Annotated in this window: 101 protein-coding genes, 3 tRNA genes and 2 pseudogenes (2 of these 106 only partly in view); 40 read left to right on the plus strand and 66 right to left on the minus strand. The window is 62.6% G+C overall.

The annotated features are described in order from the left end of the window. Positions 1-348, minus strand: the 5' end (the start) of a protein-coding gene (locus NKK50_RS25050) for a sugar ABC transporter ATP-binding protein (protein ID WP_023745722.1). It extends 1152 nt beyond the left edge of the window; only the first 348 of its 1500 coding nucleotides appear in the window; the start codon lies at positions 346-348; its stop codon lies beyond the left edge, outside the window. Between the two features lie 27 nt (positions 349-375). Next, complete coding sequence (locus NKK50_RS25055) at positions 376-1428, minus strand: ABC transporter substrate-binding protein (RefSeq protein WP_023745723.1); 1053 nt, start codon at positions 1426-1428, stop codon at positions 376-378. 229 nt (positions 1429-1657) lie between these two features. Here NKK50_RS25055 and NKK50_RS25060 point away from each other — a divergent pair, with 229 nt between their 5' ends. The 4 genes and pseudogenes from NKK50_RS25060 to NKK50_RS25075 form a co-directional block, all read left to right on the plus strand. Next, positions 1658-2464, plus strand: coding sequence for an IclR family transcriptional regulator (locus tag NKK50_RS25060; RefSeq protein ID WP_023723361.1), 807 nt, complete (start codon positions 1658-1660; stop codon positions 2462-2464). Between the two features lie 1427 nt (positions 2465-3891). Next, a complete protein-coding gene (locus NKK50_RS25065) occupies positions 3892-4269 on the plus strand; it encodes a hypothetical protein (RefSeq protein WP_502896564.1) in 378 nt (125 codons plus the stop codon). 68 nt (positions 4270-4337) lie between these two features. After that, a pseudogene (locus tag NKK50_RS25070) lies at positions 4338-4451 on the plus strand (SDR family NAD(P)-dependent oxidoreductase); the annotation flags it as partial. A 181-nt stretch (positions 4452-4632) separates the two neighbouring features. Next, positions 4633-4761: pseudogene (locus tag NKK50_RS25075) on the plus strand (glutathione-dependent formaldehyde dehydrogenase); the annotation flags it as partial. A 1160-nt stretch (positions 4762-5921) separates the two neighbouring features. Here the strand turns inward: NKK50_RS25075 and NKK50_RS31390 are convergent. Then, positions 5922-6230 carry an AraC family transcriptional regulator N-terminal domain-containing protein gene (locus NKK50_RS31390; protein ID WP_502896565.1) on the minus strand — a complete coding sequence of 103 codons (309 nt, stop codon included), beginning with the start codon at positions 6228-6230 and terminating at the stop codon, positions 5922-5924. A 463-nt stretch (positions 6231-6693) separates the two neighbouring features. On the opposite strand from NKK50_RS31390, the gene NKK50_RS25085 reads away from it, so the two are divergent. From NKK50_RS25085 to NKK50_RS25110, 6 genes are all read left to right on the plus strand, one after another. Further along, a complete protein-coding gene (locus NKK50_RS25085) occupies positions 6694-7236 on the plus strand; it encodes a sigma-70 family RNA polymerase sigma factor (protein WP_352543988.1) in 543 nt (180 codons plus the stop codon). Beyond that, entirely contained in the window at positions 7233-8072 is an 840-nt protein-coding gene (locus NKK50_RS25090; protein WP_031204120.1) for an anti-sigma factor family protein, read from the plus strand. Before NKK50_RS25085 ends, NKK50_RS25090 begins: the two co-directional genes overlap by 4 nt. A gap of 280 nt (positions 8073-8352) precedes the next feature. Then, positions 8353-8598, plus strand: a complete 246-nt coding sequence (locus tag NKK50_RS25095; protein WP_023670610.1) for a DUF680 domain-containing protein — start codon at positions 8353-8355, stop codon at positions 8596-8598. A gap of 95 nt (positions 8599-8693) precedes the next feature. Beyond that, the gene (locus tag NKK50_RS25100; protein ID WP_023834044.1) at positions 8694-9665 is read left to right on the plus strand and encodes an MBL fold metallo-hydrolase; all 972 of its coding nucleotides are present in this window, start codon (positions 8694-8696) and stop codon (positions 9663-9665) included. A 31-nt stretch (positions 9666-9696) separates the two neighbouring features. Further along, on the plus strand, positions 9697-10176 hold the full coding sequence (locus tag NKK50_RS25105) for a tetratricopeptide repeat protein (protein WP_023670612.1): 480 nt from the start codon (positions 9697-9699) through the stop codon (positions 10174-10176). A 53-nt stretch (positions 10177-10229) separates the two neighbouring features. After that, positions 10230-10733: a DoxX family protein gene (locus NKK50_RS25110; protein WP_023834045.1), complete on the plus strand. Its 504-nt coding sequence runs from the start codon at positions 10230-10232 to the stop codon at positions 10731-10733. Between the two features lie 343 nt (positions 10734-11076). On the opposite strand, the gene NKK50_RS25115 is transcribed toward NKK50_RS25110, so the two are convergent. From NKK50_RS25115 to NKK50_RS25215, 21 genes are all read right to left on the minus strand, one after another. Then, positions 11077-11385: a flavin reductase family protein gene (locus tag NKK50_RS25115; RefSeq protein WP_280806236.1), complete on the minus strand. Its 309-nt coding sequence runs from the start codon at positions 11383-11385 to the stop codon at positions 11077-11079. Then, complete coding sequence (locus NKK50_RS25120) at positions 11349-11582, minus strand: flavin reductase (RefSeq protein WP_023834046.1); 234 nt, start codon at positions 11580-11582, stop codon at positions 11349-11351. The genes NKK50_RS25115 and NKK50_RS25120 overlap by 37 nt, the downstream gene beginning before the upstream one ends. Positions 11583-11609: 27 nt before the next feature. After that, positions 11610-13040, minus strand: coding sequence for an FAD/NAD(P)-binding protein (locus tag NKK50_RS25125; protein WP_023746468.1), 1431 nt, complete (start codon positions 13038-13040; stop codon positions 11610-11612). Next, positions 13037-14212, minus strand: a complete 1176-nt coding sequence (gene ssuD, locus NKK50_RS25130) for an FMNH2-dependent alkanesulfonate monooxygenase (RefSeq protein ID WP_023746467.1) — start codon at positions 14210-14212, stop codon at positions 13037-13039. Before ssuD ends, NKK50_RS25125 begins: the two co-directional genes overlap by 4 nt. Positions 14213-14245: 33 nt before the next feature. Next, the gene (locus NKK50_RS25135) at positions 14246-15493 is read right to left on the minus strand and encodes an SfnB family sulfur acquisition oxidoreductase (protein ID WP_023746466.1); all 1248 of its coding nucleotides are present in this window, start codon (positions 15491-15493) and stop codon (positions 14246-14248) included. Next, a complete protein-coding gene (locus NKK50_RS25140; RefSeq protein ID WP_023746465.1) occupies positions 15490-16281 on the minus strand; it encodes an ABC transporter ATP-binding protein in 792 nt (263 codons plus the stop codon). Before NKK50_RS25140 ends, NKK50_RS25135 begins: the two co-directional genes overlap by 4 nt. Positions 16282-16346: 65 nt before the next feature. Next, entirely contained in the window at positions 16347-17678 is a 1332-nt protein-coding gene (locus tag NKK50_RS25145) for an ABC transporter substrate-binding protein (RefSeq protein WP_023746464.1), read from the minus strand. 50 nt (positions 17679-17728) lie between these two features. After that, a complete protein-coding gene (locus tag NKK50_RS25150; protein WP_023746463.1) occupies positions 17729-18778 on the minus strand; it encodes a branched-chain amino acid ABC transporter permease in 1050 nt (349 codons plus the stop codon). A 3-nt stretch (positions 18779-18781) separates the two neighbouring features. Then, complete coding sequence (locus NKK50_RS25155; RefSeq protein WP_023746462.1) at positions 18782-19678, minus strand: branched-chain amino acid ABC transporter permease; 897 nt, start codon at positions 19676-19678, stop codon at positions 18782-18784. Then, positions 19678-20580, minus strand: a complete 903-nt coding sequence (locus NKK50_RS25160; RefSeq protein ID WP_352543989.1) for an ABC transporter ATP-binding protein — start codon at positions 20578-20580, stop codon at positions 19678-19680. The genes NKK50_RS25155 and NKK50_RS25160 overlap by 1 nt, the downstream gene beginning before the upstream one ends. Before the next feature lie 51 nt (positions 20581-20631). After that, a complete protein-coding gene (gene sfnG, locus NKK50_RS25165) occupies positions 20632-21732 on the minus strand; it encodes a dimethylsulfone monooxygenase SfnG (protein ID WP_023739635.1) in 1101 nt (366 codons plus the stop codon). Between the two features lie 24 nt (positions 21733-21756). Further along, entirely contained in the window at positions 21757-22326 is a 570-nt protein-coding gene (msuE, locus tag NKK50_RS25170) for an FMN reductase (protein WP_031204125.1), read from the minus strand. A 792-nt stretch (positions 22327-23118) separates the two neighbouring features. Next, positions 23119-24357 (minus strand): Zn-dependent hydrolase, encoded by a 1239-nt coding sequence (locus tag NKK50_RS25175; RefSeq protein WP_023834049.1) that lies wholly within the window; start codon positions 24355-24357, stop codon positions 23119-23121. Then, complete coding sequence (locus NKK50_RS25180; RefSeq protein WP_023746260.1) at positions 24354-25202, minus strand: BtpA/SgcQ family protein; 849 nt, start codon at positions 25200-25202, stop codon at positions 24354-24356. The genes NKK50_RS25175 and NKK50_RS25180 overlap by 4 nt, the downstream gene beginning before the upstream one ends. Next, positions 25199-26110 carry a ribokinase gene (locus NKK50_RS25185; protein WP_352543990.1) on the minus strand — a complete coding sequence of 304 codons (912 nt, stop codon included), beginning with the start codon at positions 26108-26110 and terminating at the stop codon, positions 25199-25201. The genes NKK50_RS25180 and NKK50_RS25185 overlap by 4 nt, the downstream gene beginning before the upstream one ends. Before the next feature lie 6 nt (positions 26111-26116). Beyond that, on the minus strand, positions 26117-26887 hold the full coding sequence (locus NKK50_RS25190; RefSeq protein WP_023672474.1) for a glutamine amidotransferase: 771 nt from the start codon (positions 26885-26887) through the stop codon (positions 26117-26119). A gap of 29 nt (positions 26888-26916) precedes the next feature. Continuing rightward, positions 26917-28005 (minus strand): phosphotriesterase family protein, encoded by a 1089-nt coding sequence (locus NKK50_RS25195; protein WP_023746258.1) that lies wholly within the window; start codon positions 28003-28005, stop codon positions 26917-26919. Position 28006: 1 nt separating this feature from the next. Further along, positions 28007-29017: an ABC transporter permease gene (locus tag NKK50_RS25200; RefSeq protein WP_023746257.1), complete on the minus strand. Its 1011-nt coding sequence runs from the start codon at positions 29015-29017 to the stop codon at positions 28007-28009. Next, positions 29014-29814, minus strand: a complete 801-nt coding sequence (locus tag NKK50_RS25205; RefSeq protein WP_023713118.1) for an ATP-binding cassette domain-containing protein — start codon at positions 29812-29814, stop codon at positions 29014-29016. The genes NKK50_RS25200 and NKK50_RS25205 overlap by 4 nt, the downstream gene beginning before the upstream one ends. A 94-nt stretch (positions 29815-29908) precedes the next feature. Continuing rightward, positions 29909-30805, minus strand: coding sequence for an ABC transporter substrate-binding protein (locus tag NKK50_RS25210; RefSeq protein ID WP_352543991.1), 897 nt, complete (start codon positions 30803-30805; stop codon positions 29909-29911). Positions 30806-30993: 188 nt separating this feature from the next. After that, a complete protein-coding gene (locus NKK50_RS25215) occupies positions 30994-31611 on the minus strand; it encodes a cupin domain-containing protein (RefSeq protein WP_023672469.1) in 618 nt (205 codons plus the stop codon). 178 nt (positions 31612-31789) lie between these two features. Between NKK50_RS25215 and NKK50_RS25220 the strand changes: the two genes are divergently transcribed. Then, positions 31790-31999, plus strand: a complete 210-nt coding sequence (locus tag NKK50_RS25220; protein WP_023701801.1) for a hypothetical protein — start codon at positions 31790-31792, stop codon at positions 31997-31999. 448 nt (positions 32000-32447) lie between these two features. Here NKK50_RS25220 and NKK50_RS25225 read toward each other — a convergent pair. After that, a tRNA-His gene (locus NKK50_RS25225) sits at positions 32448-32524 on the minus strand. Positions 32525-32871: 347 nt separating this feature from the next. Then, a complete protein-coding gene (locus NKK50_RS25230; protein WP_023746256.1) occupies positions 32872-33330 on the minus strand; it encodes a phasin in 459 nt (152 codons plus the stop codon). A 324-nt stretch (positions 33331-33654) separates the two neighbouring features. Here NKK50_RS25230 and NKK50_RS25235 point away from each other — a divergent pair, with 324 nt between their 5' ends. Then, positions 33655-37659, plus strand: a complete 4005-nt coding sequence (locus tag NKK50_RS25235) for a PAS domain S-box protein (RefSeq protein WP_352543992.1) — start codon at positions 33655-33657, stop codon at positions 37657-37659. Between the two features lie 265 nt (positions 37660-37924). Here the strand turns inward: NKK50_RS25235 and NKK50_RS25240 are convergent, their stop codons facing one another. Beyond that, positions 37925-39889: an acetoacetate--CoA ligase gene (locus tag NKK50_RS25240; protein ID WP_352499484.1), complete on the minus strand. Its 1965-nt coding sequence runs from the start codon at positions 39887-39889 to the stop codon at positions 37925-37927. A gap of 365 nt (positions 39890-40254) precedes the next feature. Between NKK50_RS25240 and NKK50_RS25245 the strand changes: the two genes are divergently transcribed. Further along, positions 40255-42108, plus strand: coding sequence for an AsmA family protein (locus NKK50_RS25245; RefSeq protein ID WP_352543993.1), 1854 nt, complete (start codon positions 40255-40257; stop codon positions 42106-42108). Positions 42109-42150: 42 nt separating this feature from the next. Here NKK50_RS25245 and NKK50_RS25250 read toward each other — a convergent pair whose 3' ends face one another. The 7 genes from NKK50_RS25250 to NKK50_RS25280 form a co-directional block, all read right to left on the minus strand. Further along, positions 42151-42969: an ABC transporter permease gene (locus NKK50_RS25250; protein ID WP_023669326.1), complete on the minus strand. Its 819-nt coding sequence runs from the start codon at positions 42967-42969 to the stop codon at positions 42151-42153. Further along, a complete protein-coding gene (locus NKK50_RS25255; protein WP_031195899.1) occupies positions 42966-43931 on the minus strand; it encodes an ABC transporter permease subunit in 966 nt (321 codons plus the stop codon). Before NKK50_RS25255 ends, NKK50_RS25250 begins: the two co-directional genes overlap by 4 nt. Before the next feature lie 9 nt (positions 43932-43940). Next, entirely contained in the window at positions 43941-45080 is a 1140-nt protein-coding gene (locus NKK50_RS25260) for an ABC transporter ATP-binding protein (RefSeq protein ID WP_352543994.1), read from the minus strand. A gap of 84 nt (positions 45081-45164) precedes the next feature. Further along, on the minus strand, positions 45165-46262 hold the full coding sequence (locus NKK50_RS25265; RefSeq protein WP_023669323.1) for a polyamine ABC transporter substrate-binding protein: 1098 nt from the start codon (positions 46260-46262) through the stop codon (positions 45165-45167). A 426-nt stretch (positions 46263-46688) separates the two neighbouring features. Then, positions 46689-47642, minus strand: coding sequence for a DMT family transporter (locus NKK50_RS25270; RefSeq protein WP_352543995.1), 954 nt, complete (start codon positions 47640-47642; stop codon positions 46689-46691). Between the two features lie 161 nt (positions 47643-47803). Further along, on the minus strand, positions 47804-48703 hold the full coding sequence (locus NKK50_RS25275; RefSeq protein ID WP_031244436.1) for a DUF2167 domain-containing protein: 900 nt from the start codon (positions 48701-48703) through the stop codon (positions 47804-47806). 149 nt (positions 48704-48852) lie between these two features. Continuing rightward, on the minus strand, positions 48853-50280 hold the full coding sequence (locus NKK50_RS25280) for a helix-turn-helix domain-containing protein (RefSeq protein WP_027049421.1): 1428 nt from the start codon (positions 50278-50280) through the stop codon (positions 48853-48855). A 247-nt stretch (positions 50281-50527) separates the two neighbouring features. Here NKK50_RS25280 and aceA point away from each other — a divergent pair, with 247 nt between their 5' ends. The 3 genes from aceA to NKK50_RS25295 all read left to right on the plus strand — a co-directional run bounded on the left by aceA (position 50528) and on the right by NKK50_RS25295 (position 52853). Next, on the plus strand, positions 50528-51817 hold the full coding sequence (gene aceA / locus NKK50_RS25285; RefSeq protein ID WP_352543996.1) for an isocitrate lyase: 1290 nt from the start codon (positions 50528-50530) through the stop codon (positions 51815-51817). A gap of 55 nt (positions 51818-51872) precedes the next feature. Next, positions 51873-52115 (plus strand): SMc00767 family acetate metabolism repressor, encoded by a 243-nt coding sequence (locus NKK50_RS25290; RefSeq protein WP_023669318.1) that lies wholly within the window; start codon positions 51873-51875, stop codon positions 52113-52115. Between the two features lie 276 nt (positions 52116-52391). After that, positions 52392-52853, plus strand: a complete 462-nt coding sequence (locus NKK50_RS25295) for a response regulator (RefSeq protein ID WP_023669317.1) — start codon at positions 52392-52394, stop codon at positions 52851-52853. A gap of 30 nt (positions 52854-52883) precedes the next feature. Here NKK50_RS25295 and NKK50_RS25300 read toward each other — a convergent pair whose 3' ends face one another. Continuing rightward, positions 52884-53585, minus strand: a complete 702-nt coding sequence (locus tag NKK50_RS25300) for an HAD family hydrolase (RefSeq protein ID WP_031196692.1) — start codon at positions 53583-53585, stop codon at positions 52884-52886. 86 nt (positions 53586-53671) lie between these two features. Between NKK50_RS25300 and NKK50_RS25305 the strand changes: the two genes are divergently transcribed. From NKK50_RS25305 to NKK50_RS25325, 5 genes are all read left to right on the plus strand, one after another. Further along, positions 53672-54487: a class I SAM-dependent methyltransferase gene (locus NKK50_RS25305; RefSeq protein WP_155922418.1), complete on the plus strand. Its 816-nt coding sequence runs from the start codon at positions 53672-53674 to the stop codon at positions 54485-54487. A gap of 2 nt (positions 54488-54489) precedes the next feature. Further along, the gene (locus tag NKK50_RS25310) at positions 54490-55458 is read left to right on the plus strand and encodes an ATP-grasp fold amidoligase family protein (RefSeq protein WP_050588078.1); all 969 of its coding nucleotides are present in this window, start codon (positions 54490-54492) and stop codon (positions 55456-55458) included. Positions 55459-55560: 102 nt separating this feature from the next. Beyond that, a complete protein-coding gene (locus tag NKK50_RS25315; RefSeq protein ID WP_023669313.1) occupies positions 55561-56997 on the plus strand; it encodes a glutamine synthetase family protein in 1437 nt (478 codons plus the stop codon). A 120-nt stretch (positions 56998-57117) separates the two neighbouring features. After that, positions 57118-58404, plus strand: coding sequence for an NAD(P)/FAD-dependent oxidoreductase (locus NKK50_RS25320; RefSeq protein WP_023701812.1), 1287 nt, complete (start codon positions 57118-57120; stop codon positions 58402-58404). 275 nt (positions 58405-58679) lie between these two features. Next, a complete protein-coding gene (locus NKK50_RS25325; RefSeq protein ID WP_023697306.1) occupies positions 58680-59525 on the plus strand; it encodes an SH3 domain-containing protein in 846 nt (281 codons plus the stop codon). 22 nt (positions 59526-59547) lie between these two features. Here the strand turns inward: NKK50_RS25325 and NKK50_RS25330 are convergent, their stop codons facing one another. From NKK50_RS25330 to NKK50_RS25340, 3 genes are all read right to left on the minus strand, one after another. After that, positions 59548-60843, minus strand: a complete 1296-nt coding sequence (locus tag NKK50_RS25330) for a Mur ligase family protein (RefSeq protein WP_352543997.1) — start codon at positions 60841-60843, stop codon at positions 59548-59550. 85 nt (positions 60844-60928) lie between these two features. Further along, positions 60929-62224: a Mur ligase family protein gene (locus NKK50_RS25335; protein WP_023746244.1), complete on the minus strand. Its 1296-nt coding sequence runs from the start codon at positions 62222-62224 to the stop codon at positions 60929-60931. A gap of 180 nt (positions 62225-62404) precedes the next feature. Next, the gene (locus tag NKK50_RS25340; RefSeq protein WP_027049416.1) at positions 62405-63151 is read right to left on the minus strand and encodes an SDR family oxidoreductase; all 747 of its coding nucleotides are present in this window, start codon (positions 63149-63151) and stop codon (positions 62405-62407) included. A 322-nt stretch (positions 63152-63473) separates the two neighbouring features. Here NKK50_RS25340 and zwf point away from each other — a divergent pair, with 322 nt between their 5' ends. The 3 genes from zwf (at position 63474) to edd (ending at position 67529) form a co-directional block, all read left to right on the plus strand. Next, on the plus strand, positions 63474-64943 hold the full coding sequence (gene zwf, locus NKK50_RS25345; RefSeq protein WP_023669307.1) for a glucose-6-phosphate dehydrogenase: 1470 nt from the start codon (positions 63474-63476) through the stop codon (positions 64941-64943). Continuing rightward, positions 64925-65641: a 6-phosphogluconolactonase gene (gene pgl / locus NKK50_RS25350; RefSeq protein ID WP_023701816.1), complete on the plus strand. Its 717-nt coding sequence runs from the start codon at positions 64925-64927 to the stop codon at positions 65639-65641. Before zwf ends, pgl begins: the two co-directional genes overlap by 19 nt. Before the next feature lie 64 nt (positions 65642-65705). Beyond that, complete coding sequence (edd, locus tag NKK50_RS25355; RefSeq protein ID WP_023747208.1) at positions 65706-67529, plus strand: phosphogluconate dehydratase; 1824 nt, start codon at positions 65706-65708, stop codon at positions 67527-67529. A gap of 77 nt (positions 67530-67606) precedes the next feature. Here the strand turns inward: edd and NKK50_RS25360 are convergent, their stop codons facing one another. The 4 genes from NKK50_RS25360 to NKK50_RS25375 form a co-directional block, all read right to left on the minus strand. Beyond that, positions 67607-69271 carry a vWA domain-containing protein gene (locus tag NKK50_RS25360; RefSeq protein ID WP_352543998.1) on the minus strand — a complete coding sequence of 555 codons (1665 nt, stop codon included), beginning with the start codon at positions 69269-69271 and terminating at the stop codon, positions 67607-67609. Positions 69272-69420: 149 nt separating this feature from the next. Further along, on the minus strand, positions 69421-70419 hold the full coding sequence (locus tag NKK50_RS25365) for a GlxA family transcriptional regulator (protein ID WP_032888631.1): 999 nt from the start codon (positions 70417-70419) through the stop codon (positions 69421-69423). 17 nt (positions 70420-70436) lie between these two features. Next, positions 70437-71336, minus strand: coding sequence for a bifunctional methylenetetrahydrofolate dehydrogenase/methenyltetrahydrofolate cyclohydrolase FolD (gene folD, locus NKK50_RS25370; protein WP_023834058.1), 900 nt, complete (start codon positions 71334-71336; stop codon positions 70437-70439). A gap of 355 nt (positions 71337-71691) precedes the next feature. Continuing rightward, the gene (locus tag NKK50_RS25375) at positions 71692-73980 is read right to left on the minus strand and encodes a GumC family protein (RefSeq protein ID WP_352543999.1); all 2289 of its coding nucleotides are present in this window, start codon (positions 73978-73980) and stop codon (positions 71692-71694) included. Between the two features lie 198 nt (positions 73981-74178). Here NKK50_RS25375 and NKK50_RS25380 point away from each other — a divergent pair, with 198 nt between their 5' ends. Further along, positions 74179-75474 (plus strand): lipopolysaccharide biosynthesis protein, encoded by a 1296-nt coding sequence (locus tag NKK50_RS25380; protein WP_023669300.1) that lies wholly within the window; start codon positions 74179-74181, stop codon positions 75472-75474. On the opposite strand, the gene NKK50_RS25385 is transcribed toward NKK50_RS25380, so the two are convergent. From NKK50_RS25385 to NKK50_RS25395, 3 genes are read right to left on the minus strand one after another with little or no spacing between them, the layout of a single operon-like run. Next, complete coding sequence (locus NKK50_RS25385) at positions 75471-76394, minus strand: DUF6492 family protein (RefSeq protein ID WP_023669299.1); 924 nt, start codon at positions 76392-76394, stop codon at positions 75471-75473. The two genes, NKK50_RS25380 and NKK50_RS25385, sit on opposite strands and share 4 nt — an antisense overlap. Beyond that, positions 76391-77185, minus strand: coding sequence for a WecB/TagA/CpsF family glycosyltransferase (locus tag NKK50_RS25390; protein ID WP_023669298.1), 795 nt, complete (start codon positions 77183-77185; stop codon positions 76391-76393). The genes NKK50_RS25385 and NKK50_RS25390 overlap by 4 nt, the downstream gene beginning before the upstream one ends. Continuing rightward, positions 77182-78354 carry a glycosyltransferase gene (locus tag NKK50_RS25395; protein ID WP_023834059.1) on the minus strand — a complete coding sequence of 391 codons (1173 nt, stop codon included), beginning with the start codon at positions 78352-78354 and terminating at the stop codon, positions 77182-77184. Before NKK50_RS25395 ends, NKK50_RS25390 begins: the two co-directional genes overlap by 4 nt. Before the next feature lie 172 nt (positions 78355-78526). Between NKK50_RS25395 and NKK50_RS25400 the strand changes: the two genes are divergently transcribed. The 3 genes from NKK50_RS25400 (at position 78527) to proC (ending at position 81712) form a co-directional block, all read left to right on the plus strand. Beyond that, positions 78527-79525 (plus strand): glycosyltransferase family 2 protein, encoded by a 999-nt coding sequence (locus NKK50_RS25400; protein WP_023692395.1) that lies wholly within the window; start codon positions 78527-78529, stop codon positions 79523-79525. After that, positions 79494-80813: an O-antigen ligase family protein gene (locus NKK50_RS25405; protein ID WP_023746238.1), complete on the plus strand. Its 1320-nt coding sequence runs from the start codon at positions 79494-79496 to the stop codon at positions 80811-80813. Before NKK50_RS25400 ends, NKK50_RS25405 begins: the two co-directional genes overlap by 32 nt. 83 nt (positions 80814-80896) lie before the next feature. Beyond that, a complete protein-coding gene (gene proC / locus NKK50_RS25410) occupies positions 80897-81712 on the plus strand; it encodes a pyrroline-5-carboxylate reductase (RefSeq protein ID WP_023832763.1) in 816 nt (271 codons plus the stop codon). A 22-nt stretch (positions 81713-81734) separates the two neighbouring features. Here proC and NKK50_RS25415 read toward each other — a convergent pair whose 3' ends face one another. The 7 genes from NKK50_RS25415 to NKK50_RS25445 all read right to left on the minus strand — a co-directional run bounded on the left by NKK50_RS25415 (position 81735) and on the right by NKK50_RS25445 (position 90972). Continuing rightward, a complete protein-coding gene (locus tag NKK50_RS25415; RefSeq protein ID WP_023740456.1) occupies positions 81735-82634 on the minus strand; it encodes an MBL fold metallo-hydrolase in 900 nt (299 codons plus the stop codon). A gap of 269 nt (positions 82635-82903) precedes the next feature. Continuing rightward, positions 82904-83296, minus strand: coding sequence for a type II toxin-antitoxin system VapC family toxin (locus NKK50_RS25420; protein ID WP_023738240.1), 393 nt, complete (start codon positions 83294-83296; stop codon positions 82904-82906). Continuing rightward, positions 83296-83538, minus strand: coding sequence for a type II toxin-antitoxin system VapB family antitoxin (locus NKK50_RS25425; RefSeq protein WP_023669292.1), 243 nt, complete (start codon positions 83536-83538; stop codon positions 83296-83298). The genes NKK50_RS25420 and NKK50_RS25425 overlap by 1 nt, the downstream gene beginning before the upstream one ends. 78 nt (positions 83539-83616) lie before the next feature. Next, positions 83617-84930 carry an NAD(P)H-dependent oxidoreductase gene (locus NKK50_RS25430; protein WP_023834060.1) on the minus strand — a complete coding sequence of 438 codons (1314 nt, stop codon included), beginning with the start codon at positions 84928-84930 and terminating at the stop codon, positions 83617-83619. Between the two features lie 152 nt (positions 84931-85082). Then, on the minus strand, positions 85083-86477 hold the full coding sequence (locus tag NKK50_RS25435) for a multicopper oxidase family protein (protein WP_352544000.1): 1395 nt from the start codon (positions 86475-86477) through the stop codon (positions 85083-85085). A gap of 182 nt (positions 86478-86659) precedes the next feature. Then, complete coding sequence (locus NKK50_RS25440) at positions 86660-90496, minus strand: caspase family protein (RefSeq protein WP_352544001.1); 3837 nt, start codon at positions 90494-90496, stop codon at positions 86660-86662. A 401-nt stretch (positions 90497-90897) separates the two neighbouring features. Continuing rightward, positions 90898-90972 (minus strand) — tRNA-Thr (locus NKK50_RS25445). A 148-nt stretch (positions 90973-91120) separates the two neighbouring features. Between NKK50_RS25445 and NKK50_RS25450 the strand changes: the two genes are divergently transcribed. The 11 genes from NKK50_RS25450 to NKK50_RS25500 all read left to right on the plus strand — a co-directional run bounded on the left by NKK50_RS25450 (position 91121) and on the right by NKK50_RS25500 (position 98751). Further along, positions 91121-91315: a hypothetical protein gene (locus NKK50_RS25450; protein ID WP_023689351.1), complete on the plus strand. Its 195-nt coding sequence runs from the start codon at positions 91121-91123 to the stop codon at positions 91313-91315. A gap of 134 nt (positions 91316-91449) precedes the next feature. Further along, the gene (gene murA / locus NKK50_RS25455) at positions 91450-92742 is read left to right on the plus strand and encodes a UDP-N-acetylglucosamine 1-carboxyvinyltransferase (protein ID WP_023732388.1); all 1293 of its coding nucleotides are present in this window, start codon (positions 91450-91452) and stop codon (positions 92740-92742) included. A gap of 167 nt (positions 92743-92909) precedes the next feature. Next, on the plus strand, positions 92910-93344 hold the full coding sequence (locus NKK50_RS25460) for a DUF2948 family protein (RefSeq protein ID WP_023692404.1): 435 nt from the start codon (positions 92910-92912) through the stop codon (positions 93342-93344). 134 nt (positions 93345-93478) lie between these two features. Beyond that, complete coding sequence (hisD, locus tag NKK50_RS25465) at positions 93479-94771, plus strand: histidinol dehydrogenase (RefSeq protein WP_352544002.1); 1293 nt, start codon at positions 93479-93481, stop codon at positions 94769-94771. A 6-nt stretch (positions 94772-94777) separates the two neighbouring features. Next, a complete protein-coding gene (locus NKK50_RS25470) occupies positions 94778-95263 on the plus strand; it encodes a UPF0262 family protein (RefSeq protein WP_023669283.1) in 486 nt (161 codons plus the stop codon). After that, the gene (locus tag NKK50_RS25475) at positions 95251-95715 is read left to right on the plus strand and encodes an arsenate-mycothiol transferase ArsC (protein WP_081725519.1); all 465 of its coding nucleotides are present in this window, start codon (positions 95251-95253) and stop codon (positions 95713-95715) included. The genes NKK50_RS25470 and NKK50_RS25475 overlap by 13 nt, the downstream gene beginning before the upstream one ends. Positions 95716-95900: 185 nt before the next feature. Next, on the plus strand, positions 95901-96119 hold the full coding sequence (gene infA, locus NKK50_RS25480) for a translation initiation factor IF-1 (protein WP_006200926.1): 219 nt from the start codon (positions 95901-95903) through the stop codon (positions 96117-96119). A 19-nt stretch (positions 96120-96138) separates the two neighbouring features. Further along, a complete protein-coding gene (locus NKK50_RS25485) occupies positions 96139-96765 on the plus strand; it encodes a Maf-like protein (protein ID WP_023747220.1) in 627 nt (208 codons plus the stop codon). Continuing rightward, on the plus strand, positions 96762-96953 hold the full coding sequence (gene yacG, locus NKK50_RS25490; RefSeq protein ID WP_023669280.1) for a DNA gyrase inhibitor YacG: 192 nt from the start codon (positions 96762-96764) through the stop codon (positions 96951-96953). The genes NKK50_RS25485 and yacG overlap by 4 nt, the downstream gene beginning before the upstream one ends. Positions 96954-97167: 214 nt before the next feature. Then, positions 97168-97243: transfer RNA gene (locus tag NKK50_RS25495), tRNA-Phe, on the plus strand. Positions 97244-97455: 212 nt separating this feature from the next. Further along, positions 97456-98751 carry a tyrosine-type recombinase/integrase gene (locus NKK50_RS25500; protein ID WP_352514695.1) on the plus strand — a complete coding sequence of 432 codons (1296 nt, stop codon included), beginning with the start codon at positions 97456-97458 and terminating at the stop codon, positions 98749-98751. Positions 98752-99053: 302 nt separating this feature from the next. Here the strand turns inward: NKK50_RS25500 and NKK50_RS25505 are convergent, their stop codons facing one another. The 14 genes from NKK50_RS25505 to NKK50_RS25570 all read right to left on the minus strand — a co-directional run bounded on the left by NKK50_RS25505 (position 99054) and on the right by NKK50_RS25570 (position 113321). Next, a complete protein-coding gene (locus NKK50_RS25505) occupies positions 99054-100415 on the minus strand; it encodes a type II toxin-antitoxin system HipA family toxin (RefSeq protein WP_050589496.1) in 1362 nt (453 codons plus the stop codon). After that, complete coding sequence (locus tag NKK50_RS25510; protein ID WP_352544003.1) at positions 100416-100709, minus strand: helix-turn-helix domain-containing protein; 294 nt, start codon at positions 100707-100709, stop codon at positions 100416-100418. Between the two features lie 694 nt (positions 100710-101403). Then, positions 101404-101682 carry a DUF2274 domain-containing protein gene (locus NKK50_RS25515; protein WP_352544004.1) on the minus strand — a complete coding sequence of 93 codons (279 nt, stop codon included), beginning with the start codon at positions 101680-101682 and terminating at the stop codon, positions 101404-101406. Positions 101683-101696: 14 nt separating this feature from the next. Then, a complete protein-coding gene (locus NKK50_RS25520; protein ID WP_023766658.1) occupies positions 101697-102914 on the minus strand; it encodes a TraB/TrbI/VirB10 family type IV secretion system protein in 1218 nt (405 codons plus the stop codon). A 10-nt stretch (positions 102915-102924) separates the two neighbouring features. Continuing rightward, a complete protein-coding gene (trbG, locus tag NKK50_RS25525; RefSeq protein ID WP_352544005.1) occupies positions 102925-103953 on the minus strand; it encodes a P-type conjugative transfer protein TrbG in 1029 nt (342 codons plus the stop codon). Continuing rightward, the gene (gene trbF / locus NKK50_RS25530; protein ID WP_023766656.1) at positions 103943-104674 is read right to left on the minus strand and encodes a conjugal transfer protein TrbF; all 732 of its coding nucleotides are present in this window, start codon (positions 104672-104674) and stop codon (positions 103943-103945) included. The genes trbG and trbF overlap by 11 nt, the downstream gene beginning before the upstream one ends. Beyond that, positions 104675-105997 carry a P-type conjugative transfer protein TrbL gene (gene trbL / locus NKK50_RS25535; RefSeq protein WP_023766655.1) on the minus strand — a complete coding sequence of 441 codons (1323 nt, stop codon included), beginning with the start codon at positions 105995-105997 and terminating at the stop codon, positions 104675-104677. It lies immediately after the preceding gene. Between the two features lie 36 nt (positions 105998-106033). Continuing rightward, positions 106034-106759: a P-type conjugative transfer protein TrbJ gene (gene trbJ / locus NKK50_RS25540; protein WP_352544006.1), complete on the minus strand. Its 726-nt coding sequence runs from the start codon at positions 106757-106759 to the stop codon at positions 106034-106036. Continuing rightward, positions 106756-109206 carry a conjugal transfer protein TrbE gene (gene trbE, locus NKK50_RS25545; protein ID WP_352544007.1) on the minus strand — a complete coding sequence of 817 codons (2451 nt, stop codon included), beginning with the start codon at positions 109204-109206 and terminating at the stop codon, positions 106756-106758. Before trbE ends, trbJ begins: the two co-directional genes overlap by 4 nt. Further along, positions 109200-109472: a VirB3 family type IV secretion system protein gene (locus NKK50_RS25550; RefSeq protein ID WP_023689361.1), complete on the minus strand. Its 273-nt coding sequence runs from the start codon at positions 109470-109472 to the stop codon at positions 109200-109202. Before NKK50_RS25550 ends, trbE begins: the two co-directional genes overlap by 7 nt. Further along, entirely contained in the window at positions 109472-109780 is a 309-nt protein-coding gene (locus NKK50_RS25555) for a TrbC/VirB2 family type IV secretion system protein (RefSeq protein ID WP_023689362.1), read from the minus strand. The genes NKK50_RS25550 and NKK50_RS25555 overlap by 1 nt, the downstream gene beginning before the upstream one ends. An 11-nt stretch (positions 109781-109791) precedes the next feature. Further along, complete coding sequence (gene trbB / locus NKK50_RS25560; RefSeq protein ID WP_023689363.1) at positions 109792-110760, minus strand: P-type conjugative transfer ATPase TrbB; 969 nt, start codon at positions 110758-110760, stop codon at positions 109792-109794. Further along, entirely contained in the window at positions 110757-111170 is a 414-nt protein-coding gene (locus NKK50_RS25565; protein WP_352544008.1) for a CopG family transcriptional regulator, read from the minus strand. The genes trbB and NKK50_RS25565 overlap by 4 nt, the downstream gene beginning before the upstream one ends. A 120-nt stretch (positions 111171-111290) precedes the next feature. Further along, positions 111291-113321 carry a conjugal transfer protein TraG gene (locus NKK50_RS25570; RefSeq protein WP_352544009.1) on the minus strand — a complete coding sequence of 677 codons (2031 nt, stop codon included), beginning with the start codon at positions 113319-113321 and terminating at the stop codon, positions 111291-111293. Positions 113322-114169: 848 nt separating this feature from the next. Here NKK50_RS25570 and NKK50_RS25575 point away from each other — a divergent pair. After that, positions 114170-114356, plus strand: the 5' portion of a protein-coding gene (locus NKK50_RS25575; protein ID WP_352544010.1) for a hypothetical protein. The gene runs 560 nt beyond the window's last position; only the first 187 of its 747 coding nucleotides appear in the window; its start codon is at positions 114170-114172; its stop codon lies beyond the right edge, outside the window.

The raw sequence follows: 114356 nt of genomic DNA on the forward strand, positions 1-114356 counted from the left end.
TTCGCGGTAGTCGATCAGGCCGAACCGTTTGGGATAGGCGCCGAGACCAACATTTTCGGCGATGGAAAGACTGGCCGTCAGGCTGAGTTCCTGCTGGACGACGGCGATGCCGGCCTGCCGCGCAACAGCTGGCGTCATGCGTGAGACCGCGCTTCCATCGACCTCGATGGTCCCGCCATCCGGTCTCAAGGCGCCGGACAAAAGGTTGATCAAGGTCGACTTTCCGGCGCCGTTCTCGCCGAGCAGCGCATGCACGCGGCCCGGCTGGAGAGCGATTGAAACGTCGCGCAGGACGGGGTTGCCGAAGAAAGACTTCGACACCCCGCGCGCCGCGAGCAGCGGAGCCATGGTTGTCAACGCTACAACCCTTCAGGCTTATTTCTGAGCCAGCAGCTTCTTGAACAGCTCCTCATCGTAAGGAGAAAAGATGTAGCCGTCAGCCGGGAAGTCCTTGGCCCGGGCGAGGTATTCGTCGATGTTGGAATTGTCGATCACCGGCAGCGGAATCTTGACGAAAGCCGGCACATCCTTGCCTTCCAGCGCCTGAACGGCGGTGTAGGTGGCGAAGGCGCCGAGCCAGTTCGGCTGCATCGTCGCCCAGCTCTTCAAGCCCTTTTCTTTCCAGAGTTCCAAAAACTGCCGGGCGTTCTCACCGGTGATCGGCACCTGTTCACGGCCCTGCTTGTCGAGGGCCAGCACGGCGCCTGCCGACAGAGCGCCGCCGAGCGACAGGATGCCGTCGATCTCGGGGTTGGCGAAGAGCAGGCTGGTGACGGCTTCCTGTGCCGGCGCGACGTTGTAGGGCGTGTTGGTCTCGGCAAGCACCGTCACGTCGGGATGGGCCTTGAGCTCAGCGTCGGCGCCTTTGCGCCTGTCATCGCTGACCGAAACCCCGGCGGGGCCATTGAGGATCAGGATCTTGCCCTTGCCGCCGATGGCGTCGATCAGGAACTTGGCGGCCTGGCCGCCCCATTGCGAAGAATCGGTGTTGACCTTGGCGGTGACCTTGTCGGTGTCGACGAGGCTGTCGAAGTTGATGATGGCGATGCCCTTGGCGCAGGCATCGGCCAGAACGCGTGCAGGTGCGGTCGACGAACCGGCGATCAGGATGATGGCGTCGACATCGGAATCGATCATCGACTGGATCTGCTGGATCTGGACGTTGGCATCGCCCTGAGCGTCGGTGACGACGAGCTTGTCGACCAGTCCCTGCTTCTTCAGGGTCTCGACTTCGGCTTCGATCGTGCCTTGGGTCTGCTTCATCCAGGTCGGCACGGAATAGATGTTGGCCCAGCCGATCGTGTACGGCGCCTTGCGGTCGCCCTTGATGCAGTTGGCGGCGGCATTGGCTGCCGAGCCGGCGCCAAAGCTCAGCACGAGACCGAGGCAAAGCGCGCTGGCGGATGCGAAAAACGGTGATTTCATCATGACTGTTCCCTTCAGAGGTTGTGGCCTCGACGTGCAGAACAAGGGCGAGGAAACCCCTCGATCGCCGGATCTTGGAAACCGTGTGTCGCCTCGGGATTTGTCTGCGTCAGGCTCGTTAGTTTGTCTGGTATTTCAGACAATGTGTCTGTATATCGGACAAATTGGATGCTAGACCGAGCCTTGACATCTTTCAAGCGCCTTGAGACGAGAACCGAAATGATTTTGGCGGATGGTCATGAGCGACGGCACTAACGATGCGATCGGGAAGGAAGCCGGCGCGGAGCCGCGCAACGGCGAACGACGACGCGGCATTGACCGCGTCATCATGCTGCTCGAGGCGTTGCTGCGGCACCGCGCGCCAATGCGCGTCGGCGACATCGCCAAAATGATCGGCGCGCCGCGTTCGACCACCTACGAGATCGTCAACAGCCTGCTCGACGCCGAAATGCTCGAAAACGTCGGCGGTGAAGGTTACGTCTATTTCGGACGCGCCATGCATCTGTTCGGCTGGGCCTACTCACATCACAATGCCCATTACCGTCGCATCATCGAGACCTTGGATAAGTTGGCCGCCGAGACAGGCGAGACGGTCCAGCTATGCGGCCTGCGTGGCAACAAATACGTCGTTCTTGACTGCCGAGATTCCCCAGGCCCGTTCCGGATCTCAAGCGATGTTGGGGTTGAGGTGCCGATCCCATGGACGGCATCCGGACGGCTGCTCCTCGGCCATATGAACGAGCAAGAGTTGAGGGATTTCATCCCATCTGGCGACTACAGGCTTCCCGACGGCCGCATCATTGCACCAGCCGAATTCTTTGCCGATGTTGCCTTGGCCCACCGGCAGGGTTTCAGCGAGACCACAGCCTTGGCCGACCGTTTCACCTGGTGCATGGCGGCCCCCATCCGTGACGGCCACGGCGCCATCAAAAGGACCTTGTGTTTGGTGTTACCCGTCGACACGCCGGAGCCACGGCGCGACGAACTGCTTGCGTTGCTGCGCGAGCGCGCCCGTGGACTGTCTCTGGCGGGAGGCTGACGATCAGCCGTCGTGCCCTCAGGTTGAAGCCTCTTAAAGGCACATGGATTCCGCTCTTCCCCATTGGTTCCATTTAGGTTCCGGACCTTAGTCCCATAGTCGGTGGATAAGGTCCGAACCAGGGAACACGCAACCGGAAGCCACATTAGGAGAAGACCGTCGATCAAAGTCCCTTCATCGCCGGTTGAGGATCCCGCCGCTCTTCCTGTCGAGAGCGCGGCGGGATCCTTACGCGCGGAGCGAGCACATGAGATTTGTCGAGATTTTCACAGATGTGCTTACGGCCCTGCTTCTCGCTTTATTCGTGTGCGGGATATTCGCTGTTTTCGGAGGCCATCTGGTTCCTCCACGCTACGCAAAGATGGTGTTGCTGCCGGACCTCGATAAGATGACGACTGCATCATCTACACCCAGCTTGCCCGATTCCATCGACTTGCAAGTTCAAAAGCGCCCAGAGGTGCAAAGGTCTGCCGGCGTGACACAGCGCGCAGTCGGTCTGGAGCCGTCAGTGCCATCCAGCAAGCGGTAAGAATCAGCGGAGGTTTTGTGGCTCCCCAGCTATCAGAGAGCGCCGGCGATTATTGACAGACCCGGCTCTTGAAATTGGCTGAAATCGCCGCTCCACATTTCCGCATCTGTTTGAATTGTGTTTATCAACTAGTGCGAACGCTATGGCGAAGCAGGTTGAGCTGGCGGCGTTCCTGGCTGATCCCCGCCAGTGCTTGATCGCGGCGTGGGATCCTTGTCGAGCTTGGGATTCCGGTCCACCGGTTCGCCATTCACATCATCGGCCTTGGAGTTTGCAGGGTCCGTTTGGCCAGGATTTGGGCTGTAAGTATCTGGCGATGGAACCCGGCTGTTTTGTTGTGTCGCCGGTGTCTTAGCCTGCTCGCCATAGATTTCAGCGATCCCCCAGGCAACGAGCGCCAAGACAAGGCCTGCCAAGAGCACGCCAAGGACCGGTCGCCCCAAGCCACCCTGCCTGGCCCGCTTTTCCGGAATGTTTCTGCTCATGATCGCAACCTTGGGCTAAGAGGAGTGGCCCGCGCTCCAGGAGCGAAGACGCGGGCAGTCAAGAGCTCCGGATGTTGGCCATGCGGCGAACAGGGAACTCGCTGCACATACCGAACTCGCTGGCGCTGTTGATGTTCCCGCGGAATCCAAACAGCGCGCCGCCGGGAGCCGGACTGGCAATTTGGGTTGGAGTGGCTGGAACGAGCCAGCTCAAGGTCAACGAGCGGCGGTGTGCGTAAGCGGGCATTGCGAGCCAGACTGGAACTTTGCCGAATCTGCCGCGTTGCCGACCATGGCCGACTACAACGAGACCACCAATCCGGTGCTGACCGGTTGCAAGGCCCGCGTTGCCACCAGGGACATCTGTTTGAAGGCTATCTGAATTTGCTCCTCGTTGTTGGCGATCCCGCCCGATGGAACATCCTGATCCGCTCGCGGTTGGGGAAGCCCGGGCCAGCGGCAGGAGCATCATCATGAACGTCGAACGTAACCCGGCCGAAGACAGAGGCGATATTCAGTCTGGGGTGACAGAGGACAAGACGCCGGGATTCGACCCGGCGGCGGCGCCTATGGAAACCGATGCCGAAGCAGCAGACACCTGCGCCGTGCCGGTTCCGGCAGCGACGGGCACGCCGGCTTTCGCTAATCAAGCAAGCTTCGCCAATGCGATGCGGCGGCCGGACGCCGAGCGCGCCCCGGCCCCGAGTAAAAACGGCCCGGTGCTGGCCATTGTCGCGCTTGTCGTCGTTGCCGCCGTCGTGTTCGTTGTCGCCGCGATTCTGGCGCGATAGCAGATCCTGCGCTTGCGCCAAACCTCTGCCCTGCGAAGCGATCAGGGATGCGGTCGTGGCAGCAGGCGATCAGCGGCTGGAAAAACAAGCTGCAGGTTGCAGCGGCGCATGGCACGCCGGCCGGCACCCTGACCGAGCAGCATTGCGGCATGGCCGAACCCGGCTCGGCCGCCAAGGGTTGAGGCCGGATGCTCGTTGGAAGCGGGAACATTTCACATCAAGCCAAGTTCGGGCTCGCAGAGCTTGTCGTCAAGGAACAGCACATGAAGGCCCTGACATGGCACGGCAAAGGCGACATACGTTGCGAACAGGTGGCCGATCCGACGATCCAGGATGAACGCGACATCGCTGCAGAAAGTTCGGAACGGCGATATCGACCCGTCATTCGTGATCACCCATCGGGCTGGCCTCAAGGCCGGGCCCGCACTTTACAAAACCTTCCGCGACAAGGAGGACGGCTGCATCAAAGTCGTGATGCGCCCGCACAGCTGACCGTTCTGTCCAATGGCCCGACTTTGTTGTCCGGCCATCTGCATGCTGAAAAGGCGAGAGTTGAAAATGGCCAAGGACAAACCCGTATCGACAAACCCGGCCGCCACACCTTCGGTCAGATCGCCTGAGGCCGCCGGCCTGCCACATCCCCGTCGCGATGCTGAAGACAGCGATTCCGGCGCCAAGCCGACGGCGCCCAAGACCGCTGGCGCCCAGGAAGCGTCCAGATCGCCACTCGACAGCCGCGTTGCAAATCGCAATGCCGGCCGTCCTCGTCAGGCAGGCACGACGCCTCGGCCGACCGACGAACCGCTGGAGTAAAATGAAACCTTAGATGCGGCGCGGGTATCTGCACCGCGGTGTGTGTGCAGTCAGGGTCTTCCTGCCCTGCCGACAGCGCCATACAGGTCTTGATCTCCCGTGGATCGCCGGGATCGGCAATCAAGACTTTAGCGGGAAATTCGATGGTTACCGTTGGCTGGATCGGCTTCGGCTCTACACGATTGTATTTACTATGTTTTTCTTCGTAACGGTGGGCAATTTGTATCACAATAGGTATCGCAACGCGTAACACATTTTCTGCTACTTCATGGTACATAACCACACGCGGTTGAAGCCGGCGCTACGATGCCGCTTCTCGGCGCTTTCATCAATTGATCTGCCAAGTCGCTGGCGGCGATCGGATCGTCTGGCGCCGCAATGGGGAATTGCTCGGCAACCCACCTGTCCAAAAACTTCAGTCCGGGAACACTCAACCCGTCAATCCCGCGTAGTGATGGCATCGAGTATCTTACTACCCACGCAGCTTGGCGTGTCCACGAACCTCCTGGCCGCCGGCGCGACGCAATGGCTCCTCGTGTATGAAGGCCTAGTAGGTCGAAACGTTAACTGCCGCCGCAGCCTTAGCACCGTCGTGACGAGGGCAAGGGTGCAGCGAGCAGTCCCATTCCCAAACCAAGGAATCCATCCCATGGCCCGAATTCCGGATCGTACAGTTGGCCGTCGCCGCAACCTGTGTACTCAAGCCCCTGCCCCTTTTGCCCGGTGCAGATCGCTTGCCCAGTACCAGGGGCGAGCGGCTCGCGTACGAGCAGTTACCAAATTCGACACGTTGTTGCTACAATCCCGCGCAAAAACGTTTCGGCCGTTCCATGCCGCTCTCAATCACGGAGTCGGCACCACCCCAGCAAGGTTGGAGGCAGTCTAAGCTCGTGACCTAGGCCGCGATCTGGTTCTTGCCAAAGCTGTTTCGAACATCCCTCGCGGGTGATAAGCGCGACGGCCGGCGCGATGGGCTTGCATGGCTGTCGGTGATTCCCGAGCGCGTGGATGCCTGCACCGTGGCGACCTGTCAGCAGCCAGTAGTGCATCTCACGAATAAGCTGGTTCTGCAGGATTGGGATTGACGCCGGACGATCGAGTAGTTTCATCAAACGCAATGCCAAAACCAGGGCGCCCGGACCAATCACATCGCCGAGAAAGAATCACGCTGTCCGGGAATAAAAAGCCGCTTGCCCTGGTCCTCCATGCATGAGCTGCTGATTGACCTTGAAGGGACGCCGCACTGCAAACCCACACATTGCCGAGCACGACGGTATCGGTCGACGAGTTCCAGGACCTCTGGAAGGCGATAGGTCGGCCGCCTGCGGCCGGCTGGCTCACCTGTCTGCCGAAGGTGCTGCCGCGGTCGGGATCGGGAAAGCTCAGGTGCCGCGCATGCGAAATGGGTCGTGAATTCGGCAATGCTTGTGCTCGAGAAGCATCCATCTGGATGCATGTTTGCGGTCCAGTGCGTGATTGACACCGATGCGACGTTTGCCCTCACATTCAACGCAGTTGGCGACCCGGGATGTTTCCTCTGGGTTCGATCGCAACGCAGAACCATTCTCGCCCCATGAGCACTCAAGGCGAGGCGCATGTGACGGTGTACCGATGCTGAGCAGCAATGCGCGAGCCGACCGCTTCGGCGAAGTGGTAATGCCCCATCTCGCCGACGCGCTTTCGCTGGCCCGCTGGCTGACCGGCAATGCCACCGACGCCGAGGATGTCGTGCAGGACGCCTGCATGAAGGCACACGCCAACATCGCAAGCTATGCCGGCGGCAATGCACGTGCCTGGCTGCTCACCATCGTTCGCAACTCGTGTTACACATGGCTGGCGCGCAATCGCCCGCGCAGCATCGTCTCGGTGGGCGACCTCGGTGATCTCGACGAGGTGAGCGCCGCTCACGCAGTCGATCTGAGTGAGAGCGAAAGCCCGGAGGCGAGCCTGATTGCCAGGGCAGACGTGGCGGCCCTGGAAGCGGCGATCGCCGCTCTGCCGCAACCATTTCGAGAAACGCTCGTGCTGCGCGACGTCAATGGCCTCGCCTACCGCGATATCGCAGCCATGCTGGGCGTGCCGATGGGCACGGTGATGTCGCGGCTGGCGCGGGCGCGTGGCCTGCTGATCTCTGACCTTGGGAGGGCGCAATGAGTGCGCACAACGATGGATTGCCCGAGGACGCCGCCGGCATGAACCTGATGCTGCACGCGCTGATAGATGGCGAGCTTGACGCCGCCGCGGCCATGGCTGTCGAGCGGCGCATCGCCGCCGATCCCAAGCTGGCGGCCGAACATGCCCGCATCATGGTCTTGCAAGGGGCTGTGGCCAGGCTGACGAAGCCCCAGGTGAGCGACGAGTTCAGCGCGCGCATTGCAGCCATGGCAGCATCCGGCAGCGTCGAGGTGCTGCGGCCCAGAGCGCCGATACGGGCGAAGTCCGCTCGAACGTGGTGGTCGGCGCGCAACTTCGGATCATTCGACTGGCGCGCCATGGCGGCCTCGATCATGATCAGCGCTGTTCTGGCCAGCGGCGCGACGCAATGGGCGATGCAGCCTAGCGTAGCCGATAGCTTTGCCGCAGGCGTGGCCAGCGGCCACCAACGCAGCCTGCTGGCGACCAGCCCCGTCGATGTAGTCTCGTCGGACCGGCACACCGTAAAGCCATGGCTCGATGCAAGGCTCGGCCTTTCGCCGCCGGCTCCTAATATGGTGAAAGACGGATTTGCGCTCATCGGTGGCAGGGTCGAGGTCATCGGCGGCCGGGCAATGCCGGCGCTGGTTTATCGCCACCGCGAGCATTTGATCACCCTTGTCGCCGAGCCGCAAAATGCCGGGGCGGTGACCGACCCCGTCGATCTCTCGGAGGGCGGCTTCTCGCTGGTGCAATGGAGCGACGGCGCCTTCTCCTACTGGGCGATTTCCGACATGGAGCGGCCGGAGCTCGACGACTTCGTGGCGCGCTTCCGCGCCGCGGTCGTCCCCGGCTGATAACCGACCGTCGGCACTCCAACCGATATCGAGTGCCGACCTGCGCTAGCCTTGACGTTCCTGCCCGGGTGACAGACCACGGCAGCAGCATGGCGCCGACGTCGAACGCGTCCTCGTGCAGCGTCGGCTCCAGTTCGGGGCGGACGCCGGCCCCTGTTTTCGGGAAATCTCAAAAGAATTTCGCGCCGCCCGGGAATAAAGGGATGTCCTGATGGGTCTTGTTGTTAGCGGGGCCAATTTCCCGGCACGCACCCAAGAAACGAAAAAAGGATCTACCGAAATGACCAAGCTCGCTCTCAGCGTGGCTGCCATGCTGCTTGCCTCAACCGCTGCCTTTGCCGGCAGCGACCATGGCGGCAACAACTCCAATCAGCCGGTCGCTACCGTTGACACCAATGCCACTGCTTCCATTTCCCCCTCCCCGCGCCAAGCCGGCGTCGACACCATGGTGACGACCGGGCCGCGCCAGGGGTCGGTTCAGGACATCATCACCAGGCACAACAACGACGGCATCTGGGGCCGCTGAAGGCACCCTTCCGAACATCTTCTCTTACCACTCACGATGGAGAGCCAAACCTTTGGCTCTCCATCATCACCCCATAAGGCTGCAGGAGATCACCTATGTTCATGATGACACGTCGCACGTTGCTTGGAACCACGCTCGCCGCGACCGCCTTCGGTCTGGCCGGCAAGCTGGAATTCACCCGTCCCGCCTTCGCCGAAACGTCGGTCGAGCCGACCGTCGGCTTCTACAAATACAAGGTCGGTGATATCGAGGTCACCGCCATCTATGACGGCATCTGGCGCAAGCCGCACGACCCGGCCTTCATCAAGGATGTTTCCGTCGAGGACACCAAGGCAGCGCTTGCCAAGGCCGGCCTGACGACAGACTTCATGCCCATCCCGCTCACCGTCATCGTCCTCAAGATGAACGGCAGGCTGATCATGATGGATGCCGGATCGGGCGTCGGCCAATGGCAGACCAATGCCACCCATCTGCCGGCCAACATGGCCGCCGCCGGCATCGACTATAAGACGATCGACACCATCATGATCTCGCATTTCCACCCCGACCATGTCTGGGGCCTGATGGAAAAGGGGACCGATGCACCGGTGTTCCCCAATGCCGAGCTGATCGTCAACGCCACGGAATACAATTGGTGGACCGACCCCAGCCGGCTGGCCAAGCTGCCGGAAGGCCGCAAGCCGGCGGGCAAGCGCGTCGCCGAAAATTTTCCGAAATGGAAGAACTGGAAGCTGGTCAATGACGGCGCCGAAGTCGCACCCGGCATCCAGATCATCGCTGCGCCCGGCCACACGCCGGGACATTCGGTCTACCTCGCCAACTCCGGCAAGGAACAGCTGATGATCTCGGCCGACACCATGTATGTGCCCGCCCTTCTGGCGCCGCATCCGGAGTGGCAGGGCAGTTACGACCAGGACGGGCCGATGGCGATCACCACGCGGCACAAGCTGATCGATCGCGTGATCGCCGACAACATCCGGATCTCGGGTTCGCATTTCCCGTTCCCCGGCACCGGCGTCTTCGTGAAAGACGGCAATGCCTATGGTTTCACCCCAGTTCAGATTTGAGCGCGAGCTCCCAACCCAAGCGAGAAAGATGATGAAGCAATCCTATCTGGGCAAGCACGCCCTGTTTGGCCTGCTCGGCGCCATTGCCGTGCTGACCGTCGTTCCCGTGGCCACTATCATGCCGGCCTATGCGGTCGACGACCTCGAAGGCACCGATGCACCCGACCTCACCGCCGTCCAGGCCAAGATCGCCGTCAAGGACTACAAGGGCGCGCTGGCCGATCTGCGTGATCTCGCGCAGGACAACCAGCAGGCCGACGTCTACAACCTGCTCGGCTTCACGCTGCGCAAGACGGGCGATTTCACCACGGCGCTGACCTACTACAACAAGGCGCTCGAGCTGAAGCCCGACCACAAGGCCGCCCGCGAATATCTGGGCGAACTCTATGTAGAGACCGGCGACATGGCCAAGGCCAACGAGCAGTTGGCGTCGCTGCAGAAGCTGTGTCCCGCCGGCTGTGAAGAACTCGAAGACCTCCACAAGGCCATCGACACCAAGGTGACAAAGTAAACCAGGCAGGTGCTGCAAGGCGCCTGCCCCTTTCCCATTGCCTGGAGCCCATCGTGACAACGACACAAACCGCCTGGAAACCACATCTCACCGACTTGACCCTGCTGACGGGTCGCCTGCTGCTCTCATTGCTCTTCGTGCATGAAGGCCTGGAGCTGGCGACGCATTTCGCCGGTGCAGCCAAGGCGATGGCGGCGCTCGGCGTCAGCCTGCCGCTTTTAATAGCCACCATAGCGCTGCAGCTGGGAGCTGGCTTTTCGGTCGGCCTTGGTCTGCTGACGCGTCTGGGCGCGGTGGCGCTCGGACTGTTCTGTTTGGCAACGGCAGCTTTGTTCCACACCAATTTCGCCAACCAGAACGAATTGCTGCATCTCGAAAAGGATCTCGCCATAGCGGGCGGCATGTTCGTCCTGGCCGTAGCCGGCGCCGGGGCGATATCTCTCGACAGGGTGCTGAACGGCCTCGTGAAGCGCCGGCAACAGGACAGAGAGACGGTTGCGGCGCTCATAGCGGCCGGTAGGCCTCTCTCGTTGGGCGAAATCAAGCTTCCATTCTAAACCGGCCAACACGCCGGGCATCATACAACCCGCCCGCCCGGTCGGCGCCCGCAAACTGCCTCGGGGGGTGACGCAAGCCGTTCCTGGCGTGTCCTCCATTTTACGTCCGCTTATCGGCGCGGATAGTAATGCCCAGGAAGGACCTGCGACGATTCCGATCAGCAAGCCTCTTAATCGTTGTTGCAGTCGGCGATCTGCAGAGGTTCAAGGCATCCGTTGTTTGAATTACGTGCTCCCGCGCCGCGGATCATTCGCGGTTCTGGTATGCCAGAAGGCCAAGCATCGCGAGCGTCACTTTTCCGAGATTTGCATGGCTGTCAGAAAACGACACGTACCAACCCGCTCACGACGATCCATAGGCGCCGCGATGATAGATCAACGCCGGGCCAGGCTCTCCGCTCACCACATGCCGGACGCTGCCGAGGATTAGCGCATGGCTATGGCGAACTATCGTATCCTCGACGGTGCAATCGACTGCGGCAAGCGCACCTTCGAGCGCCAATGCGCCGCTTGCAAGGGTGGACCAGCGTGCACCCTCGTAGCGAGCCTGCCCCTTGAGGCCGCCTCGACCAGCAAAACGGTCGGCAATCGCGATCTGGTCGGCGCGTAGCACATTCACGCAGAAGTGCCGATGCCGGTGATGGCTGCCCATGTCGACGAGCTCAGGTTGATGCTGACGACCATCACCTCCGGTTCGACCGACAAGGAATGGGCTGTGGTAATTGTTGCGCCCGTCCGCTCGTCGCCGATGCCTGCGGTGACCACGGACACGGCTCCGGCCAGGTGTCGCATCGCAAATTTTAGGGAGATCCGGGTTTCATCCGGCAGAATGCGTTCGGTTAGTGTCATCTGGATAGCCTCATCGTGTTTGCACCTTCACGACGCCCTGCGACGCAACGCCGTCTGGTAACCCAACCATTGGTGAATTTCGGTGGCGATGCTCTCGGCATGGGCGGTGACTTCAGGGATGCCCATCAGCTCGCCGACGCTGCCGCGCGCCAGCGGTCCGCTGATGAAAATATTGTCGGCCGGGTGACCTGACTTACCGACCGCGCGGCCGTGGCTGTCGGTGTCGAGACCAAGGCCGGTTGGGTCAAGACGGACCAGGCCCAGATGTCCAAGGGCGGCAATCGCCGTGTTGGTGCGAAGAATGTCCGCATGCGCCGGCCCGGTCGTCACGATCACGCTGTCGAACGTCTCAACGATGAGGTCGTGTCGGCGCCTTGACCGCTGCGTGACGCGGATACGTCCGTCGGCCTCTTCGGCCTCGACAATCGATCCGGCGCGATAAGCGAGCGTCCCCTCGTCAAGGCGGCGATCCAGCACGACTGCTACCTGTGGCGCGATGCGGAAACGATGCACGTCCCAGAGCGCGCGAAGATGGCGCACCACGCGGCGCTGCTCGGCGAGCGGCAAGGCCTGCCAGATCAACTGCCCCTGACGCCGGACAGCGTCGAGGACCGGATACCCGTCTTCGCCCTGTCGCGTCGCTGCCGCGATCGTGGCCCGGATGCGCCTGAGCAGCACCGTGGCGCTGCGTAAAGGCAGGCTGGTGAAGTCGCCTATCGGGTCGCCCTGCATGGCGGCCTGCACATGCGAGCGATAGCCATGGCGCGACAGTGCCGTGATGCGGCCGCGATGACCTCTACGGTCGAGGGCTGCAATGACGTCGGCCGAGGTCAGACCGGTGCCAACAATGAGAACACGGTCGTCGCGGCCGATCGCCTGCAGCCGTTCGAGATCGTAGGGATTGGCCACCAATCCGGCGACTGAGGCCACGCTGCGCAGCGGCGCCGGGAGGGCCGGCAATGGATGCGTCGCCGCGATCACCACAGCATCGGTGGAAAGCGTTGCGCCATCGGACAGGACAAGCCGGTAGCCCTCGCCACTGCGCTCGACCCAAGCAACTTCGGCCCTGACATGGCGGATCGCCTTGCTTTGCAGGAAGGGCTGCAGGTGGGATTCGACATAGCGGCCGAAGACCCGACGCTGCGGGTAAATCGCGCCGCTGGCGGCGATGGCCTGCGTATCGTCCAGAATAGCGCCGGTCTGCTCCAGCCAGTCGGAAAAATGGCCCTCCTCACCTGAGATCAGCGTCATCCTGGACGCCCGCACGTTGATGCGGTGCGAGGGATCGGCCGTCGAATAGGCCAGACCATAGCCGAGCGCCTCGCGGGGTTCGACGACCACGATATCGGCTGCATCGGCGGGCAGCAGCCGCGCCAGGTGAAACGCGGTTGCGGCGCCGGAAAAGCCGCCGCCAATGATGGCGACCGTCAGTTTCCCAGCCCTGCGGGAAGCGCTCAAGACTGGCTCGCGCGCAGCGCCGATGGTCGATGATCTCCGGCCACCGTTTCGCCGAACGGTCCCATGTTCACCGTCGTCGGCCGGGTCGAGATTTCGTGATCGAGCGGCAGCAGCGGCAGCACCAGTTCGCCGAAGCGATAGGCTTCCTCCAGATGCGGATAGCCGGACAGGATGAAGGTATCGATGCCAATCCTTCGGTATTCGTCGATCCGTTCTGCCACGGTCGCCGCGTCACCGACCAAGGCGGTGCCGGCGCCGCCGCGCACGAGGCCAACGCCGGCCCAAAGGTTCGGGCTGATTTCGAGCTTGTCGCGGCTGCCGCCATGCAACCGGCTCATGCGCGACTGGCCAACCGAATCCATGCGGGCGAAAACCTTCTGTGCCTCGGCGATCGTCTTGTCGTCGAGGCGGCTGATCAGCCGATCGGCATCGGCCCAGGCCTCGTCATTGGTCTCGCGAACGATGACATGCAATCGGATGCCAAAGCTCACTTCGCGGCCGGCTTTTTCGGCAAGGCCCCGCACATGCTCGACCTTGGCGGCGACGTCCGCCGGCGGCTCGCCCCAGGTGAGGTATTTGTCGATCTGCTCGGCGGCGACTGCATTGGCTACCTCCGACGAGCCGCCGAAATAGAGCGGCGGGTGCGGCGTCTGCACCGGCGGAAACAGCAGCCTTCCATCCTCGATGCGGAAATGCTTGCCTTCGAAGGCGACGGTTTCGCCGCGCAGCACCGCCTTGTAGATGTCGAGAAATTCCCGCGTCACCTCATAACGCTCATCATGGCTGAGGAAGATGCCGTCGCCCTTGTTCTCGACCGGATCGCCGCCGGTGACCACGTTGATCAGCAGCCGCCCACCGGAGATGCGGTCGAGTGTCGAGGTCATGCGCGCGGCGAGCGTCGGCGATTGCAGACCCGGCCGTACGGCGACGAGGAAGCGCAACCGCTGCGTCAGCGGCGCCAGCGCCGACGCCACCACCCAGCTGTCTTCGCAACTGCGCCCGGTCGGCAGCAACGCGCCATAATAGCCGATGGCGTCGGCGGCCTTGGCGACCTGGGTGAGATAGGGCAGATCGACCGCCCTGCCGCCCTCGGAGGTGCCGAGGTAGCGGCTGTCGCCATGCGTCGGGAGAAACCACAGGACCTTAATCCTGGAGGGGGTGGCAGCGCTCATGAATAGTCCTTTGTGACTTTACGGCGTTCCCGCTCAGCTCCAGGCGTGGAGCGGCGGGTTCACCTCGTTCAGGTAATAGTTCCCCAGGATCGCGTATTTCCAGCGCACCGGATCGTGCAGCGTGTGGGTGCGGGCATTGCGCCAGTGGCGGTCGAGATTGTGCTCGGCCAGCGTGGATCGCGTGCCGGCAAGTTCGAACAGTTTGTTGGTGGCGTTTATGGCGATCTCGGTGGTGAGGATCTTGGATTCGGCGACCGCGATCTGCGCTTCCGCGACCGTCTTCGCGTTAGGATCGGCCACGGCGCGGTCGACCGCAAGGCCGGCCTTTTCCAGAATAGCCTCGGCCGCATTGGCGCGCAGGCGAAGGTCGCCGATCGCCTGGATCGTATAGGGATCCTGCCAGGCATGATCGACGCCGCTGTCGATCCACGCGCGCGACCTGGTACGCACGAAGCTGACCGTCTCGTCGATCGCCGCCTTGGCGATGCCGAGATCGACCGCCGCCTGGATGATCTGGAAGATGGGTCCGTCGGCTGTCGGTTTGTCGTACCCCTTGTAGCCGGGGACGAGATGCGTCTTCGCCACCTTCACATTGTCGAGCAGGACCGTGCCGGAGAGCGTCGTCTTCTGGCCGAAGCTCGACCAGTCATCGATGACGGTCAGTCCGGGCGCGCCGCGATCGGCGATGGCATACCAGGCGCGCCCCTCGTCATCGAGCGCCACAATCGGCACCAGATGGGCGAGCAGGGCGCCGCTTGAATAGAATTTCTGGCCGTTGACCACGACATGGTCACCGGCATCGACGAACTTGGTCTCGAAGTCGGCGGCACGCTTGGAGCCGAACTCGGAAAACGCGTTGCCAAAGCGCGTGCCGGACAGTGCCTCGGCGAAGAGCAGCTTTTTCTGCGCCTCGTCCGAAACCGTGCGGATGGCGGCGACCACGCCGAGATGGTTCTGCGGAATCTGGCCAAGCGAGGGATCAGCCGTCGAGATGATGGTGATCACCTTCGACAGCGTCACATAGGACACCTCCGGCCCCCCATAGGCCTTCGGCACATTGATCGACCACAAGCCGCTCTGCGAAAAAGCATCGAGCTCTTCCTTCGGCCAGATGCGCTCGCGGTCCCGCTTCGAGGCTTCCCTAGCGAATTCAATGGCAAGTTTTTCGGCGATGGCGATCGCCTCGGCATCGGTCTTGATGATATGCGCCTTGGCCGACGGGCGCTCGACCGGAGGCACGGCGACGCGCGCGTCGGACGGCTGCTTGGATTGGATGGTCATGCTGCAGTCTCCTGGGGAAAGTGTTGCGATGGAAGCGGCGCGCCGCCGAGATAATAGGTCTTGATGTCGTCGCGCTGGCGCAGGTCGGCAGCCGACCCTTCCAGCACGCTTTTGCCGTTTTCGAGGACGGTGGCACGATCAGCATATTTCAGCGCCACCGCCGAATTCTGCTCGGCGACAAGGATCGAAAGACCCTCGTCCCGATTGAGCCGCTTCAAGGCGCTGAAGATCTCGTCGACGATCAGCGGCGCGAGCCCCATCGAGGGCTCGTCGAGCACGAAGAGTTTCGGCCGCGACATCAGTCCGCGACCGATCGCCGTCATCTGCTGCTCGCCGCCGGAGGTGAGGCCGGACCGCGTGCGCCGTTTCTCGAGAAGCCTCGGAAACAGCGCGTAGACACGCTCAAGGTCGGCCTTCACGCCAACGCGCGAGGATGAACGCCCGAGCGCCCCGGTCAGAAGGTTCTCCTCGACCGTCAGCGAGCGAAAGCAGTGCCGGCCCTCGAGAACCTGGACCAGGCCCTTGCGGACGAGGTGCGAGGGACTTGCCCTAGAAACATCCTCGCCATCGAAAATGATCCGGCCGGCAGTGACGGAGCCGCGCTCTGCCGGCAGAAGATTGGATGCGGCGCGCAACAGCGTCGTCTTGCCGGCGCCGTTGGAGCCGAGCAACGCCACGATCTCGCCCTTGCCGACCGAGAGGTCGACGCCATGCAGGGCGGCAATGGCGCCGTTGTAGACGGCCTCGACGCGGCTGATCGACAGGATCGGATTTTCCGGGCTGGACATCGATAACTCCGCTGCGAAGATGGATGGCACGGCCGGCCCGCGGGCCGGCCGTGAGCTCTTCAAACTCAGTTGCTGACCACCGCATCGGCGTCTTCGGCCGTGCGGATCTTGAGGCCCTTTTCCTTGGCATAGGCCTCGGACGACTTCTCGATGATCGGGCGCAGCAGCTTCCAGTCCGGCGCGATCCAGTCGGACACGACGTTCCACTTCTTGCCGTCCCACTGCTGGAAGGTCACGTAGCCGTCACCTTCGTGATTGTCCCAGGAGACGTTGATCGAGTGGAACAGGTCCTTGGCACCGAGCGCCTCGACGCGCGCCGGGTCGAGCTTGAGGTGTTCGAAGCCCCAACGGACCTCATCGCCGGTCAGCGTGCGATTGCCGAATTTGGCCTGCGCGATGCGGATGGCTTCGACATTGAGGATGCCGTTGACGATGCCGAGATTGTGGTAGACCGAGCCGATGCGGCTCTTGTCCTCGAGATTGCCCTTGCCGGCGTCGTAGACCGTCTTGACGATCTCCTTGACGACCGGGTAGTCGGCGCCAGACGCCTGGGTGGTGATGGCGGTGTAGCCCTTGGCGGCGTCGCCGGCGGGGATGACGTCCTCTTCAGAGTTGGACCAGACATTGCCGACGATGTGATCGGCCGGGAAGCCGGTCTTCTGCGCGGTCTTCAGCGCAACCGGGTTCATCACGCCCCAGCCGCGCAGCACGACATAGTCGGGACGATCGCGACGGATCGTCAGCCACTGTGCCTGCTGCTCGTTGCCGGGGTGCGGAACCTCGATCTGCGACAGTTCGAAACCGTATTTCTGCGACAGCAGCTCATAGATCGGGATCGTCTCCTTGCCGTAGGGCGAGCCGTGATAGAGCACGACGATCTTCTTGCCCTTGAGCTTGTTGAGGCCGCCTTCCTTGGAGGCGATGTAGTTCACGATGCCCGATGTTTCGCTGTAGGGGTTGAGCAGCAGCGGGAAGACGTAAGGGAATACCCGACCGTCGGTGGTGTCGGTGCGGCCGTGATTGATGGTGATAAGCGGCACCTTGTCGTCGGTGATGCGGTCGATCATGGCGTAGGCGATGCCGACCGAGAGCGGGTTCCAGGCGGCGATGCCGGGATTGCTCTTCAACCGTTCGTAGACCTCGACGCCCTTCTCGACCTCATACTGGGTTTCGCCCTCGCTCCAGGTCAGCTTGACGCCATTGACGCCGCCGTCGCGGATGTTGATCAGGTTGAGATAGTCGATGAAGCCGCCGAAGAAGCCGGTGCCGCCCGCGGCATAGGGGCCGACGCGGTAGCTCTGCAGCGGGAAATATTGTTCGTCGGCATGGACGGCTGTCGCGCCGAGCACGAAAGCGGTGGCGATCGCCGCTTTCTTGAGGTGACTGAAGAAGGTCATGAGTTGCGTCTCCTGAGGTTTTGGGTCCGTGAGAGAATGTCGAGCGGCGCTCAGCTGGACCTTGAGCCGATCCGTCGTTTCAGGCGGTCGAAGAGGGCCGACAGCCCGTTCGGTTCCGCGATGAGGAAAATGATGATGAGCGCGCCAAGCACGATGCGCTGGCTCATGTCGAGCACACCAGAATCGAACAGGCCGCCAAACACGAAGGCGCCGAGCCGAGACAGAAAGAGCGGGAAGACGACGATGAATGCGGCGCCCAGAAACGCACCGCGTATCGAAGCCAGCCCGCCGATGATGATGATGAACAGGATCTGGAACGAGCGGTCGAGATTGAAGCCGGCCGGCTCGACCGTGCGCAGATAGGTGAAGGCCCACAGCACGCCGGCGACGCCGATGATGAAGGATGAAATGGCGAACGCCAGCAGCTTGGTCGTAAGCACCGGGACGCCTATCACTCGCGCGGCGGTTTCGTTGTCGCGCACCGCGATGAAGTTGCGGCCGGTGGCGCTGTTGACCAGCCGCCAGACCAGCGCCGTCAGCACGATGACGGTGGTGACGGAAAGCAAATAGCGGCCGGTGGCGCCGTCGAGCGAAAAACCGGCTACGGCAAGGTGCGGTGCAGAAATCACCCCGGACGGATTGTCGTTGGAGAACCAGCCGAACTTGGTCAGCGCCCACTGCACGAAAAACTGGGCGGCCAGCGTCGAGACAGCGAGATAGAAGCCGCGCAGGCGCAGGCTCGGCAATCCGAAGATGACGCCGATGCCGGCGGCCGAAATTCCCGCCAGGATCATGGTCGCCGCCAGCGGCAGTCCTTCCACCCGCAGGTTGAAATTGTATGCGGCGAAGGCGCCTACCGCCATGAAAGCGGAGGAGCCAAGCGAAAGCTGGCCGCAATAGCCGGTCAAGAGGTTGAGGCCGACTGCCGCCAGGCTGAGCGCCAGGAACGGCAGCAGGATCGCCTCAACCAGATAGCTCGAGGCATAGGCCGGGATCAGGCCGTAGGCGACGACGATCAGCACGGCCGGCAAAGCGAATTTCCGGGCGAACTTCTGCCAGTCGATTGGAAGCCTGGCGGCGTCGAGCGCTTGCACGGCCATCGGTCAGACCCTTTCGACGGTTTTCTGGCCAAACAGGCCGGAGGGACGCACCAGCAGCACGACCAGCGCCAGCGCATAGGCGAACCAGCCTTCGATGCCGCCGCCGACGAAGGGGCCGAGATAGACCTCGGCGAGCTTTTCGCTGGCGCCGATGATCAGGCCGCCGACGATGGCGCCAAGGATGGAATCGAAGCCGCCAAGCACCAGCACCGGCAGCGCCTTCAACACGATCAGTGACAGCGAGAACTGGACGCCGAGGCGGGCACCCCACAGCAGTCCCGCGACCAGCGCCACGAAGCCCGCGGCCGTCCACACCGTTCCCCAGATCCGCGGCAGCCGCAGTCCGACGGCAAGGGCCGCGAACTGGTCGTCGGCGACGGCGCGAAACGCCAGCGCGATCCGGGTCCAATAGAAGAAGGCGCTCAAGCCCGCCACCATCGCTGCGGCGATGCCAGCTGCCAGAAGGTCGAACGACGAGATCAGGATGCCGCCGACCTCGAAGGGCGTGTCGTCGATGCCGAGATCAAGCCCGTGCACCTGCGTGCCCCAGATCAGTTGGGCAGCGCCCTCAATGATGTAGGACAGGCCAAGCGTGGCCATGAACAGTGTCATCGGCGAGCGGTTCACCAGCGGCCTGAGCACGGTTCGCTCGATGGTGAAACCCAGCGCGACCATGACTGCGAAGGTGATGAGCAGCGCAAGCGCAAACGGGATGCCGCGTTCGACCAGGCTGACAAAGGTGAGTGCCGCAAACAGCACCATCGACCCTTGCGCGAAGTTCAGCACACCCGACGTCTTGTAGATCAGCACGAAGCCGATGGCGACGAGCGAATACATGACTCCCGACAACAGGCCGCCGACCAGCACTTCGACAACGAAGAGAAAATCATAGTAGCTCATCAGATGCCCTCGCCATCCTCGCCCTCGGCGGTGCCGAGATAGGCCCGGATCACGTCCGGATCGGCGCGCACTTCGGCCGGCGTGCCGTCGGCGATCTTGCGGCCGTAATCGAGCACGGCGACGCGGTCGGATAGGCCCATGACGACCCCGATGTCGTGCTCGATTAGGATGATGGTGACGCCATGCCGGTCGCGCGCGGCGCGCACGAACCCGGCCATCTCGGCTTTCTCGGTCGCCGTCATGCCCGCCATCGGTTCGTCGAGCAGCAGGATCTTCGGCTCGGCAACCAGCGCTCGCGCCAGTTCGACCCGCTTCTGCAAGCCGTAGGGCAGCGTCGCAACCAGCCGATCGGCGACCGTTTCCAGATGCAGGAAGGCGATTGTCTGGTCGACCTTTTCGGCAATCGCAGCGTCTTCGCGCCTGGCGCGTGGCAGGCCGGCAATATGTTCGACGAAACTGGCGCGCCTGGTGTGGACGCGGCCCGACGCGATGTTGTCGTGCACGGAAAGCCCGGGAAAGAGCGCCAGGTTCTGGAAGGTGCGCGCGACGCCCAGACGTGCCAGACGGTTCGCGGGCACACGGGAGAATGACTGGCCGGCGATCGCGATCTTGCCGTGGTCGGCGTGATAGAGGCCGCTGATGATGTTGATCAGCGAGGATTTGCCTGCGCCGTTGGGGCCGATCACGGCGCGGATTTCGCCGCTCTTGACCTCGAGATCGATATCGCTCAGCGCCGTGACGCCGCCGAACGAAATGCCAATCCCGCTCAGAGTCAGGATCGCATCGACCTTTGCCGACAGGCGCGCCGGGCGCGTGTCCGTGAGTGGACCAGCGCCAGCAAGAATGCCGGGGATTTCGGGCGCACGCTCGTATGCGGCGGCTCCCAGCGAAGCACCAATCATGACACGTTCCTGATTTTGAAGGAGTGCGCGGCCCGCAGGCCACGCCCTGGCCTATTCGGCGGCGACAAGCTCCCTGTCACGCGCCGCTTCCAGTTCGCGCACCAGCGGGATGATGCGCTTGCCGAAGAACTCGACCTCTTCCTGGAAATGCAGGAAGCCGAGCAGGATCAGATCGGCGCCGGCATCCTTCAGCTTGAGGATGCGTTCGGCGATCTGTTCCGGCGTGCCAATCAGATTGCTGCGGAAGCCGTCATTGTATTGCACCAGATCCTCAAGGGACGACTTCGCCCAGTTTCCCTCGCCTTCCGGCGAGGCCTTGCCGGCATTCTTGACCTGGTCGGCAAAGCCCTGCACCGCTTCGGGATTGGCCTTGGCGACGATCTCGTCCAGCACGGCGCGTGCTTCCGCCTCGGTTTCGCGAGCAATGGCAAAGGCGTTGACGCCGATCTTCACCTTGTGGCCATTCGCCTTCGCCTTGGCCTGGATATCGTCGACCTGCTTCCTGATCTCTTCGGGCGTGTTGCCGTTGGTGAAATACCAGTCGGACACCCGCGAAGCCATGTCACGCGCGGCGCGCGACGAGCCGCCCTGGAAGATCTCGGGCTGCGGATCGATCGGCTTCGGCTTCATCGAGTAGTTGGTGAAGCGATAGAAGTCGCCCTTCAGCGTAAAATTGTCCTCGGTCCAGATGCCGCGCAACGCGCGGATGAACTCCTCCGAGCGGCGGTAGCGCTCGTCATGGTCGAGCCACAGCTCGCCGATGGCGGCGAACTCGCCACGGAACCAGCCGCTGACGACATTGACGGCCACGCGGCCATTGGTCAGGTGGTTGATGGTGGCGATCTGCTTGGCCGCCAGCGCCGGGTTCCATGGACCGGGCAAGACGGCGGCAATCACTTTCAGCGTTGTGGTGGCGGCCAGCAGTGCGTGGCTGAACGACACGGATTCGTGCTGGTTGTCGGCGCCGTAGCCGGCGGTGAAGCGGATCTGGCTCAGTGCGTAGTCGAAGCCGTTGGCCTCTGCGATCTGGGCGAGCTTGCGGTTGTAGTCGATGTCCCAACCGGTCCGCTGCTCGATGTTGGAGATGACCAGGCCGCCGGAGACGTTCGGAACCCAGTAGGCGAATTTCAGGCCGTCGGAATGAGACGTCATGTCGTTGTTCCCTTTTTGGTTGGCTCAGCCGACGCGCGCTGCGGCGGCGGCATTTGCATGGTTGGAATTGAGCAGTGAAACCGCTTCGGATGCGGCCCGTGAAATGCGTTCGCGTATCGCCTCGCCGACGATTTCGGCGCCGATGAAATCGTCGGGCGCCCCATAGACGCCGGTCGGTACGGTGACGGCGCCGAAAAAGCCGAATAATGGCCGCAACTGATGTTCGAGAACCAGGCCATGGTATGGACTTCCGCCTGTCGCCGCGAGAAGCACGGTCTTGCCGGCGAGCGCGCGATAGTCGACGAGGTCGAACAGGTGCTTGAGGGCGCCGGTGTAGGAAGCCCGATAGACAGGCGTTCCGACCACGAGCAGATCGGCCTCCTCGACACGCTGGATAATCGCTTCGCCGGACGCGCCGAGGGCGCCACGGGACAGTCCGACAAAAAGCGAAGGCGCCGCCTCGGTGATTTCGATCAGGCCCGTGTCTGCCGGGACGCGCAGCGCGACGTCCTTGACCAGCGCGTTCACCACCGCGGTTGTTCGCGATGGCGTGCTTACGCCGCCGGATATTCCGAGAACCGATAGCCTTGCCAACTCGTCAATCTCCCAGACCCTGCATGCGCATCGGTCATTTCCAAACCGGGGCAGACGATATTCGACAAAATCTATAGAGATAAGGAACGACGTTTCGATTTTTCGCCTTTGGCGAGAAAAATCCGGTTCTGCTAATGTGCGGTAGCAACGTCCATCTGGCGATGGCCGGGAAGGATCAAAACGGCTCGCAGTCATCTATCGACATTTTTGAAAGCGCCGATGCCGGGCAATAAGGATCGTTGCCATGATGCCTGGCGTCGCCGTCGCGCAATACTACGAAGCGGCTTCCCTTGCCGGCGACATCACCAGTTTCTGGGTGCCCAATCGGGATTGTCTCTTTCCATGGTGTGCGACATTGGCTTTAGGATTAGCCGCAGCGACAGTTGGGACACAGGCATCCTTGTGGACGCCTCGAGTGCGACAACGTCCAGCAGCGCTGGACGGCTGGACGGCGCCAGTTGCTCGCGATCGACACGGGCAAGCTCTATGGCGGGCGTGGGGATTTCCTGCCGGTGGCCGAGGCGATAGCCAGCAGATCGTCCATCTCGGTAAGTCGACGAGATCGTCACCGCCTATCACCCACGGCGTCAATGACGGCCCAGGGATCTGGTGGGCTTTTCTGCTGGGTCAGGTGTTGAATGTGGGCCGATCGTACGTCCGCGATCAATCCGCCGCAGCTCGGCGGCCTTGACCACCCGTTGCAGCCCGCCGACGTCACGAAATGACGGACGGGCACCAGGAAGTCCCACGGGTTGCCTCTTCACGCCAGCACGCCTGTGCCACCGTCGCTGCCTAAGAGGCGGCGACGGTGGCCGCTTGAAGCAGAACCCGCGCGCCGGTAACCGCGTGGGCAGGCTCCACATATTCCGCCTCGTTGTGGCTCAGCCCGTCACGGCACGGCACAAAGATCATCACGGCAGGCGCCACCCGGGCGAGGAACAGCGCGTCATGGAATGCACCCGAGATCATCTGTTTGTGCGGCAGCTTTAGGGTATTGGCGGCCTCCTCGACGGTTTTGACCATATCGGGAGAGAATGCCGCCCCCGGCATGTCGAACGACCGACTGATCGTTACCGTGCAATGCTGAGCTTCTGCCTCCGCCGCGCACACCTGGCGCAGTTCTGCTTCGATGGCATCGAGCCGCTCTACCCGCGGATGCCTGATATCGACGGCGAAGACCACAGACTGCGGTATGGCGTTGATCGATCCCGGCTGGGCGGTCACCCGGCCCACCGTCAGCCTTGCCCTGCTGTCGAACGGCATGATCGTCGTCTGGAGCTTGTGAATCGCGGCAACGGCCGCGACCATCGGATCCCTACGGTAGGCGAGGCCGGTTGTACCGGCGTGACCGGCGGCGCCCTCAATGCAGACCTCCAGCCAGCGCGTACCTTGCACGGCTGTGACGATACCGATCGGCAACCGCTCCTTTTCCAGCGATGGTCCCTGTTCGATATGCAGCTCGATGTAGCCGGATATCGGCATGCCGAGGGGGCGAAGGGTTGCCTCTGGCAAGGCGGAGATCGTTGCCCCGAGCTCCTCTGCGAGGGACGCACCGTCGCTACCGACTATGGACTGCCATGCGCAAATGTCGGCTCCGGTGAAGGCCATGGAGCCCATGACACCCGGCGTAAACCGGCTGCCCTCTTCATTGGCCCAGGCGACGACCTCCATCGGCATCCGAGTCTCGGCCCTCGCGTCCTCCAGCGCTTCGAGCGCCTCGAAGGCGGAAAGCGTGCCGAGCGCTCCATCGAAGCGCCCGCCGGTCGGCTGGCTGTCGAGGTGGCTGCCGATAAGCAGCGGCGGCAGGGTGGCATCCGTGCCCTCGCGGCGGATGAAAAGGTTTGCCATGGCGTCCTGGAAAACCGCGAAGCCGCGCGCGAGCGCCAATTCCGCCAACAGGCGCCGGGCGCCGCGATCCTCGATGCTGAACGCCTGTCGGTTTACGCCACCGGCTGGCGTCGCGCCGATCCGGGCGAAGGCATCGAGCCGGCCCAGCAGCCGCTCGCCGTCGATCTCCGGCACTAAAGTCACCGCTTGAGGCTGCGGATGAAGGCCTTCACCCGTTGCGGATCGACCTGATTCCACCACACTCCATCATGTTTCAGCGAGCTGGCGACAATGACGCCGTCGACGATGTCCAAGATATCATTGGCGTTGTCGGGTGTCACCCCGCTGCCGACAAGCGTCGGCAGTCCGGCGGCGTCCTTGATCATCCTGATGTAGCTGAGGTCGGCGGCGTGGCCAGTGCGCTGGCCGGTGGCGATCACCGCGTCGGCATCGAAGAACACGAGGTCCTTGACCTGCTCCTCGATCGGCCGGTCGCCGACGATCGCGTGGGCGCCATGCTTGACATGCGCGTCGGCGAAGATGCGGATACCGTTGGCCCGAAGCCTAGCGCGGAAACGCATGGCGCGCGCCGCTTCGCCTTCGATAAAGCCCTCGTTGGCGACATAGGCGTTGGCCCATTGATTGACGCGCACGAAGGAAGCACCGGAGGCACTGGCGATCGAAAGCGCGGGAATGGAGGCATTGGCAAGCACATTGATGCCGATCGGCCGGCCGAGTTCTCTGCGGATCCGGTCTGAGACGACAGACATGTAGGCGGAGGTTTCCGGCCCGATATCATCCGGCTTGGAAAACGGCACGTCACCATGGTTTTCGGCGATCACGCCGTCACACCCTCCCTGCAAATAGGCTTTGGCGTCGTCGAGGCCGCGTTGATAGATGGCCTCGATCGCCTCGCCATGGTAGCGCGGCGCCCCCGGCAGGGGGGCGAGATGAACCACGCCGATCACCACCTTGCTCCTGCCGAAGATCGACTGCAGCACATCATCCGCGACTTGGCCAATGGGTTTGGAGTTAGGGGAATTTGTCATGCGGTTTTCGCTTCCGTCGTTTCCATAAGCACTTTCATTTCCCGTCTGTCGGGGCAGGAACCGAGCGTGCCGGCGCGCCCGACCGAGATGGCTGCGGCGCGGACCGCAATCCGCGCTGCCGCGGGGAGCTCCATGCCGGCCGCAAGGCAACCAGCGAGGCAACCGCAAAAGACGTCGCCCGCGCCGCTGGTGTCTAGCACGGCCACCCTGGGCGCCGCGATCCGGTCGATCCGTCCTTCGCCATCGGCGACAAGGCAGCCGAGTGCGCCAAGCGTCACGATGGCAGCGCCGGCGCCCTGACGGATCAAGTCGCGGGCCGCCATGGCAGGGTCGCCAGCCCCGGTCAGTTGCGCCGCTTCGCCCGCATTGGCGATGACGACGCTGACGTCGCTCAAGCCCGGTGTGTGGTCGGCCGCAAGCGGGCTCGGATTGAAGATCGTCATCGCTCCCGCGCCCCGCGCCACCTTCAGGCAAGTGGCCGTCATATCCGGAGCCAGATTGCCCTGAAATACCACGATATCGCCGCGTTCGATCGCTCGGGTAAAACCGCTGTCGGCCATAGGATTGTACGCGGCGGCGCAACTGGCTCCGGTGACGATCAGGTTCTCGCCCCGCGCATCGACCATGATCGTTGACCGATCGCTGGGCAGTGGCAGCACCGCCAGATGGCTGGCATCGAGATCGCGGCTCAACTGCTCTGCGATCCAGGCTCCGGCGGGATCGTTGCCGATCGCGGCACGGAAGCGAACATCGGCTCCGGTGCGCGCCGCGGCCACCGCCTGGTTCGCACCCTTGCCGCCAAGTCCGTCAGCATGTTCCGATGCGTTCAGCGTTTCGCCCGGCTGGGGAAACCGCTCTAGCCGAAACGTTGTATCGACACAGACATTGCCGACGACATGGATGCTCATGGCTTGCTAGTCCTTGGCCGTAGCCCAGCCCAGCATCTGTTCGAACAATGTCTTGTAGCCATTCCAGGCGATGAAGCCCGGCGGCAGCCAATGCGGCCCTACATCCGAGGTCCAGGCGACAGTGCGGCCCCGGCCATATTTGCCGGTCACCAGCAGTGGCAGCGAACGGTAGTCGGAGGACACGGTGGCGAGAACTTCCGAACCATCCTTGACCGTGACCTCGTTGAAGCCAAGCAGGATTGGCCAGTCCTTGCCGAGGCCCTTGAGGATCGGATGGGTCTGCGGTCCGACGACAACCGGCGCATAGCCCTCTGGAACCTCGACACGGTCGTCCACCGGCAGGCAGATGACCGGCAGAACGTCCTCAACCGGCGTCTTGTGATAGCGCGCGCCGCCATTGATGCCCTGGAAGCTGTAATAGCCGCCGAACATCAACAGACCGCCGCCATTGCCGACATAGTCGCGCAACAGGCGCAGCCGGTTCGGCGTCGGTTTGGAGTGGATCCAGGTATCGGGGTGAAGCAGCAGCGTGTTGGCCCCCAGATCGGAGAGCACGACCGCGTCATAGGCCGAAAGCGCTTCCATGGTCTGCGGGAAATTCCGCTGTGCCTCATGCGCTGGCATGAAGGTGACGTCGAACAGGCTGTCCTTCATCGCGGCCAGCAACTCATCGGCACCGGTGTGATAGGTCACGGTGGGAAACTGATCGAAGCCTTTGATGTGGGTCGCGGTCGAGACCCAGGACTCGCCTGCGAGAAGAACCTTCTTCCTGGACATGTAGTCTCCCTATCTTGTTTTGGAGCGGCTCAGAGGCCCTCGGCGAACACAGTCTTTGGATTGTCGATGAGCATCGTGTCGATTGCCGACTGCTCGACACCATGGCGTTTCAGTCTCGGCACGAAATGCTTGAGGATGAAGCCGTAGCCGAAACCGCCGAAGCGGGTCAGCATGATCTTGAGAAAGACGTCCTGCGACAGCAGAATCCTGTCGAGCAGTCCCATATCGATCAGCGAGCGGATCGCCCGCGCATTCTGCTCGTCGGACGGCGACTGCGCATCCTGGTCGGCATAATAGAAATCCATGCCGATCATGTCGTATTCCAGGAAGGCGCCACGCGCGGCGAGGCTTTGCTGGTAGGCAAGATCGTTGTGGCTGGGGTTCATGTGGCAAAGCACCGTATGCCGGAGATCGGCGCCTTCTGCCTCGACCACGTCAAGCACATCATGCGCCAGCCGCTCCCAGCCGGGCAGATGAATCGTCAGCGGCACGCCGGTCATCTTGGCCGCACGGGCGGAGGCCCGCAGCGACTTGCGCTCCTCGTCGGTAAAATCCTTGCTGACGCCAACCTCACCGATAATGCCGGCAATGATTTCGGGCTGCGCCGACCCGCCGCCGACATCATTGACGAGGAATTCGGTGACGTCGTCAACGTCCATCGCTTTCAGCCAGACGGGATGGGTGTGCTGCAGGTAGAAGCCCGTCCCCATGACGATCCGCAATCCAGAGGCGCGGGCGATGCGCGCCAGCTTCACCGGATCGCGGCCAATGCCAATGTTGGTCGCATCCACCACGGTATGGCCGCCGAGCGCCCGGTATTTCGCCAACTCCGAAAGGGCTAGGTCGCTGTCGTCGAGCGAGACGTTGTCGCGGTTCATGTAGGGGTTCATCCGCAACTCGCCGATGATCTCCATGCTGACCGGCTGCTCGCCGATCTTCTTCTCGTCGGGATGGCAAGGGCATTTCCACGACGTCGCGCCATCGAGCAGTATGTGTTCATGCATCAGCGTCACGCCCATATCGGCAATCGCAACCGGGCCGGTAACGGTCATCACCGTGCCGGAGCGAACACCGATCGGTGGCCGTTCCCTTGGCTTGTCGTCGAACAGATGATCCATGTCAGCGGCTCCGCGTTGCGCCCTTGAACAGCCGGAAATTCAGCCAGATGGCAACGAGGATGATCGTGCCGGTAACGATCGGCGTCAGGAAGGGCGACATATGCGCAAGGATCAAGCCGTTGCCGATGACCGCGACGGTCAACGCGCCGAGCACAGTGCCGATGATCGTACCGCGCCCGCCGAACAGACTGGTGCCGCCAAGCACCACGGCGGCGATGACATCGAGCTCGAAACCCTGGCCGGCATTCGACGAGCCGGAACCGAGCCGGGCGGCGAGGATGATGCCGGCCACCGCCGCCGCCATGCCCGACAGGATGTAGACGAAGAGCGTCATGAAGCGCGTATCGACACCGGCTCGGCGCACGGCCTCTGTATTGGCGCCGATGCCGGTGACATAGCGGCCGAACGGCGTCTGGTTGAAGGCGAGATAGGCAATGATCAGCACGACAAGGGCGAGCAGCGCCGGTACCGGCACGCCGAGAAACCAGGCCCTGCCGATGTTGACGAAGAAGCTGGTCGGTTCGACCGGGATCGAATAGCCGCCGGTGATCAGCAACGCCACGCCGCGGATGACGGAGAGCCCGGCAAGGGTGACGATGAAGGGCGGTATCCGCTCGTAGGCGATGAAGAAGCCGTGCAAGGCGCCGATCGCAGCACCAAGCGCCAGCATGGCGATGACGACCAGCGGCCATGGCAGGTCGGCCTGCAGGAAAACCGCCGACAGCGTTGCCGTCAGCGCCAGCACGGAGCCGACCGAGAGGTCGATGCCGCCGGTGGTGATGACGAAGGTCATCGCGGCCGCAACGATCAGCAGCGGCGCCGACTGGCGCGCGATGTTGAGCAGATTGGGCGTCGTCAGGAAGGAACCGGTGATCAGCGAGAAGACCACGCAGACGACGATGAAGAACAGCGCAATCGAGACGACGCTGCCATTGGCTAACGCCACATCCTTCCACGTGCTGTTGTGAGCGCGTTTGGGCGAGGCGCCAACACCGGCGGAGGTAACGTTCATGGTTGGACCCCCTCATCGCGGCTTGCGCGGGCCGAGCGCGCGGTGAATTTGCGGCCGACGATCAGGTTGACGACCTCCTCGATGCTGGTCTCGCCGATCTTGCGCTCGGCGACATTGCGGCCTTCGTACATGACCTGGATACGATCGCAGACCAGGAACAGGTCCTGCAGGCGATGGGTGATGAGGATGACGCTGACACCACGGGCGCTGACGGCGCGGATGAGTTCCAGAACCGCCTCGACTTCCGCCACCGCAAGGGCGGCCGTCGGCTCGTCCATGATCAGCACCGAGGGGTCGAAAGAAGCGGCGCGGCCGATGGCGATCGACTGGCGCTGGCCGCCGGAGAGGTTTTCGACCTTGAGCTTGGTATCGGCAATGACGATGCCGAGCCGGTCGAGCATCTGGCGCGTCTCGCCATGCATGCGCTTGTTGTCGAGAAAGGGGACGCCGAGAACGCGGCGACGCGGTTCGCGGCCGAGGAAGAGATTGCCCGCCACATCCACCGTGTCGCAGAGCGAAAGGTCCTGGTAGACCATCTCCACCCGTGCGGCGCGGGCATCGGCCGGCGACGAGAAAGACACCGCCTTGCCATCGATCTCGATGGTGCCGGCATCAGGAATTACCGCACCGGACAGGACCTTGCTCAAGGTGGATTTGCCGGCGCCATTGTCGCCGACCAGGCCGAGCACTTCGCCAGGCTTCAGGTTCAGCGAGACATCGTCCAGCGTCTGGATAGGGCCGTACCGTTTGGAAATACCGGTCATCCTGACGCGGTAGGTCTCGCCATCGCTCATCATGGTCCAATTCTCTGGGCGCGACATGTTCAATCGGTCGCCGGGCTGCGCAGGCAACCCTCGGGTCAATGCGCAGCCCAGCGGTCCGGGGAGGATACTACTTGAACATGTCCTTGAACTGGCCGACATTTTCCTTGGTCACGATGGTGATCGGAACGTTGATGATCGGGTCGATCTTCTCGCCCTTCTTGAGCTTGACGAAAGCTTCGATGGCAGCCTTGCCTTCACCGGCCGGATCCTGCTGGACGACAGCGACCACCCAGCCCTCTTCGAGACCCTGCACCGCCGACTTGGTCAGGTCCCAGCCGAACACCTTGACGTCGCCCGTACGGGCCTGGCTGGAGACGGCGGAAACCGCGCCGAGCAGAGCCGGCTCGCCGGTCGCGTAAAGCGTCGTCATGTCAGGATTGGCGGTCATCAGGTTTTCGGAGGCGGACAGGGCGACGTCCTGGACGTTCTGGCCGTCGACCGTGTCGAGGAAGGTGACCTTCTGGCCGCTGTCGGTGACAGCCTTCTTGAAGCCGTCGAGGCGCTGGTTCTGGATAAACGAATTGAGCGCGCCAACGACGCCGATCTTGGCGGTGCCGCTCAGCTTAGTCTTCACGTATTCGGCGTAGGACTTGCCGATATCCTCGCCTGCCTTGGTGTTGTCAACGCCGACGAAGGCGACGTTGTCGCCATTTGGGATCTGCGCGTCAATGGCGATGACCGGAATGCCGGCGGCTTTGGCCGCGGTGATGGCCGGCTTCACACCGTTGACATCGATGGCGACGAGAATGATGCCGTCGACCTTCTGGGTGATGTAGTTCTCGATGGCGTCGTTCTGCGCGCTTGGTACATTGTTGGCGTTGAAGATGACGAGGTCCACGCCGGCAGCCTTTGCGGCAGCCGTTGCGCCGTCATTGATCTGGTTGAAGAACAGGGCCTGCTGGTTGATGGTCACCAGCGCATAGGTCTCGGCCATGGCGGAAGCAGAGCCGAGGGCGAGGGTCATGGCGATGGCTGCGGCGCAGCCTGAAAGGAGATCTTGGTAAGACGCATTCCGGTTCCCCTTGGTTTTCTCGAAAAGGCCCTTGATCGGGCTCACCTGGCGCCTGAGCGCAGAGCATATTTCAAGATGCTTGATTTCTTGTCAAGTGACTTGAATTGGCATCAACGAAGACAAATGAGGGACTCGCCCGATCAGAATGTTGCCGGCGTGTTCACCCAGAAAATGCTGGCGCGTTCGTCGCCGACATTGCGGTACCAGTGCGGCAGTTCGGAATTGAAGACGAAGGAATCGCCGGCCGACAGGCGAAACGTCTTTTCGCCGACCATCAATTCGATCGCACCTTCCAGGAGGTAGCCGACTTCCTCGCCAGCGTGCTGGATCGGGCCGGCGCTCTCACCTCCCGCCTCGATGTGATGGATGTTGCACTGCAGGAGATGGCCGGGCGAATACGGAATGACGCGCTCGAGCGAAATGCCTTCGCCGCGCCGAAGCGGATCGAGCGCGATCAACGGCCGCGATCCAGCCCGAAAGACGATGCCTTCCTCACCATCGGATTCCTCGAACATCCAGCCAATGTTGGTGCCAAGCACCTCGACAAGCCGGTGCAGCATGGGAAGCGAGGGCGAGACCTTGCCGTTCTCGACCTTGGAAAGCAGGCTTTCAGAGCAGTTCGCGGCGGCAGCTAGCGCCTTCAAGGTCAGCCCACGCGTCTGCCGGGAGAGTTTCAACCGTATGCCGAGCCGCAGAAGGCTGGTGGCGGTCGAGCGCTCGTCGCCGCCCTTGCTGTTTTGGGTGTCCATCTTGTTCATTTGGGGACGCGAACATCTCCGCTGGTTGGGCTGACTCGTAAAACTGATCCCAGGCGTTGTCCATCCTGTGAAAAACGGACGATGCATCCAATCGACTCGGCTGGGCTTTTCAAAACCATCATCCCCGACCAAACGCTACGACGCCTTCGTGATTCATTGCGGTTGAAAGGAGACCGCGATGGGCAAGCCGCTACCGCTTGAGTTGCGTCAGCGCGTTGTGCGTATGTCGATGAGGGGCATGGTCACCGCGAGGCAGCGCGCCATTTCCGCGTTTCGCCTCGCTTGTGAACAAGACGCACTCTGCCAAGCACTCGGCGATATCTGCCACCTGTTCGAGCCAGCTGAATGCAGAAACTTCTTCAAGGTTGCCGGATACGAGGCTAATTAATCGTGACACGCTTTAGCTGAGCGTGAGCAAGGACGGAGGCTGGTTCAACCCATCGGGACGGCGGCGACCACCCATCTCCTGAAGCCGCAGATCGGCCGGCTGCCGAACGGCATCGATCTCTCCAACAGCGTCGAGAACGAGTATCTGTGCCTTAAGCTACTGCAAGCGTTTGGCGTTTCCGCCGCCCAGGCGCAGATCGCTGACTTACCGATGGTGACGTGGCGGGTGCTCCGATCGTGCGCTCGACCCTCTGCAGGATCGTGTCGAGCGGCTCGGCGACCGGAATCTCGGCAAGCGGCCGATAAACGAACCCCAGCGATTCGGCGCGCTTGATCGCTTGGCGGTATCGGGCGCGCGCCCCGTGTGGATTTTCGCCCAGCATCAAAGCGCAACCAGGACGAAGCGTTCGCCAAAGTTTTCCAGTGATTCAAACAATCGGGAAGGTCGGTGGTACCGTTGGCTGGGATCGAACCAGCGACCTCCGGATCCACAATCCGGCGCTCTAACCATCTGAGCTACAACGGCACGTTCGCCTGAGCCAGATCGTGGTGAAAATTCATTCTCCGAGATCCGCTCTGTCGTTCGGCGATGCGTCCAATACGGTCTATCAGAGACTAATTCAAGGCCTTTGATAAGGCAAAGCCGGTTCTGCCAACAGGCGCCGGTTTTCTTCGGCAAAAGAAAAAGGCCGGCGGGAGGAGGTGCCGGCCTTTTCCTGTTACGAGCCAGCGGGAGGAGGTGCTGGCTGGTCACCCCGGAGAGCAGAGGGAGGAGGTTCCACTCGCCGGGTATTCATTTGGACAACTCTATCGCACACCTATTTGTCTGACGAAATGCGACGTTTTGATGCATCGCAGAGTTGTGCGCAATTGTTAGGCGGCCTTGATGTCCTTCAGGGCCTTCTCGAAAGCGGTCTTGACCGGCTTGGCGACGTCTTCGGCAGCCTTCGAAGCAACAGCCTGGAAGTCCTTGGCCTGCTCGACCGTGGTCTCGACGCGCTTGCGCAGGAAGGCGGTCTGCAGTTCGACCACTTCCGACAGCGACTTGGCGCCGATGAGGGCCTCGAGATGCGAGAAGCCGGCTTCGGCATTGGCGCGCAGAGCGGCGATGGTCTTGAGCGACAGGTCGCTGGAAACGGTCTTGGCAGTCTCGAAGGTCGATTCCAGGACTTTCTGGGTCTCTTCGGCGCCGGTCTTCAGCTTGGAGTAGGCTTCCTTCGACTGCTCGACGCCCTTTTCGGCGAAAGCGCGGATCTGGTCGGTTGCCTTGGAAGCGTCGAAGCTCGGGAATTCGACGTTTTCGATGGTCTCAGCGGTCTTGGCCTTGGTCATTTTCCATCCTTTCGGGGTAGCGGCTTTGACAAAAAGCCGTCTCGTTCATGTATGATGGCAATATAGCGGTTTTTTTGTGCGATGCAATATGTTTGTTGCAGTGCACCATAAATTTCTTCCCATGCGTCACCCAAGAGGTTATCCAGGGACATTCCGAGAGGCTGTTAACCAAGTGGCCAGAGATTCCACCTGCTTCCCGCCATGGCTTGTGGACCTTCGCCGCGCGGGCTTTTATTAACAAAGCGTTAACTGCAAATTGCCCGCCTTGTAGGTTCGCCAAGAGGGGTTCGCCAAGAGGTTTCACCGAAAGGGTCCGCCAAGCGCATGCCTTCCGAGAACTACTCTTTCCTCGATGTCGCCGTGCTTGATGCGGTTCGCCAGCGCTTCGCCGCCGGCGACGCGATCGCGATTCTGTCGGCCGACCTCGAACAGGTGATCTGGGCCAACGGCCCGGGCGCTGCGGTGTTCGGCTATCCCGATATCGAGGCCATCATCGGCGCCTCGGCTCAGCTGCCGCTGATCGCCAGGCGCCAGATCATGGCGACCGCGGGCTTCCCGCAGATCGGCAGCGACCGCGCCATTACGGTACGGCTGGCGACCGGCATCACCAGCCGCGCCGTCGGCTTCCTGGCCAGTGCGGTGACTATGCCGGACGGCGAAAGCGCCATTATGCTGGTGGTGCCGGCAGCGCAGGCCGGCTCGCGCAGTGCTGCCGACATTGCGGCCCGCGCCATCAGCGGCTTTACCGAAGACGGCCATTTCATCGCCTTTGTCGACGCCGCCGGCACTGTCGAGGCGGCTTCGGATGGCTTTGGCGCGCTCGCCATCCGGCCTGAGACGCTGGCCGCGCTTGTCGCCGACGTGGCGAGCCAGGACGACCGCATCGTCAAGCGGCTGGTCCCCGGCGGCGCAAAGTCCTATCCGGCCGGCTTCGCGCGCCTGACCGAGTCCAGGCATCTGCTGGTGGTCATCGACGAGGATCAGCTCGGTGAGGAAAATCCTGTCGGCGAGCTGGATGCCGAACCTGCTGCAGCGCAGGTCGACGATGGCCCGGCGCAAGCCGCCGCGGAGAACGCGGTAACGGTGGATGCGGTGGCTGACCACCCCACCGCAAGCGGGAATCAGGGCGCCCCACTCGCGGCCGCGCCTGATGTCGGGGAGACAGGTCCGGCTGCCACCGAGCATGATGCTTCGGCGTCAACCGATACAAAGGCGGACCATCGCGAGCAGACGACCGGCCGCGAGCAGGCGGCGAATGACAGCGCGCCGGCGCAACATGATCATTGGTACTTCCATGCCGGCGAAGAGCCGCAGGCGGGCGAGCCGGACAGCCCGGCGCAGGCCGAGCCGGACTCTGTTTCCCCGGCCGAGAGTGCGCAGTTGGACAGCAGTGCCGCTGCGCCCGCCCTGCCGTCCGACGCAGCCCCACCGGCTGCGCCTCCCGCCAAACGTGAGGTCGACCGCTCGGCGCCGCCGCTGCGCTTCGTCTGGCGCACCGACGCCGACGGCAAGTTCAGCGCGCTGTCGCCGGAATTCGGCGACATTGTCGGCAAAGCCGCCGCCGACGTGATCGGCCGCCGCTTCAAGGACGTCGCGACAACTTTCGGCCTCGACGCCTCGGGCGAGATCGCGGGCCTGCTTGAACGGCGCGACACCTGGTCGGGCCGCTCGGTACTGTGGCCGGTTGCCGGCTCCGACCTGAAGATACCGGTCGATCTGGCAGCACTGCCTGTCTATGGCCGCAGCCGCGCCTTCGAAGGTTTTCGTGGTTTCGGCGTCGCCCGCGCCGGCGATGCGGTGGTCGATCCGGAAGCAATCGGCATGGCGCTGGTCCCCAATGGCGCGCCACCGGCAGCAGCCGAGCCGGCCCCGGAACAGCCCGTGGCGGAAGCTCCCAAGGCGGCCGATCCGTTCGAGGGCGAAGTGCCGGCACTGACCATCGTGCCGAAGCAGGAACGTCGTTTTGCCGACAAGGTCATCCGGCTGGCCGAGCATCGGCAGCCCGCCAGCGACAAGCAGCCGACAAGCGAGAGGGGCCTGTCGACGCTGGAGCGCAGCGCTTTCCGCGAAATCGGCGAGCGGCTGAAGAAGGGCAATCCCCCGCCGGAGCAGCCGGAGACTGCCAAGCAGGCCGAACCGGCCAATCCGGATCAGGTAATGCCAGACCAGGCCAAGGCAGATGAGCCCAAGCCGGATCATGTCGAGGCGGACCAGGCTGAAACAGCCGCGCCAGCCCGACAACCCGCCGAGGTCTCGAGTCCGGACGAAGCCGGCCCGGCTGCCGTGGCTGAACCATCGGCAGCCGCACCCGAAAGCGAAACGGCTGAGGCCGAACCGCCGGAAAGCGATGCCGAGGACGAAAAGGACCTGACGCGGCTTGACGGCGAGCAGCCGGACGACGGCCTTGCGGACAGCGAAGCAGGCGAGGCGAAGGCGCCGACAGTGTCGCGCTCCCTGCTCGACTATGCCGATCCCGAACCAGGCTCCGTCACCGAAGACAGTACGGAAGCAACGTCGTCCAACGACGAACTTGCGCCGGCTTCCGAACCGGATGATACGCAAGCCCAAGAGATCGTCGAGGCCGCAGAGCCACAGCCGGTTGTTGCCGAGACGCCGGCCAATGCCGGTGAAGACGACAGCATGACGTCGGCCGACTTCCGCGATGCCGAGGACAATGAGGATTGGGCGCCGTCCGACGAGGCGACCGATTCCGCCGTGGAAGACGGGGACAAGGCCGGCGATGCGGACACAGTGCCGGCAGAACCACAGCGCCTGAAAGTGCCGCCGCTCAAGCTTGAGGGGTTCATGCCTTCGGCATTCTCGGCCGGAGATGAACACAAGGCCCCTGACACGTCGATCCTCGGCAAGCTGCCGGTGCCGCTGCTCATCCATTCGGGCGACGAGCTTCATTACGCCAATGAGGAATTCCTCGGCCTGACCGGCTATGACACGCTTGAGGACCTGAGCGACGCCGGCGGGCTCGACGCGCTGTTTGCCGATCCCTATTCAGAAATGGCCGGCGAAAGCGACCACACACTCAAACTGAAGACGCGCGAGGGCCAGGAATTTCCGATCGAAGCCATTTTGCGTTCGGTGCCGTGGCGCGCCGGCAAGGCGCTGATGCTGGTGGTGCGACGTACCGGCGACAACGAGCCGCCGATGGTTGCGCATCTCGCAGCCGACGAGCAGACGCAGCCCGATGTCTCCGAACTCAAAGCGCGCATTGCCGAGATGCGCACCATCATCGACACCGCGACCGATGGTGTGGTGTTGATCGGCCGCGACGGCGACATCCGCTCGATCAGCCGGCCGGCCGAGGCGCTGTTCGGCTTCGACAGCGACGACGTCACCGGTAAACCGTTCGCCTCGCTGTTTGCCATCGAAAGCCAGCGCGCGGCGCGCGACTATCTGAGCGGCCTGTCCGAGCCCGGCGTGGCGAGTGTGATGAACGATGGCCGCGAGGTGATCGGGCGCGAGGCGCAAGGGCGCTTCATCCCGCTGTTCATGACCATCGGCAGGCTGCCCAATGACAGCGGCTTCTGCGCCGTGGTGCGCGACATCACGCAGTGGAAGCGGGCCGAAGAGGATCTGACCCAGGCGCGCGCGGTGGCCGAGCGCGCCTCCTCGCAGAAGACCGATTTCCTCGCCCGCATCAGCCACGAGATCCGCACGCCGCTCAACGCCATTATCGGCTTTTCCGAGCTGATGGTGGACGAGAAGTTCGGCCCGGTAGCCAATGACCGCTACCGCGACTATCTCAGAGACATCAACCGCTCGGGCAACCATGTGCTCGATCTCGTCAATGACCTCCTCGACATTTCGAAGATCGAGGCCGGCCAGCAGGAAATGGACTACGAGGCGGTGTCGCTCAACGATACGCTGGCCGAGACGGTGGCGATGATGCAGCCGCAGGCCAACCGCGAGCGTGTCATCATTCGCTCCAGCTTCGCCTCGCGACTGCCGGAAGTCGTCGCCGACCTCAGAAGCGTGCGCCAGATCGCGCTCAACATCCTGTCCAACGCCATTCGCTATACGCAAGCCGGCGGACAGGTGATCGTGTCGACCGCCTATGAAACCTCCGGCGACGTTGTCATGCGGGTGCGCGATACCGGCATTGGCATGAGCCATGCCGAGATCGAGCAGGCGCTGAAGCCATTCAAGCAGATCAATGCGCTGAAGCGCGGGCGTGGCGACGGCACCGGTCTCGGCCTGCCGCTGACCAAGGCGATGGTGGAAGCCAACCGCGCCCGCTTCACCATCACCTCGACGCCGGGCGAAGGGACGCTGGTCGAGGTCGCCTTCCCGTCGACGCGGGTGCTGGCCGAATAGGGCCGGCCATTCCCGGGCGAGAATCCCGGACAAAGAAAAGGCGTCCAACAGGACGCCTTAAATGGGATTTGCTGTCACAACGGGGGCTTGAGCGAATCTGATCCTCAGGGGACGAGGAACGGGATTTCTCCCTCAAGTTACGTGCGACTATCGGCGCCGGGCCTTAACAACTCCTTACCGGCCGTCCAAAAAATTTACGAATGTGTACCACTCATGAAATCTAGGTAAATTCGACCGACATATCTGGTTAACCATCCCGGCCGCGTCACTCAGCCAGCTGCGGCAGGTTCCTGAACAGCTCCAGCGCCTCTGGATTGGCCAACGCTTCCTTGTTCTTGATGGCGCGGCCATGCACCACGTCGCGCACTGCAAGCTCGGTGATCTTGCCCGATTTGGTGCGCGGAATGTCGCTGACGGCGACGATCCTTGCCGGCACGTGGCGCGGGCTGGCGCCGCCGCGGATCTTGGAACGAATGCGCTTTTCCAGATTCTCGTCCAGCGTCACGCCGGCGGCCAGCCGCACGAACAGCACGACGCGGACGTCATTGTCGAAATCCTGACCGATGCACAGCGCCTCAAGGATCTCCGGCATCTGTTCGACCTGATTGTAGATCTCCGCCGTGCCGATGCGCACACCGCCCGGATTGAGCGTCGCGTCGGAACGGCCGTGGATGATCATGCCGCCATGCGCGGTCCATTCGGCGAAGTCGCCGTGGCACCAGACATTGTCGAAGCGCTCGAAATAGGCCGCATGGTATTTCTTGCCCTCAGGATCGTTCCAGAAGCCGATCGGCATCGACGGGAACGCTTTTGTGCAGACCAGCTCACCCTTTTGCTCGCGGATCGGCTTGCCGTCATCGTCCCATACATCGACAGCAAGGCCGAGGCCGGGACCCTGGATCTCGCCGGTCCAGACCGGTTGCGTCGGTACGCCGAGCACGAAACAGGAGACGATGTCGGTGCCGCCGGAAACCGAGGCCAGATGTACGTCCTTCTTGATGCCGTCAAAGACGAAGCGGAAATCCTCCGGCGACAACGGTGAGCCGGTCGAGGAAATCGCCCGCACACTCGACAGATCATGGCTGCGGATAGGCTTGAGCCCGGCCTTGCGCACGGAATCGATGAATTTGGCCGAGGTGCCGAAAAAGGTCATCTTCTCGGCATCGGCGAAGCTGAACAGCACATTGCCGTCGGGGTGGAAGGGTGAGCCGTCATAGAGCAGCAGCGTGGCGCCCGAGGCCAGGCCCGACACCAGCCAGTTCCACATCATCCAGCCGCAGGTGGTGAAGTAGAAGAAGCGGTCGCCTTCGACGAGCCCGGCATGCAGCCGGTGTTCCTTGACGTGCTGGACCAGCGTGCCGCCGGCCGAATGGACGATGCATTTGGGAATGCCGGTGGTACCTGACGAAAACAGGATGTAGAGCGGATGCGCGAACGGCAGCCGCTCGAACGTGACCGCTTTGGCGGTAAAGGGTGACAGCGCCTCTTCGAGCGCCACGGCCTTGTCGATGATCGCTGCGATATCGCGCGAGGTACCGAGATAGTCGACGATCAGGACCTTGCGGACGGTTTCGAGCTTCGCCGCAACGGCAGCGATCTTGTCGGCTACCTCGATTGCCTTGCCATTGTACCAATAGCCGTCCGGCGCAATGAATATGACCGGCTCGATCTGGCCGAAACGGTCGAGCACGCCCTGCTCGCCGAAATCGGGGGAACAGGACGACCAGACCGCGCCGATGGAGGCGGCCGCCAGCATGGCGGCGACGGTTTCCGGCATGTTGGGCATCATCGCCGCGATGCGGTCGCCCTTTTTCACCTTGAGCGACAGGAAAAGCTGCTGAAAGCGCGAGGTCAGCTGGTGCAGTTCGTTCCACGACAGCCGCCGCTCGATCTTGCCCTCGCCGCGAAAGACGATCGCGTCACCGGAACCGGTCTTCTTCAGCAGGTTCTCGGCGAAGTTCAGCGTCGCATCGGGAAAGAACGATGCGCCGGGCATCTTGTCGCCATCGACGAGCACCGTCCCATCGGTCCCTTTGTCGCCGACAATGCCGCAAAAGTCCCACAGCAGGCTCCAGAAGCCTTCGCGATCCTCGACCGACCAGCGGTGCAGTTCGGCGTAGGAGGTGAAGGATGTGCCGCTTTTGGCCGCTGCTGCCTTCATGAACGCGGTCAGTGGTGCTGCGTCGATCTGCTCTTGCGTCGGAGTCCAGAGCGGTGCTTCGGCAGCCATGATCGATCCTCCTTGAAGCCGGTCGGCGTCGCAAGATAGATATGCTTTTGTTTTGATGCACGTCGTTGTCCCGGAACCGCTGCACTCTTCCGGGCGACATGCACTAGCCTCAGCTTTACAGGCGCCGCTGTCCCAAAAACGCCGCGCCTCGTAACAGGCTGAAGCTGCATCGCTTATGCCTACCACCGTGCGGCAGAGCAAGATTTTGTTCCGCTAAACTCGGCCATATGTGCGCAATTGCCATCGCCGGGCCATAAAGACTTGAAATGCCTCAGCCCTAAGTCGTAGTGACGGCTGGAAGGCGTGGTGACGACTGGCGGTTACACCCGTCAGGCGTTTATCGGAATGAAAGCAACCGGGGCAATATGCCATCACCTTTGATCCGGCGCGGAATATGGGCGATCGGCGTTGCCGTGCTCGTCATCGCGCTGGTCGTCGCCGCTCTGCCGCTGTTTGCCTCGACCCGGATCGTGCGCGATCGCATCGCCTGGGAGATGAGCGCGTGGAGCGGTTTCAGGGTCACCATCGCCGGTTCGCCGCGCATCGAGGTGTGGCCGAAGTTCCGCGCCATATTGAGCGACGTCACGCTGTCCCAGTGGACCGAGACCGACGCGCCGCCGGTGATCGAGGCCGAACGGGTCGAGGTCGACCTGTCGGCCATGGCGGCGCTGCAGGGCGATGTGGTGTTTTCGACGGCGCGGCTGGTGCGGCCGACGATCCGGGTCCAGCGCGCCGCAAACGGCATATTCCTGCCCGCCATACCAACGGGCGGACGCATCACCCGCTCCATCGACACGGCGCGCGGCGTGGTCAACGCCGATCCGACGAAGCCGGACCTGAGCAAGCTGCCCGCCGATCCGTTCGGCACAGTGGAATTCAGGGACGGCCGCATGGTCGCCTCCATCGGCGGCAAGGACGTCGAATTGTTGACCAGCCTGTCCGGCCAGGCGAGCTGGGCAGCGATGAACAGCAACGCGACCTTGTCGGCGACCGGAATCTGGCGCGGCGAGAGCGTCACCGTCGATGCCGCCTCGGCCAAGCCGCTGGTGCTGTTTGCCGGCGGCGCCGCACCGGTCACGTTTTCGTTCAAGGCAGCGCCGGCCAGCTTCTCGTTCGACGGCACGGCCAGCATGTCGCAAAACGCCTATTTCGATGGCCAGGCGAAATTCGCCGCGCCCTCGCTACGGCGCGTGCTGGAATGGTCGCAGGCCGGCATTGCTCCTGGTACGGCGATCGGTTCGGTCTCGATTTCGAGCAAGATCACGGCGACCGCCGGCCGCGTCAAATTCGAAAACACCGCGGTGACGCTCGACAACAACCCGGGAATGGGGGCGCTGGATTTTTCGTTCGGCGACGCCTTGCCGGTGATATCAGGCACACTCGCCTTCGATACGCTCGACCTCAGGTCGCTGTTTTCGGCCTTCACGCCGCTGGCACCGACCGGCGAGACCGGTCCCGGCGAAATCGACACCAGCTTCGCCGACCGGATCAATCTCGATCTGAGGCTGTCAGCGGCACATGCCTCGGCCGGCGCAATCCAGCTTGCCGACGTCGCCGCCACGGCGCAGGTGAAGAACGGGCTTGCCGTCTTCGATATCTCCGATGCGTCGGCCTTTGGCGGCAACGTGCAAAGTAGCCTGCGTTTCGACCGCAAACCGGAGGGCTCGCAGGTCGAGATCCGGCTGCTCGCCTCCGACATTGACGGCGCCGCTTTCGGCACCGCGGCCGGAATGACGCGGCTGGTGCCGGCCAGCACCGGCACTGTCTCGGTCATTCTCAAAGGGCCGGGCAAATCCTGGGACTCGATCTTCGAGAACGCGGACGGCTCGGTCTCTGCGACGTTCGGGCCGGGCGCGCTGAGCGGGCTCAATTTGCCGGCATTTCTGAAGCACACGGAACAGGGCGGCTTCTTCGCGCTCGACGACGTCTCGGACGGGACACTGCCGATGGACGGCGCCGAGCTCAAGGCCACCATCTCGAAGGGTGTGGCAAGGCTGGACAAGGCCGAGGCCAATTCGGCGAAATACAAGGTCTGGCTGTCCGGCATCGCCTCTTACGGCGGACGCGGGCTGGCGCTTTCGGGGGGTGTCACCCAGGCCGACCCGGCAGCGGCACCGGTCAATGGCCAGCAGGGATCCAACCAGTCGTCATTCTTCGTCGGCGGCACCTGGAGCACGCCGTTCATCTCGCCGATCAGCCGCGGCGTCTCAGGCGAATAGGCGGACCCTTACCGGGACCGCCCTATCCCTCGTTTGACGCAATCAACCGCGCTGCGCGGCCTGTTCGTCGAGCTGGCGTTGCACCTCACGCCGCTTGTTGGCGACCGAAGCGATGATGACGCCTACCGCCACGACGGCGATCAGGATGGTGCAGGCGGCGTTGATTTCCGGCGTCACGCCGAGACGCACCTGGCTGTAGATCTTCATCGGCAGCGTGGTGGCGCCAGGCCCGGAGGTGAAGGAGGCGATGACCAGGTCGTCAAGCGACAGGGTGAAGGCCAGCATCCAGCCGGAGACGATGGCCGGCATGATGACCGGCAGCGTGATCTGAAAGAAGGTCTTTACCGGCGTTGCGCCGAGGTCCAAGGCAGCTTCTTCCAGCGAACGATCGAACGACACCAGGCGCGACTGCACGACGACAGCCACGAAGCACATGGTCAAGGTGATGTGAGCAAGCGTCACGGTCAGGAAGCCACGGTCGAGACCGACGGCAACGAACAGCAGCAACAGCGACAGGCCGGTGATGACTTCCGGCATGACCAGCGGCGCAAACACCATGCCGGAAAACAGGATGCGGCCGCGGAAGCGGGTGTAGCGGGTCAAGGTCAGTGCTGCCAGCGTGCCGAGCACGGTTGCCACAGTGGCGGAGATGACACCCACACGCGCGGTCACCCAGGTGGCGTCCATCAGCCCCTGATTGTGGAACAGCGAGGCATACCATTTGGTCGAGAAGCCGCCCCAGACGGTGACCAGCTTCGACTCGTTGAAGGAGAAGACGATGAGCAGCACGATCGGCAGATAGAGAAAGGCAAAGCCCAGCACGACCGAGGTGACGTTGAAGCGGCTCCAGGTGGCGTTCATTTGTCCTGCTCCTGGGCGCGTGCCTGGGCCTGCTGGAAGAGCATGATCGGCACGATCAGGAGCAGCAGCAGGATGACGGCGACGGCCGACGACACCGGCCAGTCACGGTTGGCGAAGAATTCATTCCACAAGGTCTTGCCGATCATCAGCGTCTGCGAGCCGCCGAGCAGATCGGGAATGACGAACTCGCCAACCGCTGGAATGAACACCAGCAGGCAGCCGGCGATGACCCCGGGCAGCGACAGCGGGAACGTGATCTTCCAGAAGGCTGATGTCGGCGGGCAGCCGAGATCCTTTGCCGCCTCGATCAGCGAGTAATCCATCTTTTCCAGCGACGAATAGAGCGGCAGCACCATGAATGGCAGGTAGGAATAGACGATGCCGATGAAGATCGCCGTGTAAGTGTTGAGGATGATCAGTGGCTGATTGATGATGTGCAGCGACAACAGCATCTGATTGAGCAGACCCTCGGGCTTGAGGATGCCGATCCAGGCATAGACGCGGATCAGGAACGACGTCCAGAACGGCAGGATAACCAGCATCAGCAAGGTCGGACGGATCGTCGCCGGCGCGCGGGCCATGCCGTAGGCGATCGGGAAGCCGACGAGCAAGGTCAGGATCGTCGAGACAGCAGCGATGATAACACTGGTCACGTAGGCTTTGAAGTAAAGCGCGTCCTGCGTTAGCCAGACATAATTGTCGACGCTGAGTTCGCGGAAGCGGACAAAGAACCCGGACACGCCGTCCCTGAAATCGAGCGCCGGCGTGTAGGGCGGCATGGCGATCGCCGACTGCGACAGCGAAATCTTGAAGACGATGATGAACGGGATGAAGAAGAAGAACAGCAGCCAGAGATAAGGCACGATGATGACGAGCCGGCTGACAAAGCCGGCACCGAGCCGCATCAGGAACGGTTTGGCCGCGGCCGATGGACCGGCGTCGGTGAGTGCAATGTTGGACATGGCCGCCCCCTACCGTGTCAGCACGACGCCGGCATCCGGCCGGAAGGAGACCCAGGCGCGGTCGTTCCAGGTCAGCGGGTCCTCGGTGACTCGCGCCGCGTTGAGCGCGCTTGCCCTGATGATCTGCCCGTCATCCAGCCGGATGTGGTAGACGGTCATGTCGCCGAGATAGGCAACGTCGTAGACCTCGCCCTCAAGCGCATTGACGGCGTCGGCCGGTTTCGTCGACGACACCTTGATCTTCTCCGGCCTGATGGCGAAGACGATGTCGGAACCGGCCTTTGTATCGGTGCTGTTTTCGACCACGATCTGGGCCCCTGTCGCGCCGGTGATGCGCGTGGTGTTTGCCGCACGCTCGGCGACCTTGCCCTCGAACATGTTCACATTGCCGACGAAGTGGGCAACGAAGCGCGAACTGGGGGCTTCATAGACTTCCGCCGGCGTCGCCACCTGCATCACCTCGCCCTTGTCGATGATGGCGATGCGGTCGGCCATGGTCATCGCCTCTTCCTGGTCGTGGGTGACGACGACGAAAGTGAGCCCGAGATTTTGCTGCAGGTCCATCAGCTCGAACTGCGTTTCCTCGCGCAGCTTCTTGTCGAGCGCGCCGAGCGGTTCGTCGAGCAGCAGCACTTTCGGCCGCTTGGCGACCGAGCGGGCGAGTGCGACGCGCTGGCGCTGCCCGCCGGAGAGCTGGTGCGGCTTGCGCTTGGCGAACTGCTCGAGCTTGACCAGCTTCAGCATCTCGGCGACGCGCTTTTCGATATCCGGCGCCGGCATGCCTTCCTGCTTGAGGCCGAAGGCAATGTTCTTTTCCACCGTCATATGCGGGAACAGCGCATAGGACTGGAACATCATGTTGACCGGGCGGCGATAGGGCGGGATGCCGCGCAAATCCTGGCCGTCGAGAAGGATACGGCCGGCGGTGGGCTCCTCGAAGCCGGCAAGCATCCGCAGCAACGTAGACTTTCCGCAGCCCGACGCGCCGAGCAGGGCGAAGAACTCGCGCTCGAAAATGGTCAGCGACAGATTGTTGACGGCGGTGAAGTCACCGAACTTCTTGCTGACATTCTCGAATTGAATATATGGCTTGGCGTTCGGGTCGTTCCATGGCGCGAAATCCCTGCGGATGCTGCCAAGCGATTTCATGTCCCACTCCGTCCTGTTTTTTTTGCTTCTTGCCCCAGAGAAGAATGGTCCCGGCAGATGACTGCCGGGACCATGTCGCATTGCTTACTGGCCGGTGACGATCTTGGTCCAGCTGCGCGTGATCAGGCGCTGGGTCTTGGGATCGTAGGGCTGGACCGTATAGAGCTTTTTCAAGGTCTCGGCGTCCGGATAGACCGCCGGATCATCCAGCAGCGCCTTGTCGACGAACTGCTGCGAAGCCTTGTTGCCGTTGGCGTACAGCACATAGTTGGACGACTTGGCGATCACTTCCGGCTTCATCATGTAGTTGAGAAATTCGAGTGCCTCGGCGGCATGCGGCGCATCGGCGGGAATCGCCATCTGGTCGAACCACATCTGGGCGCCTTCCTTGGGCACGGAATAGCCGATCTCGACGCCTTGCTTGGCCTCGACCGCGCGGTTGCGCGCCTGGAAGACGTCACCCGACCAGCCGACCGCCAAACAGATATCGCCGTTGGCGAGCGCGTTGATGTATTCGGACGAATGGAATTTGCGGATATACGGCCGCACCTTCAGCAACGTCTCCTCGGCCTTTGCGATGTCGTCAGGTGAGGTGCTGTTCGGATCGAGGCCGAGGTATTTGAGCGCCGCCGGGATGATGTCGGCCGGCGAGTCCAGCACATAGACGCCGCAATCCTTCAGCTTGGCCAGGCTGTCGGGATTGAAGAACACATCCCAGCTGTCGATCTTGTCGGTGCCGAGTGCTGCCTGCACCTTCTTGATGTTGTAGCCGATGCCGACGGTGCCCCACATGTAATTGATCGAGTATTCATTGCCGGGATCGTATTTGGCGGTCCGCTCCGAAACCGTGTCCCACATGTTGGAAATGTTGGGCAGCTTCGACTTGTCGAGCTTCTGGAACACGCCGGCCTGGATCTGGCGGGCCAGGAAGTTGCCGCTGGGCACGACGACGTCATAGCCGCTGCCGCCGGCAAGCAGCTTGGTTTCGAGGATTTCATTGGAATCGAAGGTGTCGTAGACGACCTTGATGCCGGTCTCCTTGGTGAAGTCGTCAATGATCGAACTGTCGATGTAATCCGACCAGTTGAAGACGTTGACGACGCGATCCTCGGCATGGCCGCCGACGGCGAAAAGCGTCAGAAATGCCGAGGTTGCCGAAAGCCAGAGCGCTTTGCGGATCATGCTGTTCTCCTTTGATGAGTGTTCCTTCGCCAAGTCGTCGCTGTTCGAGCGCGATTGGGCATTTGCTTCAGAGTATTGAGCTTTCCGGGCAGCCACAAGCGTGAACTGCCGGCGCCATCCGGGCGGTTCGACAAGCGGCAGATCATGGCTCTGTGTGCCCGCATGGCGGGCGCGCTGACGCCGTCAGAGGCTTTCGCCGTGGCGCGGGCAGGGATACGACGCTGTGGTCCGGTCTTGGTCCGACCGGCGGGGACACTTGGCAAGATAAGCCTGTCTTGTTGTTGCCGTGCCCCCAGCCTGCCCGTGCCGCAGCAAGGTTGTCAATGGCCCGCGCGGGGAAGCTCGGTCAATAGGGCGTGCGGCTTCGCTAATTGGGGAAAGACGGGCGTAATTACGGAAGACGGGCTCAACCAAGGGAAAGGCGGGTCAATTAGGCGATGGCAGGCCGGTGGTCCCCGGCCGTGCAGGCCTCGCCTGGCGCTTGAATTCAAGCCCGATATGGACGAGCAGCGCGGCGACCACCACCGCGCCGCCGATGATGGTGCGCACCGAGGGCACCTCGCCATGAACGAGCCAGACCCAGATCGGTCCGAGGATCGGCTCGAACGTGCCGAGGAGTGCTGCGATCGCCGCCGGAACCAGCCTCGCGCCGGTGGCGAAGAAGGCAAGGCCCAGGCCGAGATTGATGACGCCGAAGGCAAACAGGAAAGCCATGTCGTGGGCCGACGTGGCAAACTGCGTGGCTTGCGATGCGGCGAAAGCCGCTGCCAGCATCGTGCCGAGGCACGTCGCCGGCGTCATGCGCACATGGGCGAAGCGCCGGGTGATGACGGTGGCAATCGAGAACATGACGGCGATCAGCAGCGACAGCCCGTCGCCGATGGGCGATACGGCGCCGTCGAGCGATTCCGACACCATGATGGCGACGCCGGCGATGACGGCGGCGATCGCCACCCAGGTCGCGACGGCGACGCGTTCGCGAAACAGCACCCAGGCAAGCAATGCCGCCAGCAGCGGCACACCGGCCTGCATCAACAGGATATTGGCAACGGTGGTGTAGGCGAGCGCGACAACGAAGCACGTCGACGCCGTGGCGAAACAGACGGCCACGGCAAGGCCGGGCAGGCCCATGTCGCGAAACAGCCGCAACATGCCGCGCCAGCCGTCGCGCCAGGCCATGAAGCAAATCAGGAACACAGCCGCCCACAGCGATCGCCAGAACACCACGGTCCAACTGTCAGCGGTGTCGATGAAGCGGGCGATGGTGCCGCCAAAGCTCCACATCAGCGCCGACAGGAACACCAGCAGCAAGCCGACCCGCTCTTCGCGCGGCGAGACGATCGGCGGTGCGGCGATTGGAGAAGATGCGGTATCGGTCATGGGGTGCGACTGTCGGCTATCTCGGGGCGGCATGATGCACAATGGACGACAGAAACGTGCCGTATTCGCCTAGCGCATAGGCTACCGCCGGACGTGATCCAGCCCGGCATTCCCTTTGGCGCACCGCCAACCGGCAGCCATACGGGCAAACACCGCCGTTTCTAGGACATGCCCTTGTTGCCGCGGATAAAGCGCCAGAGACCGGCCAACGGTACCAGCAGCAGAATGCCGAACTTTTTCAGGGCGATGAGCGCGACTGCAATCAGGCCGGCCTTTGCCGCGAGTTTTCCGGCGATGAGGCCGCCAATGCCAACCGCGGCGACCGTGTCGGTGCCTGGCAGAAAATCGGTGTATTTCTTGCCGGTGTTGAAGTCCGCCACGCCCAGCACTTCGTCCAGGCTCTGCTTGATCTCCGGCAATTGTTCGACCGTAGCGATGTAGCTCATCACGAAGACGCCTTCCCGGCCGAGGAAACGGACGTCGTAATTGAGCGTGTGGACGGTATCGTCTCCGAACTGCAGTTCCTTGGCCCAGTGCAGCCGCTTGTGGACGAAATCATAGACCGGCGGCGAGGCCCAGCCGATCAGCTTGATCGGGGGAAAGCCGTCCTTCACCCGCTGATCGTTGGCCGACAATGTGTCCGCCTGCATGCTGCTCAGCAATTCGGTGTAGTCGATGGATGCGGCGTCGGCGTCATCGACATGGCCGATCTTTTCATAGCGCAATTCGATGCCCCAACCGTTGCCGGCGATGGGCTCGTACTTGGCCGGGAAGATCATGCCGATTGCTTCGGACGCGGTATCAGGCGGATTGCCCCAGGCCTCGGTCAGGACGGACGTCGCGTCCTTCTTGCCCAGAAAATAGAACTTGTCCTTGAGATCGAGATGGATGCCTTCGGGAAGGTCGACCGCGCCGGTCTTTGGATCGATTTTGTCCAGGAATGCCTTGCCGTCGTCACTATACTGTTGATAGTCCTTGAAGAATTCCGAGGATTTTTCTGCCAGAACAGGCCCCGCCAAAAGGGCAAGCGCCACGCCAAGCCACAAAGCTTTCCTGTTCATAAGCCGTCCCCCCTTGGCTGCCCTGCAGCTCACCTTCGATAGCGCAGCGCCGATGCTTAATCAATATTTGGTTCGGGAATGGTTCGGGCCGCGCTCTATTGCTTAGCGCAAACAGCTGCGGTCTTCCGCGACCTCCAGCCCGAGAAGCATCACTGGAAATCGAAGGCGCTCAGGCCCGTCGCCATCTCGTCCAGGCCCAGCGGACGGGTCACCGGCGGCTCGGCGCGGGCGAGGCAGCCGATGCGTTCGCACAGCCGGCAAGCGGGACCGACCGGCGTGGCGGCGCCCTGTCCGGCCTTTGCCGGCAGCCCGGCGCCATAGACGATCTCGTCGCGAAAGCCGATATCGCAGCCCAACAGCAGCGCGGTGCGGCGCGGGCGCTCGGAGAACGAACCCTGCGGCCCCTCGAGCGTGCGTGCGATGCAGAGGAACTCGGCGCCGTCGGGCATTTCCACCGCCTCGACCAGTATCTGGCCAGGCGAAGCGAAAGCGGCATGGACCGGCAGTTTCGGGCAGCCGCCGCCAAAGCGGCTTTGCGGAAAGCCCTGGCCGCCGGCCTTGCGGAAGCGGTTGCCGGCATTGTCGACCTCGAGCATGAAGAACGGCACTCCGGACAAGCCAGGGCGCTGCAGCATGGTCAGGCGGTTCGCCGCCTGTTCGAAGGAGACGCCGAAACGCGAGCGCAGCACATCGATGTCGTAACGAGCCCGCACGGCGGCGGCATGAAATGCCTGATAGGGCATCATCAAGGCATTGGCGGCGTAGCGGCCGAACTCGAAGCGGGCGAGCCGACGGGCTTCGTCCGTACCGAGCTTCAGCGTCTGAATTTCGCCGGCGACAGCGACCGTCATGCGGATCAGGCAGGCCTCCATGGCGACTTCGCGCAACTGGTCGAACGGCGACAGCCGCTCCGATAGAAAAAGACGCTGCGAATGACGGTCATAACGGCGGCGCCAGTTCGGCATGGTGGCGACCGGCAGCACCTTGACGACGATGCCATACTCGCGCTTCAGCCACGCCTTCAGCGCGCCGAACAGATCGTCGCCGGGGTCGAGCATCGAGGTGAAGGCCTCGGCCTCCTCCTCCAGTGCTGCAAAATGGTTCGGCCGGCGCTCGAAAATCTCGTGCACTTCGTCGATCGGCAGCCGCGCACCGGACAGCGCCGTGGCGCGGCCCTCGCGCGCCAGAAGCTCGTTGAGATCGGACAGCCGCTCGGCCTGCTCGCGGTAAGCGCGAAACAGTTTTATCATCGCAGCCGATGCATTGGGGGCGGCCTCGGCCAGTTCGATCAGTTCCTGGTCGCCCGGCAGCTCACCGGCAAGCAGCGGGTCGCCGAACACTTCCTTCAAGGCCGAGATCGACCCTCTCGCCTCACCCTGCAATTCATGCGGGTCGACCTTGTAGACAGAGGCCAGCTTCAGGATCAGCTGCACCGTCAGCGGCCGCTGGTTGCGCTCGATCAGGTTGAGATAGGACGGCGAGATGCCGAGCCCCTCGGCCATCGCCGTCTGGGTCAGGCCTTTGGCGATGCGGATGCGGCGGATGCGCGGCCCGGCGAATATCTTCTGGTCGGCCATCGGCTTTCCTTGACAGGAATTTACACGGCTTGCGAGCGATGAACGGCGCACCATCTTTTTACAATCATAACAGATTTACAGCGGCAAGCAGTCAAACACAACACAGGTTTTCTTTTATTTTCTACCGGAAATGGCGGTTTTCCTCGCTCTCGTCGCGGCGCAATGTAAATGATGTCACACAGACGACGCACACCATCCCAGGGCGCGGCGTTTCAAGACACTGGCATCGATTGATCTGGAGTGACCAATGACTGATTTTTACAATCTTGTCCCATCCGCGCCCGAAGGCCGCTTCGACGGCATCGAACGAGCCTATTCGCCGGACGATGTGAAGCGGCTGCGCGGGTCGGTCCAGATACGCCAGAGTCTTGCCGAAATGGGCGCCAACCGGCTGTGGAAGCTCATCCACGAGGAAGACTTCGTCAATGCACTCGGCGCCATGTCGGGCAACCAGGCGATGCAGCAGGTGCGTGCCGGGCTGAAGGCAATCTATCTTTCGGGCTGGCAGGTCGCCGCCGACGCCAACACCGCGTCGGCCATGTATCCGGACCAGTCGCTCTATCCCGCCAATGCGGCGCCCGAACTGGTCAAGCGCATCAACCGCACGCTGCAGCGCGCCGATCAGATCGAGACCTCGGAAGGCAACGGCCTGTCGGTCGACACCTGGTTCGCGCCGATCGTCGCCGATGCCGAGGCCGGCTTCGGCGGACCGCTCAACGCCTTCGAGATCATGAAGGCGTTCATCGAGGCCGGCGCTGCCGGCGTCCACTATGAGGACCAGCTGGCCTCTGAGAAGAAGTGCGGCCATCTCGGCGGCAAAGTGCTGATCCCGACCGCCGCGCATATCCGCAACCTCAACGCGGCGCGTCTGGCGGCCGACGTGATGGGCACGCCGACGCTAGTCGTGGCACGCACCGATGCGGAAGCGGCAAAGCTTCTGACCTCCGACATTGACGAGCGCGACCAGCCTTTCGTCGACTACGATGCCGGCCGCACGGTTGAAGGCTTCTACCAGGTCAGGAACGGCATCGAACCGTGCATCGCGCGCGCCGTTGCCTATGCGCCGCATGCCGACCTGATCTGGTGCGAAACATCCAAGCCCGATCTGGCGCAGGCCAAGAAATTCGCCGAAGGCGTGCGCAGGCATCATCCGGGCAAGCTGCTCGCCTATAATTGCTCGCCGTCGTTCAACTGGAAGAAGAACCTCGACGACGCGACGATCGCCAAGTTCCAGCGCGAGCTCGGCGCCATGGGCTACAAGTTCCAGTTCATCACGTTGGCCGGGTTCCACCAGCTCAATTTCGGCATGTTCGAGCTGGCCCGAGGCTACAAGGCGCGGCAGATGGCCGCCTATTCCGAGCTGCAGGAAGCCGAGTTCGCGGCCGAAGTCCACGGCTACACCGCGACCAAGCACCAGCGCGAGGTCGGCACCGGTTATTTCGACGCCGTGTCGATGGCGATCAGCGGCGGCCAGTCCTCGACCACCGCCATGCATGAATCGACCGAGCACGCGCAGTTCAAACCGGCGGCGGAATAACAGAAAACAACCAGAGGAAACGCCCAACAGGGCAAAGGGACATAGGAGAAGAAAAATGGCATCGATAAGCCGCGTCAAGGAACGTGCAGAAGAGCAGTCGACCACGATGAGCGTCGACCAGCAGGCGACGATCCGCATGCTGGCCAACGACCTGCACAGGCTCAATCAATCGGTGATGAAGGCAGTCGAGGCCGGCGTCTCGGTGGAACTGGTGCGCTCGGCCCGGCATCATGGCGGCGACGGCAATTGGGGCGACCTGCTGATCCCGGTGATCGTCACGCAGAAGAGTCACGGCTGATCTTCCCTTACGGAAGCTTTGTGCTTGTGGAACCTATGGGCCCCGCCGCTCACTGGCCGATTTCAACGTCACCCGCGAGTTTTCAGCGCGGGTGACTTTCGCTTTTGAGCGTGAACTTAACTACAGTTCGAAAACAGAACTTGTCTCCGGGGTTTAATATTTCCGGCTATATTTCGCAGGTCCGTCATTTCAGCTTGACATGGCGGGCGATCTCACGCCAATTGGCTCTCGGATTTCAACCCTGCATTGAAGCAGCGCCGAGTGCCCGCCCCGCCCATGTGCCCTGTGAACCGCGAGACCGACACCGCCAAACATCTGAATTCGTCAAGCAGGGACGCGAACTCCGAGATATCAACGGATTTCTCCCACGTGCTGGTCGTTGGAAAATCGCCGATCAACCGGGTGGTGGTGTCGAAGATCGTCGAGAAGTCCGGACTGAAGCCGATCTCCGAGTCGCCCGAGATGGCGGCCAAGACATTGCGAACCCTCATTCCGGGCGCCGTCGTTCTCGATGGCGGCCCCGACAACGAGGACTGCCGCGCGCTGATGGCGGCCATCGACGCCTTGCGGCGGACATCTGGGCGGTCGCTCCCCAAGGTGATCCTGCTTTCAACCAAGACCGGCACGCCCGACAGCCTGGGTCTGTCGAGCGTGGTCGATGTGGTGGTAACCAAGCCGATCACCACCGAAAGGCTGCAGCCGGTGGTCGACCGGCTGATCAGTCTCGGGCGCGGCTGATCGCAATCCGCCCGAACGCGTGTGGGGCGGTCAGCCTTCCTTGCCGATGCTCTCGATCAAAGCCGGCAGTTCGCCAAGATCGACAAGCTGACGAAAACGCGGTGCCTCGACCGGCGGCTCGACGTGTTCGAGCACCCAGGTCAGCTCGTGCGGCACATACACACCCCAGCTGCCGGCCTCGATGGCCGGCACCACGTCCGACTTGAGCGAATTGCCGACCATCATGCTGGTCTGCGGGCTGCCGTGACGGCCAAAGATCCTGGCATAGGTGGCGGCGCTCTTGTCGCTGACGATCTCGACGGCATCGAACAGGTCGCCAAGGCCGGACGCCGCCAGCTTGCGCTCCTGGTCGAACAGATCGCCCTTGGTGATCAGCACCAGATGGTAGGCGCCGGCGAGCTTTTCGACTGTCTCGCGCGCATGCGGCAGCGCCTCGACAGGATGGCCGAGCATGTCGCGGCCGGCGGCAAGGATTTCGGCGATCGTCGAGGCCGGCACACGGCCCTCGGTCACTTCTATCGCCGTTTCGATCATCGACAAGGTAAAGCCCTTGATGCCGAAGCCGTAGACGGCAAGGTTGCGCTTCTCGGCCTCCAGCAGCCGTGCCGAAATGTGCTCGGCCTCGCCATGGTCGGCGAGCAGGGTTGCAAAATGCTTCTCGGTCAGGCGGAAGAACTGTTCGTTCTGCCATAGGGTATCGTCGGCGTCGAAGCCGATAGTGGTCAGGGGCATGGTCGACTGTCCCGTTCAAGTGAAGGCAATGATGTAGACGTTGTCGCCGCACACTGCTAGCTACGGCAAGGGAATGGTGGGAAGCAATGCCGGAATTGGGCGCCTGGAAGCGTGAACTGGAGCAAATTGTGGGCTCCTTGCCAGGGCGTACTCCGACTGAACTCATAAATGCCATCCGAGATCTTGGCATCGCCATGGGACACGATACCGGCGAGGCGTTGCTTGAAACCTACCCGGAGATCCTTTCGTACCGACCGGCGCTGACCGCCGCATTCGGCAAGATGGTGCAGGAGCAAGATACCGCCGAGATCAGGCACATGCTGGATCAGGATCTGAGCGGTCCGGCATCCTTCGGGCAGATCGCAGCGGGAAAAACAAGCATCGGCGTGCTGTCATCCAGGGATGCGTATAATCGCCTGAACGAAGTCTTCGATCAGGTCGATTTCGGCAGCTGCTGCCGCGCTGTCATGGTCGGCTGCGGAGGGCGTCCGTTTACGATGTTCCGCATACACGACCAGACTGTCGTCCCCGAAATCATCGGTCTCGATATTGTGCCTGAAGCGGTCGAAACGGCAAACAGGCTTGCGGCCAAGCTCGGCTATGTGCGGATGCGGGCCGAGCTTTGCGACGGCCGCGACTATGACTATGGCGAGGCGCAGGTCGTTTACGTCGCCAGCATGGTATCGCCCAAGGCAGCGGTGGTTTCTCGCATAGCCGATACCGCGCCTCAAGGTGTGCAGATCGTCTTGTGGGAGCCGGTCTCGCTTGGCAGGCTGTGGGCGGAAAGCGTAGAAAGAACGCTTGATCCCCGGCTTGCGGTTACCGGCCGCACGAGCATCCATCGAAATATGACGCGGGACGTGTTCGTTGCACGCGGGAGTGTTCCCAGGCCAGCAAGCTGATCATGCCAGGGCTGCGGATGAGCGACCGCGTGCTGCTTACCCTGGTACAGGCATGGTGCCTTGTCCGCCATCCGATGATTTGCGCCCGCACCTTCAATCATAGCGGCGTGCTGCCCGATCCGGCAAGGCCCGCTTCCTATGCAGACAAGTTCCTGTGGCGCAAGATTTTCGACCACAATCCCTTCTTCACCACGGCTTGCGACAAGCTCGCCTCGAAAGCCTACGCTCTGTCCACCTGTCCAGAACTCAAGACCGCTGCGGTTCTGTGGTCCGGATATGACGCGGCAGAACTTCCGGCGGAGCTGCTCACCGGCAATGTCATGGTGAAGGCCAATCATGGCTGCCGCTGGAACATGATGGTGCGCAACGGTGAGGTAGACAGAGCTAGGCTGCGCCGGCGTACGGCACGCTGGATGCGCCACCGCTACGGCAGGAAGCTCGGCGAATGGGGCTACAAGCACGCCAGCAGGCGCATCCTCGTGGAAGAGATGCTCCTCGAGGACGGTCAGCCCGTTGCTTTGGAGTACAAATTCCACGTGTCTAACGGGACGACGGCCTATGTCTATGCCGCGCGTCGGGATGAGCACGGCAACGAACAGAAATGTCATTTCGACCGTGACGGAACCTACGCGCCGCCACCGCCAGGCAGCGGCCCCCAGTGGGTCCGGATCGACCTGCCGGCATCCTTCCCGCGCATGCTTGCCATCGCCGAGCGGCTGACCGCGCCGTTCGATCACATGCGATGCGATTTCTACGAAATCGAAGGCGCGATCTTCTTTTCCGAATTCTCGGTCTATCCGCTATCCGGCAAAGGCATCATCAACACAAGGCTCAGGGATCTGTGCGCAGACAGCTGGAACCTCAGCCAATCCTGGTTCCTGACCGCGCCGCAAAGCGGATGGCGCAGGCGCTATGCCGGTGCCTTGCGCAGATGGCTGGGCGCAAATGCGCCGCCCGGCAAGGCCGTCTGACATAGGCCGTTCAGCCTCGTTGCCGCACCTATCGGGCCGGCTCCCCTTCCCTTCCATCACCGGCAACGGCTATACTCCCAAATCCGCAACCCAAACTGGTGAATGATGCCGCCTGCGAAAAAGGAAGTCCGTCCGTCGACCCGCGGAGGACGCGTCCGAACGCCTGCCTTCGTGAAAAATCAACGCGGCGTGAAGAACTGGAAGGAAGTCAGCGCCTGGCTGGAATGGCGCGGCATCGAAGACATAGAATGCATCACGCCTGATCAGGCTGGCGTCGCGCGCGGCAAGATGATGCCGTCGAAGAAATTCACTTCCAACACCTCGCTGGCGCTGCCATCGGCAGTGTTCATGACGACGATTTCGGGCGGCTATCCCGAGGACGGCAACGGTTTCCACTATCCGGAGGATGATGGCGACCTGAAGCTGATGCCGGATCTGTCGACGTTGACCGTCGTGCCCTGGGAAGAAGACCCGACGGCCGCCGTCATCTGCGACCTCGTCCATCAGGATGGCCGTTCGGTCGAGTTCACGCCGCGCAACGTCCTGAAGCGCGTGGTAGCAGCCTATGACAAGCGCGGGCTGAAGCCGGTGGTGGCGCCCGAGATCGAATTCTATCTGGTGCGCAAGAACCCCGACCCGGATTATCCGCTGACCCCACCCGTCGGGCGTTCCGGACGGGCAATCGGCGGCGGCGCCGGCTATTCGATCGCCGGCGTCAACGAGTTCGACGAACTGATCGACGACATCTACCATTTCTCCGAAAGCCAGGGCCTGGAGATCGACACGCTGATCCACGAGGAAGGCGCCGGCCAGCTCGAGATCAATCTGCGTCACGGCGATCCGGTCGAGCTCGCCGATCAGGTGTTCATGTTCAAACGCACCATTCGCGAGGCAGCGCTGAAGCATGAGATCTATGCCACCTTCATGGCCAAGCCGATCCAGGGCCAGCCAGGTTCTGCCATGCACATCCACCAGTCGATCATCGACAAGAAGACCGGGCTGAATATCTTTTCGGCGAAGGACGGCTCGGAAACCGACGACTTCTTCCATTTCATCGGCGGCATGCAGAAGCATGTGCCGAACGCACTGGTGATGTTTGCTCCCTACGTCAATTCCTACCGCCGGCTGACGCAGTCGGCCTCGGCGCCGGTCAACAACAAATGGGGCTATGACAACCGCACCACGGCGTTCCGCGTGCCGCGCTCGGATCCGGCGGCGCGGCGTGTCGAAAACCGCATCCCGTCTTCCGACGCCAACCCCTATCTGGCGCTGGCGGCCTCACTTGCCTGCGGGCTGATCGGCATCACCAACAAGATCAAGGCCGAGCCTCCGGTGCTGACCACCGCAAACGCCGATGAGATCGACCTGCCACGCGGCCTGCTCGAAGCCGTCGACCTTTTCGAAGGCGACGAGGAACTATGCGCTCTTCTGGGCAAGTCCTTCGCCGCAACCTATGCAGCGATCAAGCGGGCGGAGTTCGAGACCTTCATGGAAGTGATCAGCCCGTGGGAGCGGGAGTATCTGTTGCTCAACGTGTGAGCGGCGACTTCGTCGTGTGAATGGTGAATAGTGAATGGTGAGTAGTTTCATATTGGATGGATGAGCGCAGACGTCGTGCGTCTCGCAGCCATTCACCATTCACCATTGGCTGGTGTCCCCATGCCTTACCAATCACCTATCTCCCCCGGTCGCTCCTGGTACGAAGACACAGCCGGACCACGCCCTGAGTACCCTGCCCTGGACGGCGACCGCAGCTGCGACGTCGTCGTCGTCGGCGGTGGCTTCACCGGGCTGTCGGCGGCCGCTCATTTGGCGAAGGCGGGAGCCGACGTCGTTCTGATCGAAGCGCATCGCTTCGGCGACGGCGCTTCAGGGCGCAATGGCGGCCAGCTCGGCACGGGCCAGCGCGCCTGGGCCGAAGAGATGGAGGCCGAATACGGCTTCTCCCGCGCCAAGGCGCTGTTCGACCTTGCCGAAGAGGCGAAAGCGCACCTGCTCGAATTCGCCGCCGTCAACCAGATCGACATCGACTATATGCCGGGCCAGTTGTCCGTGGCGCACAAGCCGCGTTATCTCGACGACTACAAGGCACATGCCGAGATCATGGCCGGCCGCTTCAATTATCCGCACATCGCCTTCATGGATGCCAGGGAAACGGCCGAACGGCTGGGCTCCACACGCTACTTCGGCGGCACCCGCGACACCGGCACCGGACACATCCACCCGATGAAGCTGGTGATCGGCACGGCAAAGGTCGCGGCAGCGGCCGGCGCGCACCTGTTCGAGCAGACACTATCGACCGGTGTTACCTCCAGCGGCGGCAAGGTCAGGGTGACGACTTCGAGAGGAATCATCACCGCCCAGAAATGCCTGATCGGTGTAAATGCCTATGGCGGCACGCTCGAGCCGGTGAGTGCCGCGCACATCATGCCCATCGGTTCGTTCATCGGCGCGACGGTGCCGCTGGGCGTCGATTCGAAAGTGCTGCCGGGCGGCGAGGCGGTCGACGATTCGCGTTTCGTCGTGCGTTATTTCCGCAAATCCAGGGATGGAAGGCTGCTGTTCGGCGGGCGCGAGGTCTATGGCGTCAACGATCCGAAGGACATCCATGTCCATATCCGCCGGCAGATAGCCGAGCTTTATCCGGAACTGAGCGATGTCGAGATCACCCATGGCTGGGGCGGCTATGTCGGCATCACCATGCCCAGGAAACCGTTCGTGCGCGAGGTGATGCCCAATGTGATCTCGGCCGGAGGCTATTCCGGCCACGGCGTGATGCTGTCGAACTTCTTCGGCAAGCTCTATGCCCAGACCGTCGCCGGCAACCGCGACAGACTGAAGCTGATCGAGGACCTGAACATCCCGGCTTTTCCCGGCGGCCGGCGATTTAGAACGCCATTATTGTTCTTGGCACTGAACTGGTTTGCCCTGAGGGACCGAATATAGAGAAAGTATCTCATATCGGCCGTGGCTGGTACTGAGCTGATTCTATTGAGCTGTTGGTTGCCGCAGCGAGACGTTGCAGAATCCTTAACAAGAGCGCACAATTCCCCTGAGGGCGCACTGATGCCACAATCAAGGGCAAAGGATGGCGGTTCTGGGCGATTGAACGGGGATTTCTGCGGGCCTGCCCGCTTTGTTGTTGGGACCGATGCCGATCGAATGCCGGGCTGCCGGCGCCGATCGAAAGAACACCGGCTCATCTTTTGGAGGTGGCAAGAGTGAACGAGCCCTTCAGTTTCGGCGCGCCGGAACGTCGGCGCTTCGCCATGCAATTCGGCTATGACATGCGGCCCTCCTTCTGGCAGGGGGTGCGCACGAATTCGCATCTGGTGATCGCCGCGGTCGGCACCGCAGCGCTGCTTGGCGTGGCGGGCATAGCGCTTTGGCTGGCGTTGCCGGCCAGCGACCGGCAAGCGATCGCCAGCACACAGCAGAACGTTCCGACTTTTCCGGTCAAGACGACCAAGATTGCCCCGGTCGCGGCCACGGCTGCCGCGGTAGCGGCGCCACAAGCCGCGCGCAAGGGCGATGCGGTTTCATCGACGGTCGCTGCCGGTGGGGCTGCCATGCCGCCGCTGTCGGCGAACGATCCGCGCTGGACTGCGGCGCAATCCAACAGCGACCCTGCCGCGACGCCATCCGATCAGGCGCCTGCCGAGCAGGCTGCCGCCAAACCGTCTGATGCCGCGGCATTCGAAGAACCGGCGGCGCAGAGCGACGCCACGACGCAGCTGTCAAAGGTCGCTGCTCCCGCCAATGACGACGACGCCGAGACCGCCGCCATACCGACGCCAAAACCGCAACTTCCAAACGAGCAATCTTCCGCCGCAACGGACGATACCCAGGCCAAGGCCAAGCCACAGAAGGTGGCTGCTGCCGCCGGCACCGGACGCATCCTCAGGGCGGTGACAATGCGCAGCGGTCCGCAGAAAAACGCCGCCGCCATGGGGACCGTGCCCGCCAAGTCGTCGGTGCAGGTGATGAGTTGCAAGAAATGGTGCCAGATCGTCTACAACGGCAAGCGCGGCTGGATCTACAAGAGCTACATCAAGACCGGGGATTGAGACGCAAGCCGCCAAATTCTGGTCAGCCGCCGAGCAGCCATCTGAAACGGTGTCTTCTGCGAGCAAGTTTGCGCTTCGCCAGGAAATCCCTCTGTTCCTCGAACGGCACCTCGTAGAGGCCGCACATTTGGCAGCTTTCCGACTTGCGGCATATCGGGACCCAGCATTTGACGTCGTGTGTCCAGGCGAGCGCGATCCTTTCCAGATGAAGGTTGGACGAACTTTTCAGCAGAATCAGTTCTCCTGGGACTGCCGTCCGTTTGATATGATCCGAAACTTCCTTGGCAGTGCGAAGCTCAATGAAACGGCCGCTGTCGCGGTCGGCCTGGCTGGCGCGCGAGCGATGCGCATTGTCGCCGGTATAAATGACCTCATCGGCGATTTCGCGCGCGATGTTGTAGGCGGCGCCGTATTTCCTCGACGAGCCGGCGTAGTCGGATATCTGCCCCAGCACAATGCGCTTGCGAGCACCCTTGGCCTTTGCAATCATCTCCAGAGCAATGTTGAGCGAATGCCAAGGCGCTTTGGCCGTATCGACCAGGAATTTCGGACCCGCGGATACCTCTTGCACCGTAGAGCGGTTGGGCAGTGGTGCAAACGATGCCGTTCTCGCTACGACTTGCTCTGGCGGGACGCCAAGTTCCAAGGCGGCGGCAACAGCCGCTGCAGTCGGCAGCCAGAATTGCTCGCCGGGAAAAGGCGCTTGAATATTCAGGCTGCCATCGCGCCAATGAAGGGTGAACCGCAGCAATTCCGGATACGCGGCATGCACGTCACTCACGCGGTAGTCTGCCTCGCCGGACTGGCCGAAGGTCGCAATCCGGCATTTCGCGCCAGACGCCATGCCGATCACCAGTGGGTCATCGCAATTGAGAACCGCAAGTCCATCAGGTTGGAGTGCCCCGACCAGCGCCCGCTTCTCTCCCGCCACAGCTTCCAGAGTCTTGAACTTGCCGAAATGCTCCAGACGGATCATCGTAACCACCGCCACACTCGGCTTCATCATCTGCGCCATGGCGCTGATCGTGCCGAAGTCGGAAGCGCCGGCTTCGAAAACGACGTAATCGACTTTGCCGGCCTTCCTCAGGCGCTTGTAAAGCGTTCGGATGAGCGCAGGCATTGTATTGGCCTGGGCCTGTAGATGCACCTTGCCTTGGGCGGCCAGTATGTGTGCAAGCAGGCTGGTGGATGTGGATTTGCCGGAGCTGCCGGTAATGCCGATGAACGTCGCCTTGTTACGCGCCCGCACCCAGCGCGCCTGCAGCCGTCGCAGCGCCCAGCCCAAGTCCTTGCGAATTTTCAGCAATTCCAGTTTCACACCCCGCCAGCTTTTAGCCCAGCCTAATATGCGTCGTGCCAAGTTCCAGAGTCAAACGGGCGCTGGCGTGCTTCAGCCAAAGATTCTAGCGGCCGAGGAGCCGCAGCAGTCTGTGCTTGCGGCGCTTCGATTTTCTCTGCGCCACAAACTCACGGTGCTGCTCAAACGGCACTTCATAGAGGCCGCATTGCTCGCATCCCTCGGTTTTGCCGCATACCGAAACCCAGCACTGGACGTCGTGGGTCCAGGCAAGTGCGACACGCTCGAGGTGCAGATTGGACGAGCTCTTGAGCAGGATCAACTCGTCAGGCTGCGCGGTTTGGGCGATGTAGTCCGACACTTCCCTGGCCGTGCGCAATTCGATGAAGCGGCCGCTGTCGCGATCTGCCTGGTTCGCCTTGGAGCGATGGGCATGATCGCCGGCATAAATCACGTGGTCTGCAATCTCGCGCGCGCTGCTGTAGGCTTGGGCATATCTGTTATTCGAGCCGGAAAAATCCGATAGCTGGCCAAGAACGATACGTTTTCGCCCGAATGTCGATCCGGCTACCATGTCGAAGGCAAGGCTCAGCGAATGCCAGGGCGCCTTTGCGGCATCCACGATGAAGTGGGGGCCGCCCGCGGGGACCAGCACCTGGCCGCGATTTTCCAGAGGCTGGAACGTCGCGGTTCTGTCCTTGACCATCTGCGCAGGCACGCCCAGTTCAAGAGCGGTTGCAACCGCCGCTGACGTCGGCAACCAGAAATGCCCGCCGGGGAACGGCGTCTCGATATCGAGCACACCGCCGCGCCAGTGGAGCGAGAACCGCAACGGCCTGGGATAGGAGGCCTCGATATCGCTGACGCGATAATCCGCCTGCTCCGATGTGCCGAATGTGACGGAACGGCAATCGCTCGCCGAGGCCATGCCCATCACAAGAGGGTCATCGGCATTGAGCATCGCGAAGCCGCCCGGCTCCAGCGCCGCGACCAGGGCGCTTTTTTCTCGTGCGACGTTTTCGACAGTCTTGAAACTGGCGCGATGCTCCAGCCGGACCATTGTGACAACAGCCACGTTGGGGCGAAGCAATTCGGCCATGGGCTTCATTGTATCCGGGCCGAATGCAGCAGCCTCGAAGACGACGTAGTCGGTTTTGCCGCCCTTTCCCATTCGCCTGGATAGCGTCGAGACCAACAGTTTCATCGTGTTGGCCAGAACCTGTGTATGGACCGAACCATGACCGGCCAGGATGTGTCCAAGCAGGCTTCCCGCCGTCGTCTTGCCGGAGCTTCCGGTAACGCCGATGAAAATTGCCTTGCTTCGCGCCCGCGCACGCGTGGCCAGGTAAAGCCGCAGCCGCCATCCCAGATCATAGCGACTTTTCTGCTGCCTGATCTTCATCACCCGCCAACACTATCCACGATCCCGTTATGCCTTTCGGGTGATCGAGAAGTCAAACCGGGGTCCGGCGTGACGACGTCAACTGTTCGTTCCTCGGCCGGCCGGCGCACCGATGCGAACTTTTGCCGACGTTGCTCTGTCTGCCGTGCATTGCGAACAGCGAGGTACTTCCCGAATTGCTCAAATGCAGCGGCCGCCGTCGACCTCCAGCGCCACGCCGGTGATGAAGGCGGCTTCGTCCGACGCAAGCCAAAGCGCAGCGTTGGCGATATCGAGCGGCGTCGACAGACGGCCGAGCGGTATCGAGGCACGGAATTTCTCGCGGATCTCGGGCGTGTCAGTGCCCATGAATTTCTCCAGCATGCCGGTCTCGCCGGCGACCGGGCAAAGGCAGTTCACGCGGATGTTCTTGGGCGCGAGTTCGACCGCCATCGACTTGGTCGCGGTGATCGCCCAGCCCTTCGAGGCATTGTACCAGGTGAGCCCCGGACGCGGCCGCAGACCGGCGGTCGAAGCCGTGGTCAGGATGACGCCGCCGCCCTGCCGCTCCATGATCGGCACCACGGCAAGTGCGGCGTGGTAGATCGCCTTCATGTTGACTGAAGTGATCAGGTCGAAGGTCGCCTCGTCGACGTCGAGCATGTCGCCATTGCGATGGGTGTAGCCGGCATTGTTGACCATGATATCGATGCGGCCGAAGGCGCTTTTTGCGGCATAGACCATCTCGTCGAATTCGGAACGCTGCGAAACGTCGGTCTGGGTCCAGATCGCGGCCTGGCCGATCTCTGCTGCAACGCGCTCCGCGCCCTTGGCGTTGAGGTCGGCGACGACGACCTTGGCGCCCTCTTCGGCAAAGCGCCTGGCCATGCCTTCGCCGAAACCTGACGCAGCACCCGTGATGACGGCAACCTTGTTTTCCAGACGCATGCTTTTTCCGCTCATTGAAGACCCACCTCGCAAGCGCATTTTTCTTTTTTGTTTGATGCGTGTCTGTCTCCCAGAACCGCTTCGCACTTCTGGGCGACACGCATTAGCTTTCGTCACATTCCCGCTTTATGTTGCAGGCGCGAAAGCCCCGGGACCATCGCTTGACGAAAAGCCTCCGGGTGGCAGCCAGTGTCAAGACACATTTGGAGCGAATCAATATGCAGTGATTTGGCCTTGATGTGACACCATGGCACTGGATAGTTTAAATCGATTAGATTATATCCTGCCGCGTCACAGCGAGCGGCGTCAAAGCGGACAGACCATGACCAGCCAGATCATTCCCGTCGAGCCTTTCGACTTCATCATTTTCGGTGGCACCGGCGACCTGTCGGAACGCAAGCTGCTGCCCTCGCTCTACCACCGCCAGCGCGACCACCAGTTTTCCGAGCCGACCCGCATCATCGGCACCTCGCGCTCCAAGATGAGCGACGAGGAATTCCAGGCTTTCGCCAAGCAGGCGATTTCCCAGCATGTGAAGCCGGCCGACATCGACGCCGAGGAACTCAAGACATTTCTTGCCCGGCTGTCCTACGTATCGGCCGACGCGACGACGGGTGCCGGCTTCGACAAGCTGAAAAAGGCGATCGGCGAAAGCGACCGCATTCGCGCTTTCTATCTGGCGGTTGCGCCGGCGCTGTTCGGCGACATCTCGCACCAGCTGAAAGCCCACAATCTCATCACGCCGAATTCACGCATCGTGCTGGAGAAGCCGATCGGCCGCGACCTCGATTCGGCGCGCAAGCTCAACGACGTGGTTGGAGACGACTTCCACGAAAGCCAGATCTTCCGCATCGACCACTATCTCGGAAAGGAGACGGTGCAGAACCTGATGGCGCTGCGCTTTGCCAACGCGCTCTATGAGCCGCTTTGGAATTCTGCCCATATCGACCATGTGCAGATCACGGTGGCCGAGACCGTCGGTCTTGAAGACCGCGTCACCTACTACGACAAGGCCGGCGCGCTGCGCGACATGGTGCAGAACCACATGCTGCAGCTGCTCTGCCTGGTTGCCATGGAGGCGCCATCGTCGATGGATGCCGATGCCGTGCGCGACGAGAAGCTGAAGGTGCTGCGGGCGCTGAAGCGCATCAACGGCAATGAGGCACCCAAGCACACCGTGCGCGGGCAGTACCGCGCCGGCGCCTCTGCAGGCGGCGCGGTGAAAGGCTATGTCGAGGAACTCGGCAAAGACAGCTCCACCGAGACCTTCGTCGCCATCAAGGCCGAGATCGGCAATTGGCGCTGGGCCGGCGTGCCGTTCTATCTCCGGACCGGCAAAAGGCTGGCGACCCGCGTTTCGGAAATCGTCATCGAGTTCAAGCCGATCCCGCATTCGATCTTCGGCGACAGCGCCGGGCCGATCTCAGCCAACCAACTGGTGATCCGGCTGCAGCCCGACGAAGGCGTCAAGCAGTTCATCATGATCAAGGATCCAGGCCCGGGCGGCATGCGGCTGCGCCAGATCCCGCTCGACATGAGCTTTGCAACATCTTTCGACGGTCGCGCGCCGGACGCCTATGAACGGCTGATCATGGATGTTATCCGCGGCAACCAGACGCTGTTCATGCGCCGCGACGAAGTCGAGGCGGCATGGAAGTGGATCGACCCGATCCAGAACGCCTGGGAAAGCGCCAGGCAGGAGGCGCAAGGCTATACGGCCGGCACATGGGGTCCCTCGGCCTCGATTGCGCTGATCGAACGCGACGGGCGGACATGGCACGAAAGCAATTGAGCGAGCCCGTCTATAACTGGAACGGCTTTGCCGGGCGCCAGGATCTGGCGGCAGCCCTTGCCGGCAATGTCGCGGCGCGCCTGACCAAGGCCATCGACGAGCGCGGCACGGCCCTGCTTGCCGTTTCCGGCGGCACCACGCCGGCAAAGTTCTTTGCAGCACTTTCGGCCATTCCGATCGCCTGGAACAAGGTGACGGTGACGCTGGTCGACGAACGGTTCGTGCCGGCCTCCTCGCCGCGCTCGAATGCGGGGCTGGTGGCGGCCAACCTGCTGCAGAACAAGGCGGCTGCCGCGCACTTCGTGCCGCTCTACCATGAGGCGGCAAGCATCGAGACCGCCGCGGCGGCCGACGATGCGGCGCTGAAGGCTCTGCCCTGGCCCCTCGATGTCGTCGTGCTCGGCATGGGCGGCGACGGCCACACCGCCTCGTTCTTTCCCGACGCCGAGAATCTCGGCGATTTGCTCGACCCAGCCTCATCAAGGATCGTGCTGCCGGTTCACGCGGCAAGCGCCGGCGAACCCCGGTTGACGCTGCCGCTGGCGCGGATCGTCGACGCCGGCTTCATCGCGCTGCATATAGAAGGCGAGGACAAGCGCACCGCCTTCGACGATGCGATGGGACCGGGCGCGAAAAAGCCCATCCGCAAAGTGCTCGAAGCGGCACCCACCCCGGTAGAGGTGTTCTGGGCACCCTGATTCCACGCAAAGTAGTCCCGGCAGACGGTGGAGGACGTTCTTCCGGGGCTCGAAAGGACCGACCATGACAGCCAGACGCGACATCGAAGCCATCACGGAACGCATCCGCCAACGCTCGAAAGCCGGCCGCGAGCGCTATCTCGGCCGCATCGCCGAGGCCTCCAGCCGCACCGCCAACCGCGGCGTCCTGTCTTGCGGCAACCTCGCGCATGGCTTTGCCGTCTGCAGCCCGTCTGAAAAGCTGGCGCTCGGCGCCGACAAGGTGCCGAACCTCGGCGTCATCACCTCCTACAATGACATGCTGTCGGCGCATCAGCCCTTCGAAACCTTCCCGGCGCTGATCAAGGAAGCCGCGAAGGAAGTTGGCGGCATCGCGCAAGTGGCCGGCGGCGTGCCCGCCATGTGCGACGGCGTGACCCAGGGACAGCCCGGCATGGAGCTGTCGCTGTTTTCGCGCGACGTCATCGCCATGTCGGCGGCGATCGGCCTGTCGCACAACATGTTCGACGCCGCCGTCTATCTCGGCGTCTGCGACAAGATCGTGCCGGGGCTGGTGATCGCGGCTCTCACCTTCGGCCATCTGCCGGCGGTGTTCGTGCCGGCCGGGCCGATGACGACGGGCCTGCCCAACGACGAGAAGGCCAAGGTTCGCCAGCTCTATGCCGAGGGCAAGGCCGGACGCGCAGAACTGCTCGAAGCGGAGTCCAAATCCTATCACGGGCCGGGCACCTGCACCTTCTATGGCACCGCCAATTCCAACCAGATGCTGATGGAGATCATGGGCCTGCATACGCCCGGCGCGTCCTTCGTCAATCCAGGCACGCCGCTGCGCGACGCGCTGACGCGCGAGGCGACCAGGCGAGCCCTGGCGATCACCGCGCTCGGCAACGCCTACACGCCGGTCGGCCGCATGATCGACGAGCGCTCTTTCGTCAATGGCGTCGTCGGCCTGCACGCCACCGGCGGCTCTACCAACCACACCATCCATCTCATCGCCATGGCCGCGGCGGCCGGCATCACGCTTACCTGGCAGGACATTTCCGACCTGTCGGAAGCGGTGCCGCTTCTCGCGCGCGTCTATCCGAACGGGCTTGCCGACGTGAACCATTTCCATGCCGCCGGCGGGCTCGGCTTCCTGATCCGCGAATTGCTCGACGAAGGCATCCTGCATGAGGATGTGCAGACGGTATGGGGCGAAGGCCTGAGGCCCTATGCGGTCGAGGCCCGGCTCGGCGAAGATGGCGGCGTCGTGCGTGAAGCCTCGCCGCTGCAGAGCGGTGACGAGAAGGTGCTGGCGCCGTTCAAGAAGGCCTTCCAGCCTACCGGCGGCCTGAAAGTGCTCGCCGGCAATCTCGGCCACGCCGTCATCAAGACGTCCGCCGTGAAGCCGGAACGCCGCGTCATCGAGGCGCCGGCCAAGGTGTTCGACAGCCAGCAGGGACTGAACGAAGCCTTCAAGGCCGGCACGCTGACCGGCGACTTCATCGCCGTCATCCGCTTCCAGGGCCCAAAGGCAAACGGCATGCCGGAACTGCACAAGCTGACCACCGTGCTCGGCATCCTGCAGGATCGTGGCCAGCGCGTCGCGCTGGTCACGGACGGGCGCATGTCTGGCGCTTCCGGCAAGGTGCCGGCGGCGATCCATGTAACGCCGGAAGCGGTCGAGGAAGGGCCGATCGCCAGGATCCATGACGGCGACATCATCCGGCTCGACGCCGATGCCGGCACGCTGGAAGTGCTGGTGCCGGGGCCCGAGCTCGCGCTGCGCCGCACGGCCGACATTGATCTCATCGGCAACGAGTTCGGTTTCGGCCGCGAGCTGTTCGCCGGTTTCCGCCAGCTGGTCGGCCGCGCCGACCACGGCGCCAGTGCTTTCGGCACGGCCTGAGGCATCATTGCCTATTTTGTAAAAAGGGCGGCTCGAGCTCGGTTTGAGGCCGCCCTTTGGTGAGGGATGGATGGCGATTACGGCTGAACCGTAATCTCGCTCCGTTCGCCGGCCTTGACCGTCACCGGCATTTCCTTGTCATGGCCTTGATCGGGCATGTGGCGGAGGACGACATAGTCGCCGGCCGGGATAGTCTGCTGCCAGGTGTCGCCATAGTTCAGGCCGAGCGCCTTGCGGTTGCCCTGGATATCCTTCTTCGACGACAGCACCTCGATCGAATAGGCGCCCGGCGCCGACATCACCAGCACGCCGGCATCGAGCGTCACCTTGACGTCCTTGACGTCGCCAACCTTGACGCTGAAAGGCTGCTCGACGGTTGCGAGCTCAAGCGAGGTGACCGCGACATAATCGTCCGGCGGCAGCCAGAATTTGCTGTCGGGCCCATAGGAGTGGGCGACATCGTCACGCGAGCCGTCGATCTTTTTCTTGGCCTTGACGATCTGGACGCTGATGCCCGAGGAGTCGGCCTTGTCGCCACCTGCAGTGTAGTAGGCGTTGACGGCGGCATGGCCGACGCCGACGACTATGTCTTTTTCCACAGTCTGCCCGGCGGCGAGCTGGATGTTCTCGGTCACCGAGCCGCTGCCGATCGCAACCGTCACCTTCTGCTCACCAGCCGGCACGATGATCCTGGTGTCGCCATAGTGGGTGGTGCTGCCGCCCGGGAAGGCGAAGTCGACATCGGCTTCGTCACTGATCTCGGCGCCCTGGCTTGGCTTCGGATGGATGAGCATGGTGCCGGCGTTCAAGGTGAAGAGCGGCTTGTAGACCTGGCCCGCCTCGATCTTGACCTTCTGTTCCGCCCGAGCTTCGTCGGCGCGCGCGACGACGACATAGTCGCCCGGCTCGAGATTGGCCTCGTAGTTGTTGTACTGGGTGGTGACGGCCTCGCCGTGCGTGCCATCGGCCTTGGCCTTGTAGACCTCCCAGGCATTGCCGTCGGTGATCGGATCGCCGCCTTCGGCCATGACCACGCTCGGGATGAAATTGAATTCGGGCTTTGCCGGTTCAGGGGCTGGAGCTGGGGCTGGCGCCGGTGCGGGTTCAGGTGCCGGAGCCGGCGCGGCGACGGTTTCGACCAGTGCTTCCTGCAGCGCCTTCTCGTCCGAGGCCTGGATATATTTGCCGCCGGTGTTGTCGGCAAGGCAGGCGATCTGCTTGCCCTCGTCAGCGGTCAGGCCGAAGCCGACGACGTCGACTGTGAAATTGACGCCTGAGGCCTCCAGTTCCTTGCCCAGCGCGCACGGGTCACCTTCGCAGGTTTCAAGCCCATCGGTGATGAGGACCACGGTCGCCTTGTCCTCGGTGTATTTCAGAGCTTCGGCCGCCTGCTTGACGGCTGCGGTCAGCGGCGTCTTGCCGAGGAATTTCAGGCTGTCGGCAGCGGCCGAAATGGCGCTAGCCGAGCCGGCTTGCGGCGGCACGATCAGTTCGATGTCGTCGCAGCTGCCCTTTTCGCGGTGGCCATAGGCCATGAAGCCGATCTCGTCGTCGCCCGGGACCGACTGCAGCACGGTCCTCAGCGATTCGCGCGCGATCTCGAGCTTCGGCTTGCCGTCGATCTGGGCCCACATCGAGCCCGAAGCGTCAAGAATGATGATGACCTTGTTGGCGGCAAAGCCGAGCGAAGTCATCGACAAAAGGAGCAGCGCCGCAGCGACGCTCCGCAAAAGTCCCGCCATGGAAATCTCCTTGAGACCGCCCTCTGATCCGCGCCGGAAGCTATTTGACGGCGCGTCCGGGCACAAGCCCCGGAGCGGGTTACGAACGGTTGCCGTGTAACAGGATCGGCGCCGGCCGAGGCCTGTTCCGAGGCCGGCTCAGCACCGCGTCAGTACGTGGTGCGCCGCTCTTCGGAAGGCGGACGGCCGAACTGCAGCCGATAGCTCTGCGCGAAATAGGAGTGCGAGGTAAAGCCGGTGGCAATGGCCACGTCGAGGATCGGCATGTTGGTCTGGCGCAGCAGTTCGCGCGCCCGCTCAAGCCTGAGCCGCATGTAGTAACGACCGGGCGTGACGCTCAAATGGCGCAGGAACAAGCGCTCGACCTGGCGCACCGACAGGCCCGCCGATTTGGCAAGCTGCACGGCTGATAGCGGCTCGTCGAGATGGTCGGCCATCAGTTCGACGATGCGCCTTAGCTTCTCCGACTTGCCGGTCAGGTCGCGCTCCGGCCCGACGCGCTGGCGGTCGCCGGCGGAGCGGATGCGCTCATGCTGGAACTGGTTGGCAACGCCGTTGGCGAGGTTCGAGCCGAAGTCGCCACGCACGATCTCCAGCATCAGGTCGATCGAGGTGGTGCCGCCGGCGCATGTGTAGCGCTTGCGGTCGATCTCGAAGACGTTGCCGGTGCAATTGATGTCGGGAAAGCGCTCGACGAAGCCGGCGCGGTTTTCCCAATGGATGGTGCAGCGATAACCTTCGAGCTGACCGGCTTCGGCCAGGAGGTAAGAGCCCACCGACAGCGCGCCGAGCGCATTGCCGCGCCGGCCCCAGCTGCGCAGCGCCGCCAGCACCTTGCTCTTGCCGGGGAACTCGACCGACAGGCCCACCGACACGAACAGGATATCGACCGGCGGCAAATCGGCGACGGCATAGTCGATCTTGAGCGGCAGGCCGTTGGAGGCCATGACGGGATCGCCGTCGGCCGAGACCGTCGTCCAGCCATAGAAATCGCGGCCGAGCAGGCGGTTGGCCGAGCGGAAGGTATCGATCGCCGCTGCCAACGAAAACATCGAAAACTTGTCGACCAGCAGGAACGCGAATTGCCGGCCCCCTTGAACGGGATCATCCACGACCGGCCGTTCAGAGGGAATAGTAAGGTTCGGCAAAGAAGCTGCTTTCTGGGTCAGAAGGAAGGCCGCTTCAAGCCGGCCGCAAGGTAGGCTGAGGCTAACGTATTGGCCATCAGCATGGCAATGGTCATCGGTCCGACACCGCCGGGCACGGGGGTGATGGCGCCGGCGGCCTTGGCCGCTTCGGCATAGGCTACATCGCCGACGAGGCGGGTTTTGCCTTCGCCTTTCTCGGGTGCGGCAATGCGGTTAATCCCGACATCGATCACGGTGGCGCCGGGTTTGACCCAGTCGCCCTTGATCATTTCGGGCCGGCCGACGGCGGCAACCAGAATGTCGGCTGTGCGGGCCAGCGCCGGCAGATCCTTGGTGCGGCTGTGGGCAATGGTGACGGTGCAGTTGGCGGCAAGCAACAGATTTGCCATCGGCTTGCCGACGATGTTGGAGCGGCCGACGACGACCGCGTTGAAGCCGGAAAGATCCTTGCCGCGCACGCGTTCGATCAAAAGCATGGAGCCAGCCGGCGTGCAGGGCACGAAGGCTGTTTCGAGTTCGCCGGTGCCGAGCTTGCCGACATTGATGAAATGAAAGCCGTCGACATCCTTTTGTGGCGCGATGGCCTGGATGATCTTGCCGGCATCGATATGGGCGGGAAGCGGCAGCTGCACCAGAATGCCGTTGATGGCCGGATCGGCGTTGAGTTCGCCGATGATCTTCAGCAGTGCCGCTTCGGACGTGTCGGCCGGCAGTGTGTGCTGCAGCGAATGAAAGCCGCATTCCTTGGCGGTGCGCGACTTCGACGCGACATAGACCTGGCTTGCCGGATCCTCGCCGACGATGACCACCGCCAAGCCGGGCTGGGCCTTTCCCTTGGCGACCAGGTCCTCGGTCAAGGCCTTGACCTTCTGAACCACGTCTGCGGCGACGATCTTTCCGTCAATCACTTCGGCCATGAACCATCCTCGACATCATTCCAGCCAAGGCGCGGCGCGCGCCTTGAACGTTGCTTCGTGCATGTCGTTGTTCCAAACGTTCCGCCCATTCGGGTAAAGCCCGACGGCAGCGTTTTTTGGGCGCCATGCTGCGCGGCATTGTCACGAAATTTGGCCTAAGCAATCCCGTCAAAGCGCCGTCACATGCCGTAAACTCGAAACCGGCAGCTTTTATTCTGTGCTGACGGGCTCAGAGCGACTCATCCTTTCACGGAAAGGCTGAACCGCTCTATTTCTTGTTTTGACGCAATTCCCAAGGGAAAGCGCGCTACGCGCTTTTCCCGGGAAAACCGTTTCACACTTTTCCTGGAATTGCTCAGAAATAGCGGCGGTGCGAACGGCTTTCGGTGAGTTCGCGCACCGCTTCGCGAAATTCGCGCAGGCTGGCGCGGATATCGTCGATTTGCGCCTGCTGGTCTTCCGGCGCCGCCCCAGCGGGCTGCGGAGAAGACCACGGCCCGGACGCCGCGGGCATCGGCTGAGCCTGCGAATAGGCATAGTCAGCCGGCTGACGAGGCTGCGCGTAGCCAGGCTGCTGCGCAGGGGAATTGGCGTGCGGAACCTCGTTCCGGAAGTCCGGCTGGCGATAGCCCACAGGCTCCTGCACCGGCCTTGTATATTCGGCGGCTGGTTGGGCGCGGTAGGTCTCGACGGGTTCGCCTGACGTCCCGCTACCCGGCGCGGCTTTGCGCATCGCCGAGAACAGTCCGTCGAACAGACCTGGGCTCCGGGCGGGAGCGGCCGCGGTCGGCAACACCGGAGGTGCTGCCGGTGGCGGCGCCACAGGCAGCGGCGCGCGATAGACCTTGTCCTCGACCGGAGGGGGGCGCTCGTCCATTCTGCCGCGCGAACGCGAATTGGCAGCGCCGCGCAGGCTGGCAAACGCGCCGCGCATGGCGCCGACACCGATGCCCGAAGCAAGCCCGAGCAGCAGGCCGGCCATCGCTATTACAGCCCGCGACGGTCCGTTGGGTTCGAGCGGCGGTTGCGCGGGGGTCATCAGATTGATGTTGGTGGTGTTGATGTTTTGCTGTTCGCCGGTCTCCTTGGCGCGCAGAAGGTACTGTTCGTAGACGGAGCGTTTGGCCGTGGCGTCACGCTCCAGTTCGCGCAGGCTGACCAGATCGCTGTTGACGTCGCCGCTCTGGACCTTTGCCTGAGCCAGGCGGGAAGCGAGATCCTGCTCAAGCTGAACCGAGCGCTTCAAATCGACCTGCAGCGACGAGGCGATGCGGCGCAGTTCGCCTGCGATGCGCTCGCGCGAGCCGTCGAGCTGGGCGTTGAGCGCCTGGTATTCGGGATGACGCGGTCCCAGACGCACGGCGGCGCGGTCGGCCTCCTGCTTCAAAACTGCATATTGCGCGCGCAGTTCGCTCATCGTGTTGGAATTGATTTCTTCCGGCAAGGTGCCGTTGATGACCGAATTGACGTCCAGCGAACGCGCCGACGCGGCCCGGGCATTGAGTTCCAGCGTACGGGCCCGGGTGACTGAGAGCTGCTCGTTGAGCTTCAGCATCTGGTCGTCGCTGATCAGATGGCCCTGCGCGTCGACGAGATCATGCGTGGCCCTGAAATCCTCGACCTTGCGCTCCGCTGTCTCGACATTCTTGCGCAGGTCATCGAGCTTGGCCGTCAGCTGGTCCGTCGCGCGCCCGGCCATCCCGAACTGGTATTGGGCCGCCTCCTGCTCGAAAACGTCCCTGGTCGTATTGGCTATCTTCGCCGATTTGTCGGCGCTTTGAGTGGTGGCGCTGATGGAAACGACAAAGCTCTTGCCGCTGCGCTCAACCGACAGGCTCTTGGCCAGATTGCCGACCGCCAGCGCCTGGCGGCGCACTTCACCGCCGCCGCCAGGGCCATCCTGGCGCGACAGTATCGAGCGAATGAGCGACAGGACGCCAAGGCCGCCAGAGCCCTGTCCGTTGAATTCCGGATCGTCGACGAGATTGAGATCGGCCACGACCTTGTCGAGGACCTTGCCGGATGTCACCATCTTGATGCGGGTTTCGACAACAGCCAGCGCCGCATCGGGCTGCCCGACCGGTTGGGTGAGATCGTTGTCGGAAAGCTTCAGGTCGCCTGGCTCGATGACCATCTGTGTGGTGGCTTCGTATTTCTTCGGTGTCGAAACGGCGACGGCGACGCCGAGCACCGTGCCCAATATCGTAGTCGAGACGATCAGCAACTTGGAACGACTAATGCCGCGGACGACCTGGAGCGGATCGATCAGCGGCTTCCATTCCTGCCCGTCATCGTCGTCGCGGTCCAGTCGCTGCTCGTGGAAAGAGCGGAGCTCATAGGCGGCGTGCTGCTGACGCCGGCCGGAAACAGGCTCCTCACGCGCGCTGGCGGCCGAAACGGGTTCGCCGTCGGCCTGGAACTGCGGCGGCTCGGGCGGTGACGTTGGCGCCGGATTCGACCGCGCCTCGCGTTGCGAGCGGGCTATGCGGTGACGCGTGGCGGCGTCCTCGCGCCATGACGGATCCACCCGGTCACCGATCGAGACCGCCGACGCATCCGCCGCCTCATCGCCGCGCACGGCTTTGCCGAGCGCCAGGAGGGAGCGCTCGCGCCTCCAGTCTTCACGGTTTTCCCTGTCGACCATTGTCTCGAAACTTTACCTTCGACGGCGCAGGAGCGGCGGTCGGCCAATCGTTAAGTCACGCTAAACAGGCATGGGAAACAAAAGGTTAATTTCCGAAGTCTGCAAGTGAAAGTTTCTCGCTTCGCCACGCATTGCCGGGATCTGTAAAATGGCGTCAGAACCGCACGTTAAGCTTTGCGGCTTACGGCTTTCCTCGATATGACGCAGGCCAGCGACATACCGCAAAGGCGGACACTCGCCCGCATCGGCACCTTCCTCGCCGAAAGACGGGGGCTGGTTCGCGACTATCTTTCAGCCATCAGCGGCGCCGGCGGGCGGCTGGTGTTCTCGCTTGCCTATTTCATCGCACTTGCCAACACGCTGTCGATTGCCGAGTTCGGCATGTTCGCCACCGCCTCGGCGGCCGGCGTCATGCTGTCGCGCATCCTCGCTTTCGGCTTCATCTCGGCGCTTTACCGCACAGCCACCATCCGCCCCAATCTGATCGGCACCTTCACCGCCGGCTTCCTTTTGCTTGGCGCCGTGTCCTTACCACTGCTGGCGGCGGCCTCCTGGGGCGTCTACCTGATCTTCTTCGCCAGCACCGTTCCGCTGGCCGTCTTTGCCGCAATCGTCTTTGCAGAGGCGCTTTTGTGGCGGCCGGTCGAGGTGGTGCTGATCGTCAACAACGGGCTCGGCAAATTCGGCCGCGCCGCCGTGCTGTCGATCGTGGCCACGGCGTTCCGCGCGCTGGGCGCCGTGCTGTTCATGCTATCGGGCCAGCACAGCGTCTGGATCTGGTCGTTGTTCTACATCGGCGCCAACGCCGCCTCGCTGCTGCTGGCCTTCGGCTTCTATTATCCACGCCAGCGGCTGAGGCTGCGCACCGAGCTCTATCTCAGGCGGCTTGCCGATTCGATCTATGTTGCAGGAGCCGAAGTGCTGTTCTACCTGCAGTCGGAATTCGACAAGCTGCTCGTGCTGGCGATCGGCGGGCCGCATCTGGCCGGCATCTATGCCATCATCATGCGGCTGGTCGACCTGACGGCAATCCCGATCCGCACCTTCTCGATGATGCTGGTGCAGAGGATGATGCGGGCGCCGGAGCTGTTGTCGCGACTGCGGGTCAAGAGCGGTATCGAAGCCGGCGTGTTCCTGGTGTCGACATTGGCACTGGCCGCACTCGGCATCGTGCTGCATTTCTTCCCCAATGCACTTGGCCGGAATGTCGCCGAGGCGGCGCCCTTGGTGGCGTTGGCAATCGGCGTGCCGGGACTGCGCAACCTGGTCGAATACCAGGCCGAGCTGCTGTTCGCGCGCGGCCAGACCGCGCTCAGGGCGCTCAACCTCGGCCTGCTGGCGGGGCTGAAGGCGGTGCTGTTGACCTATGTGCTGACCACGATTGCCGACACGCCCAGGCTTGTCGTATCGCTCAATGTCGTCTTCCTGCTGCTCTATCTCGCCTCGGCGCTGCTAACCTATTCGGCGCTGCGCAAGCCCGCCAAGGCAATCTAAGCCAATCCGATCAGGCGGCGGATGCGGCCGATATCGGTGCCGATGAAGGATTGCATGCCGATCGCCACCTGCCCCGGTGCCATAGCGGCGACGAAGCTGCGGAATTCGTCATCCGACAGCGCCTCCCCGGTCCAGTGCACGCGGCAGAATTCCTCCGAGCCGTGGAAATGGCCGGCGCCCCCCAGCACATCGTCGACATAGCGGCCATAGATCATGCATTCGGAGAACCGGCGCACTGAAGCGATGACCTCGACCCAGCCGCGCGCGTGCACCTTCTCGATCTCGGCGCACATCGCCGTCACGGTCTGACGGCGCCAGGCGATCAGCGTCGAAATATAGTCGTGGTTCGAAACCTCGGATGCATCGATACCAATCGCCGAGGCCGCATTGCGCGACCAGATGCGATGCTCGTCGTGACCGTCGCTCGACAGCACGCCGTCGCGCCGGAACAGCCGCACCTTGCCGTCGCGCCAGAAGGCGCTCAGATCGAATGGCTTGAGGAAGGCGACGTCGGAATCGCAGAAGACCAGCACGTCTTCTCCAGCATGCGCAGCGATGGCGATGCGGCGCAGCTGCTGCACATGCCAGCCGCGCAGCGGCTGGGTCTTGAGACTGAGCCAGATGCGACGGCGAAAGAGGCTCATCGGATCGTCGAACACACGCAGCCAGCGCGGCAGCAGGTCGCGCTCGTCGACAACGCTGCGGCGGTCGTTTTCCAACTGGCGAAACAGCGCCACGTCGCGGTGCTCGACCAGAATGTAATGATGCGCCAAGCCGGAGACATGGCGGTCGAGGGTCTCGCACAACAGGCGGCAGCGTTCGAAATCCGGCGCATAGCTGGCGGTCACCACCGCCGCCGTCGGCGTTTGCGGCAGGGCACCGGTCTCGGCTGCAGGGCTCGGCACGACGCGGCTGTTCACCGCAACTCTCCGGCGGGCTCGGGCCGACGCGAGAATTTCTGCCTGACGACACGCAGCAGGAACACCGGATTGCCGACGACGTAGCGGCGCCACAGCCGGCCGGGCTCGATGCACAGACGGAACAACCATTCGAGCCTCAGCTGGCGCATCCACAGAGGCGCCCGCGGCACCGTGCCGGAGAGAAAATCGAGCAGCGCGCCGACGGCGATCGGCAGCGTGCAGTGGCGGGCATCGATATGACGGGCGATCCACAATTCCTGGCGCGGCACGCCCATGGCCACAAGCAGCACGTCGGGCCGCAATGCCTCGATGCGATCGACGATCGCCTGCTCTTCGGCGGGGGAGAAATAGCCGTCATGGATGACGACGAATTCGTGCTGCACCGCCAGAGCGGCTAGCCTGACCGACGCCGCCTCGGCGTTGGCGCGGGTGGCGCCAAGCAACCCGACGGTCAGCGGCCTCGCCGATGCCTGCAGAAAGGCCGGAATGAGATCAGTGCCGTTGAGATTGTCCGGGAACGGCGCGCCGTAGAGCAGCTTTGCCGCCAGATCGACGCCAACGCCGTCAGGCAGGATGAGGAAATCGTCGAGCGCCTCGGCAAAGACCGGATCGGTAGAGGCGATGTTGGCGTTGTGAGCGTTGAGAAAACTGACCTTGGTGAAGCGCCGCTCGGCAATCAGACGAGCGAGCAGCGCGATCGCGTCATCCCAGCCGATGGCAAGGACCGAAATGCCAAGGATCGTCTTCAGCGTATCGAGCCCGAAGGCGGCGCGGGCGGTGTGCATGTTCATGCAAACACCTCCTCCCCCACCGACCCGAGCTTTTCCAGGCCGAGCCTGATGGCGGCATCCAGTGCCTTGATCTGCCGGCGGTGAAAGGCGCTGCCATCGACATCCTTGACATCGGCCGCCGCTGCCTCCAGCGCGCCGGCGAAGGCGGCCGGATCGTCGGTGACGAAACAATTTGCCGGGCGATGATCGATGCCGCGCAGCGAACGGCTGGTGGCGACCGACGGCAGGCCGAGTTCGAAGGTTTCGATGGTCTTGAGCTGAACGCCGCTGCCCGCGGTGCTGATCAGTGGGATGACGGCGGCGCCGCGCACGAAATCCTGGGCGTCGGGCACGCGGCCGACAAATTCGACACCGGGATGGGCAGAGGTGATATCCGACGGCATGTTGCCGGCGACCCTGATGCGAAAGCTCCGGCGAAGATGCGGCACGACTTTTTCCAGGAACCAGTCGAGGCCGATGCGGTTCGGCTGCCAGGTCCAGGTGCCGATCAGCGCCGCGTCGCAATCGATGCGGCGCGGCTTGACCGGCTTTGGCGCCGTGGCAGTGGTCACCAGCGGCAGCACCGCCGAGCGGTCGTCGCTGGCAACGCCGAGTGCGGCGCGGTCTTCCTCGGCCAGCGTGAAGACGAAGCGAGCCCGGCGGCAGAGCCGCTCCTCCATGGTCTTGAGCAGCCTGGCCTCGCGGGCAAACAGCAGGCGCTGGAAGCGACTGTTTGCTGCTGCCGCATTCTCTTTGGCCGAACCATGTTCGACATTGTGGGCGACGAAAATCGAGGGACGGTCGGCGAACAGTTTTTCAAAGGCGCCGGCGAACTGCACCGAATTCAGGACATAGCCGTCGAAGGGACCGGCGCGCTCGATCGCGGCACGGACTTCGCTGTCGGAAACCGCGCGCAGCTTCACGGAAGCGAAGGTGAGCCCTGACAGCACCGCCTTGCCAAGCCAGGCGAGCTTCTGCCGCGCCGAGGCGCTTTCCGTGCGCACGTCGACGGCGCCGAGCACGAAGGTGTTTTCGGGGTCGCTGGGCGCCTTGCCCGGCCAGATGAAGCCAATGACGGTGACGCGCACGCCGGCGCGCCGCAAGGCGGCGATGATCGCAGCATTGGCGATCTCATAGCCCGAAGCGAGAGCGCCGTCGGGCACGATCGATGTGGCGAACAGCAGATGCATCTCACCTATCCAGGCGTCAGCCACTAGCAAAGCTGGGTGAACCCTTGATTAAATCACGCAACGCAACGGCTGAAAGGCGCGGACCGGCAGGCGCCGCTGCGAAAGGTGATTAACGAAACGTTATCGTCGCGGTGTTATCGAAAGCCAGATTCAAAACATGCGGCTGGAGCGGATGATCCCTTTGCCATCGGACGGTTCGGTTTCGATTGCGGGACGCTCTCCGGGGCTCGCCGCAGAGACGATGGAAGCCGTCGTCACGCTGCCGACCTTCAAGCGGCCGCAACTGCTGCTCGAAACGCTGGCGTCGCTCAAGGCACAGCAAACCAGCCGGCGCTTCGCCGTCATCGTCATCGAAAACGAGGCCGAGGCGCGTGAGGGCGCCCAGGCGGCCGTGCCGCTGTTCGAACGCGACGATATGAAGGGCATGGTCATCATCGCGCATGAGCGGGGCAATTGCAGTGCCTACAATGCTGGCTGGCAGACGGCGATCCTGCATTTTCCGGATTTCCGCCACCTGCTGGTCATCGACGATGACGAGATCGCCGACGCGGACTGGCTGGAGCGCATGTGCAGGACGGCGGAGACGCTTGGCGCCGACATTGTCGGTGGCCCGCAAGTGCCGGTGTTTACCGATCCTGCTCACGCCAAATGGGCCGAGCACCCGGTGTTTGCGCCGCCCTATCGCCAGACCGGGCGCGTGGCCGCACTCTATTCCTCGGGCAACCTTCTGGTCGGGCGCAATGTGCTCACCATCATGGGGCCACCCTTCCTCGACCTGCGGTTCAACTTCATGGGCGGCGGCGATTCCGACTTCCTCAGCCGCTCGGCGCAGAAAGGTTTCGTGCTTGGCTGGTGCGCCGAGGCAAAGGTGCGCGAAGGCGTTCCGGCCCGGCGCGTCGAGGCTGACTGGATCCGCGCCCGATCCTTACGCAACGGTGTAATCTCGACGCTGGTCGAAAAGAAGAAGCGCGCCGGCACGCCATTCGCCGGCGCCAAGGTGTTTGCAAAAAGCCTGGCGCTGCTGATAGCCTCGCCCGTGCGCGGCGCAATCAAATTGGCGCGGACAGGATCGCTGTCGACGGCGCTTTACCCCGTCTATGTCTCGCTCGGCCGCGTGCTTGCCGAATTCGGATACGCCAATGAGCAATACAGGCAGCCTGAGAAGAACTGACGAGCTGCTGCTGGGCGGCATCGTCACCCGCGACGGCGTGGCGACGGCGATTGCCGCGCTGTTGTTTGCCGTCGTCATCGTGTCGTTCCGGCCGTTTCAGCCGGCAGGCGCGGAACTGACCGGCGACGGCGGCGACATCGTCAACCAGCTCGGCTTCAGTTCGCTCGGCGCCATTTCGACCTTCTCACTGCTGACGTTCGCCGACCCCAAGATGGTGCGCTCGCTGCTCAGCCCGTCCTGGATCCTGATGCTCGGCTTTTTCATGCTTTCGGTCATCAACGCGACCGACCCGTCCTCGGCCATGCGCGCGGCCTTCTTCACGCTGCTTGGCGTTCTGACGATAGCGACGGTCCTGGTGCTGCCGCGCGACGCCGACAGTTTTTCGAAAGTCATCATATTCTGCGCGATCGTCGTTATCGGCCTGTCCTATATCGGCCTCATCGTCTTTCCGCATGAGGCCCTGCATACGGCCGATTCGCAGGAGCCCGAACATGCCGGCCTGTGGCGTGGTGTGTTCGCCCACAAGAACATTGCCGGACCAATCATGGCCTGCTTCAGCTTCGCCGGCCTCTATCTCTTCCGGCGCGGCCAGAAGTTCTGGGGCGTGGCGATCTTCGGCGCGGCGATGATCTTCATGCTGCACACCGGCTCCAAGACGACGGCCGGCCTGGTGCCGTTCTCGATCCTGATCGTCGTGCTGCCGGGCCTGATCGGCATGCGGTTCGGCACGCCGATCCTGTTTGCACTGGCGATCATTGCGACGGCCATCGGTACCTTAGGCATCGTCTTCATCCCCCCGGTGAAAGAGCTGGCGGCCACCTATTTCCCCGACCTCACCTATACCGGACGCACGACGCTGTGGGAGTTCTCCGGCGAGATGCTGGCGAAGAAGCCCTGGACCGGCTACGGCTATGAAAGTTTCTGGGGCACGCCGCTGCTGCTCAGTCAGGACCAGCCCTTCGACCGGGCCTGGGACATCCGGACCATCGTGCATGGCCATGACGGCTATCTCGACATTGCGGTGCTGATGGGCATCCCGGCGCTGTGCGTTGCCGTCTACACTTTCGTGATCGCGCCGCTGCGCGACTACATGCGCATCCCGCCGCGCAAGGAGAACATCTATCTCGGTGACTTCTTCATGATGGTGGTGCTGTTCACGGCGCTGAACGCGTTCCTGGAAAGCTTCTTCTTCCATCGCGGCGACCCGGTGTGGCTGTTCTTCGTGCTCGGCGTGCTTGGCTTGCGGCAAGTGTCGCTGCGGCCGATCGCGGTGCGCCGGCGACCTTGACCGGCTGGCCTGAGCACCCCTTGAGGGGCTTTCCCGTCTGCCCGCTAGCGTCTAAGGAGAACCCTTGTCTCGGAGGGCTCTCAATGACGATCAGGCTTGTTCTCGCCGGTTGCGGCAATATGGGTTACGCCATGCTTGCGGGCTGGCTGAAATCCGGCAAGCTTGCCCCGCAAGCCGTGTTCGTGGTCGAGCCCAATGCCGAATTGCGCAAGCGCGCCGAGCACCTCGGTTGCAGTGTCGCCGCGGACGCGAACGGGATCCCCGCCGACGCAGAGCCCGACCTCGTCGTCATCGCCGTCAAGCCGCAGGTGATCCGCGACGTCGCCGCCGCCTACAAGCGCTTCGGCGACGGCAGGACCACCTTCGTCAGCATCGCCGCGGGCACGCCGGTCGCCACCTTCGAGCACATACTCGGCCATCTCGCGCCTGTTATCCGCTGCATGCCCAACACGCCGGCCGCGATCGGCAAGGGCATGATGGTGGTCTATTCCAACCCGCTGGTGACCGACGACATCAGGCGTTTCGTTGCCGAGCTGCTGTCGGCGAGCGGTGTGGTGACGACGATCGACGACGAAGGCCTGATGGACGCGGTGACGGCGGTTTCGGGGTCCGGTCCGGCCTACATCTTCCATTTCATCGAGGCGCTTACGGTTGCAGCCGAGAAGGCCGGGCTGCCGGTCGAGACCGCCAGGCTGCTGGCCATGCAGACCGTCTATGGCGCTGCTGCACTCGCTGCCGAAAGCGGCGAGAAGCCCGGCGTCCTGCGCCAGCAGGTGACCAGCCCCAACGGAACCACGGCAGCCGCCCTTGCCGTGCTGATGGGCGAAGACCGGCTGACGAAGCTGCTGACCGAGGCGGTGGAAGCCGCGCGGCTGCGGTCGGTGGAATTGGGGAAGTAGCCGAGGCGCTCGCGGGGCCGTATCAGCCCCACTTCATCTCACCCTTGGCGACCTTTGCGCCCAGTTCCAGGGACGAGACGTCAAGAAGATCGGGATAGCGCCGCTTCATCGCTGCAATCAGCTCGACGCTGGATTTCGCTTTTTCGGCTTCCTTATTGAAAGCTTCGAGGTAGGCGCGGGTGAATTCCACGGCCGCCAGACCGTCCGGTGCACCGGCTACCTGATGGGACGGCACCACGATGTTTGGTTTGCGGGACGCGATTTCGTTGAGCGCGGCAATCCATTTCTTGCGGTCGTCTACGGTTGGCTCGTCGGCAACCCAGACATGTACGCCGGACGAGATCAGCACGCCGCCGAACACCGCTTCAAGGCTGGGCACCCAGAGATACCGCCGGTCTTTCAGATCGGCGACGGTGACGATCTCGATCTTGTTTCCTTCGATTTCAAGTGAGGTGATATCGGAAGCCTCGGGAATGACGACATCCGCCAGGACCTTCGGTCCATTGTCCTTGAGCTGTGGGCTCCAGACATCCAGCTTGGCTTGCACATTGGCTTTGATGGCCGCAACCGTTGCGCCGGCCGCGATGATCTTGGCGCCGGGGAAAGCATCCGCGACGGGACGGAGGCCAAAATAATAGTCAGGGTCGCTGCAACTGACATAGATCGTCGTCAGGGTCTTGCCCGTCGCCTTGATCGCATCCGCGACCGCACGGCCATCGGACAGGGTAAATCCGCCGTCGAGGAGGATGGCTTCTTTTTCCCCGGTCAGCAGCACCGGCGTGCGGCGGAAACCATTCTCGTCAGCCTGAAAATGGGTCCATTCCAGCTTGGCGGCGGCCTTGGCTGCAAAAGCCAGAGGCTGAAGCATGGCAACCATGCCCGTTGCCAGAAGGGTTTTCATCGTCTCGCGTCTTGTCCAAATGGTTTGCAAGATTTCAATCCTCAATGGGGGTTCAACTGATCGAGATTGGCATCTCGGCATGGTTTGAAAAACCCGGATCAAAAAGACAGACTGTATGAATGGATCACACAATGGCAGCCGATGGTCTGCGTCGTCAGCACGAGCGCAATGATCAGGCGTGTTGCGCGACCAGGTCAACAGCCCATGGCGCGAGCGCGGCAGCATTTGGCCTGCTGGGCGGGAGCGGCTGACGAAGCTGCTGGCCGAATCGTGGAACTGGGGGAGTAGGATCAGGCCAGATCGGTGTGGGAAAAGTCTTTCCCTTTGTAGAGTAAGGGCATCCCACAGCTTTTTGCCGAGGCATATGACAGGCAGTCAGCGAGATTGAGCTGAGCCGGGTGGCCGCGACGTTTGCCATAGTTCGAAAAAGCCTGGATCGCGAGCTTGGCATCACCGATTTCGATCGGAACCACCTCGATCTCGGCCTCACGCAGGAAGTCCTCTATCGCCTTTTCGGCGAAGAGCGGCTCCACCACCAACTTCGATGAAAGCCGCATCGCCGCTTCGAGCACGACCAGCGGAGATGTTATCCGTATCGAGGCCTGCCCGATCCGGCGGCTCCAATCGGCGGCGTCTTCCTCTCCGGCGAGGACAGCGATCACCACCGAGGTGTCGATGAACATCAGGAATGTCCCCACATCTCGTCGATCTCATCCTTAGTCAAATCCCTGCCGCCGCTTCCCGCCTTGGCCTTCAGATCGTTCGATATGGCGGCCAGCCGCTCAGCCAGCGGAACTCGTTCACGTTCGCGCTGAAGCTCGGATTCGAGCGCCTCGATCACCGCCTCGGTCATTGAAATCTTTCGCTTTTCGGCAAGCTGCCGGGCGAGGTCACGGGCGCGCGGGTCTCTGATCTGGAGATTCATCCTGAGCCTCCGTTCGGTGCCACTACAACATAGGGAGTTGTCATGACAAGGCCAGCCCGACTGGCCTGTCATCCAATCTCAGCTCCCGTACAGCATCTCATCCTGCAGCTTGCGCAAAGCGAACAGCCTGGTCGTGCGGTCGGGTGTGGCGTTGTCGGTGGTGATGAGCTCGCCCTTCCTGACCGGCTTCAGCACCTTGCCGCCTTCGAGCAGGCCGACCGGCACTGCCAGATTGGCGCGCGCCTCTTCGACGGTCATGGTCCAGGAGCGGTAGCAAGTCTCGCCGATGGCATCGAAGGTCTCGCCCGTGGCGAGATCGCGCTTGGCGACCGCGCAGACCTCGGCCACCGGCTTCGGCAGCGGCACCATGTCGGGGCGGCCGTAGAGCATGATACGCGCTGCCGTCAGCGGCACTTCCAGCGAGGTCAGATGGTAGGGCCGGAAGAAGCTGTAATAGGGGCCGTGGCCGATATGCAGATCGTCCATGCGCTCGACGATGCGCGGATGCGTCGCCTCGACGATGACGAAGACGCCCGGCGCCACACCCTTGCCGATCGTGTAGTCGACAACACCCTTCTTCGACAGGATGCCGCCATCGGCGCGCGGTATCAGCACCTTGGCCAGCTGGTCGCGGTCGGCCTTGGGCCCGTGCATGCCCGGCACATCGGGCACCAGCCCGGTGGCGTTGGCGATGGCGCACATCTCGACCATGGTTTTCGAGCCGTCGACGAACTCGACCAGCATGCGCGGGTTCATGTTGCGGCGAAGGGCTTCCTCGCGATAGTCATCCGGAACGGCATCGTGGTTGAGCGGGTTGTTCTTGCCCTTGCCAGCCGAGACGATGGTGTAGCCGAGCGCGGAGGCAAACTCGATCAGCTCCATGCAGCTCGACGGCTCGTCGCCGGCGCCGACCGAATAGACGACGCCGAGCCGGTCTGCCTGCTGCTTGAGGTAGCAGCCGATCGTGACGTCGGCCTCGACATTCATCATCACCAGGTGCTTGCCGTGCTCCATCGCCTTCAAGTCGAAATCGGCGGCGACACCAGGCTTGCCGGTGGCGTCGATCACGACGTCGATCAGCGGATTGGTGACCAGCATCTCGTTCGAGGTGATGGCGATTTTCCCGGCCTCGATCGCCGCGGTGACTTTCGAACCCATGTCGGCCTCGACCGCCATCGCCTCGTCGCCATAGGCGATGCGGATGGCGTCGCGCGCCGTGTGCGGACGCCGCGTCGAGATGGCGCAGATCTCGATACCGGGCATCAGCATGCCTTGCGTGACCAGGTCGGTGCCCATTTCGCCGGAGCCGATGACGCCGATGCGCACCGGGCGGCCCTCGGCGGCGCGCCTGGCGAGATCGCGGGCCAGTCCGGTCAGGGCGACATTGGTCATGCAAGCGTGTCCACGGCTTCTTGATTGCAGGCGGGAATAGCAGGGAACGGCCCCGCTTTGCCAACGAAACCAGCGGACGGCGGCAATTTCTCCGGCAACAGGCCCGGCAGGTGAGGCCAACCCCAGTAGAGGCTGATTGACCCGCCTCGGCGTCAAACCACCCTGATATAGCTCGTCATGCCGGTTTTCTGATGTTCGATGATGTGGCAGTGCAGCAGCCAGTCGCCGGGATTGTCCGCGACGAAACCGAGCTGAACCTTCTCGTTGGGCTGCATGAGATAGGTGTCGGAGATGACCGGCTGAACCTGGCGTGTCGACGACGACAGCACCTTGAAGCTCATGCCGTGCATATGCATCGGATGCGATTGCGGCGTCAAATTCTCCATGTCGATGACATAGCTTTTGCCGAGCTTCAGCTCGGCCAAAGGCGCGGTCGGGTCCGGCGTGTCGCCCGGCCACGGTACCTTGTTGATGGCCCAGAAGGAGTAGCCTAGCGTGCCGCATATGCTGTCGCTCGGCACGTTTTCCGCCGTGGCGCTGAGCGAGAGCGCGATGTGTTTCGCGCTGGCGAGATCCACCTCCGGCACCGGGTTGGCTTCCAGCGGTGCGAGGTCGCGCAGGTCGCGCTTGAGCGAGCTGCCGGTGGCGCGCAAGGTGGCGAGGACCTTGGGTTTGGTGCCCCTGATGTCGCCCAGGCTGACGATCGCGCCCTCCTGGTCAGGCATGCGGATGGCGAGCTCCATGCGCTGCCCCGGTCCGAGCAGCAAGGCATCGGGCGCAAAACGCTGCGGCACCGGATTGCCGTCGAGCGCGATGACCGCGGCCTCCGCACCCTCGACGCGAAACGCGTAGATGCGGGTGACATCGGTGATGGCGACCCGCAGCCGCACCAACCCGCCGGCCGGCGCGTCGAATTGCGGCTGGTCGAGCCAGTTGGCGGTGCGCACCGTGCCATAGGTTCCGGTTTTTGCGGCATCGCGCGGCCGGAATTGCTGGATGAACTGCGCGTCGTCGCCGAGGCGCCAGTCGCGCAGATTGACGATTGCCTCGGCGTCGAATTTGGGATCGTTGGGGTTTTCGACCACGATCACGCCGGTGAGGCCATGGCCCATCTGCTCCAGCGTGTTGCAATGCGGGTGATACCAGAACGTGCCGGCGTCGGGCGGCGTGAAGGCGTAGTCGAAATGATCGCCGGTATAGACGTAAGGCTGAACTAGGAAGGGAACACCGTCCATCTTGTTTGGAACGCGAATGCCGTGCCAATGGATGGTCGTCGGGTCGTCGATGGCGTTGACGAGACGCGCGGCAAAGGGCTCGCCTTTTTTCATCCGCAGTACAGGCGGCATGCCTGATTCACCATACGTCAGGACATCCCGGGTCTGGCCGATATCCATGAACCTGGCCTGGATCTTTGCCGTCTTGAGAACCACCGGCTCCGGTGCGGCCGCGGCCCAGCCACCAAGCCTGGCCATCGCTGCAAGGCCAACGCCGCCGACGCCGGCAACCGCAGCCGTTTTCAAAACCCTGCGGCGGGTGAGTGAGGTCATCTGGCGCTCCAACGGAATATGATTACCTGCCGCCCTGAATGACGGGCGGCGACCGGCGCACAAGCCGATACTGCCACATCGCATCTCTGTCACGCCATGGCGAGCCGATGACGTTTGCTTGCGTAACAGCGTGAACACTGGCGTGCCCACCATTCGCCCGCATCCGGGAGCGCGGGCTCGGATTAATGCAACTCGGCCAGCAACGCCTGTGCCTCGGAGAGGTTCTTTTCGGAACCGGCGGCGAGATCGTCCATCTTCTTGTCACGGAAGATGACGAGCGCGTCCTGGCATGCGGCGATCGCTTCCTGTGCCATCGCCTTGTCCTTGCGGGCGGCGCCCAGATCGACCAGCACGTCGCACAGGCTGTCCTGCGTGAAGGCGACAGCCGGCACCGAATTGATCTTCTTTTGCACCACGATCGCCTCGCGCAGGACCAGCACCGCCTCCTCGAAATGCGCGACATTGTTTTCGGCGCGGCCGGCCATGGTCAAGGCATAGCCCATCTCGTTGCGCGCATTGGCCCAACGTTCGGGATCGCGGTCGCGACCGAGCTGCTCGGCAAGCGCCCGGTTGACGACAATCGCCTCCTCGTACAATTCAGCCGAAGGCTCGCGGGCCGCGATCATGCTCAGCGTCTGCGCGAGACTGGTCTGGTTGGTGATCCAGAGATCGGGATCGCGGGCGATCGTTCGCACCGTGGCGAGGTCGCGGTAGATCTGAGCGGCTCGTTTCAGCTTGCCGACATCGTTCGCCCAGTAACCAAGACTCGACAGCCCGCCGGCGAGATTGTTCTGATTGTTCTCCCAGACAGCCAGCGCATTCTCGCGCGTTACCACGCTGAGCGCTGCGTCATAGGCGGCAATCGCGCGGGTGAGCAACTCGACGTCCTTGCCGTCCGCGGCCATCAGCAAGGCATTGCCGATATCGCCCTTGGTGCGCGCCCATTGCATGCGGTCGGGAAAACCGTCGTAGATCCGCGCTGCCGTCTCGAAGCTCTGCACGGCCTTGGCGTAGAACGTGGCGTCGCCACCAATCCGGCCCTGGCTGTAGAGGGCAAAGCCGAGGTCGTAATTGATATTGGCCCACTCCTCCGGGTCGGCGTCCTTGGAGTAGGCGGGGAGCGCGGCTTCCAGCATGTCGGCTGCTTGCGCCAGCAAGTCCAGGTTGGATGTATCGTCGCCCAGGATCGACAGGGTCTGGCCGAGCACGCGCCGCGTCTGGCCGATCTCCGTGACATCACCGCCTTTCGTCTGCCCGTCGAGCGCCGCCCGCAGCGCGTCGACCGATTGCTGCAGCAGTTGATCGTCAGAGGCCAGCTTGCCTGACATCATCAACGCGCAGCCGAGGCGGAATTCCGTCTTGGCCCAATTGGCTAGGTCCTTGTCGCGGGTGCGAACCCTGAGCACCTGACCGTAGACATCGATCGCCTGCCGCAGGGTCGAGATGTCCCCCGCGCGTTCGCCCCAGTTCGATAGCGTGCCTGCAAGGCTGTAACCAATCGAAGCGAACTCGCCCGGCGCGGCGGTTGCGGTATAGACCTCCCATGCCTGACGATACGCGGTCACCGCCTGAATGTAGTAATCGGTTCCCGTATCGAGATCGCCGAGCGTGTCGTTGACCGATCCCAGATTCTGCTGCAGCGAAGCCCAGTCAAGCGGCAGTTTCTCACGCGGATATTCGGACAGAGCGGCCTGGTACGCGGTGGCTGCCTGCAGCAGCAGTTCCTTGTTCTTCTGCTTGGCGCCGAGGCGCTGCAAGGCGTTGCCGAGCGTCAGCTGGCCGTTGGCCCAGCTCGCCGCGGCGTGCTCGCGCGTCCAAACCGTAAGCGATGCCAGGGCGGCGTCGCGCGCCTGCTCAAGCGTGGCGACATCGCCGTTAATGGTTCCGATCGATTCCAGCGCCGTGCTCAGATTATTCTGGATTGTCGCCCATTGCGCCGGCGCGCGTTCCCTGGTCATTTCGCCGGTCGCCGCCTGATAGGCAGCAACCGCCTGCTGCATGGTCGCGATATCCTTTTCGCGCTCACCGAGGCGGTAGAGCGCTGCCCCCAGATTGACCTGGCTCAGCGCCCAGTCGAGCGGTACGCGCTCTCTGTTGTATTCCGTCAATGCCGCACGATGCGCCTCGATCGCCGCGCGGAAACTGTCCGATGTGGTCTGGCGTTCGCCGATCTCGGACAGCACGATGCCGAGATTGTTCTGCGTCGCCGCCCATTCCAGCGGCAGTTTTTTCGACGACTGTACCTCGAGCGCCGAGCGGAACGCCGCGACTGCCCGCTCAAGCAGTGCCGTCCCGTTCTCGCGCTGGCCGAGCCGCCAGTAGACCGTGCCCAGATTGCCATAGGTCGATGCCCAGTCGTCAGGGTAGGCGTCATGCGTATAGACGGTCAGCGCCTGCTCATAGGCGGCAGCTGCCTTGTCGAGGTTGTCGCGGCCGGCTTCCCGTTCGCCCAAAGTAGCAAGCGTGGCGCCCATATTGTTCTGGGTGGCCGCCCAAAGCAGCGGCAACTTTTCGCGGGTGACATAGGTCAATGCCTGTTCATAGGCTGTCAGGGCCTGGGCGAGATACGCATTGTCGCCGGAGAAGTCCCCTTGTTCCGACAGAGCGTTGGCCTCTGCCGCCTTGTAGTAGAACGCATCTTCGTCGCTCCATTTGGCAGCTTGCTCGAAGGCCTTGGCGTAATCCTGCGCAGCCTCCTTGAAGTTGAAGGAGATTTCATAAGTCCTGGCACTGCTGGCGAAGACCTTTGCGAATTCCAGCCGCTTTGCCTTCAGCTCGGCCTCGGCCTGGTCGATCGTAGACGAAAGTTCGCCGATGCGGGCCTTGGCCTGCTCGTTGAATTTCTGCGCCGCTTCGAGCGCGCCTTCCTGAACCGCCTGTTCGGCGAGTTTCGATAGCCTGGCAATTTCGGGGTCCGGGTTTTTCAAAGTCTCGCGTTCAGCCAACACGTGTTTCAGCCGTTCGGTCTGGCCACGCAGCAGCTTGTCGAGCTCAGCCGGATCCTTGGGTATGTCGACCCCGAGCGCCTTCAGCATGGCGTAGAGCCCATCCATCGGCACCTTGCCGTCACGCGATATGGTTTCGATCTGGCGGCGCTCCGGCTCGGGCAGCGTCGAGATGGTCAGCAGGAGCTGGCGCCGCTCCCTGAGGATTTCGCCCTCATCACCTTTCGGCGCCTCGGCGGGGGTACCGAAATAGAGCAGCCGGCGCAGGCTCTCATTGACCCAGGGCCGCTGCTGGCCATTGGTCTTGAGATAGACCTCCTCGCCGATCATGCGCAAAACGGTGCCGAATTCCTCGCCGCCCATCGTGTCGATGTGGCGCAGGATCGCTGCCGCATAGGGGCTGTTGCCATCGGCCGGACCGTCCAGCGCAACCTTGCCGGGCTCGGCGGCAAAGGCGATGACCTGGCCGAGGCTGCCGTCGACCGAGCCCTTGGCGTCGGCGCCGCCCTTCAGGGAAACCACGCCGCGCGTTTCCCCGAGACCGTCGGCGCCGATCGGCTTGCCTTCGTCGCCCGGCGCCAGCTTCAGGAGCGTGCCCGGCGGGAACGGATCGTTGCGGCAGGCGTCCAGCAGAACGATGGTGACCGGCACCTTGGCCTTCAGTTCGGCGACGATGGACGACAGCGGCACCAGCTTTTCGCCGGCATTGTCGAGCGCCGAGATATCGGCATCGACAGGGACTAGATAATTCTCGCCGCCGGCTTCGATGCCGTGGCCGGAATAGTAGATGATGGCGACATCGGCGCCCTCGGCATCGTCGACGAAGCCTTCGAGATCGCGCCGCAATTTGCGCGCGTCGCGGTTGGTGGCGACATTGGTCTCGAAGCCGAGCCTGTCGAACATCTCCTCGATGGCGCGGGCGTCGTTTTCCGGATTGGGCAGTTTGCCGACATGCTGGTAGTCGGACTGACCGATGATGAGCGCGACGCCTTTCAGCGCCTTCGGCTCTTCAGCCAAAGCGGGGCCAAACGCGCATAGGCACAGCGCCAGTGCCGCAGCAATTGCCGCGCACATGCGCTCTGTCGCACCTGCCGTTCGCCCAAAGAGCATTCTCTACCCCAAAACCCAACGCTATCTTCCGCAGGCGAGATGGCATCATGATGGCCGGCCGATGGCAAGTCCTTGGGCGAGCTGTGTTCTTGTCGTGGATATGCGTACGAGGCGGCTGGCTTTCAGCGTGCGAGCGGTAGTGTTCAGCATGCCGGATACGGCCAGTCCGGCCTGTTCATGAGTTGACAGGTCCGGACTTGTTGAGCAGTCGTCCGGCCCCGTAGAGCCTCTTTCTCTCAATGTTTCCGGGCGAGGGGGCCACGGTTGGATGCGCGGGATTGGCACTTTTACGTCAGCCGGCTTTTTTGGTCCGCAACGAGACCCCGACTTCGCGACTGCATCTTTTTAAAATCAAAGGAATGAACTGGTGCTGCGAGAGAGGATTGAACTCTCGACCTCTCCCTTACCAAGGGAGTGCTCTACCACTGAGCTACCGCAGCCGCTGATGGCGGGGCTTCTGCCATATAGAACCGGCAAGCGCAAGGCGTCTGTGAAAGGCTTGCCAGACAAGTTTCGCTGACATGGCGGCGCCACAATGCTAGCTATCCCTTGAACGGCAGGCCTGCCAGTCGCGGGCGGGACGGAACGATGGACGACAAAACAAATCCACCGAAAAAGGCTGATCCGGCAAAGAAGGACGGGACTAACCGCAAGGACCGTCTGGCCGAGCAGCTGCGCGCCAATCTCATGAAGCGCAAGACGCAAGCGCGTTCGCGGCGCACCGGTGACGCTGACCAGCGCCCGGAAGGCCTGACGGCTGCTGAAAAAATGCACAAGGACTGACCGATATCGGCCACACTGGCCGGCCAACTTGGCTAACGGGCTCAGGAATCTTGAACCAAGCCGGCCAATGGTCTAGACGGGCCGATACGCAAACTGACGAAAACCGGCCTTTCGGGCCGAGGGGACATTCTCTCATGGATCGCATCAGAATTGTCGGCGGCAACAAGCTCGCCGGAAGCATTCCGATTTCGGGCGCGAAAAACGCCGCTTTGCCGCTGATGATCGCCTCGCTGCTCACCGACGACACGCTGACGCTGGAAAACGTGCCGCATCTGGCCGATGTAGAGCAGCTGATCCGCATTCTTGGCAATCACGGCGTCGACTATTCGGTCAACGGCCGCCGCGAGAAGCAGAATGAGGGCTATTCGCGCACCATCAACTTCTCGGCCCGAAACATCGTCGACACGACCGCGCCTTACGAGCTGGTGTCGAAGATGCGGGCATCGTTCTGGGTGATCGGCCCGCTGCTGGCCCGCATGGGCGAGGCGAAAGTGTCGCTTCCCGGCGGTTGCGCCATCGGCACGCGGCCGGTCGACCTGTTCCTTGAAGGCCTGCAGGCGCTGGGCGCCGACATCGATGTCGACACTGGTTATGTGCTGGCCAAGACCAGGAACGGCCGCCTCGTCGGCAATCGCTATGTGTTCCCGAAAGTCTCCGTCGGCGCCACCCATGTGCTGATGATGGCGGCAGCGCTCGCCAAGGGCGAGACGGTGCTGGAAAACGCCGCCTGCGAGCCCGAAATCGTCAACCTCGCCGAATGCCTCAACGCCATGGGCGCAAAAATTTCCGGCGCCGGCACTCCAACCATCACCATCGATGGCGTCGAATCGCTGTCGGGCGCGCGCGTGCGCGTCATCCCCGACCGCATCGAGACCGGCACCTATGCCATGGCGGTGGCCATGACCGGCGGCGATGTCGTGCTCGAAGGCGCCCGCCCCGAGCTGCTGCAGACCGCGTTGGATGTGATTGCCCAGACCGGTACCGAGATCACGCCGACCAATTCCGGCATTCGCGTCCGGCGCAACGGCGCCGGCATTTCGCCGGTCGACGTAACGACGGCGCCGTTCCCGGCCTTCCCGACCGATCTGCAGGCGCAGTTCATGGGCCTGATGACCATGGCCAAAGGCAAGTCGCGCATCACCGAGACCATCTTTGAAAACCGCTTCATGCATGTGCAGGAACTGGCCCGGCTCGGCGCCCACATCACGCTGTCCGGCCAAACGGCGATCGTCGACGGCGTCTCCAAGCTGAAGGGCGCGCCCGTGATGGCGACCGATCTGCGCGCCTCGGTGTCGCTGGTCATCGCCGGTCTGGCGGCCGAAGGCGAAACGACGGTCAACCGCGTCTACCACCTCGACCGCGGTTTTGAGCGGCTGGAAGAAAAGCTCTCCAATTGCGGCGCGGTGATCGAGCGGATTTCGGCTTGACCGCACGGCAGTTGCTTCAGACAGACAGGCGTCTGGTGCTGCCTTCATTCACCGCCAACACTTCAAACCCGAGGCGCTAGCCTCGGGTTGAATTTGTGTCGCGGTTGCACGGACCGGAAAGACCGCCTAACAGAAGGCTGAAACCAACTTTCAGGTGTGCATTCGGCATGGCAGCCCTCAAACTCATTGCGCTCGACGATCAGGATCTGAGCATCGTCTCGGCTCACGTCCAGGACGCCGTGATGAAGGTCTCGGATCTCGAATACCTGCCTTCGGCCAAGCGTTTCATATTGACCATGAACCGCTTCGTCTGGGAGGCGAAGTCCGGGCTGTTCAGCCAGCACAATGAGCGGCGCCAGGCGGTGTTGCATTTCGACCGCGTGCTCGGTGCCAAGACCAGCGGCATTGCCCGCGATCGGCCGGCCGAGGTGCTGTCGCTTCTGGCAATCAGCTTTATCGAAATCAGCAAGCCGGCCGGCATCGTCGAATTGGTCTTTTCCGGCGGCGGCGCGATCATGCTCGACGTCGAATGCATCGAGGCGCGGCTTGCCGACATAGGCGGCGCCTGGGAAGCGACCTCGCGTCCGGTGCACAGGGTGTAGAGCATGATCCCAAAAAGTGGGTGCCGGTTTTTGTTGGACAAAACGGGAATCGTTTGTCCAGAGATCATGCTCCAACAAAGGGTTAGATCGTGATGAGATTTCAACCAAGTCTCATCACGATCTAGACGCAGCCGATGGCCATTACGCTTATCCAGTCCGATGCCGGTTTCGAGCAGCGTTTCGCCGCCTTCCTGACCACCAAGCGGGAGGTATCGGAGGACGTCGACACTGCCGTGCGCGCCATCATTGCGCGGGTTCGTGCCGAGGGCGACGCTGCCCTGGTCGACTACACGCTGAAATTCGACAAGGCCGACCTCAATAGCCTCGGCATCGCCGTGTCGAAGGACGACATCGCGCAGGCCTACAAAGACGCCGATCCGCAGACGGTCGAGGCGCTGAAATTTGCCCGTGACCGCATCCGATCCCATCACGGGCGACAAATGCCCAAGGACGATCGCTATACCGATGCCGTCGGGGTCGAGTTGGGTTCGCGCTGGACGGCGATCGAGGCGGTCGGGCTCTATGTGCCGGGCGGCACGGCAAGCTATCCAAGCTCGGTGCTGATGAACGCCGTGCCGGCCAGGGTGGCGGGCGTCGAGCGCATCGTCATCGTCGTGCCGGCGCCGGGCGGCATCATCAATCCGCTGGTGCTGGTGGCCGCCGATCTAGCAGGCGTTTCAGAGATTTACCGCGTCGGCGGCGCGCAGGCGATTGCCGCCCTTGCCTATGGCACCGAAACGATCCGGCCGGTCGCCAAGATCGTCGGGCCCGGCAATGCCTATGTCGCCGCCGCCAAGCGCCAGGTGTTCGGCACGGTCGGCATCGACATGATCGCCGGACCGTCTGAAGTGCTGGTCGTGGCCGACGGCAGCAACGATCCCGACTGGATTGCCGCTGATCTTCTCGCTCAGGCCGAGCATGACGTGTCGGCGCAGTCGATCCTCATCACCGACGATCCGGCCTTCGGCAAGGCCGTCGAACAGGCGGTCGAGCGGCAGCTGCAGAGCCTGTCGCGCGCCGAGACGGCGGCTGCCAGCTGGCGCGATTTCGGTGCGGTGATCCTGGTGGAGACCATCGAGGCCGCGCTGCCGCTGGTCGACCGCATCGCCGCGGAACATGTGGAACTCGCCATCGACGATGCCGAGGGCTTCCTGGCCAGGATGCGCAATGCGGGTGCTGTGTTTCTGGGACGCCATACGCCCGAAGTCATCGGCGACTATGTCGGCGGCTCCAACCACGTGCTGCCGACGGCGCGTTCGGCGCGCTTCTCTTCGGGCCTGTCGGTGCTCGATTTCGTCAAGCGCACCTCGATCCTGAAGCTCGGGCCGGTGCAGCTGAGAGCACTTGCGCCGGCGGCGATTGCGCTGGCCAAGGCGGAAGGCCTCGACGCGCATGGCCGCTCCGTCGCCATCCGGCTGAACATGTAGGCGGCGATGGCGGACGGCGATCAAACCCGCGCAAGGCTGATCGATGTCGAGCTCGACGAGTCGATCGGCCGTTCGACGCCCGATGTCGAACATGAGCGCGCGGTGGCGATCTTCGACCTGATCGAGGAGAACAGCTTTCAGCCGGTCAATGATGACGGCGCCGGGCCTTATCGGCTGAAGCTGTCGCTGGCCGAATCCCGGCTGGTGTTTGCGGTCGCCCGAGAGGATGGTGCTGATGTCGTCACCCATATCCTGTCGCTGACGCCGCTCAGGCGCATCGTCAAGGACTATTACCTGATCTGCGAAAGCTACTACGACGCCATCCGATCCTCGACGCCGAGCCATATCGAGGCGATCGACATGGGCCGGCGCGGCCTGCACAATGAAGGCTCGCAGACGTTGATGGACCGGCTGGCCGGCAAGATCGACATCGACTTCGACACGGCGCGGCGGCTGTTCACGCTGGTCTGCGTGCTGCACTGGCGGGGTTAGACCTGACTGGGGCGCCCCGCTCGATACTGTTTTTGTGCGGCATGAACGCCGTGCGCTCGCCGATGGCCGAGCAGCTGGCGCGGCGCATGCTGCCGCCGGCCACTTTCGTCGCCTCTGCCGGCGTGCACAGGGGCGAGCGCGATCCGTTCGTCGACGCGGTGCTGGCCGAAGAGGGCCTGACGCTGGGCGAGCGCCAGCCGCGCTCGATGGACGATCTCGAGGACGATTATTTCGACCTGATCGTCACCCTGGCGCCGGAAGCCCACCACGCCGCGCTCGAGCTCACCCGCTCGCTTGCCGTCGACGTCGAATACTGGCCGATGCCGGATCCGACCGATGTCGGCGGCAGGCGCGAGCAGATCATGGCCAGCTATCGCGACGTGAGAGAACGGCTGAAAGCGCGCATCAGCCGACGTTTTCTGCTTCCGGAGGTAAAAAACGCGGCGGATTGATGCATGTCGCTCAAAAGCGGTCCCGGTTTTGAGACAACGACATGCATAAAACGAAAGCTTGGAGCGCGTCGCTTATGACGCGATCTAAGCGTGTTCACAAGCGCACGATTATCATATAGGTTCCGCCGAAATTCCGGCCTGGGCGCTCCAGGGCGCCGGAACTGCAATCCAAGCAAAGGTATCGAATGCCGAAGGAAGAAGTCCTCGAGTTTCCGGGTGTCGTGACGGAATTGTTGCCCAACGCGATGTTCCGGGTGAAGCTCGAAAACGAACACGAGATCATCGCCCATACGGCCGGCCGCATGCGCAAGAACCGCATCCGTGTGCTGACCGGCGACAAGGTCCTGGTCGAGATGACGCCCTATGACCTGACCAAGGGCCGCATCACCTACCGTTTCAAGTAACAGTCCGGCGCGAACCGCGATGAGCATCCTGCAGAAGCTCGTGCTTGCCTCTGGTTCGCCGCGCCGGATCGAACTGTTGCAACAGGCCGGCATCGAGCCGGACCGCGTGCTGCCGGCCGATGTCGACGAAACGCCGCTGCGCGCCGAACATCCGCGCTCGCTGGCCAAGCGGCTGTCGAAGGAAAAGGCCGAGAAGGCTCTGGCCTCGCTGAAAAGCGAGGAAGACTATGCGCCGGGCTTCGTGCTGGCCGCCGATACGGTGGTCGCGGTCGGACGCCGTATCCTGCCCAAGGCCGAGACGCTGGACGACGCCGCCAATTGCCTTGGACTGCTTTCGGGCCGTTCGCACCGGGTCTATTCCGGCATCTGCCTGATTACGCCGGGCGGCAAGCTGCGCCAAAGGCTGGTTGAATCCAGGGTTCGCTTCAAGCGGCTGCCGCGCGAGGAGATCGACGCCTATGTAGCCTCCGGCGAATGGCGCGGCAAGGCCGGCGGCTATGCCGTCCAGGGTCTCGCCGGGTCGTTCGTCGTCAAGCTGGTCGGCTCCTACACCAACATCGTCGGCCTGCCGCTCTACGAGACAGTGGCGCTGCTTTCGGGCGAAGGCTTCAAGGTCCACACCAGCTGGCATACCGCGCGGCCATGAGCCTGGACGATAAGGTCACACCACTGCGCCCGAAGCGCCCCTGCCCCGAATGCGGCAAGCCGTCGGCGCGCGAGACCTATCCGTTCTGTTCGAAGCGCTGCAAGGACATCGACCTCAACCGCTGGCTGAAGGGCGCCTATGTCATCACCGCGCGGGATGACGAGGACGAGAGCGACGAGCCGAAGTAGGGTTTGGGCGGTGCCGGCCGCGCAATTCCACTTCGCCGACCTTACGCAATTGCTGCTTTGCCGGCGTCGGTATTGTCTGCGACAATTGCCCCGGAAAATCAGCGCTTAGGCGCTGGACAGGCCGGATTCCCGTGCTATAACCCACGCGCTTTCAAGGGGTGCCCCACGGCGCTTTCCTGAAATCCGGTCAGGCGATGTCTCGTTTCCCGGCGAGGCCCAGATAGCTCAGTTGGTAGAGCAGCGGACTGAAAATCCGCGTGTCGGTGGTTCGAATCCGCCTCTGGGCACCATTCCCTCTTCTCCCGACACTCCGTTAAGCCGAACCTTTTGCGCTGCAGCTTCTGCAACCCACTGGAATTGTTGATCTTTTTCCGTCGCATTGCGCAATTAAGCGGGACAGAGAGCGCTTCGGGCGCATTTGGTCCAACGAGGCGGGGGGATGGTATTTCCGTTGGTATTCGACATCCTGATGGTATCGAAACAGCCAAGGGAGACCTGACGAATGGCCCTATCCGACGTGAAATGTCGAAACGCCCGCCCTGCTTCCAAACTCGTGAAATTGTCTGACGGGGGCGGGCTGCAGCTATGGGTACAGCCCACGGGCTCTCGCCTCTGGCGGCTCGCCTACCGCTTTGACGGCAAGCAGAAACTGCTCGCGCTGGGGAGCTATCCGCTTATCTCTCTCGCCGAGGCACGGGAGGCGCGCGATGATGCTAAAAGGCTCCTGCTAGCTGGCGTCGACCCTGGAAAGGAACGCAGCTTGCGGAAGGCCGATTCGGCAAAGGACTCCTTTCGCTCAATCGCGGACGAATATGTTGACAAGCTGAAGAAGGAGGGACGTGCCGTCCGGACGATCAGCAAGGTCAAATGGCTGCTCGACTTTGCCTATCCGATAATCGGCGATAAGTGCATTCGGAAGATCGATCCGGCTATCATCCTTACCGCCCTCCGTCGCGTCGAGGTTCGCGGTCGATACGAGTCGGCTAGGCGACTGCGCTCCACCATCGGCAGCGTGTTTCGATACGCAATCGCGACCGCACGCGCCGAGACAGATCCGACCTTCGCCCTCAGAGGCGCACTCATCAGTCCGAAGGTAACGTCTCGCGCCGCGATTACCGATCCGAAGGCCTTGGGCGGTTTGCTGAGGGGGATCGATGCATTTGATGGACAGCCTACAACCCGAGCCGGTCTAAAGCTGATAGCGCTGCTGTTTCCCCGCCCCGGCGAGCTTCGCGCCGCTGAATGGGAAGAGTTCGATTTTGAAAGCTCGGTGTGGACGATCCCTGAAGCACGCATGAAAATGCGACGGCCGCACCGCGTACCCCTATCAAAGCAAGCGATCAGCGTCCTGACTTCACTGAGAGAAATCTCTGGTGATGGATCGCTGCTGTTTCCTAGTGTTCGGTCGGCTTCGCGTCCGATTTCCGACAACACGCTTAACGCCGCGCTGCGTCGTATGGGTTACGGCAAGGAAGAAGCAACCGCGCATGGTTTTCGAGCAACGGCATCAACTCTGCTGAACGAATGCGGCAAGTGGCATCCGGACGCCATAGAGCGGCAGCTGGCCCACATTGAGAACAACGACGTTCGGCGCGCCTACGCCCGGGCAGAGCACTGGGACGAGCGCGTGAAAATGATGCAATGGTGGGCCGACTATCTGGATGAACTCAAGAGCAAAAACCCGCGGGTGATCTCAATCGAGGGACGCCGCAAGCCAACGCGACCGTCCACTTTGAACCCAACAGCGGCCGTTCACCAAACGCCGATGCAAATCTCTAACCGCCGGAAATCATACTGACCGTCGAAAAACGCCGAAACTCGCGCCAAATCGTCGGCCCGGAGGATCAACTTTCTCTCCGGGGAATCAATAAGGTTGGTGAATGATGACGGTTGGCCGAGAGCGGACTGGACTGGCCGCTCTTGGGCAACGTTTGGCGGGAAGCTGCCGTTCTGCAGCCGACCCCATTCCCATCATTCAAGATGCCGGAGGCCGGTTCCGAAACCGGCCATCTACCCGGCCCGGGGCCGCGCTACTAGAGCGAGAATCCCTTGGGCAGTGTGCGGTCGCGTCCGTTTCGCCGGCATTAGTCCGTGGATCCGCTATCCCCGCCCGACTTTCACCTCCACAACCTCCAGGGGCTCCGCGGCGGCTTCCTCTCCATAGATCCGGGACAAGCCCTTGATGCGCGTCGCGATCGCGTCGACGAGGCGACCAACGATCTCATGGATGATCCCCTCTTGGCGAAGCTCTTGGGCGCACTCCGATGCCATATCGGGCATCACCGCGAGCTGATGGCGGATCGTCCGCACCGTGTACTCGGCGCCGACCTTTGCTGAGGACGCACAGCGCCCCCAGTGGCGCGGCATGATCTCGTCGATCGGGTAAACTCTGTCGATCTTCATCGCCAGTTTAAGGTCGCGCATCTCAGCTTGGATCTCTCCCTCGCCGAGGTGCGGCAGAATGGAGGAGATGTCGTAGAGCGGAGCTAGGCGGGCCTCGCCCTGGGCACCGAGCAGCATCGAGTAGTTCTTTGCATGCGCGTCCGTGCCGGCGATGATCCAGTTGAAGACGTTCGCGGCCATGAAGGTCTGACGGTCTTGGACGGGGTCGAGGGAGGCCGACAGCACCTTTTTGGAGATCGTCGTGATACCTGGCCCACCCTGGTTCTCGTACTTTAGCGTCGGCATCACCGACAGGGCCTGGCACATGTCCTCCTGATGGATGCGGATGGTCTTGCCGTCGATGTTGCGGCGGTCGTAGCGCTCGAGAACGATCGCCTTTTCGCCTGCAAAGTCGAGAACCTGGCTGTGTGCAGCGTCCATGCCGAGCTTGCATGCAAGCTGCAGGCAGAAATGCTCGTTTTCAGTATGCCCGTGCAAGTGCGGCAAAGGCGGCTTTAAGATGTGTGTCGTGGGCGTGTCGCCTAGAGGAATACCCCAGCGATTGCTGCCCGTGTCGAAATGGAACGCCGTCTTTGCCTGCGCACCAGCGAGACTGAACTGACCAGGATCGCCGATTCGCCGGGTCGCTGCACCATCCTTGCGCAGATCGCGCAGGCGGTCGCCGATCTGCGCCTCGGTGAGCAACTCCACGTTCTCGCCGCGGGAAATCTGGTCGCCACGCGAAAGGAACTGGACGGCGCCGGCGCAGTCGCGGCCGACATTCTTGAGCAGGGCAAACGGGTTTCGGGCGGAGACCTGGAACCTCTGCGCCCATCTGGCGAGGGTCTGCTCATTATCCGGCAGTAGGCCCCAGAGGAATGCCTCGACGACCTTGCCCTCGTAGGTCCTGGTGATCGTCGGCATGGACAGGGAGAGCGGGATTGCCACCCGGCCTTCCATCCATGCCTCGTGATAGGAGAACGAAAGCTTGCCGCCCTGCAGGTGGTGGAGCCCCCCAACCGGTCTGCCAGCGATATAGACGTCGAGGGTGTCGATCGGGTTCATCATGATCATCGTCATCTAGAGCTTGTAGGGAATCTCCTCGTCGTCATCGTCGACATGCCGTTCATCGGCATTATGATGATGATCAGCCGACGTCGGCGCCGGCGGGATCTGAAAGTCCATCTCCACACCAAGCGTGGTCAGCGCCAGCAGCACGTTGCCGATCTCGGCGCTGGGCTTGCCGTTCTCGATCCACGACACCCACGTCTGCGTCGTGTTGATCACTTTGGCCAAGGCAGCCTGTGACAGGCCGCGCCGGGTGCGGGCCTCCTTGATCAGGATTCCAATGTCGCGAGCTGTTTTGATCTTCATGGCGTATATAATTTCTGTATGAGCTAGCCTGATATAGGCTCGTATATGACGGGTGTCAATATACGTTACTATATCAACTTTAACGCTATATAGGTTCACATATCGGCAACCTTCATATACGAACCTATATAAAATCATTGGGCCACGCAACAATGTGCGATCGACCTTTCGCAACGGTACCATCGAGAATGACCGCTGGTCGAGAACTCAACAACGTTGTCGGGGCCGGGAGCGGTCTGGTCCGCTATTCAATTACTGTTGGCGAGAAGCTGTCATTCAGCATCCGGTCTGGCGGCATCGTGACAAGATCGATTTTTTGTCCGAAGAGAACGAGGCCGGCCGCAAGAAAAAGCCACGGCTTTTTATGCACAACCTTTATTGTCTAGCAGGCTCAGTTGTTCCCCTGAAACTTGAATCTCCCTCAGACTCAGTGTCTTCTCAGGGTAACCGCTGGAATTAGACATGCCTTCAGGCTCGTTTCAACACCGCGTGTGGCAATGGATTGTCGCGTGCTTTCCGACGCCGGCGCACCTCGATGTACAGGAGCGCAATCATCGCTTCCTTGAAGAGGCGCTCCGAACTCGCTCAGGCGAATTCCTGCACAAAGGAGGGGGCACTCGAACTGGTGGAGTACGGACCGGCGGCAACCCGGTCAGGATCAAGAACCTAGCGTGCTCCAAAACGACACCAAGCGCTAACCGTTGTCCAGTGTGGAAGATGATTGCCTTCGTGGTTTCTCCGACACGCCAGCGCCCGGCAGACCTTCCTTTCTGGCCTTGGCAAACGCCCGGTCGCCTTCCAGGAACCCGACCAGCATAAAGGGGATCAGTTCCGCCACGGTTTCGGACTCTCCATAGGTCTCACGGTAAAGTGCGGCATAGTCGTTGAGTGCTTGGCTCAAGTCGGCGCCAACAGTGATGGTGATCTTCGAAGGCGTCCGGTCCGGAAGTTTTCCGAGTTTCAGGTTAGCCATGAAAGTCCTCCTGTTCACCCCGTGTATGGCCGCAACACGAGGTCCTTGTGCACGATGACGCGCAACGGCCAACCAGGGCGGACGGTGATCGTGGGTTGGATGTTCAGGTTCTTTTCAGTGATCCGTTGGCCGGCTTGACTGACGTTCTGCTGGGTGGATTCACGAATTGCCTTGACCAAGTCGCTTTCATTTTCCCCAAAGCTCAACTCGGTACCAACCCCCAGCAATGTGGCCACCGCGACGCCCTTGATCAGCTGCCAAGTATGGAAATCCACCTTGTCCTCGAGCCCGGCATAGCCGGCCGCGTCGGTCACGGGCAGATTGTCGATTTCGATCGATGAGCCGTCCGGCATCACAATGCGTTGCCACACCAACAGAGCGCGCCTTTGGCCAAAGGCTACAACACTATCGTAGGTGCCGATCAGCCGTGAGCCCTGCGGGATGAGCAGGGTGCTGCCGGTGACGCTGTCGCGCACATTCTCGGTAACCTGCGCGACAACGAGGCCGGGCAAGTCGGAATTGATGCCGGTGATCAGGCTTGCAGCGATCACGCTGCCGGCCATGATCTGATACGGCGAGGCCGGCGTCTGCCGCGCATGCGGATTGTAGATCCCGCTGGTGTTCCGTTGATCGATAAAATCGAGCTTGCGCTGTTGGTTGTTCTGGTCGCCCTCGGCCGGGGCGACGGAAGCTCGCGCGCCTTCGGTATCTGGCTGCGGAGGCGCCGTCTCGAAAGGTGAACGTCCGCCCTGCCCATTGCTAAAAGCTTCCGTTTGCTGGAGTCGGGTTTCGATGCGGAACAGGACTTGCGACTCGCGCGCTTCAATGGCTTGTTGTGCAAGCCGCTGCGCCTCGGCGGAAACGTCTTGCCCAGGTGCGATGCCAAGCTGGCGCTGGTGCTCGAGAATAGGACGGCCGAGATCCCCGGGCAGCGGCGGTCCAAGCACCGGAGCCTTCGGCTTGCTCCCGGAATAGTCCTTGGGCAGCGATTCAAGTCCCTCGGCGGTCGGCTTGCGGTCCGTGCTGTAGAGCTCTTCGGCCTGCTGTTTCAGGCGCAATGCGGGCCCCTGCAGCGCCATCATCGTGACGCCAAAAACAGCGCCGGAACCAACAGCAGCGATGGCGACAATTATGCCGCGCCTGAACCGCACCGCTCGGCGGGGTGAGGCTCGCAGCTGCAGCTGTTCGGGATTGAGCTTCGGCGGAGCATTCGGGTGGGAAGTATCGGTCATGAGCCTCCCCTTACCTGCCAAAACGCGAAAACAGCGAAACCCGCCGCGGCGGTTGCCGACCGTCGGTTCTCGTAATGCGCACCACCTGCTGCTGTTTGGTGCCCAGCCTTAGCTCGGCCGCAGCAAAGAGGCGATCGACGATGTAGTAGTTGGCGCGCATGCGATAGTTGACGAGCTGGTTGTCCCCGTCGGCTCCGACGATGAAGAGCGGCGGCGCCTCACCTTGGTCGATACGGCGCGGGAATTCGATATAGACCTTGCTGCCATCATCAAAGGCGCGCGTCGGTCTCCACGGTGGCGTGTCGCCGGCGATCGAATAGCGGAAGCGGATGTTTTCGAGTGCTACGTTCGAGGCCGCGGGCATTTCAGCCTCTGCCTGAGCGTTGCGCCGCCGAAGCGCCACGAGTTGGTCTTCGCTGTAAATCCAGGAGAGCGCCGCCATGGCAGTTTTCTCAGTGCTTTGAAGCTGCAGGTGATAGGATCGCCTGTCCGTCGTGATGACCAGATTGGTGGCAAGCCCCGGCGCGAATGGCTTCACCAGCACATGAGTGCGCTGGTCATCGCCTGAGCCACTAACGGTGTCACCGATTACCCAACGGACCGTATCGCCGGCTGAGACCGAGGTCAGCTTCTCGCCCCGCTGCAATGAGATATCGGTGACGCGCTCCGGCGCGGCGTAGAGCTGGTAGAGCGCGCCGTCGGCAAAGGGGTAAACCTGCACCGCATTGACATAGCCAAACTTGGTGGGTTGTTGCGTCGCCGCCTTGTTGGCATCGGCGACCTGTTCTTCCGGCGAGCGCTTATCTGGGGCGGGCTTGCCGGGTGCGGGCATCAACTGACCAGGCAACGGTAACGGTTTCGGCACTTCCACGACCTTGACCGGCTTCTCCGGCGCCTTCTCGATCGCGGCTGGTTTGAAGTCCTCGTGGTCATAGGAAATCTGAGGCGGCGGCACTGGCTTCGAGGCACAGGCCGAAAGAACCGCAACAGACGCCGACAGGATCAAGGCAGCACGAAGCAATGGGGCTCTATTTGTCATTGGCGGGCTCCTTAGGGGAAACGGGGGTTGGCGCGGCGCTGTCGAGCTCGCGCGACCAGTCGATGGCGTTGATGAAGACGCCGAGCGGGTTCTTGCGCAGCTGCTCGGTTGTCCTAGGCGGGCGGATGAGGATGGTGAGGATCCCGATCCAGCGCGTCGTGCTGGCGAGGCTGCCGCGCTCGAACACCTGCTCGGTCCATTTGACCTGGAACGAGCTGTCGGAAGCCCTGACCACGCTGGTCACCTGTACTGACACGCTGCGCGTGCCGATTTGGCCGAAAGGGTCGTTCGCCTTGGCATATTCGTTGAGGAAGAGCGCCGCTCGGTCGGTGGCAAAGTCGTAGGCCGACAGCCAATTCTGCCGCACCAGAACCGCATCGGTGGAAACCGAACGAACATTCTGGATGAAGCGGCTGAGATGCCAGGCGATCTGGGCATCGTCGGGCTGGTAGTTTTGGACTGCCGGCCCGACCGCGTGCGCCTCGCCAAAGCGGTCGACCTCGACGACATAAGGCACGACGCGGCCCTGCATCGACTGCCACAGAAGCCCACCGGAAAGCCCCGTCGTCAGAGCCAGGCAGCCAAAGGCCATGAAGCGCCAGTTCTTGGCCTGCACGCGCGCCGCGCCGATGCGCTCATCCCAGAGTTGGCTGGCCTTCTGGTAGGGTGTTACGGGTTCGGGCGTCTTTCCATAACGCTGAACGGGTCGCTTGAAGAGCATCTAGTCTTCCTTGTCATTGAGGGAGGGATTGGCGCCGCTTCCGCCCCGATCTCCATCGCGCACCGCCTGCGTGGCAGCATTGCGATGGGCGCGTGCGGTCTGTTCGGAACGCAGACGCCTTGCCCAGGCAGGCGCGGCCGCGGGAGCTATAACTGGAGAGCTTCCGCTCATCGAGCTGGTCGGCATGCCGCCGGTCGCGGTCCAGCCGGCATCGCGACCGGCGTCGGCACTACGGCGGAATGGTTCTGCTGCGGATCGCATTCCCCGCACCGCGGCGCCGCTAGCGGCACTCGCAACCCCCTGCAGCCCAGCAGCTACCCCGGACAGCCCGGACTCGGGCGATGTCGCGCGCCCCGTCTGCCAAGCGACGGTGGCAGCGGACCCCATAGCGGCGCCGGCACGGACTGCGGCGAGGCCGCCGCCTGTTGCCATGCGCGCGCCGGCAAACGCAGCGCCTCCGGCAACGAGCGTTGATCCAGCTGCGGCCGCCGTTGTTCCAAGTGCCGCGCCGGCGCCAAGCTGCGGCGCGCCGGAAACAAGACCCGAGGCAATCCCGGGGCCGAAAATGCCGAGCCCAAGCAGCGCCAGTGCACCCAGTACCTGAGACATGGCCGCCGCCAGGTCCGGCTCCTGGCCCTGCAGGGCGGAAGCGAACTCGCCAAAGAGCGTGGAGCCGATGCCGACGATGACGGCAAGCACCATCACCTTGATGCCCGACGAAATCACATTGCCGAGCACGCGCTCGGCCAGAAACGCCGAGCGGTTCCAGAGCGCGAAGGGCACCAGGACGAAGCCGGCCAGCGTGGTGAGCTTGAACTCGAGGATGGTGATGAAGAGCTGGATGGAAAGAATGAAGAAGGCGATGAGGACCAGGAACCAGGCCAGAAGCAGCACGAAGATGGTGAGCGCGTTACCGAAGATCTCGGGGAAGCCTACTAGCTGGCTCGCTTGATTGAGGAGCGGCCAGGCGCCCTCGAAGCCGGCCGCGGCAATGCGGCCTGGCCGCAGGAGACTGTCGGCGGACAGGTTGCCGGGCGATGCGTTGATGCCGAGACCGGCAAAGGAGCGGTAAATTATGTCGGCGAGGTTCTTGAAATTGTTCAGGACGAAGGCGAAGGCGCCGACATAGAGCACTTTGCGAACAAGCCGGCCAAGTATGTTGGGCTCGCCGCCGAACGCCCAGACCAAGCCCGCGAGCGTGATGTCAATGCCGATCAGAATGGTGGTGAGAAAGGCGACGTCGCCCGAAAGCAGACCGAACCCACTGTCAATGTAGCGGGTAAAGGTCTCCATGAAGCGATCGATGACTCCGAGGTCGTTCATGTCGCCGCCTTCCTCGTTGTCTTGAAGAACTGCCGCTCAGTTGCCGGGATAAGCCGTGCCGGTGCCCAGGAAACGCTTCGTCGTCTCGCGAGCGGCTTCCTCAGACTGCGCCTTGCGCGCCGCATCCTCGGCCTCGGCCCGGAACTGGGTCGCAAGCAGCGTCTGGACCTGCATCTGCTGCTTGGTCGAAAGCGCGATCAGCTGATTGGTGGCCTGGCTTGCCTCGAGGGCACCTGCCGCGCCCTGACTGCGATTGACGAGGTCGGTAAGCAGGTCGCCATCGGCCTGCACGTTCTCGACGATCTGCGACTGCGCGCTCATGGTCTGGCGGAACGCCTGCATGGCGCTCTGCCAGCGCTCGCGCGCGGCGCTCGCCACATCGCTGACCTTGATGGTGGCGTCGTAGCTTTCCGGATATTGCTGGCGCCACTGGTCCTGCAGCTTGTCGAGATCGAAGCTCAGGCCGCTCGCCTGGGTCATCAGACCGTCAATCCGTTGGAGCGAGCCGGTAAGCTGGCCCACGGAAGAGAAATCCAGGCGCTGAAGGTTGCGCGCCATGTTCTGCAGCATGGTCGCCTGGTTCTGAAGCGACTGGATTTGGTTGTTGATCTGCTCCAATGCGCGTGCTGCCGACAGCACATTCTGCGTATAGTTGGACGGGTCAAACACGATGAGCGCATAGGCCGGCTGGACGTAGTCAGCCATCGGTTTGGCAATCAGGGAAACGGTGACCAGGCTAGTAAAAAGGCGGCGTCCGATCATGACGATTGCTCCTTGTTAGGTTGAGGAAATTGCTGGAGAAGCTCGGCAGCCCAATCCAGGCCGCGCGCACTGAAGAAACGGGCGGCAAAGCTGCCCTGCCCTTCTTCGGAAAGAATATTGTCGATCAGGGTCTGCGCGGCCGGGTCGGAGGCGCCGCAAAGCGCAAGAGCGATCGGGCCTAGCCCGAGCTCGAAGAGGCGATTGCCGCGGCGCGACTGCAGATAGTAGTGGCGCTTCGGCGTGGCGCGGGCGACCAATTCGATCTGTCGCTCATTAAGACCGAAGCGCTCATAGGCTGCCCGTGCCTGCGGCTCCACCGCACGATCATTGGGGAGAAAAATGCGCTGCGGGCAGCTCTCGATGATTGCGGGTGCGATAGAAGAGCCGGCGATGTCGGCAAGCGACTGCGTCGCGAAGATGACGGAGACGTTTTTCTTACGCAGCACCTTAAGCCATTCGCGGATGCGGGCGGCAAAGAGCGGGTTGTCGAGATAGACCCAGGCCTCGTCGAGCATGAGCAGCGTCGGCCGCCCGTCAAACCGGTCCTCAAGACGATGGAACAGATAGGTGAGCACAGGCAGCACAGCGCCTTGGCTGTGCATCAGCTCCTGGGTTTCGAAACACTGCACATCCGAGATGGCCAGCCGGTCGTCATCGGCATCGAGCAGGCGGCCGAATGGTCCGTCGAGCGTGTAGGGCATCAATGCCGATTTGAGCGCATTGGACTGAAGCAGGACCGACAGGCCAGTCAGCGTGCGTTCCTGCGCCGGCGCGGTGGCGAGGCTGGTGAGCGCCGACCAGATTGCCTCCTTCACCTCCGGGGTGACGGTGACATTCTCGTGGGCAATGAGGCCGGCGATCCATTCGGCCGCCCAGCTCTGTGTGGCCGGGTCGTCGATGTGGCGCAGCGGTTGGAAACCAAGCGCACCATTCGCACCCAACGCATGGTGGTCGCCGCCCATGGCAAGCGCGGCGGCGCGGGCCGAATTGCCTTTGTCGAAGACATAGATTTGCGCGCCAGCGTAGCGCCGGAACTGCAAAGCGATCAGGGCAAGCAGAACCGACTTGCCGGCACCGGTCGGCCCGACAATCAGCATGTGGCCGACATCGCCGATATGGGTCGAAAGCCGAAACGGCGTCGAGCCGCTGGTTTCGGCGAAAAGAAGCGGCGGAGCGTAATCGCCGGTGACCTCGGCAAGGTGCTCGTTCTCCGCTGGACCTGCCCACACGGACGACAGCGGCACGAGATGGGCAAGGTTAAGCGTGTGAACGAGCGGCTGGCGAACGTTGGCGTAGACATGACCCGGCAATGAACCAAGCCACGCTTCGACGGCATTGATGCTTTCGCGAATGGTGGTGAAGCCGAGCCCGTTGACGATCCGCTCGACGGCGCGAAGCTTTTCCGCGGCGGCTTTACGGTTCTGATCCCACACCGTCACCGTTGTGGTGAGATAGCCGAAGCCGACATGATCGCCGCCCAATGCCTGCAGTGCTGCATCGGCATCGAGCGCCTTGTTGTCGGCGTCGCTGTCGACGAGAGGCACCGGTTCGTTGGTCACCACCTCGCGCAGAATAGCCGCGATCGATTTGCGCTTGGCAAACCACTGCCGGCGGAGCCGAGTCAGCGTCTTCGTGGCTTCCGCCTTGTCGAGTGGAATGAAGCGCGTCACCCAGCGATAGGCGAAATCCTGGTTATTGAGCGCATCAAGGATTCCTGGCCGGGTGACGTTCGGAAAGCCGAGAACTGTGAGCGTGCGCAGATGCTGCTCGCCCAGCATCGGCTCTAGGCCGCCGGTCAGCGGCGCGTCAACCAGGACGCCGTCGAGATACATTGGCGTTTCCGGCACGGCGACCGGATGACGGCGTGTCGAGATCGTGCCGTGCAGGTACGTCAGGGTCTCGGCATCGTCGAGCGCGCGCACCTCGGGCATGAAGCCCGAAAGAAGATCGAGAACACGGTCAGTCTCGTCTCGGAACCGGGCAAGCTCCTGGCGCCAGTCTCTTTCCCCTCCCAAGTCATGCGAGTCGACGAGAGCACTTTCCGCGCGCGCTTGGCCATCGGGCCCAGGCATGAAGACCAAGGTCAGATGATAGATGCTCTCGAAATGCGCGACCTTGCCCTCGAAGGCCGCGCGCCGTTCCTCATCGATCAGCCATGAGGCAGCATCGGGAAGCGCCGAGCTCGGATAGCCCAGCGCTTCGCTGCGCTCGGCCTCGAAGAATAATGCCCAGCCGGAGCCGAGCCTTCTCAGCGCATTGTTTGCCCGCGCACATATGCCGATAAGTTCGGCCTCCGTCGCGCTTTCAAGGTCGGGGCCACGAAACCGCAATGTCCGCTGGGAGCTGCCATCCTTGTTGAGCACGATGCCGGGCGCGACGAGTGCTGCCCACGGCAGATGGTCGGCAAGCCGGTCGGCTTTGCCGCGGTATTCGGAAAGCTTCAGCATGCAAGCCAGCCCTTTTGACGAAGATGACGGACAAGCACGCTGGCAAAATCCGGATCACGCCGTGCGGCAAAGACCGCGAGCGTGTGGCCGGCGATCCAGAGGATCAGACCGGCAATCCACTGCTGCAGGCCTAGGCCGATGGCCGCGGCCACCGTGCCATTGAGGATCGCCACCGCCCGCGGCGCGCCGCCGAGCAGGATCGGCTCGGTGAGCGCCCGATGGACCAGAACCTCGAAGCCTTCGATATGCTGCTCTCCGGTGCTCATCAGACGACTGCCCCGCCGCCAAAGGAGAAGAAGGAAAGAAAGAAGCTCGAAGCCGCGAAGGCGATCGACAGGCCGAAGACGATTTGGATCAGCCGGCGGAAACCGCCCGCCGTGTCGCCGAAGGCAAGGGTCAGGCCGGTGGTGATGATGATGATCACCGCGATGATCTTGGCGACCGGTCCCTGCACCGATTCCAGAATCTGCTGAAGCGGCTGTTCCCACGGCATGCCGGAGCCGGCAGCGTGGGCCTGGGCCGTGAGAAGAAGCGCGACGGCGGCGAACGAAAGAAAGCGAAGCTTCTTGCGCATGAGGTGACCTTTCAGAGCTGCTGGAGTTGCGGAAGTGTGAGCGGGGTGACGGCGTAATCGCCGCTGCCGTCGAGACCCGTGACCTCGGCGATCGCGTCAACGCGGCGCGCGGGTCCTCTTCCGGCAATAAAGATGACCAAATCGACGGCATCGGCGATCAGCCGGCGGGGAACGGTGACAACGGCTTCCTGGGCGAGCTGCTCAATACGATAGAGTGCGGAGCGTGCCGAATTGGCGTGAACCGTGGCAATGCCGCCGGGATGTCCGGTGTTCCATGCCTTCAGCATATCGAGCGCTTCCGCGCCTCTGACTTCGCCGACGATGATGCGGTCGGGCCTCAGCCGTAAGGTCGAGCGTACGAGATCGGCGAGTGTGATGGAGCCTCGCCTCGTCCTCATGGCAACGCAGTCCTTGGCCGCGCATTGCAGCTCGCGGGTGTCCTCAATCAGGATCACCCGCTCATCGCATTCGGCGACTTCTGCCAGTAGAGCATTGGTAAGTGTCGTTTTGCCCGACGATGTGCCGCCGGCGACCAGGATGTTGCGCCGCTCGCGCACTGCCTTCCTCAGGGCATCAGCCTGCAGCGGGAGCATGACGCGATCGGCGACGTAGTTGGCCAGCGTGTAGAGTTTTGCCGCCGGTTTGCGGATGGCGAAGCATGGCGCCAGCACGACCGGCGGTAGCAGACCCTCGAAGCGCTCGCCTGATGGCAATTCGGCACTGACAATCGGACTATCTGCATGCGCCTCGGCGCGTACATGGGAGGCGACGAGCCGGATGATGCGTTCCGCCTCGGAAGGATGCATATGCACGCCTGTATCGACCCGGCCTTCTCCCAACCGGTCGAGCCTCAACGTGCCGTCGGGATTGACCATCACCTCGATGACGGTCGAATCGGAAAGGGCCTCGGTGATCGCGGCGCCCATGGCTGTGCGCAGCATGGCTCGGCGGCGGTGGTCGGCTGCGGGATGAGAGTTCATCCTTCGCCTCCGTTGCCATTGCCGTAACCAAGCGAGCGCTTCCCGGAGGCTATCTGGCGACCGACCTGCTCGACGAATTTGTCAAAGCGCTCTTGGGCGATCGCCTGTGTCGCCCGATCCGGAATTGGCGTGTGGGCATGAAGCGTGATTGAAAAGCGGATTAAGAGCGCCAGGCTCTCCAGAGTTATTTCGGCGTCGCGCCTGACATGGTCGAGATCGCGGGAAAGACGGTCCAGCCGGTTGCCGTAGCGCTGGTCGAGCTCGTTTTCACCACGCCGTTCGATGAAGGCCTCGACCGCTTTCGCGACGATTGCCGATTTCGTGGTCGACGGGTTGCGGCTGAGGGTTTCCAGCTTCTCGCTCAATTCGGGTTCGAGCAGAAACTGGTGGCGAATGCGATGGGGCTTCATACGTCTCGTTCCGACTGGCCGGCGCTGATGCGCCGGCGGTGCGAACGAACATCGCCGAAATCCGCAAAATCGCTTATGGGCGTTATCTACGCCGAGATACGCCTCAGTTGCGGAAAGCGTTCAGAAGCCGGGGATGATGTCCTTGTCTTCGCCCCTTCCCTCGTTGAGGCCGTAGGCGCTCGCCGCGGTAGAAACCCGGTCCATGACGCGCTTGTCTGCGAGTGCCTCGGCGTCATCGTCCGACAGATTGAAGAGGTCATCCTGATCAGGCTCCCGAGAGACGACGACGTGTTCTTCAGGCAGGCCGGGATGACGCTGCTGTTGCACGCCGCTCCCTTCTTCGATTGCCGCGCCGGCGTGTTCGTCATCGGCAGCGAGACGGCGGTCAACACTGCGGACTTGTCCGCTCCAATCGTCGGGGCGCGACGTAGGACAGTCCGCGTACAGACCCTCCCGCAACACCGGCGCCGGCAGCACCCGTTCGGTGAAATTCGGATCCTGGTAATAGCGCAACTTCTGGGCGCGGATCGGCGGCAACCCGGAAACAAGGATTAATTCGTCAGCTTGCGGCAACTGCATCACTTCGCCAGGCGTCAGCAGCGGGCGAGCAGTCTCCTGGCGACTGACCATGACGTGCGAAAGCCAGGGAGCCAGCCGGTGGCCGGCGTAGTTGCGCATGGACCTGAGTTCCGTCGCCGTACCGAGCGCATCCGATATGCGTTTGGCCGTGCGCTCGTCGTTGGAGGAAAAGGCAATGCGCACATGGCAATTGTCGAGAATGGCGTTGTTCTCGCCATAGGCTTTGGAGATCTGGTTCAAGGATTGCGCGATCAGATAGGCGCGGATGCCGTAACCCGCCATGAAGGCGAGCGCGGTCTCGAAGAAGTCGAGGCGACCAAGAGCCGGAAATTCGTCTAGCATCATGAGCAGTTGGTACTTGCGGCTTTTCTTCGGGTCACCTTCCAGCCGCTCCGTCAGTCGCCTGCCGATCTGATTGAGCACCAGTCGCACCAGTGGCTTGGTGCGCGAAATATCCGATGGCGGCACCACTAGATAGAGCGACATCGGTCGTTCCGCATCCATGAGGTCGGCAATGCGCCAGTCGCAGGCCGATGTTGCCGAGGCAACCGTCGGATCACGATAGAGCCCGAGAAACGACATTGCGGTCGAGAGAACGCCAGAACGCTCGTTCTCTGACTTGTTCAGCACCTCGCGAGCCGCCGAGGCCACGACGGGATGGACCCGAGGTGTGTCCGCCGTGCCGAGGTGGTTGGTGGTCATCATCCGCAGCAGTGTCGCGGCAAACGAGCGTTGCGGATCCGACAGGAAAGTGGCGACGCGCGCGAGCGTCTTTTCTTCTTCCGCGTAGAGCACGTGCAAGATGGCCCCGACCAAGAGTGAATGACTAGTCTTCTCCCAATGATTCCGCCGCTCCAGCGCGCCTTCCGGATCGACGAGAATGTCGGCGATGTTCTGAACGTCGCGGACCTCATCTGAGCCCCTGCGCACTTCCAGCAGCGGGTTGTACCGCGCCGACCTTGGATCGGTCGGGTTGAACAAAAGGGAGTACGAGAACTTCGACCGCCAGCCGGAGGTCAGCTGCCAGTTCTCGCCTTTGATGTCGTGAATGACGGCCGAGCCGGTCCAGGAAAGAAGAGTTGGAACGACCAATCCGACGCCCTTGCCCGAACGTGTCGGCGCAAAGGCCATGACGTGTTCCGGCCCGTCATGGCGCAGATAGTGATCCTTCAGTTTGCCAAGGAAAACGCCGGTCGGCTGAAACAGGCCTGCTTTCTCGATTTCCCGAGCCGCGGCCCATCGTGAGGAGCCATAGGTGGTGACCAACCCCCTCTGCCGCGCGCGCCAGAGGGAGCCAGCTATTGCGGCCGCACAGCCCAGGAACCCGCTGGCTCCGGCAAGCATGCCGGCCTTGTCGAAGACCCCAGGGGCGTAGGCGTCGAATTGAAACCACCATTCGAACAGTTTCCACGGCTTGTAGATCGGCCAGGCCGCCGCGACAAACCATGGCGCGCCAAGCTGCGGCTGATTATCCAGCATGTGGGCGCACCATTGAGTCGCTGTCCATACGCCGAGGATGACGATGGCGAATACAACTACGATCTGACCGACAAGGAGCTTCGTCGGTGTCATGGGCGCAGCCTCCGAGGTTTGTTAAACGGAAGCAGCATGGCGTGACGTTTCAGAGTATCGAAGATACCCAATATACGCGCCCCTGCGATCCTGCGAACGTTGCAGGCTTGGACGGTTGGGTTCGCCAAGAAATGTCATCGCGAGGTGACCAGCGAATGACTTGTATGGGGCCGGCAGCTGACTGGCAGCTTTTGGGCTGAAGTCGTGAATAGGCGGACGTTTCGCTGCCGTCCCATTGACGACGTTCGTGTCTGGTCATGGGAGCGGGCGAGCTCCTCCCGTCGCCGGCCATCACTTCAGATCATCAATTTGCGCCGTTAAGGTTCCACTCTGTCGTCCGGGATGCCTAGCAGGTGACAGTGCCACGAAAGCTGACATACCAGGTCGCAAGCAATCGAGGCCTGGTTTCCCCTGATCTAAGGTAATCTTAACTGGTATGCGTTGAACGATGCGGGTGAAATTGCGGGTCGCGTTGTCTGCCGGTAGGAGTGCAAACTGTGCCTCGCTGGCTGGCGACAAGCTCTCAATGCGCCCCTCCCGGGGACGGCATCGACTGATACTGCAATCCTGTCGCCAATGCACAACGCGGCAATCTGTGTCTCCTTGAAAATTAGCCACGACCCAGACGCTCCGAGGCACGACGGCGACCAACAGTGCCTGCGCGCACATGCTGCCCGACTCTTGCCTGGCGTTCGCCGAACCAGCCGTCACGCGGCGAGGTTATGATGCGCATCGAGCATTTGGCGACGATCTTGCAAAGAACGAGGGTTAAAAACACTCGGTCATGTATCGGTTGAACGACGCCATGAATGAATGCCATATGGCGTTGGCTTTGTTGGGAGCGAACTATGAAATATCTTGGGGCAACCGCATTGGTTTTCTACGGTATCGTTGCGGTCAGCGGAGCGCAGGCCGCCTGCTACGACATCTCAAAAGGGCAGCCATCGCAGCTGAGCGGCCAACTCGATCGTCGGATACTTCCCGGGCCGCCGAACTACAAAGACGTGCAGGCAGGAGATCAGCCCGAGCCGACTT

Source organism: Mesorhizobium sp. M0001, assembly GCF_040324255.1.
Taxonomy (GTDB): Bacteria; Pseudomonadota; Alphaproteobacteria; order Rhizobiales; family Rhizobiaceae; genus Mesorhizobium.

Excerpts from the sequence above, each read along its gene's own strand:
- NKK50_RS25055 (WP_023745723.1), bottom strand. The coding sequence starts at position 1,428 with ATGATGAAATCACCGTTTTTCGCATCCGCCAGCGCGCTTTGCCTCGGT.
- NKK50_RS25060 (WP_023723361.1), top strand. The coding sequence starts at position 1,658 with ATGGTCATGAGCGACGGCACTAACGATGCGATCGGGAAGGAAGCCGGC.
- NKK50_RS25065 (WP_502896564.1), top strand. The coding sequence starts at position 3,892 with ATGGAACATCCTGATCCGCTCGCGGTTGGGGAAGCCCGGGCCAGCGGC.
- NKK50_RS25085 (WP_352543988.1), top strand. The coding sequence starts at position 6,694 with ATGCTGAGCAGCAATGCGCGAGCCGACCGCTTCGGCGAAGTGGTAATG.
- NKK50_RS25090 (WP_031204120.1), top strand. The coding sequence starts at position 7,233 with ATGAGTGCGCACAACGATGGATTGCCCGAGGACGCCGCCGGCATGAAC.
- NKK50_RS25095 (WP_023670610.1), top strand. The coding sequence starts at position 8,353 with ATGACCAAGCTCGCTCTCAGCGTGGCTGCCATGCTGCTTGCCTCAACC.
- NKK50_RS25100 (WP_023834044.1), top strand. The coding sequence starts at position 8,694 with ATGTTCATGATGACACGTCGCACGTTGCTTGGAACCACGCTCGCCGCG.
- NKK50_RS25105 (WP_023670612.1), top strand. The coding sequence starts at position 9,697 with ATGAAGCAATCCTATCTGGGCAAGCACGCCCTGTTTGGCCTGCTCGGC.
- NKK50_RS25115 (WP_280806236.1), bottom strand. The coding sequence starts at position 11,385 with ATGGGCAGCCATCACCGGCATCGGCACTTCTGCGTGAATGTGCTACGC.
- NKK50_RS25120 (WP_023834046.1), bottom strand. The coding sequence starts at position 11,582 with ATGACACTAACCGAACGCATTCTGCCGGATGAAACCCGGATCTCCCTA.
- ssuD (WP_023746467.1), bottom strand. The coding sequence starts at position 14,212 with ATGAGCGCTGCCACCCCCTCCAGGATTAAGGTCCTGTGGTTTCTCCCG.
- NKK50_RS25135 (WP_023746466.1), bottom strand. The coding sequence starts at position 15,493 with ATGACCATCCAATCCAAGCAGCCGTCCGACGCGCGCGTCGCCGTGCCT.
- NKK50_RS25140 (WP_023746465.1), bottom strand. The coding sequence starts at position 16,281 with ATGTCCAGCCCGGAAAATCCGATCCTGTCGATCAGCCGCGTCGAGGCC.
- NKK50_RS25145 (WP_023746464.1), bottom strand. The coding sequence starts at position 17,678 with ATGACCTTCTTCAGTCACCTCAAGAAAGCGGCGATCGCCACCGCTTTC.
- NKK50_RS25150 (WP_023746463.1), bottom strand. The coding sequence starts at position 18,778 with ATGGCCGTGCAAGCGCTCGACGCCGCCAGGCTTCCAATCGACTGGCAG.
- NKK50_RS25155 (WP_023746462.1), bottom strand. The coding sequence starts at position 19,678 with ATGAGCTACTATGATTTTCTCTTCGTTGTCGAAGTGCTGGTCGGCGGC.
- NKK50_RS25160 (WP_352543989.1), bottom strand. The coding sequence starts at position 20,580 with ATGATTGGTGCTTCGCTGGGAGCCGCCGCATACGAGCGTGCGCCCGAA.
- sfnG (WP_023739635.1), bottom strand. The coding sequence starts at position 21,732 with ATGACGTCTCATTCCGACGGCCTGAAATTCGCCTACTGGGTTCCGAAC.
- NKK50_RS25180 (WP_023746260.1), bottom strand. The coding sequence starts at position 25,202 with ATGACAAATTCCCCTAACTCCAAACCCATTGGCCAAGTCGCGGATGAT.
- NKK50_RS25185 (WP_352543990.1), bottom strand. The coding sequence starts at position 26,110 with ATGAGCATCCATGTCGTCGGCAATGTCTGTGTCGATACAACGTTTCGG.
- NKK50_RS25190 (WP_023672474.1), bottom strand. The coding sequence starts at position 26,887 with ATGTCCAGGAAGAAGGTTCTTCTCGCAGGCGAGTCCTGGGTCTCGACC.
- NKK50_RS25195 (WP_023746258.1), bottom strand. The coding sequence starts at position 28,005 with ATGGATCATCTGTTCGACGACAAGCCAAGGGAACGGCCACCGATCGGT.
- NKK50_RS25200 (WP_023746257.1), bottom strand. The coding sequence starts at position 29,017 with ATGAACGTTACCTCCGCCGGTGTTGGCGCCTCGCCCAAACGCGCTCAC.
- NKK50_RS25205 (WP_023713118.1), bottom strand. The coding sequence starts at position 29,814 with ATGATGAGCGATGGCGAGACCTACCGCGTCAGGATGACCGGTATTTCC.
- NKK50_RS25210 (WP_352543991.1), bottom strand. The coding sequence starts at position 30,805 with ATGACCCTCGCCCTCGGCTCTGCTTCCGCCATGGCCGAGACCTATGCG.
- NKK50_RS25215 (WP_023672469.1), bottom strand. The coding sequence starts at position 31,611 with ATGAACAAGATGGACACCCAAAACAGCAAGGGCGGCGACGAGCGCTCG.
- NKK50_RS25220 (WP_023701801.1), top strand. The coding sequence starts at position 31,790 with ATGGGCAAGCCGCTACCGCTTGAGTTGCGTCAGCGCGTTGTGCGTATG.
- NKK50_RS25230 (WP_023746256.1), bottom strand. The coding sequence starts at position 33,330 with ATGACCAAGGCCAAGACCGCTGAGACCATCGAAAACGTCGAATTCCCG.
- NKK50_RS25235 (WP_352543992.1), top strand. The coding sequence starts at position 33,655 with ATGCCTTCCGAGAACTACTCTTTCCTCGATGTCGCCGTGCTTGATGCG.
- NKK50_RS25240 (WP_352499484.1), bottom strand. The coding sequence starts at position 39,889 with ATGGCTGCCGAAGCACCGCTCTGGACTCCGACGCAAGAGCAGATCGAC.
- NKK50_RS25245 (WP_352543993.1), top strand. The coding sequence starts at position 40,255 with ATGCCATCACCTTTGATCCGGCGCGGAATATGGGCGATCGGCGTTGCC.
- NKK50_RS25250 (WP_023669326.1), bottom strand. The coding sequence starts at position 42,969 with ATGAACGCCACCTGGAGCCGCTTCAACGTCACCTCGGTCGTGCTGGGC.
- NKK50_RS25255 (WP_031195899.1), bottom strand. The coding sequence starts at position 43,931 with ATGTCCAACATTGCACTCACCGACGCCGGTCCATCGGCCGCGGCCAAA.
- NKK50_RS25260 (WP_352543994.1), bottom strand. The coding sequence starts at position 45,080 with ATGAAATCGCTTGGCAGCATCCGCAGGGATTTCGCGCCATGGAACGAC.
- NKK50_RS25265 (WP_023669323.1), bottom strand. The coding sequence starts at position 46,262 with ATGATCCGCAAAGCGCTCTGGCTTTCGGCAACCTCGGCATTTCTGACG.
- NKK50_RS25270 (WP_352543995.1), bottom strand. The coding sequence starts at position 47,642 with ATGACCGATACCGCATCTTCTCCAATCGCCGCACCGCCGATCGTCTCG.
- NKK50_RS25275 (WP_031244436.1), bottom strand. The coding sequence starts at position 48,703 with ATGAACAGGAAAGCTTTGTGGCTTGGCGTGGCGCTTGCCCTTTTGGCG.
- NKK50_RS25280 (WP_027049421.1), bottom strand. The coding sequence starts at position 50,280 with ATGGCCGACCAGAAGATATTCGCCGGGCCGCGCATCCGCCGCATCCGC.
- aceA (WP_352543996.1), top strand. The coding sequence starts at position 50,528 with ATGACTGATTTTTACAATCTTGTCCCATCCGCGCCCGAAGGCCGCTTC.
- NKK50_RS25290 (WP_023669318.1), top strand. The coding sequence starts at position 51,873 with ATGGCATCGATAAGCCGCGTCAAGGAACGTGCAGAAGAGCAGTCGACC.
- NKK50_RS25295 (WP_023669317.1), top strand. The coding sequence starts at position 52,392 with ATGTGCCCTGTGAACCGCGAGACCGACACCGCCAAACATCTGAATTCG.
- NKK50_RS25300 (WP_031196692.1), bottom strand. The coding sequence starts at position 53,585 with ATGCCCCTGACCACTATCGGCTTCGACGCCGACGATACCCTATGGCAG.
- NKK50_RS25305 (WP_155922418.1), top strand. The coding sequence starts at position 53,672 with ATGCCGGAATTGGGCGCCTGGAAGCGTGAACTGGAGCAAATTGTGGGC.
- NKK50_RS25310 (WP_050588078.1), top strand. The coding sequence starts at position 54,490 with ATGCCAGGGCTGCGGATGAGCGACCGCGTGCTGCTTACCCTGGTACAG.
- NKK50_RS25315 (WP_023669313.1), top strand. The coding sequence starts at position 55,561 with ATGATGCCGCCTGCGAAAAAGGAAGTCCGTCCGTCGACCCGCGGAGGA.
- NKK50_RS25320 (WP_023701812.1), top strand. The coding sequence starts at position 57,118 with ATGCCTTACCAATCACCTATCTCCCCCGGTCGCTCCTGGTACGAAGAC.
- NKK50_RS25335 (WP_023746244.1), bottom strand. The coding sequence starts at position 62,224 with ATGAAGATCAGGCAGCAGAAAAGTCGCTATGATCTGGGATGGCGGCTG.
- NKK50_RS25340 (WP_027049416.1), bottom strand. The coding sequence starts at position 63,151 with ATGCGTCTGGAAAACAAGGTTGCCGTCATCACGGGTGCTGCGTCAGGT.
- zwf (WP_023669307.1), top strand. The coding sequence starts at position 63,474 with ATGACCAGCCAGATCATTCCCGTCGAGCCTTTCGACTTCATCATTTTC.
- pgl (WP_023701816.1), top strand. The coding sequence starts at position 64,925 with ATGGCACGAAAGCAATTGAGCGAGCCCGTCTATAACTGGAACGGCTTT.
- edd (WP_023747208.1), top strand. The coding sequence starts at position 65,706 with ATGACAGCCAGACGCGACATCGAAGCCATCACGGAACGCATCCGCCAA.
- NKK50_RS25360 (WP_352543998.1), bottom strand. The coding sequence starts at position 69,271 with ATGGCGGGACTTTTGCGGAGCGTCGCTGCGGCGCTGCTCCTTTTGTCG.
- folD (WP_023834058.1), bottom strand. The coding sequence starts at position 71,336 with ATGGCCGAAGTGATTGACGGAAAGATCGTCGCCGCAGACGTGGTTCAG.
- NKK50_RS25375 (WP_352543999.1), bottom strand. The coding sequence starts at position 73,980 with ATGGTCGACAGGGAAAACCGTGAAGACTGGAGGCGCGAGCGCTCCCTC.
- NKK50_RS25380 (WP_023669300.1), top strand. The coding sequence starts at position 74,179 with ATGACGCAGGCCAGCGACATACCGCAAAGGCGGACACTCGCCCGCATC.
- NKK50_RS25390 (WP_023669298.1), bottom strand. The coding sequence starts at position 77,185 with ATGAACATGCACACCGCCCGCGCCGCCTTCGGGCTCGATACGCTGAAG.
- NKK50_RS25395 (WP_023834059.1), bottom strand. The coding sequence starts at position 78,354 with ATGCATCTGCTGTTCGCCACATCGATCGTGCCCGACGGCGCTCTCGCT.
- NKK50_RS25400 (WP_023692395.1), top strand. The coding sequence starts at position 78,527 with ATGATCCCTTTGCCATCGGACGGTTCGGTTTCGATTGCGGGACGCTCT.
- NKK50_RS25405 (WP_023746238.1), top strand. The coding sequence starts at position 79,494 with ATGAGCAATACAGGCAGCCTGAGAAGAACTGACGAGCTGCTGCTGGGC.
- proC (WP_023832763.1), top strand. The coding sequence starts at position 80,897 with ATGACGATCAGGCTTGTTCTCGCCGGTTGCGGCAATATGGGTTACGCC.
- NKK50_RS25420 (WP_023738240.1), bottom strand. The coding sequence starts at position 83,296 with ATGTTCATCGACACCTCGGTGGTGATCGCTGTCCTCGCCGGAGAGGAA.
- NKK50_RS25425 (WP_023669292.1), bottom strand. The coding sequence starts at position 83,538 with ATGAATCTCCAGATCAGAGACCCGCGCGCCCGTGACCTCGCCCGGCAG.
- NKK50_RS25430 (WP_023834060.1), bottom strand. The coding sequence starts at position 84,930 with ATGACCAATGTCGCCCTGACCGGACTGGCCCGCGATCTCGCCAGGCGC.
- NKK50_RS25435 (WP_352544000.1), bottom strand. The coding sequence starts at position 86,477 with ATGACCTCACTCACCCGCCGCAGGGTTTTGAAAACGGCTGCGGTTGCC.
- NKK50_RS25440 (WP_352544001.1), bottom strand. The coding sequence starts at position 90,496 with ATGTGCGCGGCAATTGCTGCGGCACTGGCGCTGTGCCTATGCGCGTTT.
- NKK50_RS25450 (WP_023689351.1), top strand. The coding sequence starts at position 91,121 with ATGGACGACAAAACAAATCCACCGAAAAAGGCTGATCCGGCAAAGAAG.
- murA (WP_023732388.1), top strand. The coding sequence starts at position 91,450 with ATGGATCGCATCAGAATTGTCGGCGGCAACAAGCTCGCCGGAAGCATT.
- NKK50_RS25460 (WP_023692404.1), top strand. The coding sequence starts at position 92,910 with ATGGCAGCCCTCAAACTCATTGCGCTCGACGATCAGGATCTGAGCATC.
- hisD (WP_352544002.1), top strand. The coding sequence starts at position 93,479 with ATGGCCATTACGCTTATCCAGTCCGATGCCGGTTTCGAGCAGCGTTTC.
- NKK50_RS25470 (WP_023669283.1), top strand. The coding sequence starts at position 94,778 with ATGGCGGACGGCGATCAAACCCGCGCAAGGCTGATCGATGTCGAGCTC.
- infA (WP_006200926.1), top strand. The coding sequence starts at position 95,901 with ATGCCGAAGGAAGAAGTCCTCGAGTTTCCGGGTGTCGTGACGGAATTG.
- NKK50_RS25485 (WP_023747220.1), top strand. The coding sequence starts at position 96,139 with ATGAGCATCCTGCAGAAGCTCGTGCTTGCCTCTGGTTCGCCGCGCCGG.
- yacG (WP_023669280.1), top strand. The coding sequence starts at position 96,762 with ATGAGCCTGGACGATAAGGTCACACCACTGCGCCCGAAGCGCCCCTGC.
- NKK50_RS25500 (WP_352514695.1), top strand. The coding sequence starts at position 97,456 with ATGGCCCTATCCGACGTGAAATGTCGAAACGCCCGCCCTGCTTCCAAA.
- NKK50_RS25505 (WP_050589496.1), bottom strand. The coding sequence starts at position 100,415 with ATGACGATGATCATGATGAACCCGATCGACACCCTCGACGTCTATATC.
- NKK50_RS25510 (WP_352544003.1), bottom strand. The coding sequence starts at position 100,709 with ATGAAGATCAAAACAGCTCGCGACATTGGAATCCTGATCAAGGAGGCC.
- NKK50_RS25515 (WP_352544004.1), bottom strand. The coding sequence starts at position 101,682 with ATGGCTAACCTGAAACTCGGAAAACTTCCGGACCGGACGCCTTCGAAG.
- NKK50_RS25520 (WP_023766658.1), bottom strand. The coding sequence starts at position 102,914 with ATGACCGATACTTCCCACCCGAATGCTCCGCCGAAGCTCAATCCCGAA.
- trbG (WP_352544005.1), bottom strand. The coding sequence starts at position 103,953 with ATGACAAATAGAGCCCCATTGCTTCGTGCTGCCTTGATCCTGTCGGCG.
- trbF (WP_023766656.1), bottom strand. The coding sequence starts at position 104,674 with ATGCTCTTCAAGCGACCCGTTCAGCGTTATGGAAAGACGCCCGAACCC.
- trbL (WP_023766655.1), bottom strand. The coding sequence starts at position 105,997 with ATGAACGACCTCGGAGTCATCGATCGCTTCATGGAGACCTTTACCCGC.
- trbJ (WP_352544006.1), bottom strand. The coding sequence starts at position 106,759 with ATGATCGGACGCCGCCTTTTTACTAGCCTGGTCACCGTTTCCCTGATT.
- trbE (WP_352544007.1), bottom strand. The coding sequence starts at position 109,206 with ATGCTGAAGCTTTCCGAATACCGCGGCAAAGCCGACCGGCTTGCCGAC.
- NKK50_RS25550 (WP_023689361.1), bottom strand. The coding sequence starts at position 109,472 with ATGAGCACCGGAGAGCAGCATATCGAAGGCTTCGAGGTTCTGGTCCAT.
- NKK50_RS25555 (WP_023689362.1), bottom strand. The coding sequence starts at position 109,780 with ATGCGCAAGAAGCTTCGCTTTCTTTCGTTCGCCGCCGTCGCGCTTCTT.
- trbB (WP_023689363.1), bottom strand. The coding sequence starts at position 110,760 with ATGAACTCTCATCCCGCAGCCGACCACCGCCGCCGAGCCATGCTGCGC.
- NKK50_RS25565 (WP_352544008.1), bottom strand. The coding sequence starts at position 111,170 with ATGAAGCCCCATCGCATTCGCCACCAGTTTCTGCTCGAACCCGAATTG.
- NKK50_RS25570 (WP_352544009.1), bottom strand. The coding sequence starts at position 113,321 with ATGACACCGACGAAGCTCCTTGTCGGTCAGATCGTAGTTGTATTCGCC.